This is a genomic window from Virgibacillus dakarensis (assembly GCF_900155625.1).
Classification (GTDB): Bacteria; Bacillota; Bacilli; order Bacillales; family Amphibacillaceae; genus Lentibacillus_C; species Lentibacillus_C populi.
Map to the genome: position 1 here is coordinate 114554 of NZ_LT732554.1, position 115343 is coordinate 229896.

The window sequence follows — 115343 nt, forward strand, 5'->3', positions numbered from 1 at the left end:
GTGGAGAAACGTCGGAAACCCCAACAAAAACAGAAGTAACAGAAAGAATAATGACTGCTATAACTAAATACCGTATCTTCATATAATGACCTCGACTCGAAAAACTCATGCCAACCACAAACATGGCTATTTAGAATAATTATTACCTTCTAATCAATCTAATTAAGAATGATATTCATTATCAATTAGATTCTACAAAAGATTATAGCAGATTAAATAACTTGGTTCAATGGTTTTTATGTAATAAATATCACATTTTTGTGTCGGTTTTGAGAACTGTTTTTCCTAAGAATAAAAAACTAACCCTGTTAGAGTTAGTTTTTAAGACATCCAGTTAATCCTCAATTTCACAGCAGCCATCATCTGTACAATACGTTGTCTTAGATTTTTTCGGAGTTAGTGACTGTAAGGCAGGCTTTTCACTTTCCTCTTCCCAGACCTTAGCCAATACCTCGGTAAAAACCTCTGTCGGCTGAGCACCGGACACAGCATATTTTTCATTAAAAACAAAAAACGGAACACCTTGAACGCCAATTTGCTTTGCTTCTTCCTCATCTGCACGTACCTTTGCTAAATAATTATCTGATTGAAGCAATGTATGGATAGCATCAGGATCCAACTCAACATCACCGGCAAGTTCTATTAATGTTTGCGGATCGCCGATATGCTTAGAGTCCGTAAAATATGCCTTTAGCAAACGTTCCGTCATCTCATTTCCTTTATCTTTTTCCTCAGCGTATTTAGCGACCCGATGAGCATCAAGCGTGTTCGTGTGCTGCATCGTATCAAAATTATATACAAGCCCAAGTTCAGCTGCTTGCTTTGCCATATTATCATTCATGCTTTTTGCTTTTTCTACCGTTGAGCCAAATTTTTTAGCCATTAATTCATGGATTGTTTTACCGGGGTTTTTTTCCGCATTTGGATCGAGTTCGTAGCTTTTATATTCAATCGTTACAGCATCTTTGTGCGAAAATTTTTCTAAAGCTTTTTCCAACCTGCGCTTCCCCATATAGCAAAAAGGGCACACAAAATCGGACCATATTTCGATTTTCATGTTGAAACACCTCATTTCACTAGTTATTGTAGCACAGGAAAACTTTTTTTGAATACTGTTGTGCTTACAAATAACCAGAGAAATACCATTTAATGCAAATTCCCATCCGTATAGCGGCCATAATCCGGAACGGCAATCTGTTCAAAATTTTCTACAAGGTTTTGCAAGCCTTTTGTTAGAGATTCACCTTCCATATAATGTCCATGACCTGTAACCGCCAATTCCGGTTTTAGATCAGCAAGTTTTTTTACCGATTCCCATGCGGCATACCAATCGGTTGTCAAATATCTTGGCGGTCCATTAACCTCCTCCGTCTGCATTAACACCTTATAAAATGAATCCTGTCTTACCGTAATGAAAGCATCTCCAGCTAGGAGTGTCCGATCGCTTTCTCTGAAAAAGGAGACATGGCCTGGTGCGTGTCCTGGTGTATGGATCCATTTCCAATCCGTTAATCCAGGTACAGAATGATCGTTCGGCAAGGCTTTTACAGCATCTCCCAGATTAATCGGTTCATTTGGATAAATCGGTGATATTTTAGCCAAAAACCCTCCTTCAACTGTCGCGTCTGGTTCCGGATAGCTTTTTTCACCGGTTAGATAAGGAAGCTCAAGCTTGTGCGCATAAACAGGGACTTCCCATTCCTGCATCAAATCAACCAATCCGCCAACATGATCAAAATGTCCATGAGTCAAGATTATTGCTGCTGGTTTACTGTCTTTGCCGAACCGCTCACGTACAACAGCACGAATTTCCGTTGCAGCTCTTGGTAAACCTGCGTCAACAAGAACCCACTCCTCTTCTTCCGGCAAGCCAATAAAACTGATATTGACAATTTGATCGGTATAATAGTAAACATCGTTACGGACTTCTTCGCCAACTCCGCTCGTTATTGATGTCATCGGGATAAATTTGTCATCCTCACTTTTACGTTTCTCGTTATCCATTTTACCACCTCCATTTTCTGCTAGTATTTGAACTAAAATTGGAAAATATACGCAGCACTGATTAAAGTTTGCACCTTATCGTCCAGGCTGGAGGCGGAAAAAAGACAGACAAAACCTGAATGTACAAATCCTATCTGCCTGCCTTCTAACTATTTAATAGGAATAGGTTGCTTGTACAGAGCCGTCCTGCTTGTGCACAATCAGTGCTGTTCCTTTATTTTGGGCGATTTCTCTCGCACGGTTTACTGCTTCATCTTTTGTTGCAAAAACAGCACTTGGTTTTTTGGCTTTACTGGATGTAACCGCCCAACCGTCTTCATGAGCAACAACATGCTCCCCTTCATTTAAACGTTCCGGATTATTTTCGTAACGTTTTCCTTCTTTAGATCTTTCCGTCGGCTTCCCCGTTTTTTCATAAGCTTTTATTTCTTCTTTATCCGCATTTTGATACCATTCTTTTGCCTGCTGTGTGGCAATGGGAATTGCCCGTCCCTCTTCATACCCTTCATCAACCATTGAATTCGCTATATCAATAGCTTTTTTACGGACAACCTTATCGAGATTTTTCATTGATGAAGGATAGTCATTTAATGTCCAGGGCATATTATCCCCTCCTTTGTTTTCTGGTACAATTCCCTTTCTGAAAGGTATAAAACTATATTCATTAAAAAAAGCTAAAACCGAAATAGGCTTTAGCTTTCCTCATCAAGCAATGACCGTCCCATAATACTTACCCGATTTGTATTTTTCAATTCGGTAATTGATTTCACACCAATCCCGAACATTACCATTTTCATTTCAAATTCAATTTGTTCCATCGCTTGCATGACTTTTTCTGCGGACTCTGTTGCCGCTTGTAGTAATTGTCTGGCAAACCCGATCATATCTGCGCCAATTGTCATTGCTTTGGCAGCATCAACACCTGTTTTCATTCCGCCGCTGGCAACGATCGGCACCTCCGGCAGTTTACTCTTTATCGAAACGATACAATCTTTAGTAGGGTTACCCCAGCTGTTAAACGCCTCCGCGGCGGCTTTTCGCAATGAATCCTTGGAACGAAGCTTTTCCACTTGACTCCATGATGTTCCGCCAGCACCAGCAACATCTATGTAAGAGACCCCTGCCTCATACAATTTCTCTGCTACTGTCCCATCAATACCAAAACCAACCTCCTTAACACCTACAGGAACGGGTAAGGCTTTACATACTTCTTTTATTTTCGGCAAAAGATCTTTAAAATTCAGATCTCCCTCATCTTGAACAACTTCCTGCAAGCTATTCAAATGTAAATAAAGCGAATCCGCTTCCGTCAAGTCAACCAATCGCTGGCATTCTTTTGCACCGTACCCATAATTCAGTTGCACCGCACCTATATTTGCAATTAGCGGAACGGATCGTGCATGCTGGCGAATTAAAAAGGATTCTTTATGTGCATCACTCTCAAGCAGTGCCCTTGTAGAACCGAGCCCGATCGCCCAGCCTCTTTCCTCGGCAGCAATGGCTAAATTCGTATTAATTTTTTCCGCAAGCTCCGAGCCACCAGTCATGGAGCTCACTAGAAACGGTGCTTTTACCGCTTTATTTAAAAAAGTGGAATCCAGCTTAATATCGGCAAAGTTAATTTCCGGCAATGCATTATGTATAAACGAAATTCCTTCTAATCCCGTCGTTTTATTAACACCTTCCACGTTTTCCGTTAAGCATAGGCGAATGTGTTCAGTTTTCCGTTTGTTAATTCCTGTATCCATGATAGCTTAGGCCTCCAATATTACTTCTACCCTAAGTTTACTTGTTTCCATGCTGTTTTGAAAGGGAAATGAACCTTGCGTGTTTATGCCTTTTCCGGGAATACCACAAAATCAATGACCAAAACAAACGTCCATAGCTTGATTGTTTACAATAATGGCCGGTTCGTGCATAATTCTCGATAAATAGAATAAAAGTTCTGGCAAACCCGCTCCACGTTAGGCAACGTGAATGATGGCTAAAGTCAAACCATTCAGAAAGTAATTCGTCATCTCGTGAAGCTAGTTATAGAAGGATAAAGAAACTCGCAGCTTGCCAAAGATCATTTCAATAAGGAACTTAAATTGAAAGGCTTTCGGGTTGTACTTTATACTCTCCTGCACCCCAGTATAAAAAATGCAGGATACAACAAAAATATCTTTGGAATCTTCGTGTAAAGGATAGTTAGTAAGAAACAAAAAAGATAAAGGAGGAACCCTTTTGAAGCAACGGGCAAAGGCGTTTGCTGAGAAGGCACATTATGGGCAAACAAGAAAGAGTTCTAATGTCCCTTACATTACTCACCCAATCCGTGTTGCCGAGCGTTTGGAGCTGGCAGGCTTTTCCGAAGCCTTGGTTTGTGCCGGCTATCTGCATGATGTGGTTGAAGACACACTATATGAGATTGAGGATATAGAAGAAACGTTTGGGGCTAAAGTTGCACAGCTTGTCGCGGCGCATACAGAGGACAAATCAAAACCGTGGCAGGAACGAAAACAGCATACTATTGATACGGTCCGAGATGCTTGTAAAGAGGTAAAATATCTAATTGTAGCCGACAAATTGGACAATTTGCTTGGACTGGAACAGGATCTCGCGCGACTAGGCGATGCGGTATGGCAGCATTTCAATGCAGGCTTTGACAAACAAAAGTGGTATAACCAGTCGATAGCAGCGAATATGTATGTTGGGCTAAAAGCTAATGAAATTCCGAATTACTTCAGTGAATTTGAGGAAGCCGTGGCACGCGTTTTCGGCTGATATTCCTGTTTTCTTTTCGGGTTAATGTTCTCGTTCTCGCGTTGATGTAAAACACCTTCCCCAGCAGGCGGGGAAGGTGTTTACTACCTAAATTTATACTTATTTTTCAATTCCTTAGATACTTGCTTCCATTTATTCTTTTCCTCTAACCGTGCTTTTTGATCCTGTTTTCTTTTTTCATAAGCAAGTTCCCTTTGCAGCTTCAAATAACTTTGAAATCGCTCCACAGTTAATTCACCTGATGCTAATGCTTCCTGGACACGGCACCCAGGCTCTGTATCGTGCTGACAATCGGTGAATCGGCATTCCAGCACCAATGCCTCAATATCCTGAAACGTTGTATCAATAGCCGAATCCCCATCCCACAATTGCAGCTCGCGCATTCCAGGGGTATCGATTAATAATGCACCGTTTGGCATGATAAACATTTCACGATGAGTTGTTGTATGACGTCCTTTACTGTCTGCCTCACGGATATCCTTGGTTTCCTGTACTTCCTCACCAAGTAATTTATTCACTAAGGTAGATTTACCAACACCTGATGATCCAAGTAATGCAACTGTTTTCTGTGCTGGCAAATATTTCAGAAGTTCCTCCATGCCCTCTCCCGTTATGCTGCTGATTGCGACAATTGGTACTCCGATCGCCACTTCTTCCACTTGAGCAATGATCCGCATAACATCTTCTGGCGTAGATTCATCCAGTTTCGTAAGCACGACAACTGGAGAAGCACCACTTTCATACGTTGCCAAAATATAACGTTCCATTCTGCGGACGTTTAAATCATGATTAAGCGAATTCACAATAAAAACCAGATCCATATTTGCAGCAACAATTTGTCCTTCCGTTTTTAATCCAGCAGCTTGCCTGATAAACTGACTTTTCCGAGGCAAAACACGATGAATTACCGCTTTTTGTTCGTCCGCTAATTTCTGTACCTCTGCCCAATCGCCCACAGCAGGGAAATCAAGTGCAGTGGTCGCCTGATTCAAAAATTTCCCACTTAAATGGGCAAAATATTCTACTTCTCCGTCAGAAATTCGATAGCTATTTTTTTGCACAGTAATAACCCGTGCCAATTTGTCATTTTCTGCATCCCGAATGGAATCGTCCCATCCGAGTTTTTCTAATGCTTTGTTCAACTACATTTTCCTCCTCGAATGTTGGAGGAAAAGCCTGTTAAAATACCGACCGTTCCTCCACTTTGTTACGTGTGTTTTGGTTTATAAAAAAATGATTATATACAGTCATAAAACACCACTCCTTTCAAAATGGATAAACAAGATAGTATAAGTTTACTATATCCTGTTACGGTTTGCCATCCCTATTATATGAATTTTTCCAAACTTTTGTATAACCGTATGCTCTATCTTACCAAGACTAAACGTAAATTTTACCTCCCTAAAACAACACCTATATGTTAGAATATTTAGCAATACACGAGGCGTAGAACTAATGAAGGTTAATCAAAAGACGTTATCTATAAAAAAAGATACGGAGGTAGAACATGATAAAATATCCGTTTTTAGAAAATGGGGCAACGATTGGAGTCACTGCACCTTCTTCTGGTGTACCTGCCGAGCTGCATGGATTGTTGAAAACTGCATGTGAACGCATGAAAATGAACGGCTTTCATGTCATATGTGGAGATACTGTTTGGAATCAAGACAAGGCGAGATCTGCATCCGCCGAAAAGCGTGCTGAAGAGTTTAATGCAATGATGCTTGACGATAATATTCATATCATCATTCCTCCTTGGGGTGGAGAACTGCTGATTGAAATGCTTGAGTATCTTGACTTTGATAACATACAAAACAAATGGATATTAGGCTACTCAGATACTAGCCTATTGCTGCTGGCTACAACATTAAAAACAGGAATCGCAACTGCTCATGGAACGAATTTAATAGATTTAAGAGGGGAGTATTCGGATGACACGACTAAGATGTGGCAATCCGTTTTATCAACAAAAAAGGGTGAATCGATCCTTCAACAATCGTCATTCAAATATCAAAAAGAATGGGAATTTGATAAACCTACTCCATGTATTTTCAATTTGACAGAAGAAACCGAGTGGAAATCAACATCAAATAGTAAAGTTGCGATAAAAGGGCGGTTACTTGGAGGATGTATTGATACGATAAGACATTTGATTGGTACCCCATTTGGTGAGATCCAGAACTTTAAAGAAAATTATATTAAAGGTGAATCCATAATATGGTTTTTCGAAAATTGCGGGTTATCTACAACTGATTTGCGCAGGTCTCTCGTGCAAATGAAATTAGCTGGTTGGTTTGAAAGATGTTCAGGTATTGTGTTTGGCAGAAGCCCAGCTAATTACCCTGTTAGCAATTATACAGCTGAAGATGTTTATAAAGAGCTTTCCGAAGAACTTCAAATGCCTATTATATATGACATTGATTGTGGTCACGTTCCACCGCAAATAACCTTAATTAACGGAGCGTATGCTGAGGTAGAATCAAATAGTGGTAAAGGAAAAATTTTACAAAAATTTATATAAGCTATTTTGTATATCCTATATTTTGACCAGTTTGCTTATTAAAAAACGCTTGGGTTTGAATTATAAAACCCAGGCGTTTTAATACGTTAAAAACATTTTATCTTATACAGGCTATCGGTTATGGAACTATTCAATTCCATGCACATCTTTCTACCGATTATTCATTTCACTCGGGACCGCATTATGGCGAAGATTTCGATCCAAACCAGCAATCTTCTCCATATCTGCTTCACTTAATTCAAAGTCAAATACGTTGAAATTCTCTTCCATACGAGAAGGTGTTACTGTTTTCGGAATAACAACGACATCTGACTGAAGATGCCAGCGGAGAATAACTTGGGCAGGTGTTTTGCCATATTGATCAGCAATTTCCTTGATCACACCGTCTTGTAAAACATCTGTCCCATTCATTAACGGGCTGTATGCTTCTACTCGGATACCGTGCTTCCTGCAGAACTCCTTTAATTCCTTTTGTTGTAAATACGGATGGCATTCTACCTGGTTAACGGCTGGGACTACATCACATTCGTCCATTATCCGCTGCAGGTGCCCGATATCAAAATTACAAACGCCGATTGCTTTTGTACGCCCATCTTTATACAACTTTTCTAATGCCTTATATGTTTCTACATATTCATCATACTTTGGTGTTGGCCAATGAATTAAATATAGGTCCACAAAATCGAGGCCAAGTTTCTCCAAACTTTCATCAAATGCTTTTAGCGTATTATCATAGCCTTGATCACTATTCCACACTTTTGTTGTAATAAATAAATCTTCCCGTGAAACGGTACTATTTGCCAGTGCTTGTCCGACACCACGTTCATTTCCATATATTTTCGCAGTGTCAATCAAACGGTAGCCTGCTTCTAACGCATTTTCAACTGCAGATGCTGCTTCTTCATTTGGAACCTTCCACACACCATAGCCTAGTTGTGGCATACGGAGATCGTTGTTTAGGGTAATGTATTGCATGGACTCACTTCCTTTTTTTTGGTATTGATTTTAGTTTATCATAAGATGTCAATATATTTTAATGAAGCGATTTTCTATTTTATATTTCATTCTAATTGTAAAATCGAAATCAACCCACTCCGCATTTAAAAAGGATTTATTTTAAAATAATCATACGGTAAAATCCCCAAACACTGCATTGGTCATTCTTTGTAGATCATTCGGTGCCAATTCCACTTGCATTCCCCTTTTTCCGGCAGAAACGATCATGGTATCCATTGATTCAGCCTGCGTTGCCACGTAGGTTGGAAAGTGCTTTTTCATCCCAATGGGCGAGCAGCCACCGCGAATGTAGCCAGTAATATTCTCCATATCCTTCATCGGCAGCATTTCCACTTTTTTATTGCCACTGACCTTGGCCAGTGCTTTCAAATCCAGTTCTTTTTTAGATGGAATACAAGCTACAGTGATACCTGTTTTATCCCCTGTTGTGACCAATGTTTTAAAAATTTTCTCGTGTGGCTCCCCCGTTTTGTCCGCGGCTGTTATCGCATCTAAATGCTCCTCATCCCAAACGTATTCATGTACATCATAAGTAACTTTTTCTTTATCCAATAGGCGCATTACGTTTGTTTTTTGGACTTTTTTCTTTTTCATTTTTAATTTGTTCCTTCCTTTATGCCTTTTATCCAGATCCTAAATTTGCCTATACATCTAATCATATAGTAAAATACGTATAATTAAACAAACTTTCCTCATTATTATATAAGGAGATGTATCCATGTCAAAAAGAAAGGCAATGCAGAGTTTGGTTAACTTGGAAAAGGCACTTGATAGACTTGAAGATGCACTACGTGTGGACGAAATGAATAGCCTTTATATTGATGGTACGATCCAACGTTTTGAATTTTCGTTAGAGTTATATTGGAAGACGCTGAAAAGACTGCTTGCTGAGGAAGGTATTGAAACAAAAACACCCAGAGAGGCATTAAAGCAAGCCTACAAAGTTTTAGTGGATTGACAATGAGCATATCTGGTTACAGATGCTGCGTGACAGAAATGAAACGTCTCATGTGTATGATGAAGAAAAGGCAAGGAACATTTATAAAAATATTGTTGATTATTTTCCGGAGATGAAGAAAACATGTTTGCGCTTAAAGACCAGATTCCATGAAAACAGGAGTGAACCCGCTGATGATTGACCAACGACTCATCGAACAATTACATACAATTGGCCAAAGCAGAAATGAAATTAACAAAATTATTTTGTTTGGTTCAAGAGCGATCGGAGATAACACGGAAAGATCTGATATTGATTTAGCCGTCGTTGCTCCCAACATGTCCAATAAGGATTGGATAGAATTTACTTTTGAACTGGAAGATACATTAGAAACGTTGCTTTCATTGGATTTAATCAGATTTGAAGACGCCTCTGATGAGTTGAAAAATGAAATTATTAAATACGGGCAAGAACTTTATTCATCTACTTCAAGCTTCAAAAGAAAAACTCCATAACTATTCTTAAAATCCTCCTATTTCGGTATACTTACTATTGTGCTTTAAGAGTTAAAACCAGGCTTGAAATTCGTACCGCCCCTGGTTTGTCCCTTCTTATCGTACATTCATCTCACTAGGCTTAGGCCTTTACCCTGATTACGGTCAAGCTCAGCCTCCTTCTTCACATCCTCATACCTAAATTCAAAATCGACACATCAAAGTTTTCCTCAATAAAAGACGTCAAACCAATTTTAGAATTACGATGTTGTTTATACACTATTTTAGCAAAAGCAATCCTTAATCACCTGTTTCTCTATACCTTGACATGAGCAGAAAAAGTTCACCTGTTTAAAACAAAAAAATAGATTGCTATATTTCAGAAAATGGTTGATAATATTCTTACAAATATAAGAATCTGGTCCAGATGTCAAAAAAGAGGATTTGGCTGTGGATCAGTTTAGGGATAGTAATACTTTTACTTGCCGGAGGTACTCGACTATTTTTGCTACATCTTGAAAAAGATATCAAAATAAATGCATCGCTAAATAAATGACAAACGTTACAGTAATACTACTTAGAAGCGTAGAATAGAGCACCACCTGGGCATGTAACTCGGGTTCTACCTGGTATTCAAGCGCAAGCGTTGCTGTATTTCTTGACGTCGGAAACGAGCTTGCAATAAATAGCGATTGAGCCATGACGCCATCAATACCCAGCAGAAAAATAAACAGAAGCGCAAACGTTGGCCCTACAATCAACCTTCCTATCATGCTCCAGCCAATCACCCGGTGAAATGAATTAAATCGGATATTGGCAAGCTGTGCACCAAGCAGCAAGAGAGCTAAGGAGGCAAACCCATTTGCTAGCTGTTCAAGTGGAATTAAAGCAAAATTTGGAAGTGGAATGTGTAAAATTTGAAAGACAATTCCTAAAAGTAACGCATGGACAACTGGTAAACGCAAGAGTGATTTCAGTATATCTATTGCTGATTTTGAAGCAGAAATTAAATTATAAAGTCCATAAGTGTATGTAAGCAGATTTTGAAAGACAAGAATGATAATTTGCATAGATACGCCTAATGGATTTGTACTGAAAATAAGCTGACTAACAGGCAAACCATAATTCCCTGAATTCATAAGGGAAATGCTGTTTTTTAGAACTGTAACCTCCTTTTTCTCAAGCTTTAAAACCTTGGATAGAATCGTGCTAAGCAAAACTAGACTTGAAGAAAACAAGAGTAAATAAAAAAACAGTTGACCCATTAATTGATAATCAAAATCAGCTTGATAAATATTTAAAAAAACAGCTGCTGGCATAAAACAGTAGGTAATAAGATTGGCGATGGGTCTTAACTGAAAACAGAATTTCCTCTGCATCAGTGCACCAACCGCCATTAATATTAAAATCGGCAGTACTACATCCAGAAAGACAATGCTGATAAAACTCATATGAAGACTCCGTTCCAAAAATGGTTTGCATGACAATTGAGTCCCCTGACAAAGCGGTCACCAGGAGGGAGGCGCATCCATAAAAAAAGTTTGATTAAAAACGCTTCCATAGCAAACCAATTCATTGTTTACTACAATTTTAAGATAAAAATTTATATTATTCAAATTAATAATTATTATCAAGATCAATAAGTAATACTTATAATAAATATATGGTTTTTTCCCTTTAAACCAGACGATTTTATTTAAATATAAAAAACAGACGCAGATTCATTCCACGTCCATTTCCTCCGTTTACCTTACATTCATCTCACTAGGCTCCGGTCCTTTACGCTGATTACGGTCAAGCTCGGCCATCTTCTTCATATCTTCATTACTTAATTCAAAGTCGAACACATCAAAGTTTTCCTCAATACGAGACGGTGTGACCGATTTTGGAATTACGATGTTGTTATATTGCAAATGCCAGCGGATAATAACCTGTGCCGGTGTTTTACCGTATTGATCAGCAATTACCTTTACCTCTTCACTAGTTAAAACATCGCCACCACTCATTAGGGGACTCCATGCTTCCAGGTAAATATTATGCTTTTCGCAGAATTCCTTAAGTTCTTTTTGTTGCAGGAATGGGTGACATTCAACCTGGTTTACAGCCGGTACCACTTCACATTCATCTAATAAACGTTGTAAGTGATCAATATTAAAATTGCATATACCGATTGCTTTAACGCGTCCATCTTTATATAATTTCTCCAATGCCTTATAGGTCTCCACGTATTCATCATACTCCGGTGTCGGCCAGTGAATTAAATAGAGGTCCACATAATCGAGACCTAATCTTTCCAAGCTTGCATCAAATGCTTTTAGTGTATTCTCATAGCCGTGATCTGTATTCCAAACCTTTGTTGTAATGAAAAGATCCTCGCGTGGCACATCACTCTTTGCTAATGCTCGTCCAACTCCGTGTTCGTTTTCATATACTTTTGCTGTATCAATGGACCGATATCCTGCTTCTAGCGCTTTCGTTACAGCGGGCGTTGCCTCTTCATCTGGCACTTGCCACACGCCAAAACCCAACTGTGGCATTTTCAAGCCATTGTTTAGTGTTACATATTGCATTTCATCGACTTCCTTTCTTGCCTTAGTGAAGTTAGTTTATCACAACCCATCTGGAGAACCAAGCATCCGGTTCCACCGGCAGAGCTAATTGCTAGCCATTGCAATGCCAAACTTTTCGTTTAAACCCTTTTCACCCAAGGAAGTAATTTTCAGTGCACGGGAATTTGGTGTTTTTTGTATCCAATTTAACTCTAACAGGCGATCAAGCATTGCCTTTCCTACCGCCCCGGCCATGTGATGACGTCTTTCACTCCAGTCCAAACATTTATGGCAAAATTTACGACGGTTTTTCTTCAATTGGCTTATTTCAATTTGCATTTCGCTAAAAAATGCCTCCCCTTCGGTTGTTACATGAAATTCCTTTTGCCCTTCACGTAAAAACTGATTTTCCAATAAAGCATTTGTAAGTTTAACGCCCAGGCTGCCGGCAATGTGGTCGTAGCACGTTCTGGCACGCCTTAATGCTTCTTCCTCAAATGATTGTCTCAGTGACCTGACCTCAACCGGTGGCGCTATTTGTAAAAACGATTCCATTACTTGGGCAATTTCCTGATTACGGATCCCGTAGTACCGATGTCTGCCATGTGTTTCAACATCAATTACATCGGCCTCCACCATTTTTGCAAGATGATAGCTTGCTGTCTGTGGTTTGATACCAACCATATAAGCCAAATCACTGACCGGGTGAAAACGCCCATCCAATAAAATGGTCAAGATGGCAGCACGGGAAGACTCTGATACAAGTGTCGCAACTTTTGCTACATTGGCATTAGCCTTCACTTATCACACCTCCAATTTTACATCAATATGTAATCCATATTTCGATGATAATCGATCTATTAATGATTTACAATGAATGCATCACGAAACAAGGAGTGGAAAAATGCAACTATTGGAAACAAAAGTAATCAAACCAAAAATATTATATTACGGAACACCAGTTATCCTTTTGACGACACTTAATGAAGATCATACCATCAATATAAGCCCACTATCCTCATCGTGGGGATTGGGAAAATATATCATATTGGGCGTGAGTGTAGAAGGAAAGGCTCTTGAAAACCTGCAAAGACATCCGGAATGTGTGATTAACGTTCCACACCAGTCATTATGGAAAAACGTTGAAAAACTTGCCTCATTTACCGGTAAATATCCTGTACCCGCACAGAAACATGCAGCAGGATTTACATTTTGTAAGGATAAATACAAAAAAGGTGATCTGACACCTGGGGCATCAAACGTAGTCAAGCCAACAAGAATAATCGAATGTCCCATTCAGATTGAAGCTGAGGTTAAAAACATCCATATCCCGGAATATGACACTGTATTTGCCATTGTTGAAACAGAAATGCTGCAATTTCATGCCCATGAAACAATCATCAAAGGTGAAAACCACATTGATCCAATCAAATGGAATCCGTTAATCTATAATTTTCGGCATTATTTTGGTATTGGCAACGAATTAGGTAAAACATTCCGATCCGAAACATGACAAAACGCACGTTAGCGGCATAATTCGCTAACGTGCGTTTATTTTAGCTGTCACGTTTGCTTCTTGCAAAAGTATAACTACCTTCGTATCTTGTCAGCTTCCCTTCAGCAAGCCAATAGGTTATTGGAAACAATCGATCCAAAAAATAACGGTCATGGGAAACAGCAATGATGGTTCCATCAAACTGCTCCAATGCCTCCTCCAGCACTTCTTTTGACTCAATATCCAAATGGTTGGTCGGTTCGTCCAAGATAAGCAGATTGTGATTCTGATGGACCAGCTGTGCAAGCCTTAGCCGCATCTGTTCCCCGCCGCTTAAGTTCTTTACTTTTTGAAAAACGGTCTTCCCATAAAAAAGGAACTTTGCTAATATGCCGCGGGCTTCCCCTTCTGTGACATGAACCTGATCCCGAAATTCATCCAATATTGTCCGTTCACCATTCAGTTCAAGCATATGCTGGGAAAGAAAGCCAATCGATAGATTACTCCCCGACTCTACTACTCCTCCATCAGCTTCCTCGGTTCCTAAAATTATTTTCAATATGGTGGATTTGCCACTTCCGTTCTCCCCCACAATCGCGATCCGTTCTTGAAAACGGATATGCATACTAACATCAGAGAACAGCTCCCGCTTATCGAACCCTTTGGTGACACTTTCCATAACGAACACATCTTTACCACTGCGTTTATTCATTTGAAAGTCAAGATCAATCTTTTTCTGTTCCAGGATAGGCCTTTTCATGACTTCCATACGGGCAAGTGCTTTTTCCATACTTTTCGCACGACGATGCAGTCCATCATTAGGTGGATTTGCCCGATTAGCCCATTCCTTCAATTTTTTAATCGTTTCTCTCATCTTTTTTATTTTCTTTTGCTGGTCCTGATATTGCTGAAATTCCCGTAATAATCGTGCCTCGCGTTCCTTAACATAATCCGTGTAGTTGGTCGAATAACGAATAAGCTCTCCTTGATCCATTTCGAATATGGACGTTACGGTTTCATCTAAAAAATAGCGATCATGTGATACGATCATAACGGTCCCTGCGTATTGCCTTATGAAATCGGTCAGCCATTCAATTGCAGATAAATCCAAATGATTGGTTGGCTCATCAAGCAGTAGCAAATCAGGCTCAGTCAACAATAACTTAGCCAGCCCTACCTTTGTGCGCTCACCACCACTCAATTGTCCCCAATCCTTCTCAGCTAAATCTGCTAATTTCAATCCGCTCATAATCCGTCGAATCCGTGAATCAATCTCATACCCGCCATCTTCCTGGAATTTCTCCTGCAGAGCTCCATATTTTTCAATGATGCGTGTTAGTTTAGCTTGATTTGTTTCGAATGCCATGGATTGTTCTAAATCCGTCATTTTCCTTTTTACTTCATTAACAGATGAAAATACATCATACAGGATTGTCTCCACTTTCTGCCCGTGATCTATCTCTGGCGATTGTTCTAAAAGTCCGACCGTTAACCCCTTTTTCCAAGTAACAGTCCCTGCTGCTGGTTCTGTCTTCCGTGCCAGTAAATCGAGTAATGTTGTTTTACCTTCCCCATTTCTTCCAATTAGACCGATCCGATCCCCATCGTTTATTTCACAAGTTAGGTCACTAAAAATAGTATTCGCACCAAAAGTTTGAGCTACGTGTTGTAAACTTGCAATAATCATCTTCTCTTCCTCCATATTGAAGAGACTCTGACCCTTTTAAACACAAAAAAGACGACAGAGAGTAAACACACTCCACCGTCTTTCTAACAATTCCGTTCGTGGATAGATGTCTCTTACTGGTATTTTTTCCATATATTCCTATTCAAAAAGTACATACGTACCCCTTGTACAGAAATATTGGAAAAAATCGCATAACGCATCCAAAGGTACTCTTTGAACTTGGTTATGCCACTACCAGTATGAATCATCCTATCCACCTCCTTTTTTGACTAGTATTTAGTTTATTGGAAAAATGGTTGGAAGTCAACTTTAGTATTACGACTTTTGTTCAATACCTGGTTGAAAAGGATTGGTGTAAAACGATTTCCGAAAAATATCATAGAGATTACGGAACTGAGCGAGGAAAAATTGATAAATTAGCGATTGAACTACCCACCGCTTAACAAAGATCGTTTAAAGCGGGGGATTCTGAAATAATCAGACGTACGTCTCTGTACGACCGCCTCCCATTCAACTAGGAAGCGGCTTTTCTGCTTTTTGATTTCGACAAACGTTTTTGTTCCAGAGCAAAGGATGTTCAGCTAAGAGCGCCACGTCCTGCGGCAACGCTGAACTAACCTGCGTCCTGCAGGCCAAGAGCACCTGGAACAAAGAACTCACCTGTATCGTGAAACCTGTCTACATCAAAAAGCTCTGAAAGATAGAATGCATGTGTACGCACTTCTTTCAGGTGGTTGGAAACGTACCTCCACTGCACCCAGTGATGCGCACCTATCATCTTCTCCGGTAATAGTGCACGCAACACTGGTGGAAGTTTTTCACGAAATCCCATTGCTCTTCTGGCGATTACATAACTTGCCGCCTGATGAATGGATATCCCGAATCGTTTCATGTATTTCATTTTGCCAATTTGGCTGGTGTAGGCTGGATTAGTCTCATACACAGCCACTCCCATTTTTTCTGCTCTGGATTTAATGGCGGTTATCATTTTCTTATAAGCAAACATGGCCATGTTCCGGTTTGCTTTTTTATTGCCATATGGATTCGATACTTTGGAAGTGGTTGTATTGATTCTTTCCAAAGCAATTGGCTTGTTCGCTTTCAGGGCAATATCTACAACTCCAATCGCTTCAGCTTCGATGATCTTGGTAATTTGCCCTGACGTTTTGCCTTCCAGCTTAAATGGTAATGTGCAGGATGAAAGTAACTGACCTTTTGCATTGATGTTGGCAATGGCGAAATGATCGACATTACAATCTACGCCAATGACCCCATCGGATTTCGAATAGTTTGTTTGCGAATTGGTTTCAACATCCATCATACATTTGACTATATAGTAATCACCATGATCTTCAAGGGACCAGGCAATCGGTTTCCCATACTTTTTCTTATTTTTACAGTTCTGTTGGGTTTGGATGGCAGATGCCACTTTTTCCTGGCCATATGGGAAATGAACTTGTTCCATGTTAATGAAAACCCCACTTGGTGTTTTGAAATGGAGCTGTTTATTTTCTGTATCGTAGTTAAATACAAAATTCCCGTTTGCGGCATCTTTCCGTCCGGATAGAATCATTTTTTGGTTGCGAGATTGTTGCCATTCCTCCAGCCAAGCGTCATGATTGTCTATGTAGAAATCCTTCGTATGTTGCGATTTGAATCGCTTTTTTGAACCGAAAACAACACTTGGAATATTGGTCCGTAACTGTTTTAATTCCTCTTCTTTCCGGTTCAGCCTTGACGTCAGAAAGCCAATTCTTGTTTTGTGTTGTTGTATCGCTGGATCAAGATATGTATGTTCAAATTGATACGCATGATAATAGATGTCCGTTTTCTTTTTATAGCTTATGACAAAGTAATTGCCTTGTTTTTGTTCTCTTGCATGCTTGGGAAATTTAGGTTTGTCTTTGATGATGGATGTTTTGATTTTTCTTAAGGTGGTTAATCTGGAGCGTTCCTGTTTTAATTTCCGTTTGATGGAACGGATTTGTGCTGATTTATTTTCGATATAGATTTTTTTCAGTTCGTCCAGACTTTTTAATTGGGCGTTGGCAGCTTGAACAGCACTGTTGGCATAATAATCGTCCAATTGATATTTTTCCTTGACGTGTAAATGGATCGATTTTTCCCGCCTATTCTGGCCCGAACGTTTTTCCTTGACCAAGGTATTCAATACCAACTGTTTTGCACGGTTGAAGCGGGATAAGCTATCGCGAATAGCTTCAACAACTGAATTGGAAAGTGTATTTTTATAGATTCGATTAGAGAAATATGCTTTTGTGCTCATCCCTTAAAAGCCCCTTTTTCTTTCCATCTATATGTATTATCACACGAATACACGTTCTTGTCAAATTCAAAAAGTCTCCCTTGGAGAGGCGATTCATCCCCTACCTACTCATTTGGTTTTACCCTATACATTCCTTGAGGAAGGGGTCTTCTCGCCAAAGGAAGATAAAACCCGCTAATTTTGTCATAAAACATTTTTGACCATATTGAATCAGGGCTCCCTATCCTATGCAAAACTGATGAAATATTAAAAAGGAGTGGCCTCGTTCACAGCCTGCCACTCCTTCACCCATCATTCCAAACAATCACACCACATTGTTCATCATGGTCAATTTTCACATCAAAATCATGCTTGCCGTAAAAATGTTTTAGCCGGTTAACATGATCAAAATCACGTTCCACAATGTCACCAGTTATATATTGAACATTTTCATCACGGGCAACTTCTTTCAGATGTTTCATAAGAACAGATCCGTATCCTTTATTTTTCTCCCCTTTTATATCCGCAATAAACAGGGTATCCTCCCCTTTAAATTCCGCTTGAATTGCAGAATGCCATTTACCACGATACGGTGACTCGCAATCATGCAGCATTAGTTGGAGAGTGTCTTCCTTTTTATCCGCATAAACTACTACCAATTGCTCATCTCCAGCCCGATCAATACTAATCACTGCTGATTTTTTAGCGATTTGTTTAATATTATTTTGCATTCTCGCCAATTGTATTTCCAAGGCGTCCAATTCTTCTTTTAGTTCCGCTTTACCTTTTTCTTGTTGCAAAAAGGCTGAATAAAGCATCGTTACACCCCCTTCTCTTTCCTCCGTTCAACATACACAATTTGCTATTTTACAAGAAAGACAACCTTGATTTCAAGTGTTAGAAAATTCTTTTTCCCAAAACAAGAATAGTACTTAATACTTAGACGAATGATGCCGATATAATAGAAAAACGCGTTTCAATTAAATGGGGGATATAAATGAAGAAAGGAAAATCGGCTAAGCCAAAAACAAAGAAGCAAACGATGAAAAATCGGCGGTGGCACAATATAAAGATTGGTCAAAAATACCTAACTGTATTTATGATCACAGTAGTTTTATTTATTGTTGCTGGCGCGGTTGTCTATTTTCAACTGTATAAGAGCCAACAGGATATTGATGCAATTGATCAAAGAAGCGATCGGGCCAATGATATAGCAAAAATGGCCGAATTAATCCAGACCAAGGATGTGCAAATTGCCGATTTTATCGTTACTGGCAATGAAATGTATATTGCTGAATTTGTTGAATACCAAAAACAATTTAATGCTTTGGAAGAAAAAATAGAGCCGAAAATGGATACTGCCAAGCAAAAGAAAATATTTGCTGAGGTTAAAAAAGCGGATGAAAAAGTAAACGATATGTTTTTAAACGATATTGCAGCGGCTGTACACACGGAACAGGCTTATATGTCCCAATCACTGAGAGACCAATCGAGCACACTACGGATGAAAAATACAGAACGCATGGGTGAGCTAATGGAAATTGTTGATCATACCCAAAAACAAGCTGTAGAAAATGCAAAGGCCGGCATAAACTACAGTATCATATCACTGGCGATTGCAATCATTGTTGCGATTGGGATTGGCGTTTTATTGATGTTTGTCATCAGTAGAAGAATCACCGCTAATTTGCAGAAGGTTGTTACCGTTACCACCGAGGTAGCAAATGGAAATTTACTGACTGAATCCGTCCATTATCAAGGGAAGGATGAGGTTGGGCAGCTATCCGCTGCTGTTAACCAAATGAAAGAAAACATTCGTACTATTTTATTTAAAGTTGCCGAGGCTTCTGAATCTGTATCCTCCAGAAGTAAAGAACTAACGCAATCGGCAAACGAAGTAAAAGAAGGAAATGAACAAATCGCAACAACGATGGAGGAAATTTCAGCAGGTGCGGAAACGCAGGCCAACAGTGCTTCTGATTTATCAGAGAACATGAATGATTTTGTCCAAAAAGTGCAGCACTCGGAACAAAATGGTAAGGAAATCGCTAAAAAATCTGATGATGTACTGGGGCTGACCTATGAAGGTACAAACCTGATGCAAAGGTCCGTGACACAGATGAAGCAGATCGATGCAATCGTCACAGAAGCAGTTGATAAAGTTCAAGGATTGGATAAACAGTCGGATCAGGTTTCCAAATTGGTTCTTGTGATTAAGGATATTGCAGATCAAACCAATTTATTGGCACTAAACGCTGCAATTGAGGCTGCACGTGCTGGTGAACATGGAAAGGGTTTTGCCGTTGTAGCAGATGAAGTTAAGAAACTCGCGGAACAGGTCACTGCATCTGTAAAGGAAATCACAAAGATTGTAACGAATATACAAAATGAAACGGATCAGGTAGTCGAGTCCCTGAATTCCGGATACAATGAGGTTAAAGAAGGTACGAAACAAATTCAGACTACAGGCAAAAACTTTCAATCGATAAATAATGCCGTCTTAGATATGGTTGAAAAAATCTCAGAGATATCCTCTAACTTAATGGATATAGCTGATAACAGTAATGATATGAATAACTTAATCGAGGAAATTGCTTCTGTTTCCGAAGAGTCAGCGGCTGGCGTCGAACAAGCGGCAGCATCCGCACAGCAAACCTCAAGCTCAATGGAAGAGGTTTCCAATAGTGCAGATGAACTGGCAAAACTTGCAGAGCAGCTTAATGAGGAATTGAAGGTGTTTAAACTATGACTTTTGGAAAACAGCTACTTCAAGTGAAGCAGCTGTTTTTATTATTTGTTATTCCCGTGATACAAAAAGCAATCCTGCGTATGATCATTCACCATGCCAGTTGCCTGCATAAACGCATAACAAATGGTTGGTCCAACAAATGTAAACCCGCGCTTTTTTAAATCCTTGCTCATTAGCTCTGATTGCTTAGTCGAAGCGGGAACCTCAGTATGTGTTGCCCAGTCATTTAATATAGGTTTCCCGTCAACAAACTGCCAGATATAGGAGTCAAATGAGCTGAACTCCCTTTGCACATTCAAAAAAGCTTGTGCATTCGTAATAGCCGAATGGATCTTTCGTTTATTCCGGATAATTCCTTCATCTTGCAGGAGCTCATTTATTTTATGTTCATCATAAGCACTTATCAGCTCCGGTGCAAAATTATCAAACGCGGCACGATAATTTTCCCGTCTTTTTAATATCGTAATCCAGCTTAAACCTGCCTGTGCCCCTTCCAAACAAAGCATTTCAAACAATTTCTGATCATCATGGGTTGGTTTTCCCCATTCGTAATCATGATAATCAATGTAAATTTGCTCTGAGGTTGCCCATTCACAGCGTGTCTTCATTTGCTAACTTCCCCATTCTTTATATTACTCAGCATCCGTCTCCACTTCATTCTCCTCATAGGAGATCCAGTCACTGAAACTTCCCGGATATAGCTTCACATTTTCATAGCCTGCCATTTTTAATGCCAGCACGTTTGGACAGGCTGACACACCCGATCCGCAAGAGACAATGATCTCATCGTCTTTGGATAGTGCCTTAAAATGAGAAGCTAGTTCCTTGTCATTTTTCCACAACCCATTTTCATCAAGAACATCTTTCCAAAAATAGTTTTTAGCTCCTGGAATGTGCCCAGCTTTCGCATATAATGGTTCCGTTTTACCCAAGTACCGATCTTTTGCACGCGAATCCAGCAATACAGCTGATCCGTTTTTCAACCTCTCTTTTACGCCATCAATGTGAACAACTTTATTGGCGCGTACCGATGGCTTAAATTGCTTCACCTCTGGAACCGGGATTTTATTAGTCGTTACATGGCCTTGTCGCATCCAACTTGCTAAACCTCCATCTAAAATGTAGACATGCCCATGGCCAGCATAGTGCAGCAACCACCATAACCTTGCAGAGAACATATCATTATCCTGATCGTAAATGACAACTGTCGTTTCGTTGTCAATACCGATCTCACCCATTTTTTCGGCAAAGTTATTGATATCTGGTAATGGATGGTTTCCACCATGCGTTTGAACAGGGCCTGATAAATCTTTGTTCAAATCCAAATAGACCGCACCGGGGATATGCGATTTTTCATATGCCGTTCTCCCTGCTTCCGGATCGGCTAAGGAAAACCGGACATCGATGATTGCTGTGTTTTCCGGCTGATCCTTCAAGCGTCTAGCTAACCATTCTGACGATACTAAAACAGACATCCAAATCCCTCCATTTCTTATTTCCATCATAACAATTTCGCCATGCAATATTCATCCACAAAGGCTCCGTCAATGAACAGAGAATGTTTTTTTACACCCTCCATCTCAAACCCTGCTTTTTTATATAAGCCAATTGCCGCTTCGTTTTTCGCAACAACTGTTAGCTCCAAACGGTGCACCCTCTGCTTCCGTGCCCATTGCTCTGCCGCTCGAAAGAATGCTTTTCCAATTCCTTTCCCACGAAAAGCCGGCAAAATACCGATAACTATATAGGCACTATGTCTTGTCCGATTCACTTTTCCCCCAACTGCTAAAAAATAGCCGACCAATGTTCCTGCTTCCTCCGCAACGAAAATGACCGAGTTCGGTTCAGCTGTAAATGCTGCTATCATTTTCTTTATCGATTCTAAAGTCGTTTTTCTTTCATTCGCATCATGGAGCATATAAGCACTTTCATTATCCACTTGTTTGAGCAACTGTAATAATGCCTCTGTGTCGTTTTCAGTAACTTGTCTGATCATGTTTTCACCTTCATTGAATATTCCTTCTACAATAATTCGACAAATACGCTACTGATACCTTTTCATTACGAAAAATAATTCGCCTTGTGATATGCTTATGTAAATATAAAGTGTTCAAAAAACACCAAATTAGCAGTAATTAAGTCGAGGCACCGTAGTGTGAGCACAATGGAGAACTTACCAAAGTATGTATCGGCACAGAAAAAAAGTAATATTTGCCAAAAAGCGAAGAAACTAGTAAGGGATTATCATTTGGTGGCTTTTTGAACATCCTTATCAGAAAAAAGGAGATGGATTCGTATGAAAGACGAACTTATCAAACGGTTCACTACATATGCCAAAGTGGATACACAGTCAAATGAAGACAGTGAAACAACACCATCAACCCAAGGACAATGGGATCTTTTGAACATGCTTGTCGATGAATTACGGCAAATCGGCATGACCGATGTCACAATCGACGACAACGGATATGTAATGGCAACACTACCCGCCAATTCGGAAAAGGAAATTCCAACGATTGGGTTTCTTGCCCATGTGGATACCGCAACAGACTTTACCGGGAAAAATGTTAATCCACAAATCGTTGAGAATTTTGATGGAAATGACATTGCGCTTAACAAAGATGTTGTTTTGTCAGCCAAGGATTTTCCGGAATTGCCAAGCTACAAAGGTCATACATTAATTACAACTGATGGAACAACATTGCTCGGAGCTGATGATAAAGCCGGTATCACTGAAATTATGACGGCAATGGCGTATCTAATTGAACATCCGGAAATAAAGCATGGAAAAATCCGTGTCGCATTTACACCTGACGAGGAAATTGGTCGAGGTCCACATAAATTTGATGTCGATCGATTCAATGCAACATTCGCCTATACAATGGATGGTGGCCCGCTTGGTGAACTGCAATACGAAAGCTTTAACGCGGCCGCTGCAAAAATTACCTTTAAAGGAAACAGTGTTCACCCAGGTACAGCAAAAAATAAAATGGTTAATGCAGGACAAATGGCAGCTGAATTTATTAATAAATTCCCAGCGGATGAAACACCGGAGCAAACAGAAAAATATCAAGGATTTTACCATTTAATTTCCGTAAAGGGAGATGTGGAAAGCACCCAGGTTTACTATATTATTCGTGATTTTGACAAAGAAAACTTTGCCAAACGAAAAGAAACGGTAGAAGCGAATGTCCAAGCAATGAAAGAAAAGTATGGTAAAAGCCGTGTCGAATTAACCATGAAGGATCAATACTATAATATGGGTGAGAAAATTAAACCGGTAAAAGAAATTGTTAATATCGCCTATCAAGCAATGGAAAATTTGAATATCAAGCCAATCGTTCAGCCGATTCGCGGTGGCACGGATGGATCCCAGCTCTCATACATGGGACTGCCAACCCCTAACATTTTCACTGGCGGCGAAAACTTCCACGGTAAATTTGAATATATCTCTGTTGATAATATGGAAAAAGCAACAAATGTGATTGTGGAGATTTGCAGGTTGTTTGAGGAACGGGGCAAGGGAAACAGCTGAGGATTTGCCTCTTATAACATATAAAACACACAGAATGTCAAAATGAACTTCTGTGTGTTTTGGTTTATTTCGCATTAACGGGCTGTAATACAGTTTACTGCAAAAACCTGGGACCCGCATGTTTATGAATATATCTATAATTTAATACTGCCTCCCCTATCCTCATACCTTACCCATAGATTGAACTTTATCCATATGAAAAAATTTCTCATAACGTTGTGCCCCATCCTCGTGCTATAATAGTAAATGGCAAATTCAACATGAAAAAGGGAGATTTAATTAAGATGGTTAAAAAGTCGCTGCCCGTCATCATCACGATGATCATGGGTATTTTCATTCTGACAGCATGTACGAATCAGCAATCAGATCAGAGCGGAAAGAAAAATAATGAAAGCGGAGAAACGGATAATACAAAACTAGTACTGCCAGATCCCGAACTTAAAGAAGGTTCCAAGAGTGATGATGTAAAGCAATTGAAAAACATACTTACTAAACTTGGCTACACGGTCTCGAATAACAGCACATTTGATTCTGATACAAAATTGGCGATCAAGGATTTTCAATCGCAACAGGTTAAGCTCGCAGCAACCGGTATTTACGATCAAGATACGAAAACGTGGCTAAAGAAAGCATTGGATGGGGACTTTAAAATAGACCCTGGTAAAGGTTTTTCACAGGAGGATGTGACAGCAAGTAAAACAGAATCGATTACAGTCACCAATCCGAAAGATATGCTAGTCTTAGTTAATAAACGCCATGCCTTACCAGCCGATTTTGAGCCGAACGACCTGGTAATTCCAAAAGTCCGTTTTCCGTTTACAGAGGATATACCAAAGAAATATATGCGAAAGGAAGCAGCTGATGCACTTGAAAAAATGTTTGCCGCCGGAGATAAGGAAGGACTGGATTTATTTGCACAATCCGGCTATCGCCCCTATGACAGGCAGCAAACCTTGTTTGATGCTTATGCAGAGAAGGACGGCAAGGAAGCCGCAAATAAATATAGTGCACGACCTGGGGAAAGCGAACATCAATCCGGGTTAGTAATGGATATTACAAGTCCTGATATAGACTATCAGCTGAACATTGAATTTGGCGAAACGGACGAAGGTAAATGGGTCAAAGAAAACGCGCATAAATTCGGGTTTATTATTCGTTATCCAAAAGGAAAAGAGGATATAACGGAGTACCAATATGAGCCGTGGCATTTACGATATGTAGGGAAAGACGCCGCAACGGTTATCTATGAAAAACAGCTCACGCTTGAGGAATATTTAGGTGCCGTGTAAATCAAGAAGCATATGTAAATCCTGTATCCCATTATGGTGCAGGATTTTTCTTGTTAATTTTAATTCAATTGCAAATGGATAGGACGAGGAGTTAACTTTGAAAATAAAGATTACCATTTGTATGCCATCCGTGTTATCTGGGTGTAATACGATCCTATTTGGTGTCGCTCGACCGACTTTATCCGTGGCTCGAACGAATTTCGGTGTCGCTCGATCGATTGCCGGTACCTGGATCGATTTTGCCCTTCTTTCGATCAACTTTATATGATTTGATTATTCTGCTCCCCACTTCTATTACCAATCCGCAAATCTAACATGCGAATCCGCTCCAAAGCTTCTGTATCATCAATTTCCCGGTAATGGTGCTTGCCTCCTAATTCCTCATCCGCCTCATCTGCCAGTGCTACAACGTACTGTAATGGTTTTAATTTCAAATTCCCTTCTGGCAAATAGGAATCGGTATGAAGCAGTATCGCTACCGCAATTTCCTTTGCAGCATGCCGATCCTCACCAATTCGAATTAACAATTTATGCGCACGGCTAGCCCCTTTGATCGCATGAATATCATTCTCACGGTATAATTCATAATCCCATTCACCGTCGCGATACCAGGTATAGTGCCCCACGTCATGAAGCAGTGCCGCTTTTGTCGCAAGATCCGGATCAACATGATATCTTTGGGCAAATCTATAGGCATGCTCCGCCACCGCGACAGCATGAGCAACACCCGAACGCCCCAAATATTTTTGGGTGATTGGATGGATGAAAATCTGTTCTAATGTAATTCTTGCCATTTCAAATCTGCTCCTTTCTAAAAATATATTGTTATATACAATAGCATGCTATACCTTCTATTGCAATACGTTTTAACCGAAACTCCATTCTATGAAACTTCTTCTTCCAAAAAAGACTGTTTATGAATTAATTTGATTGTTTTTGGTTGATTTGTGTAATCGCTTCCCTTATACTAAAGGTATTAAAGGAAAAGGGTGCTGTAGAAATGCTCACGACAGAACGACATGATATCATTTTACAATTACTGCGTGAAAAACAAACGATAACGCTTCAAGACATAATTAGTGCTACGTCTGCTTCCGAGTCAACTATCAGACGCGATCTGACAGAACTTGAAAAACGCCATGAATTGGAGCGTATTCATGGTGGGGCAACACTGACAGAACGTAAACTGCAGGAATTCAGCATTTCCGAAAAATCAGCCAAAAACCTTCAGGAGAAAATAGCGATTGCCAAATATGCCGCTTCGCTCGTTCAAGAAGGAGATTGTATTTTTCTTGATGCTGGAACAACAACATTACAAGTTATCCCTTTTCTGCAAAACAAAGACGCTGTTATCGTAACCAATGGGCTAACTCACTTGGATTCACTAGTTGAACATGGGATTACAACCTATTTAACCGGTGGATTAATCAAGGCAAAAACCAGCGCACTGATCGGCCAGCAGGCAGTACAATCACTGCAAAATTATCGGTTTGACAAATGCTTTCTCGGTGTAAATGGTTTCCATTCAACATATGGGTATACTACACCTGATCCCGAGGAAGCACATATAAAACAAAGTGCAGGTTCCCTAGCCAAGGAAATTTATGTGCTAGCTGACTACACAAAACTCAATAAAGTAAGTTTTGCCAAAATCTTTGATTTAAATGTTGCTCAGTTGATCACAAATAAACTTGACCAACAGATTTTGGCGGCAATATCACAAGAAACAGAGGTGGTCACAACATGATCTATACATGCACGATAACACCATCAATTGATTACACCGTTTATCTGCCAGAATTTCATGCTGGCGAATTAAATCGCAGCAAGGAAGTGTATTATTACCCGGGCGGCAAGGGGATTAACGTTTCACGGGTACTGAAAGGACTTGGCGAAAGCAGTATCGCCCTGGGGTTTGCCGGTGGTTTTACCGGCAAATATATTACCGACTTTTTAGAACAGGAAGGAATTCGAACTGATTTTATTCATACTCCAGAAATCACACGTATTAATGTCAAAATTAAAGCAAACGAGGAGTCAGAATTAAACGGTCCGGGGCCGGTGATTACTCCGGAACAACAAGAAGCTTTGCTAGTAAAAATGAAGACATTTGCTGAAGGAGACTGGTTTATTTTAGCGGGTAGTTTGCCAAGTTCTATCAATCGTTCTTTTTATTTGGAAATAGCGAACGTATGTAAACAAAATAATGTCCATTTTGTCCTTGATACATCTGGCCCTGCACTCAAAAATTTAATACCTGCAAAACCATTTTTAATCAAGCCTAATCAACAAGAACTTGGTGAATTATTTGATACAGAGGTCACAAGTATTGCCGATGCAGTCCAGCTTGCAAACCAACTTGTGGAAGAAGGTGTTAAACATGTGATTGTCTCGATGGGTGGTGAAGGGGCCATTCTAGCTACAAAGGATCATGCCTTCATTGCAAAAGCCCCGAAAGGTACTGTTGTTAACACGGTAGGTTCTGGTGACTCACTGGTTTCCGGTTTTATCGCTTCATATATAAACAATGGGGATCCAGTTCAAGCGTTCCGATATGGTGTTGCAAGTGGCAGTGCAACAGCATTTCAAGCAGATTTATGTAAAAAAGAAGACGTAATGAAACTTTTTACAAGCGTGCAAATTATTCCATTCCAAGAATAGGATGTGATCAACATGAAAATCACGGATTTGTTAAAAGAAGATACCATTAAATTGGATTTACAAGCAGCCTCCAAAACCGATGTCTTAAACGAATTGGCCGACCAGCTGTACAATGCTGGCAGATTAAACGATAAAGACGCGTTTATTAACAATATTTTTGAGCGTGAGGAGCAAAGCACGACTGGTGTTGGCGAAGGGATTGCCATTCCCCATGCCAAGTCGGCAGCGGTAAAAACCCCAGCAATCGCATTCGGCCGTTCGCAAGCTGGTATTGACTATGATTCGCTGGATGGCCAGCCAGCCCATCTATTCTTTATGATCGCTGCGAGTGAAGGTGCAAATAATGCCCATTTGGAAGCATTATCGCGATTGTCAACATTTTTAATGGATCCGAAGTTTCAAGAAAAAATGTACCAGGCAACTACTAAAGCGCAAATTTTGGAAGCGGTAAATGCCAAAGAAATGGAATTGGATGGCCCTGAGAAGGAAACCGACCAAATTACTAGTAAGATTCTGGCGGTAACGGCTTGTCCAACCGGCATTGCCCATACCTATATGGCCGCGGAAAAGTTGGCGGAAACCGCAAAGGAAATGGGAATTACCATTAAAGTGGAGACAAACGGATCGAGTGGTGTAAAAAATCGCTTAACAGATGAAGAAATTGCTGAGGCAGATGCGATCATTGTCGCGGCTGATACCAAGGTGGAAATGGATCGATTTAGTGGAAAGCCTGTCATTGAAACAGGTGTTGGTAAAGCAATCCATGAAGCGAAGGACTTGCTAAATCGAGCTGTAAATCAGGATGCTCCTATTTATAAAGGAGAAGGATCAAAAAAGAAATCCGATGATAAACAACAGCGAAGCGGCTTTTATAAGCATTTAATGAATGGTGTTTCCAACATGCTGCCATTTGTTGTTGGTGGCGGGATATTAATTGCCATATCTTTTTTCTGGGGAATTAACTCAAGCGACCCGGACAGTCCTGAGTATAATGCGTTTGCTTATATGCTTAACACTATCGGCAGCGGGAAGGCATTCTTCCTGATGGTGCCAGTGCTTGCCGGCTTTATCGCTTCCAGTATCGCTGATCGCCCAGGTTTTGCACCGGGTATGATTGGCGGATTAATTGCAGTCACGGTCACTGGTGTAGAGGGTGCTGCAGGTGGATCCGGTTTTCTAGGCGGACTGATTGCTGGTTTCCTTGCTGGTTATGTTACAGTGCTTATTAAAAAGGCGTTCGAGAAATTACCCGATTCATTGGAAGGCTTAAAACCGGTTTTGTTTTACCCTTTATTTAGTATTGCTATTACTGGATTAATCATGATGCTGATCAATCCACCGTTAACGACCATTTATACAGGTCTAACATCATTTTTGGAAAGTATGAGTGGAACAAACCAAGTACTGGTCGGAATTATTTTAGGTGCAATGATGGCACTTGATTTGGGGGGACCGGTCAATAAGGCTGCCTACACATTCGGGATTGCCATGCTGGATGCACAGAACTATACCTTTATTGCAACAGTAATGGCAGCAGGTATGGTACCGCCACTTGGTATGGCGCTGGCAACAACATTATTTAAACGCCGCTTTACCAAACAAGAACGTGAGGCAGGAAAAACAGCATATGCACTTGGTGCGTGTTTTATCACAGAGGGTGTTATTCCATTTGCCGCAGCCGATCCAGCCCGAGTAATTCCGTCTGCAATGGTGGGAGCTGCTGTTACGGGTGGACTATCGATGTTATTTGATATCGGGTTGCGTGCACCACACGGCGGGATCTTTGTCATTGGATTGGTAGAAGGTGGCATTGGTAAAATACTGCTTTATTTACTGGCAATTATTATTGGAGCGATTGTCACAGCTTTGCTAGCCGGTTTATTGAAAAAGAATATCGAAAAAACAGCATAACAAAACGGGCTTCGTCATATGATGAAGCCCGTTTAACTTATTAAAACGGTTTAGTGATCATTAACGCAATGACTATTAAAAAAATCACATTTTCAATCCGTTCATAAAAGAATAGCCTTTTTGCTAATGCGTAGTACTCATCCGGAATATCATCGCCTGCATGACTTTTTAATAATGCTTTGATCGGCTTTGATCTCGGCGACAAAACAATTGGTCCAAAACCGAGTGCTATCAGGAAAAGAATCAGACTTGTTACATACCACCCAGCATGGAATAAATACGGATTCAGTGCTCCCATCCATAACCCGGTTATTAGCAATAACGTTCCCCCTACCATCACAAAAATATGCAGTCGATTTCGTATCACATAAGCGTGACGTAATTCTGTCATCGTCGTTGCTTTCGTTACAACATAAATCATTATAAATCCAGGTCCCATTCCTACTATTGCGGAAAAAACATGAATAAAGACAAGAAACTTATAGAATGTCACAGGCTACTTACCTCCAACTAACAAAATCTCCCTTTGTTATTTTAGTATACCTAACCGAGATATATGACGCTGTGACATTCGCCACGTTCCATGGAACTTTTGTAGTTGAATTTGAGTCTGATCTGCAAATTTTGTGTCCGTTGTTGGCGGCTTTCGTTTCTATCGGCGGGTTTTATAGTTTAATCGGCGCTTTTTTCTCTTCTATCGGCGGGTTTTGTTGTTTTATCAGCGCTTTTTTTCATTTAATCGGCGAATTCCTATGTTTTATCGGCGGGTTTGCACCTTAACAACACCCGCCTCCTTTTACGGTAATTTCGGTCAAATCTACTGTTTCAATTCATCAAGCTTTCCTCTTATTCGCCTTATTTCTTCCATTGCCCGCCTATGCTCCTCTTCATCCACAGCGCCCATTGTCATTAACTGTGTTAGTTTTAATTCCAGTTCCCGAATTTTATTTTCCTTGTGAACATCTTCCTTCCTCATCGCTTTATGCGCTAAAAACGCATCATAATCACCATGGTAATCAACAATTTCGCGACCGCCCAGTTCAATAAAGCGGTTTGCCACCTTTTTGACTAAATATCTGTCATGCGAAACAAGCATGATCGCACCCGGATAGGCAACAAGAACGTCTTCAATAATTTCCTTCGTATCCACATCCAGAAAATTCGTCGGTTCATCCAGGACAAGCAGATTCGCGTTACTAAAATACAAATGAAGAAACGCGACACGGCATTTTTCCCCCATGCTAAGATGGTTGATTTTTTTAAAGACCGTTTCTCTTGAAAATAAAAAACAGCCAAGAATGGTTCGTGCCTCGGATTGGGTCATATTCGGCAATTCCAGCATACTATCAAGAATGGTTTTCTCTCCATCTAAATTATCAAGCTCTTGCGCAAAATAACCAATTTTCGTTTGTGGGTTGAACGTAACCATTCCCGATGAAGGCTGAAGTTTGCCAATAGCCAGCTTTAGCAGTGTTGATTTGCCGGAACCATTTGGGCCAACAACAGCAAGGCGATCCCCTCTGTTTATGGATGTCGTAAAATCTGAAAAGAGCGCATCTTTGTCCCGATAAGAAAAGGCGATATTTTCCATATGCAAAAGCCGTCTCCCGGAAAATTCGCTTCCATCCAAGTTTAATTGCAACTGTTTATCTGATTGCGGTTTCTCTACTCGATTTGCTTCTAGCCGCTCCAATTCTTTTTCCTTAGCCTTAAATCGGGACACATTCTTTTTCGCCTTTGACCGTGCAAAATCATTTTGCCCAGCCGCTTTATGAGCCTGTTGAAACCATTGCTGATACTGCTGGATGGTTTGCAGCAGTTCACCCCGCTTTTGCTCCTGTTTCCGATAAAGCGTGGCCTGGGTGCGCTGCTCCAGCTCTTTTTGTCTGCGATAATCTGTATATCCGCCAGCATATTTTTTACACGTATCCGGGTTCAGCTCATAAATGTGATGTGCTGTTTTGTCCAAAAAGTACCGATCATGCGAGACATATAGCACTGCGCCGGAAAAATTTTGCAGCCACTCTTCCAACCATTCAATGGTCTCCTTATCTAAATGATTTGTCGGTTCATCCATTAAAATACAGGATGGATTCTGCATCATTAGACGAGCTAACTGAACCCGTGTCTTTTGCCCACCGCTTAACTGCTGAAAGGAATTCTCCCAGGCTAACTCATCCAGTTTTACATCGTGCAAACATTTTTCCGCATCCGCCTCAAGCTGGTAGCCATCAACTGCTAGAAACCGGTTATAAATATCATTGTATTTATCCAATAACGCTGTATCGGCACTATCTAATTGCACTTGAATTTTTTCCAGTTGCTGTTTTAAAAGGTAACGTGTTTCAGCAGCTGATTGTACATAATCCATTACCGTAATGGACGGATCAACGCTTGGGTTCTGCTCAAGCAATCCCCATTGCTGCAAGGGAACAAACCTTGTTATTGTACCATCATCGAAGGCTATCCGGCCTAGCAGCCCATTTAATAATGTCGTTTTACCAGATCCATTCCGACCAAATAATGCAACATGTTCTCCTTTTTTCAGTTCCAGATCAATATGGTCAAATAGTGTTTTTCCGTTCCATTCTTTACGAAGTCCTTTTGCTTTAAAAATAAACATATCTATACCCCCACTCATTTTCTTCATTAAAAAACACAGGATTCTGTCCCGTGAATGAATGCAATGGAGATATGGATATGCCTAATAAAAGAAGCCAGATACCAAAGCCCAGAGCTCAAAACACACCTAGGCTGGCAACCTTCCGGAAAGTCGGCTATCCTGCAAAAGCACACACGTATCCCATTCGTTTCATTCAGACAGAAACGTTTGCCTTGACACTATTCTCAAGACGAATTGGAATAAACGTGGGTTTACTTCATTGCAGGATAGAACCTCCTTCATGTATTGTTATTTTTATCATACCGATGAGAATCTCTGTTGTCAACTGGTTCAGGATTTTCTCCCTATCGCTTGCACCCATGCCGGGCACAGCAACTAAAAAACGACCCTTTAATGGAGTCGTTATGATTAAGGTTCAAAGTCGTTTTCCAACTTGGACTCATTGGCTTTAAATGAATGAATTCTTTTCCTTTCTTTTTCTATTTTCTTTTCCGCATACTCCCTGAACCCTTCGACATCTTGTGTTGACAAGAAAAAGATATACCTTTCCTTCTCTTCCTTCTCAATAATTAAAGGAGCTAAATCATTCTTTAGCAATAAATAATTCATCATTAATCTTCCAGTTCGACCATTCCCATCTGCAAATGGATGGATGCGTTCAAACGAAATATGACTTTCACAGACCAGTTGGACGATTTCTTCCTTTGAGGTTGTTAAATTCACTCGGTAATTAATATTATCCAACCATTGTTTCATGGCTAAAGGGGTTTCATTTGGTTTCGTTGTTTCGAAATCCGTTCCTTTAATATAGTTCACTTCTGTTTTAAACTTTCCTCTTTCATGATGTAGACGGTTCATCAATAAAGAGTGTGTTTCCAATAAAACATCCATTGTAAAATCCTTTTGTAATGTATCGGGATCAAATAAATACTCCATTGCGTATCGGTGATTATCAATTTCATATAATTCCCGTAAAGAAACCTTATTCGGTACGGTATGATGGAGAATAATCGACACGGTTTCAGGTAAACTAATTGTGTTGTTTTCTATTGCACTGGAATGGTGAGTCATTCGAACAAGTAAATCATCCATATATTCTCTTGGCAGCTCCATATTGCAACCTCCCCACTTTTTCCATAATATCTTATGGAACAGTATACCACTCTACTTATGGCTTTATCACACAATTTGTTATTGAAAAATATAATTCTTCAGAGATAAATTATAAAAACATTGATTTAACGTATTCTGTAGTGAAAACTAAAACTTCTGGCTGCCTAAGACTGTTTTACGATTTGTCCTATACAATAAACAATAACTTAATTAGCAATCCATCATAAAAGGCCTGTCAAATCGACAGGCCTACCGTTCCACTATCTACAGTCAATGTACGTTCTGAATATTATCCAGTGCAGTCCCTGCTGTTTAAGATCGTTCCTTCCAAATCTTCATCGGATCTTCTTGTCCCTCATTTAGCTGCATTTGTTCCAATTTTATCGATCGTTCTTCTTTTGACCTTTGCAAATCCTCGTAAATTGCCTTTGATTTACCCAATCCCGCTTCAACTGCATCCTCAACCGAATTACAATAATACACTTGATCAATTCCGGCAAAACTCATGGCGGTTAAGCACATTGGGCATGGTTCACCGCTTGCATACATGGTATAACCTTCTAAAACGGTCGTATGCATCTTCTTTTGCGCACGTCTTATTGCTAGCATTTCCGCATGGGCACTCACATCAAAGCGCTTATGTAGTTCGTTTACCCCTTCTGCTACAAGATGACCGTTTTTGACTAACACCGCACCAAACGGCTGACCACCTTCGTGAACATTTTCTACAGCCAATTCGATAGCACGTTCCATGAATTTATCCATTACAGTACCTCCTCATAAACCTGCTTTTCCTGCATTATACCATTTCAATCAGCTTCACTGCCATAATTCGAAAATGGCCCAAATCAAGTTGGCCCGTTTCCCTTCCAGCTTAACATCAAACATTTTTTCACCTCCACCAATATCACTAACATTTCATTACAAGTATCGAAACATCACTTAACGCTTTCAACGCATGCCTTTCCCTTGGTTCCATATGCAAAATCGTCTCGGCATTAATAGGGTGCGGTTCATTATTTACTGTAAATTCCACACTACCGCTTTTTACAAAAATGAACACATGCTTTGGTGAGTCATGTTCTCTTATTTCCTCACCTTCCATAAGCCTGATATGCATAATTTCCCGTTCGTCATCGCGAAAAATCCTTTTTGCATCAATTGGTTTTGTTAATTCATGCGATACGTTGAAAAGTTCCATTTATGACACAGCCCTTCTTTTGTTACGTTTAACTCCTCACAGTATATCGAAACTATTCGTAAAATAACGTGATGACCATCACACTTCCTATTGATTTCCATTCCCTTTTCCGGTACACTTTAATTGATAATAATTATCAGTTATACATTGGGATTACAAAGGAGAGGATTTCAGTGGAAGAAACAAAAGAGCAAACTGCGATAACAAAGATTATCCGTGAACGTCGTGCCGTAAAAAAAGGCTATAATGATAAACCTGTAACAAAAGAAGTTGTATTTGGACTGTTAGAAGATGCAATTTGGGCCCCAACCCATGGAATGCGGCAGCCATGGCGCTTTATTTTTATCGGTCCTGAGCAAAAACAAAGCTTTGCCAAACAGGTTGCTGCGACCTACCCGGAAGAGAGACAGGAAAACCGTGAAGCATACCTTAACGAACCAAATGCCTTCCTCGCTGTCATCATGCAAGTCCCAGAAACCGAGAAGCAATACGATGAAAACTTCGGTGCAACCGCATGCATGATCCAAAACTTTTGGCTGCTGGCATGGGAAAAGAAACTCGGTGTTGTATGGAAAACAAACCCGCATATCTATCACCCGAAATTGAAGGAAATTTTAAACGTTGGTGAAGACGAAAAAATTGTCGGTCTCCTGCATCTTGGTTATTTTGATGAAGAGCCGGTAAGGAAAGACAGAATACCTGTAGTTGAGAAGTTTTCAGTGTTTGAAGGGTAATGATTAAAGAAAAGAAATGTTTAGGGTTGCCGCCTGAGCAACCCTAAACATTCTTTAATAGATTATCTTCTCATTCTTCAATTTTAGCTACCCATACTATGTTTTTATTCCTCATCTAGTCATTCTCATACCTAACCTCAACCTCTTTATATTTGTTACTCGAAATATCAAATACATAATGGATTTTTAGCAAATTCGGTTCAACCCACTTAAGTTGATACTTATTGTTCGAGAATACCCTAAATCCATCGTCAGAACGGATATTTACTAAATGCGTTTTAAACATACCTGAATTGGATATTTGGTAAATCTCACTATGCATAGTCTCTTCCACAACGAAGCTTTCTTTTTTATCGGGCGATGTAAAATAAATATACCGGGCATCACTATATAGGAATAGACATTTCACTATACTAACTATCAGAACAAAAGAAAAAACTGCGATTAGTACTTCTCTAATCACGTTATCTTTTACCTTAAACATAAATACCATAATACCAGAAAACGCTGCAACAACAGTTAGGAGCATATCTATCTGATGTTGTTTCTGTAAGTAAATATCATTTGAATTTAATATCCCTATTGTAACTTTTAAACAAACAATACAAATAAAAATAATGAGAGTTATACCAAAGGGGGTTTTTAGATTCTTAATTCGCCACATCTTCTACTCCTTTTTACTTGTTATATCTAATTAAAGGAAGCAAACCATAAGAGTCTGCTTCCTTTCTCCATTTCTTAGCTGCATGTATAAAATTTTATTCTAATTGTATCATCTACAATCCGTATCCTATTCCTCACCCCAAACAGCGCTTTTCAGCATGCTATCATTTTCATGACGCTCTATTGCCAATTCAATTAACCTATCAATCAATTCTGGATAAGAAATACCGCTCACTTCCCACAGCTTTGGATACATACTGATTCTGGTGAAGCCTGGTAATGTGTTCACTTCATTGACGTAAATGTCACCCGTCTCTGTTAAGAAAAAGTCAACACGGGCAAGTCCTTCACATTGAAGTGCTGTAAATGCATCTACCGCAACTTGTTGTACCTTTTTCACCATTTCCCCGGGCAACTCAGCCGGTATCGCCAATTCTGCTCCTTTTTCATCAATATATTTCGATTCATAGGAATAAAATTCCGTATTTGGCAAGATTTCACCTGGTAAAGATGCGATAGGCTCGTCATTGCCAAGAACCGAGCATTCAATTTCGCGGCCAACAACACTTTCTTCAATGATTACTTTATGATCATACTGAAATGCAGCTGCAATTCCCGCTTCAAACTCCTCTTTAGTCGAAACCTTGCTAACACCAACTGACGATCCTTGATTTGCTGGTTTAATAAACATTGGTGTTCCTAAATGCGCGACAATATCTTCATAAACAATTCGGTCTTTCTTGGCTCTTGTAAAAGCAAATCCTTTGGCAACCTTAATTCCCGATGCTTCCAAAAGACGTTTGGCAATTTCCTTATCCATGCAGATCGAGGAGCTCAGGACGCTTGGTCCGACAAACGGGAGATTTGCGATACGCAGCATTCCCTGCAAACTTCCATCTTCGCCAAGTGTCCCGTGAACAATCGGAAATACCACATCAAGCTGTTCGAGATTTTGAGCACTTGCCTTATTAATTAACTGGTGGTCGTTTTCGCCAGGAACAATTGCCACATTTTCATTTGATTTATTCAATTGAATTAGTTTCGGATTTTCCGCATTTAATAAATAGGAGGATTGATCATTTAAATGCCATTTCCCCTGTTTATCGATGCCAATTAACATAACATCATATTTATCTTTATCAATTGCTTCTACAATGTTTTTTGCCGACTGGAGGGATACTTCATGCTCCGCGGATTTTCCGCCAAAAATAATTCCCACTTTTTTCTTTGTCATTAAAAGAACTCCCTTTTTGTAAAAAATTCATATGTATTTAAAATAGCACAAAATAGCTTGTTTGCGACAGTAGAAACTTGAAATTATCGGGAACGTATAGATACGAGAAATTATTATTTTTTAAAAAATACCCCTTGACATTTAAAACAGATTCCCCTATCATTAATCTCAATAATTAAATTTTGCAAACAGTGATGACGAAGAATAGTACTCTATCCGGATACTTTTAGAGAGCTGGTGGTTGGTGGAAACCAGTGGTATTGGTTAGATGAATGGGCTTCTGAACTTCCAAACCGAACCATATTTGCAGTAGGCTTTGGCGAACGTCTCATCGTTACAAGAGACAAATATTAAGTCTTGATATGTGTTCAAAAGGAGGATTTACCGGACTTTTTGAACATCCCCTTACTTGATATTGCCAAAGCGAGCTGTTTTCAGCTAATAAAGGTGGTACCACGGGTTCCTCGTCCTTTTGGATGGAGGAGCCCTTTTTGCGTTTCTTAAAATTAAATATAAAAAATCGCTGAGTAAGAAGAGTAAGCTTTACCTGAAGCGTTACAGAGAGCCGGTGGTGGTGTAATTCCGGTACGTGGATAAAAGCTGAATGGCCTTACGAGAGGTTTCCTGAACATAAAATAGGGAAACACGGGATTCCGCCGTTATACGGATAGGATATCGGAGCATACCCTTATTGATCCCGTATCTGAACAAGATGAAAGCTGGCTGGCATTAAACAGTTTTCAACAGAGGTGGCACCGCGGTCGCAATCGTCCTCTATAAGCACATTAACATGTGTTTATAGAGGATTTTTTTATTTCAACTGAAACGAAAGGGGTTTTAACAAATGACAACACTCCCATATAAAGTAATCAAGCAAAATGCTGATACCCTAACACCGATAACGATCTTTAGCCGATTAACCGGAAAGAAAAAATTCCTGCTGGAAAGTTCATTTCAGCATGAACAGAAAGGAAAATTTTCCTTTATCGGGGCAAATCCATATCAAGAAATTATTGGTGAAAGGGGCGCTACAAAGGTGCTGCAACCTGATGGCAGCGAGCATAAAGATTTCTCAGAGGAGCCACTACAGTACGTCCAAAACCATTTACCAAAAATAGAAACGAATCTCCCCTTCCCCTTCTACGGCGGGGCAATTGGGTATATCGGCTATGATGCGATTCGCCAATTTGAGGATATTGGTGTGGTCTTACCGGATGAACGGAACATGCCTGACGTCCATCTGATGCTGTATCAAGATGTCATTGTATTTGAGCATAGAACCGAAACCGTCTATCTTATTGCTATGAATCTTGACAGACAACCGGAAAAAATACTTGATGAGCGTCTGGAACATTTACAGTATTTACTAAACAATAATCCGGAATCGCTCACTACCGAAGATATTGCGCCTGTTCATTTTGAACCGGAAATCACGGAAGAAGCGTTTAAAGAAAAGGTTAAAACTGCCAAGGAGCGGATTCAACAAGGCGACATTTTTCAGGTCGTATTATCCCAACGGATGAAAGCAAAATTTGCTGGCAATCCCTTTACCTTTTACCGGAAGCTCAGGAAGGCAAATGCATCCCCTTATATGTTTTATATCGATTTTGATGAATATCTCGTATTAGGTGCATCACCAGAAAGTTTAATTCAAACGTCCGGTAATAAAATTATTACCAATCCAATCGCAGGAACGCGAGCCCGCGGACAGACAGAGGCAGAAGAAGCCATGCTGGAAAAAGAACTTCTTGCAGATGAAAAAGAACTTGCAGAACATCGGATGCTGGTCGATTTAAGCAGAAATGATCTTGGCCGCGTTTGTGAGGTGGGCAGCATTTCGATTCCAACCTATATGAAAATTGAAAAATACCAACATGTGATGCACATTGTCTCGGAAGTTCATGGAAATTTGAAGGCTGGGATGTCAAGTATAGAAGCACTAAGCGCCTGCCTACCAGCAGGTACCGTGTCTGGGGCACCAAAAATTCGCGCGATGCAAATCATTAATGAATTAGAAGAAGCCAAACGCGGCGTGTATGCAGGTGGGGTCGGCTATATTAATTTCAATCACGATCTAAACATCGCACTTGCCATTCGTTCCCTTGTCATTAAAGAGAAAATCGCCTATCTGCAAGTTGGTGCCGGAATTGTGCATGACTCGGATCCGGAAAGGGAATTTCAAGAAACATTACACAAAGCAAAATCATTAATGGAGGTGGCCCAATATGATCTTACTCATTGATAATTATGATTCATTCACCTATAACCTTTATCAATATTTCTCCGAGGAAAACGAACAGGTAACAGTTGCTCGCAACGATGAAATCAGTTTGTCCGAAATCGATGCCCTGAATCCTGAAGCAATCGTTATTTCGCCTGGCCCTGGATTACCAGATCAAGCAGGCATTTGTATCGAAATTGTCAATTCCTTTTATAAAAAAACACCCATTTTAGGCGTTTGTTTAGGTCATCAAGTTATTGCCGCTGCTCTCGGGGCAACCATTAAACAGGCGGAAATAATCAAACATGGGAAGACGTCACGGATTACGCATAATGGTTCAGGTGTATTCAGTTACATGTCACAGCCACTCGAAGTGATGCGTTACCATTCACAAATCGTTGATCCAAGGTCGATCCCTGCGGAGCTTACAATCACAGCGACATCGTTGGATGACAATGAAATCATGGCAATCAAACACCGACGGTACCCGGTGTATGGGGTACAATTTCATCCCGAATCAATCGGAACAAATACTGGAAAGAAAATGATTAGAAATTTTTTAGCAGAGATGAGAGAGGAGACTAGGTATGAAAAGTTATCTTGAAAAGTTGGCGAATCAGCAAAATTTATCTTTTCACGAGGTAAAAGAAGCGGCTTCCCAATGCTTTACGGACCAGATTTCTGATAGCGAAATTGGCGCATTTCTCATTGCTTTACGGGCTAAAGGGGAAACAGCTGAAGAAATAGCAGGACTTGTACAGATTATCCGTGAGCATTCATTACAAACAACAAACAGCATCCCAAACGCCATGGATAACTGCGGAACTGGCGGTGATGGCTCCAATAGCTTCAATATCAGTACTACCGCTGCATTTGTCATCGCGGGCGCTGGTGTTACCGTTGCAAAGCATGGCAACCGCAGTATTTCCAGTAAAACCGGCAGTGCGGATGTTCTGGAGCAGTTAGGTATTTCGTTAGCTTTATCGAAGGAGCAGGTAGAAGAAATTTTAACCGAAAACCAAATCGCCTTTCTGTTTGCACCAAATGTCCATCCGAAAATTAAGCGATTTATGAAGGTTAGAATGGATTTGCGAATTCCGACGATCTTCAATTTGATAGGACCATTAACAAATCCTGTTGAACTGAATACGCAATTACTCGGAGTGAATCGGCGTGATGTCCTGCCAATGATGGCGGAAACATTAAATAAACTTGGGCGTAAGCGCGCGATCGTTATTAATGGCGCGGGATACATGGATGAAGCATCACTCGCAGGTGATAACTACATTACATTGCTTGACAAAGGAACCATTACATCCTTTACCCTTCACCCAACTGAGGTGGGTCTGCCTGTTTATGACAACGGTCAAATCCGGGGTGGGGACGCGAAGCAAAACGCTGAAATTTTATTGAGTGTTTTAAAAGGAAACCACGGTCCTCATCTGGACACAGTACTATTAAACGCTGGACTTGGTTTATATGCAAATGGTGCCGCAGCAACGATCCGTGAAGGTGTTACCATGGCTAAAGAAAGCATCATGTCGGGGGCCGCAATGGAGAAGCTGCAAAAACTAATCCAGTATAGTAAGAAGATACCTAGTGAGGCGATATAAATGACGATTTTAGATGAGATTTTGGAACAGAAGCAAAGGGAAATCGCACAATTAAAAGCATACGGAGGCGGGTTTCCCAGTACATCCGAACAAACAATACCTTCGATCAGACAGACGTTTGCGGAATCAAAGAACATGAATATAATTGCTGAGATTAAACGGGCATCGCCATCTAAAGGTGCGATACAAATGGAGGTAGATCCAGTCAAACAGGCGAAGCGGTATGCACAATTAGGCGCTGGTGCCATTTCCATTTTGACCGATGAGACATTTTTTAAAGGATCAATGGATGACCTGCGAGCGGTACGGGCAGCAGTTGACATCCCATTACTATGCAAGGATTTTATAATTGACCCTATCCAGATTGAACAGGCGAAAGCAGCTGGCGCGAATATTATTTTGCTTATCGTTGCCGCGTTGGATAAAGATCAACTAAGAAGCCTTTACAACTATGCGAAAAGCTTACAATTAGATGTACTTTGTGAAGTGCATAACGAGAAGGAAATGCAGATCGCCGTGGAGCTTGATGCCGACATCATTGGGATCAACAACCGAAATTTGAAAACCTTTGAAGTTGACCTGCATGTTACGAAAAAACTTGCACCAATGGTTGAAAATTCAGCTGCATTACTAATTGGCGAAAGCGGGGTCAAGTCTCGCACCGATGTGGAGCGATTGGAGGCCGCTGGTGTAAAAGGAATATTAGTTGGAGAAACGCTAATGTGTTCTAATAACCTGACGGAAACATTCCAGGATTTACGGATTTCACTCACGAAAGGGCGATTGCCAAATGCTCGTTAAAATATGCGGAATTACAACGCAGGAAGCAGCGAATACAGCAGTTCAGGCGGGGGCAGATTTTATTGGTTTTGTTTTTGCTCCAAGCAAACGGCGGATAACACCGGCTAAAGCTGCCACCATAGCGGCGACACTTCCTTCGACAGTTAAAAAGGTTGGCGTTTTTGTCAATGAATCGTTGGAAGAAGTAAAAAAAATTGTTGAACAGGTTGGCCTTGATTATATTCAGTTACATGGAGATGAAACACCGGAGTATGCGAAAATCCTCGATATCCCGATTATAAAAGCATTTTCCGTGAATCCGGAAAATTTGGCGGCAATAAAGACATACCCATGTGATTACTATTTACTGGACAGCCCAAAAGGTGCAAATCGCGGTGGAAACGGCACAACTTTTGACTGGGATTTGCTTGCAAAGGTAAATCTGGAACCAGAAAAAATTATCCTTGCTGGCGGGCTCCATCCAGATAATGTACAGGATGCAATTGCAGCTGCCCGCCCTGCCGGTGTTGACGTTTCAAGTGGAGTGGAAACAGATGGCCAGAAAGACTTAGCTAAAATCAAACAATTTATCACAAATGTAAAACGAAAGGATGAGCACATTGACCACATACGCAATGCCTGACAAACAAGGACGTTACGGAAAATTTGGCGGCAGGTTTGTTCCGGAACTATTAATGCCTGCTTTGTTAGAATTAGAGGAAGCCTATGAAAAGGCAATGAAGGATCCTGACTTTACGGAGGAACTAGACTATTATTTAAAGCAGTATGTTGGACGGGAAACGCCATTGTATTATGCAGAAAACATCAGCAAACAGCTTGGCGGACCAAAAATCTATTTGAAACGGGAAGACTTAAACCATACTGGCGCACACAAAATTAACAATACAGTTGGTCAGGCATTACTAACCAAACGAATGGGAAAACGAAAAGTTGTAGCAGAAACGGGTGCCGGTCAGCATGGCGTCGCTACTGCTACGGTTTGTGCATTGCTCGGCTTGGAATGTGTCGTATTTATGGGCGAGGAAGATATTCGCCGGCAAAAGCTGAATGTTTTCCGAATGGAATTGCTTGGCGCTAAGGTCGAAAGTGTTTCACAAGGCAGCGGCACATTAAAAGACGCTGTCAATGAAGCACTGCGCTACTGGGTCAGTCATGTAGAAGATACACATTATATTTTAGGATCCGTTGTTGGTCCGCACCCTTTTCCAAAAATCGTCCGTGATCTGCAATCCGTCATTGGCGCCGAAACGAGAAAACAAATGCTGGAACAGACTGAAAAACTGCCAGATGCGGTTGTCGCATGTGTCGGCGGCGGCAGTAACGCGATGGGCATGTTTTATCCGTTTATCCAGGATGAAACCGTAAAGCTGTATGGCGTTGAGGCAGGCGGTGCCGGAATTACAACCAATAAGCATGCAGCAACGTTAACTGCGGGAAATCTTGGTGTTTTACATGGGACGATGACACATTTATTGCAGGATATGCACGGACAAATCCAAGAAGCCTTCTCCATTTCGGCAGGCCTGGATTATCCGGGGGTTGGACCGGAACATAGTCATCTGCACGATACTTCACGCGTAACCTATACGTCCATTACCGATAAAGAAGCGTTAGAGGCATTCCAGTATTTATCTAAAATAGAAGGTATTATTCCGGCCTTGGAAAGTGCCCATGCTGTTGCGTATACAATGAAACTGGCAAAAGAAATGGAGCCGGACCAATCACTAGCCATTTGTCTATCAGGTCGTGGCGATAAAGATGTTGAACAAGTAAAAGCTGCATTGGAGGGAAACAAAAATGGGTAAGCAACGTATTGAAGAAGTTTTTCAGGATAAATTAGCCGCTGGACAAAAATTGTTTGTTCCCTATATTATGGCTGGTGACGGTGGACTGGATATTTTAGAGGAACGTTTGCTGTTTTTGGAGGAATGCGGTGCTTCTGCGGTAGAGCTTGGTATCCCCTTTTCTGATCCAGTAGCAGACGGTCCAACCATTCAAGATGCAGGAATCCGGGCGTTACGTAACGGGACAACGCTCACTTCTGTTTTCGAGACACTAGAAGGCTTTAGGAACAAGCTTAGCATGCCAATTATATTTATGGCCTATTTAAATCCAATCTATAAATATGGTATTGAAAAGTTTGCGGCAGATTGTGAAAAAGCAGGCGTCGATGGGTTGATTATTCCTGATTTGCCGCTTGAAGAAGAAGCACTTGTGGTTGACTATTTACAGGAAAAGTCGATCGCATTGATTCGTTTGGCCGCTTTAACCAGTCCGGAAGAACGCCTTCGGGAAATAGCCAAACGGACAGAAGGCTTTTTATACGCTGTTTCGGTTACAGGTACGACCGGAGCAAGAGCCGCTCATCAGGCGAATGTAATAAACTATTTACGGGATCTGAAAGAAATAACCGATGTTCCTGTTTTGGCGGGATTTGGCGTGTCAAACCCGGAACAGGGAAGGGAATTGGGATCAGCTTGTGATGGGGTTATTGTTGGAAGTAAAATCGTGGAATTGTTATATCAAGATAAGATCGATGAGGTTAAACGGTTAATCCGGGAAAGTATCTATAATACGAGTATAAGTAGTTCCGGTACACGCTAAAGAAAAAAGTGAAACATTTCCCCCGCCTATTATATTTTTAGAAGCAACGTTTAAATTACCTGGAAATAGGCAAAATAGTAATAACAATGATACATTGGAGGAGTTAGGATTGAAACGCTTCATTCAGATTATTTTTACACTATCAATTGCATTATTATTAGCTGCATGCGCCAGCCAGCAAAATGATAATGGCGGGGCCTCTGATAACGACAATGCCGCTTCCAACAATCAAGCCCAAAATAGTAATCCGAAACAACCAGATAATACGATGAATAACAACGATAGCAACACAGATATGTCCGAAAAAATGGGGCAACTGGATTATACTGATATCGAATTGGAAGTTGGCTATGGCAAGAATCAAGAATATGAGGCAGAAATTGAACGGGAGCACAACTCTGAGTTCATTGATGCAAAAATAGAGGATTCGGTGAATGATGTTTATGAAAAGGGTGAAGAGGCCTTTAATGACCTATATCCAAAAGTCAAAAAACTTTCCATTACTCAAGACACGAAAAAAGACGATGCAATTAGTCAGGTCTTAAAAGCGTTTGACCTGCCAGATGATTACACCAAATTCGAAGTCGAAATTACCTTTAAAGATAATACGAAACTTGAATTTGAGGACAGAAAGTAGTAAAAAGGTCTTCCTTGACGGAGACCTTTTTTGCTTTTGATTCCGCAATTAAAGCGTCATCCACGCCCGATCGTTACTCCAGTCAATTTGGACAGGCAAATCAAAAAAACGTGATAAATGTCCGCCGGTTAACATTTCTTCCCTTTTCCCTTTCGCATAAACTGTTCCCTGCTTTAATAATAGGGTGTGCGTGAAAACAGGTAATATTTCTTCTATATGATGGGTTACAAACAGGATCGTTGGTGCATTCTCCTGTACAGCTAATTGATTAACGGAAGACATTAGCTCCTCACGGGAAATAAAATCAAGACCGTTCGTCGGCTCATCTAATATCAATAACTCTGGTGATCCCATTAAACCACGTGCGATAAGAATCTTTTGCTTCTCCCCCTGCGAACAGGTTTGATAGGTTCTTCCTAGCAAATGACTGCATTGAAGCTGCTCCATAAGCTTGCAGGCTTTTACAACATCAGCTTCTGTTGGATTTTCGTACAACCCGATGGAAGCAAATTTCCCGCTAACGATTATATCTTCGACGGTCTCTAGCCCCTTCATTCTTTCTTGAAGGGAGGAACTGACCCAGCCAATTGATTTCCGTAATTCCCGAATATCAGTTTGTCCAAACGGTTTCCCCAATACACTAACCTTTCCCGTCGTCGGCCAAATGTAGCCGTTTATCATATTTAATAATGTCGTTTTTCCAGAACCATTCAGTCCAAGAATTGCCCAGTGTTCCCCTCTTGAGACCCCCCAACTGATATCCGATATAATCGTTTCCCCGTGCCTTTTCCATGAAATATTCTGTATATCTACTATTTTGTCCAATGCTGTCCTTCCCCTCTCTAGCCGCCCATTCTTCTAATCTAGCATATGATGAATTTCTTATATACTACATTTGGTTTGGGAGAAAAACAAATTATTCGAATTATTGCATGGATTTGAGAAGACAATTATCAGATTCATTATTGGCTGAGATAAAACTGCGATATATAGCAGACATTCAGACTTTCGTTTGAGTGTCTGCTATTAATAAACATCACTTCTTCACAATTGGAATCCAAATTTCACAACAATGATCCTCAGCCGTTACATCGCCATTTGGCGGGTAAGCTTCTATTTCCGGTGCATCAACATGCTCATACCCGGTTGAGGGAAACCATTCGGAAAAAATACGATCCCATATCTTTTCAATCGCATGCGGCACCGGACCGATCGCCTGGAAAACCGCCCACGTTGATGCCGGAATCTCCTTTTCCTCCCAATCGGAAGGAACCGCTTGATTACTCCGTTCAGCACAAATAAAATAAGTTAATTCTTCTTGCTGTTTATCAAATTCCATACATACACCAAGTAATCCCATTGAACCACAATCGTTTACGAGCTTCTCCGTAAATCCGTTCCTGTTCGATTCATCCCAAAAAGCTGGAATATCACGATGGTTTTGACCATCAATTGTTGCCGTACGTATTCCTTTTCCAACAACCCGAAACGCTTCCTTCTCAACAATTCTGTAATTCATTTCTTCATCACCCTTTAATTGAATTTGAAAAGAGAGACGAGGGAATGCCTTCAACGATTGATTGTAACGGCGTGCGGCTGATGGACTTAAACCATGCAGTTTACGAAACGCCTTGGAAAATGACTCCGGAGTCTCGTAGCCATACTTATACGCAATCTCAATTACTTTGCTTTTCGAATGCGTTAATTCCTGAGCAGCCAAGGTTAATCTTCGGCGTCTGATATAATCAGCAACGGTTACACCCGTCAACATATGAAACATTCGCTGAAAATGAAATCTAGACATACATGCAACCATTGCCACATGTTCAATAGGGAGGTCAGCGTCTAAATTTTTCTCAATGTAATCAATGCTGGCAATCATTCGCTGCAACCCTTCCATAATCGTTCTCTCCTTTCTTAATGCAACTTTATCAGGTGACAATTCTTCTTTCCTGTTCATCTGTGCTTTTTAAAGACATGTCTTTGATCAAAGGTTGTTAATCCTGGAATCGTTAACTTTTATTATACCGTAAGAAGGTAATCCAAACAGCTAAAATTTCCAATTTGCTTTACAATCTGTATGAATCCCTTTACCATATAAATAGTTTAAAAAATATCAACAAATTCACTAGGGGAGCTTTCAAGAGCTGAGAAGAACATTTTCGTTCTGACCCTTTGCACCCGATCTAGGTAATACCAGCGTGGGGAAGTGTAGCTGTATGTAACATGGAACTAATTGTACATACAACCAAAGCTGCATTCCACTGGGGAGCGGTTTTTGTTTTTTTATCACCCTTCCACGTATTTCAGGACATAACATAACAAAACGAGGAGGCGATACATGTGCGTGATGAATGGGGATTTATCGATACTGGGATACACGATGCCATAGTGAATATGGCGTTGGATGAGTTGTTGCTTCATTGGCATAGTGAGGGGAAAACACCTCCAATTTTACGTTTCTATCAATGGTCTGCACCAAGCCTGTCCGTTGGCTATTTTCAGAATGTTGATAAAGCAATTGATTTACCAGCATTAGATCGTTATCAGGTTCCACTCGTTCGACGGTTGACTGGAGGAAGCGCTGTTTTGCATGATGATGAGCTAACTTACAGCATCATTATTGCGGAAGATAAGCCCTATATCCCGGCTTCAGTTGGAGAAGCTTATTACATACTATCGAAGGGGATTTTTGCAGGGTATGAAAAGCTCGGGATTACAGTAAATTATGCGGAAACAACGAAATCAAACAAGAGCCGTTCTGCCGTATGCTTTGAAAAACCTGCATTATATGAATTAATGGTGAATGGAAAGAAAATATCTGGAAATGCACAAACTCGTCAAAAAGGAGTACTGCTGCAGCACGGGTCGATACCACGATCGATTGATAAAATCATGCTTTTCGATCTGTTCCGTTTTCCGAGCGAAGAACTACGGGAAAGAAACAGAAGGGCATTTGATAAGAAAGCAACAACGATCAGTCAAGAGTCTAATGTACCTATTTCAATTGACACCATGAAAGACGCGTTTAAAACAGGATTTGAAACAGGAGTAGACATAGAACTATTTCCATTTGCATTAACCAATGAGCAATGGGATGAAGTATACCAGCTTGCTGAGAAGAAATACAACACAAACGAATGGAACTTCAAACATCAATTAAGGAGCGTGTAAAATGGCTAAACAAGAAGAATACATACGAAAACCGGAATGGCTGAAAACAAAAATCAATACAAACCAATCCTATCGAGGCCTTAAAAAGTTAATGCGCGATAAAAAGTTAAACACCGTTTGCGAAGAAGCCCGCTGCCCGAATATCCACGAATGCTGGAGTGAGCGTAAAACGGCAACATTTATGATTTTAGGGGATACGTGTACACGCGGCTGCCGCTTTTGTGCAGTAAAAACCGGGTTACCTAATGAGCTTGATTGGGGGGAACCTGCACGGGTCGCTGAATCCGTGGCTATTATGGGATTAAAGCATGTGGTAGTTACAGCAGTAGCGCGGGATGATTTGAATGATGGTGGGGCAGCCGTATTTGCTGAAACGGTTCGAGCCATTCGCCGGGAGAACCCTGGCTGTACCATTGAAATCCTTCCATCCGATATGAAGGGTGATTATGATAGCCTTCATACATTAATGGATAGTAAGCCGGATATTTTTAACCATAACATTGAAACCGTACGCCGATTAACGAAGCGTGTCCGCGCACGGGCGATGTATGATCGTTCCCTGCAATTGCTGCAGCGTGTTAAAGAGATTGCCCCAAACACACCAACGAAATCAAGTATTATGGTGGGGCTTGGAGAAGAAAAAGAAGAAATTATTCAGGCTATGGATGATCTCTTGGCACACGATGTGGACATTATGACAATCGGGCAATACTTACAGCCAACGAAAAAACACTTGAAGGTAGAGCGCTATTACCACCCGGATGAGTTTGCCGAGCTAAAGGAAATTGCTTTGGAGAAAGGCTTCCGTCACTGTGAGTCAGGCCCACTTGTCCGCTCGTCCTATCATGCAGATGAACAAGTATCGCAAGCATCCGCCCAACGCAGAATTGATTATATGAAAGGCTATGAGAAGCAAGAAAATAAAAAAGTGGATTTTCAAGTAGAGATGTTTCAAAAATAAGTATTGTACTCGATTGATTTGAGCTTCACTTGATGGAATTTGGCTTGTGCTCGATCGTTTTTTAACGGCACTCGATCGACTCTGGCTTGCGCCCGGTCAATTCTGAACGGCACTCAATCGATGTTGGATTGTACCCATCGATTTTGAACGGCACTCGATCGATTCTACGTTGCGCTGCCTTAATAGATTGTGCGCTCATATATAGTGGAGGCTGTCATGCAAAAGGTACTTCGATAACATGACAGCCACTACATTTATGCCTTAGCTAATTTTCCGTTAATAGGCCAGATCCGTTTCTTATTCCTTTTCCCAAATCGTACAAGTCGTATAGCGTTCAGGATGACAATTAATACGCTCAATTCATGAATTAGCATGCCGGATGCTAGGAATACTTTGCCAAAGAGCACCCCCGCCAATAGTAACCCGACCGTACCGACTGCAAAGAACATGTTTTGCTTCAAGTTCCGGACAGTTGCTTTTGCCAAACGATAGGTGTATGGAATTTTGGCAAGGTTGTCGCCCATTAAAACAACATCTGCCGTTTCCATTGCTGCGTCAGTTCCGACCGCCCCCATTGCAATCCCCACATCGGCTAGTGCAATTGCTGGTGCATCATTGATTCCGTCCCCAACCATCGCTACCCGTTTTCCTTCCGCTTTTAATTGTTTAATCTGGGCAACTTTATCTTCCGGCAGCATTTCAGCAAACACGCGATCAATTCCCAGTTGATCCGCCACTTTTTTTGCGGAATGTTTGTTGTCACCTGTTAACATAATTGTTTGTTTTATTCCCAATGCCCGCAAGTGTTCGATCGTTTCACGGGCCTCGCGGCGGATCTGGTCTGCTATCGAAATAATCCCTGCCAGCTGGTTATTAACACCCACAAAAATGACCGTATTCCCATATTTTTCTTCCTGTATTGCAAATGAGTAGGCATCATTATTAACCCTGGTACCATTATTTTCCAATAATTTTCTATTTCCAATGACTACATGCTTCTTATCAAGCGTTGCGGTTATACCTTGACCTTTTTTTACTGCAAAATTGAATGGCTGATTCGTGAGTGCCATATCTCTATTTTTGGCTTCTTTTACAATCGTTCGTCCTAAATGGTGTTCCGAACGTGCCTCTACCTCAGCTGCCAGCTTTATTAGCTGATCTTCCTTCATTCCGAAGCCCTTCACACCTGTAACTTCGGGCTTTCCTTTTGTTAATGTTCCCGTTTTATCAAATACAACAACATCCATTTTCGCCAGGTTCTCCATCACTTCCCCGCCTTTGACCAAGGTTCCCGCCTTTGCGCCATTTCCAATACCCGCCACAAGGGATACTGGAGCCGAAATGACAAGGGCACCAGGACAAGCAATTACCAGAAATGTTAAAGTTAGTTCTATATTTTGCGTGAACAGAAATACGATTACCGATAAAACTAGAATTCCTGGTGTATAAACATTGGCAAATCGTTCAAGAAACCTTTGCGTTTTTGCTTTTGCTTCCTGGGCCTCCTCCACCAATTCGATAATTTTGGCAAATGCTGTATCATCACCCACCTTTTCCGCTTCAACCTCTAGATAGCCATTATCAAGGATTGTTCCACCAAATACAGTATCTCCCCTTTTTTTATTAGCTGGTACCGATTCACCGGTTATCGTTGCTTGATTTATAAATCCCTGCCCCTCTACTACCTTTCCATCAACCGCAATTTTTTCACCTGATTGAATCAGAATTCGATCTCCCTTTACGATATTTTCAATAGGCAATATTACCTTCCGTCCCCCCTGCAATACGGTTGCTTCAAGTGGTACCATATCCATCAATGTTTTTAACGAGTTCCGTGTCTTTTCTAACGTACGAGTTTCCAAATACGCCCCGAACAAAAATAGGAAAGTTACTGCCGCGGACTCTACATATTCTCCAATAATCAAAGCACCCACTACCGCTATTATTACAAGCAGTTCAATGCTAAATGCACGCATTCGTACCGCTTGAACGGCCTTTTTTACAATTGGATACCCTGCCACAACCGTTGCCAAAATTAATGCAGCATCTCTCCAGAGCAATAGTTTTAGCAAATAAAATAAAAATGCAATACCTAGAAGCATTCCCGAAACCATTACAATGTGGGATTTCTTTATCTTTTCCATTCGTATCATCCCTTTCTATGATCGGACTGCTGAATAGAGCCTTCCGAACTGCTATGCGATCTTTTCTGATAAAACCGGGTATCCCAGTTTTTCAATAATTGTTCGTAATGTTTCCACTTCAACATGTGTTTCATCAAACGTCACTTTAACCTTACTGGAATGAAACAGTACCTTCGCTTCTTGAACACCTGTCTGTTTACCAAGCGCCCCTTCTATTTTCTTAATACATGTCGGGCATGTTAACGGTTCTAATTGAAATTTAACTGTTTTCATGTAGTATCTCTCCTTTGTTTTACTGTATCTTTAGCATAATCGAGAACTACAATGGATTCCTTGACACAGGTCAAAATTTCGCAAAAAGCCCGCGAACCATTAAATGTGATAGCACGGGCTAAAAAATTACAGCAAATTTTAAGTTTACCTAAAAATAATGATTGACTTCCAACAAAAAATAGGCATCGAAAAGTTCTAGTGATAAATGAACTTTTTGATGCCTATTTTAACGTTTTTTGCTTAAAATGTACGTCATTTATTGAAAAAGAAAAATAAAAAGCCTCCCTAAATGTGTTAAAATTTTATTGGGTTAAAACAAAATATATGAACACAAAAAGGAGACTCTTTATGTCTAATCATAACACATTTAACCAATCAATTTATACCACAAAACGTTCCATTTTTCATTTTGCGTCCAAATTAACCCAAGGGCTGCAAAAACCCAACAAAAACTTTATCCTGGACATGTTATTTGGACTAGCAAAAGGCAGATCTGTTTTGCTTACTAAAATTGCACGCGCTCTGGAAGAACCCATTGAAGCGATACAAACCGTCAAGCGACTGTCCAATCGCATGGACGAATTTCACGAAACATCCGAGCTGTTGGAGAACTATGAGGAAATGGTAAAACCTTTTCTACAAGAGGAAGATAATCTGGTTTTAGTCGATAATTCCGAGATTGTGAAATCTACTGCCAGTAAAATGGAAGCACTTGGACAAGTGAGAGATGGTTCAACAGGAAAGATAGGCAATGGATATTGGACAACCAACATGATTGCCGTGGCTCCGAAAACAAAGCACCCGATTTCAATTTATTCCCATCTGTACTCCGCCGCCGAAAAGGGATTTGTCAGCGAAAATGAAGAAACATACAAGGGCTTGGATTACGTGAATCAACTTGTAGAGGCAAAGAAGGCAACCTTTGTGATGGATCGTGGGTATGACAATATAGAAGTCATGAAAAAGATCCTCAAGCAGAAAAATAACTTTATCATTCGTTTGAAGAAAAATCGGAATTTATTGTACCAGAATAAAAAATTCCCTGTACACAACTTAGCGATCAGAAGGAAAGGGAAAATCAATTTTCGTTCTGAAATAAAGGGAACCGTATATGATTTGAAAGTCTCTCATCTTACTGTGGAAATTCCTTCGCTAAAGGGTCAAAAATTCACTATGGTTGTGGTGTATGGATACGGAAAAGAGCCGATGGTGCTGCTTACAAATAAACGGGTTCAAAAAAAGGAAGAGGTCCTGTCTATTTTGAAAGCTTATATTACTAGATGGCGTATCGAAGAAATGTTTCGCGTTCAAAAGCAGGAATTTGACTTAGAAAATGTTCGGGTTCGTACATTGCCAAGACTGAAAAGAATGTTTTTACTCGTTTCCATTATGATAACGTTTATGACGCTGAAAGTAGAAAAGCAGAATGGATTTTTCCATGACGTGATTGAACGGGCAAAAGGGATTAAAGCAAAGGATAAAATTAAGATGTTTCTATATCGTTTTTCAGCGGGGATGGAAGCCATATTGATAAAAGACAAACATGGCATTCGGCATTTTAAATACATAGAGAAACCAGTAAGTTCACGGCAGCTAACATTACAACTCTGAATTTATTAATTGAATAGTAAGAAAAAACATACTGATAAGTATGTCTATTTGTGCTGGTTAAAAATTTGCTTCCTTCAATAAAAACGAAAAAAAACCTTCTAAAGGACTCTTAAGGTGAAATAATTCCGTTTTATGCGGCGAAAAAAGGTAAACTTAAAAGCAAATCTATTGAAGAAATACGAAAAATGTATTATTATACTCTATGTGACTTTAAGGAATGTTCAAAAACCCATCAAATGATAAGCGGAAGATTTTTAAACACGCCTTTAAGATACATTTAAACGCTGGTGTAGCACAGCTGGCAGTGCACTTCACTCGTAATGAAGGGGTCGGAGGTTCGAATCCTCTCACCAGCATCATTTCTTTTCCGGAGAAGTACCCAAGCCCGGCTGAAGGGGACGCACTCGAAATGCGTTAGGGCGCTCTGCGTCGCGTGGGTTCGAATCCCACCTTCTCCGCCATTACATTACTTACAACGGAAAAAGTATTTCCTCCCTAAAACATTTAAACAAACGTTTGATCTAACTTCTACTTATAAAACCCGATTGAATGAAGAAAAAGACACCAACTATCGAGAAGATAAATCCGGTAATTAAGATTAAAATAGGCGTTTTAAAATTCTTTGTATCTTCAAACCATGCAATAATGGCCACCCCAAGAATTAATAACATACTCAAAAGCACTGCCACAAACGGATTAGTCGGTGTTATCCAATCATACCAATGAACTACATTCACGAACAACACTCCCTTTCGATTGCTTATTTATTATTCTATCTGATCCTTATAATGATAATAACCCTCAGATTGCACGCACGTCATATTTATCTTTCGGCGATTCCATTATGAACGGGCTTTTATTTCCATCTGTCATTAGAACCAGTTCATGCATTGCTCTTGTGCAAGCAGTATAAAAAAGCGTCCGATCTGACTCCAAGTGGTATGAAACGAAGGATGCATCCGGAATAATCACCGCATCAAATTCAATTCCTTTGGCAAGGTAAACTGGCAGAACCAGGATTCCTTTTTGGAAAGAACGGGATTCTTCATTAATTTGCACTATTGACAGATCTTCTTTTAACATATCATAGATCGTATCACTTTTCTCCTGTGTTTTCGTGATAATCGCTATTGTTTCATGTCCGGCAGCCTTTAATTCATTTATTTTTCTATTCAGTTGTCCCTTTATACCAGCCTGATCACCCAGTTCGATAAGCTCTGGCTTATTTCCTTCCCGATTAAACGGTTCAATCATCTCTCCACCTGGAGCAAAATGTTTTGTAAACTCCACAATCTGTTTGGTCGAGCGGTAACTTTTCGTAAGGGTAATTTTTTCTACCCCTTCTTCCAAATTCGATGGAATCAGCGGGCTTCCTTGCATCGTATGCGTAAATATTGCCTGATTCACATCTCCCAGTAAAGTCATGCTCGCATATGGAAAGATATGCCGGATATACGCAAACTGAAACGGAGTGTAATCCTGAGCCTCGTCGATGAATAAATGACGAACCGATCTGTCTGAATGCTCACCTATCAATCTTTCCTTCACATACAGGTATGGCGCGGCATCTTCCCATGTGATATACTTTCGTGACAGATCCGCTGCCGTTTGTGCGCATATCTTCTCCCACTGATCGGGTGCGTTCTTCGGGTCCCACATTTTAAAAAAAGCTCTATATGTGGCTAATACGTTAACAAAATCCAATCGCTTAACCCGTTTTTTAATACCTGCAAATGCCCTTGCTGTCACTTTCCTTCTCAGATATTCTTCTTCCCTCCCGGAATCATCGATATGCTCCTGTTTTTGCAGTTCCTTGTATACGTGTAAGAAATCCTCTTTACTTAATAATTCGATTTCATCCATAACCCAATCTTTTTCCCTCTCTTTTCGCTCGGTTTTGCGGATCTTGGCTAGCAGCCACTTTGCCACAAGCTCCATTTTATTTGGGATGGAGATGGAATTATCCAATGAGTAAAAGTAATCACGTATTTCCTCTTTTGCAATAATCACTTGTTTTCGGAAAATCACATACCACCTGTTCAACAGGTGGTTTGACTTAGCCCTATAAGGGCATGTTACTTGCAACGCCTTAAGGGCGTGGTTTCGCAAGCCGACTACATTTATTTATTTAGCTTATCTTCTATCATATCTGCATCGGTTTGGTTTTTTATATACTTCTTGATAACCTCTTCATTTCGACCGACGGTATCTACATAATACCCTCTTGCCCAAAAGTGTCTATTTCCTTTACTTTTGTATTCAGGATGTCGGTCGAATATCATCAATGCACTTTTTCCTTTTAAATATCCCATGAATGTTGATACGCTAAGCTTCGGTGGTATCTTCACACATAGGTGAACATGGTCAACAGAAACACTTCCCTTTACTATCTCAATTCCCTTATACTCGCAAAGTTTTCTGATGATCTCACGTATATCTTCCCTAAGTTTTCCATACATTGTTCTTCGTCTATATTTGGGAATAAACACAATATGGTACATGCAATTCCACTTCGTATGTGATAAACTTGATTTATCCAATTTTGGATTTCCTCCTCTAACTGACATCGGCTTCCGAAACCTTTGTCATTATACCAGAGGGGGATTTTTTTATCATACGTAAAGGTACTTCCACTTTTGTTCTCCCACGCATAGCGTGGGGCTTAATCTGGAGTTATATTTCGGAATAACAATCCTTCATTCTGCAGCTGGGAAATGAATTCATCCAAGTCCGACTTAAATGTTAAACTCGATTTATAATCAATACTTTTTCTTCTTACTGTGCAAGCTTCATCATTTTCCTCTGTTAAGCTATATTCCATTTGTTGAAATGGTGATTCTACAACAAGTTTATCCGTCATTTTTGCTTCCAGATATTCTTGGAAGGTAATTTGCCTAATATTTGCTTCGCCTAATTCTGGAAGTACATTGGAAACATAACTGCTAAATAATGGGTTTGGAGAAAGCAAGACAATATTTTCTGCATGTAGCGTCTCGCGATATCGATACATCAAATAAGCTACGCGCTGTAAGGCGGCAGACGTTTTTCCGCTTCCAGCTACTCCCTGAACAATGAGGCACTTACTTTTTTCATCCCGAATAATCTTATTTTGTTCCCTTTGAATGGTTGCAACAATGCTTTTCATGGAGGTACTGGCATTATTCCCGAGCGCTTGCTGCAATAATTGATCCCCGATCGTAATACCTGTATCAAACATACCTTTTAGCAAACCATTACGAATAATAAATTGTCTTTTTAACGTCATTTCGCCGGCGATCGTTCCCTCTATTGTTTCGTACTTCGCCTTACCTGGAGAAAAATCATAGTAAAGACTCGAGATCGGTGCCCGCCAATCATAAACTAAAAAGTTCTCATCATGTTTATCCATTAATGAGGCAACACCAATATAGATCGGTTCGCTTTCTGTTTGACCAGCTTCCAGAAAATCGATCCGTCCAAAATACGGGGAGTTTTCCAATCTTTTTAATGTCTTTAATTCCCCACCAATTTTCCCGTGGAATCTTTCCCTTTCCGATAATAACTCCGCCTGCTGTTTAATACTTGCCTGGGTTTCAATGACATCGTCAGGCTCATCTAAATTAACGGTTACGTCTTCCCAAAAGTTTTTTCGGAGATTGATCACACTTTCCTTTAGCCCCGATGCCTTGGTATGAAGCTCCTCTTCCTTCGCCTTAATTTCAAGGATCACCGTATCCACACGTTGCTGCTCTGCTTCACGACTCTGATTTTTTACACCCATTTGATCGCCTCCGTTATTTTCACAAAACTTATCTGTTGACTTACCATAATAAACATGGTAAAATTGATATAGGATATTTATTGACTATTTTATAAAAATAGCAATAATACGTTTATTATACTACTTTAACGTTTGGCATGCAATGTAAATTTTATTATTAGTTGGAGGTTTTGCTATGCGGGAATTTAAACAATTGACCTCAATAGCGATGGTAAAAAATTTCGTGCAAAGCCACTCCCTCACCTTCTTATTCATTTCCCGCCCCGACTGCAGTGTTTGTCATGGATTATTCCCACAAGTACAAGCATTAATGAGTCACTATCCAGAAATTAAACTAGGTCATATTAGTGCGGATCAGGTGACGGAAATTGCTGGTGAATTTTCGATTTTTACCGTTCCTGTTCTATTGCTTTTTGTCGAAGGAAAAGAATATTTACGCGAGGCACGAATTGTGCATCTCCAATTGCTGGATGAGAAGGTTGACAAAATTTATAAACATGTGGCTGGTTAATGACCCAGCCACATTTTTTCTTGTTTTCTGATATAAGTGAGATCAAGCCCTAATGTAAGTTGTTCTTTATCATAAAATCGTGAACGATGCGAATACACTATGTTAGACTGTGAAATACAGGACATGTGATATGATATAACGGAAAGGAAAAGAGGTTTAAAAACATGAAAATATTACTTATTGGTGCAAGCGGTACAATTGGCAAAGAAGTTAAAACAGCATTGGAGGCTGATCACGAGATTATTTGCGCTGGGAGGAATGGATTTGACGTAAAGGTTGATATTACCTCCACAGAAAGTATTCAAGAAATGTACGAGAGAGTTGGCAGCATCGATGCGGTCGTAAATGCCTCGGGCGGTGCCAATTTTGCCCCTATTACAGAATTAACACCGGAAATAAATGAAAAAGGCATTGAAAGTAAATTAAAAGGGCAAATTAACTTGGTGTTACTAGGATTAAACCATATTACAGATCATGGCAGCTTCACATTAACAACTGGTATCATGATGGATGACCCAATCCGGCAAGGCGCCTCCGCTGCCATGGCAAATGGCGGTGTAAAAGCATTTGTAAAATCAGCTGCAGTCGAAATGCCTAGAGGGATTCGCATCAATAGTGTTAGTCCAAATGCCGTTCAGGAATCATGGGAAAGGCTAGAAAGTTTCTTTCAAGGTTTTGAGCCTGTTCCCGCACATCGTGTGGCATTGGCTTATAAAAAAAGTGTTCTGGGAGCACAAACCGGACAAAATTATGAGGTGTATTAGAGACTTAGTCTACTAAAAGTGCTTGGAAAAAACCTTGCTGAGAGAATCCTCTTAAACAAGGTTTTTTCAATAGGTAAGCAAGTATAAGAATCCGGGTTATATTCCACTTATGTCAGGATAGGCCATGTCCGGATCCAGCTGCTAGCATGCTTCCTTTCTTTACATAGCGTTTCTAATTTTCTTCTTAACAATTTCAGAATCAGTATCCTCTTTCAAACTATCCCTACGTCCAAATGATTTTCCACCTTTACTAATCAGCTTTGTAATCTGAAGCATGATGGAAGCCAATGAATAATTTTTCCGATAGGCTAAATATTTCCCCGACCATTCTGGATGATATTTATTTTTAAAGTTTCTTAGCCCGCTAAACTTATACATATAACGGATATTGTTAAACACCGCTTCCGCAATTCGTTCACGTAAAAAGGAATGTTTTGTACATCCTACGTTCGATAATGGCGCCATCCCAATATTGAATTTGGTGTAGCCCTTTTCTTTAGCCCATTGAAATAGATGGATAAACATTACATCTGTTGCTCCGCCCGGCGCGTCCGGAAGATAGCGCATTAAGTCAACAGAAACTACACCCTCCTGATAAGTAGGCATAATATTCATAAAAGCTATCATCGTACCTTCCTTATCGCGTAACACAGCAATCGGTGTCCGAGCTAAATAATCCTTATCAAAATACCCTAACGAGAACTGTTTTTCCCGTTTTTTGCCAAGCCATTCATCCGAGACATATTTCATTTCCTGTAAAAAGCCATCCGATAATGGCAGGTCGTTAACAGAAAATGTATACCCATTTTTCTCAAAACGATTAAAGGTTGATCGCAGTCCTGCTTTCTTCTTTCCGGATATGGTAAATGAATCAAGGTCTACTACCGCTTCTTCGCCAAGCTTGAAAAAGAGAAATCCAAGATCATGGTACAATGGCAATAGTTCTTCACTTATCTGATAAAAGATGCAGCGGTAACCAAAATAATCGGTTGCCTCATTTAGTTTGATTAACACATTTTCAAAGGACTTTTTATCGCCTTGCGGATCTCCCAAAACGATAATATTTTTCCCTGTAACTGCAAATTGGAGCATCGCTTTCCGGTCATCACTAAAAAACATCCGCTTGTCCCCCAAAAAACCTAAGTGGCTTAAGGAATGACCGCCATATTTTTGTAAAAACCCGGTTAACTTTTCATCACTATATGCTTCGCCAATCACTATTTGATGACTTTTTTCATAAATGATAATACTTAGCAATACATATAGGAAGGCAAGCAGACATCCGGAAAATCCGATGCTAAATACACCATATAAAGGTTTATTATAATCAACGAACAGTAAGCTTTCCCGAACTAAAACAACGAACAGAATGAAGCAGATGCCACACAAATAAACTAACCACCGAATACTTGCTGAGGTGAATGGCAAACTTTGCCGGTTAAACTGTTTCCGTAATAAAACAAGAACAATCAAATGAGCCGCCGCCATTAGACCGATAATAATATTTTCCGATTGAAAAAGTAATAGAATAGTAGATATGATCAATGTTACGGTCAGAATATGCAAAGATCGCTTTGTCCGATAATATTGTTCCTTCATAAAATACCAGAGTGTAATACCACAGACAAACAAAGCCAAATTGTAAGAATCAAGTGTTAACAACGAAAGCTTTGATTTTCCCAGTCCGTGGATGGTAATAATATCAGCGACTGGAACAACAATAAGAAAATAGCCAGTGATAAAAGCTAAAAGTGATAACGACCAATTTCCCAATTTATTAAACACGCGACGCTGTAATGCCCACAGTACGCCTGATATTTCCACAATCGAAGTAATCATATAGTTGTCTTCGGACTTTTTCATGACAGATGAAGTTACTTCTACCGCTGATAAAATCAAGCCTATTACGAATGGTACCAAATAATAAGCAAAGCGATACAGTAAAAGTGCTGTTAGCAGCATTTCCGAATTTATGCCGTATACTTCTCCACTCAATAAAACAACCAAATCAAACGATCCGAACCCGCCAGGAACCATACTGATAAATCCTGTTACAGCGGCAACGACGAAAATGCCAAATACTTGTAAAAACGTTAACTTTATATCAACAAAAACAAAGCTTAAATAAAGGACAACGCCCGCACCGAGCCATTCAATAATCGAAACGATAGAATACTGGATCGTGATTAAAGGAGAAAAATAGGTTGACTTTCGATATCTTGATAAACCAATATAAATAGGTGTAAGTAACGATGTCCCTAATAGTACAAGAACTAACCAGCTTTTTTCAGCAAGCATTTCCTTGATAGGGAATATCCCGACCAAAGCCAAAAACGAGAAAAAAGAGAGTCCCATGGCAGCGGCCGGAGCCATCCAGGCAATGCCTTTTGCCAGGTCACCGCTGTTTTTTGTATACTCTCGATATAACATACCACGAATACCGGCACCAACCAGTCCACCAAACCCAAATATACCGTTAAAAGAATTCGCTATCCAGGATACACCGAATATCTTCGTCTTTTTTACCTTTAGGTGCTGTGATCGAATAAAGAAATAATCATAAAAAAACATGGTTCCAACTGAAATCAATGCAACAATTATTATGATAACTACGTGTATAATAGAAATTTGATTTACGATTTTCAGTGCTTCTTTTAAAGAAATATTTTGCAGTTCTTTCTTCCCCTGAAAAAATATAATGGCCATAACACCAATCAGGAATGCAATTTTGCCGAATCTAGTCCATTGTTCTTTATTTTTAATCATAAACATCCCTCCCCCAGCAAAAACATCCCCCGTAATTACAAAAATAGAATCTATAATACTAACTTATTTCGATGTTTGTAATACGCCTTATTCGTAAAAAGGTTCCAGTTTTCTCAATTCCAATTACTAATTTTTCCATTTAACGATAAAACCTAGCATGCAATTTTTATTTTACAAACAAAAACAGAATCCATCCTATTGAATCTCCTTACAAAACCTTACGTAATTGTAAGAAAAAGAATGGAAGCGCCCTGATGGCGTTCCCAAGTATATCAAATTATACCTCTCGTCGCATTGCTTTTAATACATCAATTTTGGTTGCACGCTTAGCTGGGCGCATTCCTGATAGAATGGTAACGAGTAAACAGATCCCGACCGCTATTAAAACAAGTGTTGCTGGGATTGACGAGAACTTCAAACCTTCTGGAAGTTCTTCATCAAAAGCCATTTCCAATATTAGTGGCAGCCCGCTATTAACCAATAGACTCACACCATAAGCAACGATTGTCCCAATAATGGCTCCAATAATCCCAATATAACTGCTCTCCAGTAGAAATATTTGTTTGATTGTTTTTGGATTGGCACCAATTGCTTTCATAATCCCGATATCGGGTGCACGCTCCGTTACCGCCATTGTCATCGTATTATAGATGCCAATCGACGCGATTACAATGGCGATTGTTCCAACCAGGATCAAGCCGGCTTTTGCAATTGTAAAGAGTACGTTAATCTGCTTCATTTCACTAACAACAGAGTACGTTGCATAGTTTGCATCATCCAGTTGGTTTGAGATGGCCTCTACACCTTCGAGATTTTTAGCATAGACCTTTACATCATCAAATGTATTTGAATCCCCCTCTGCCTCATAATCTGAATCTGGGATAACCCCTTTTGCAGTACCTGTGAAGGCCTCCACCTCCGCCAGAACTTGTTGAGAAATGTATACTTTCGCATCCTCCATCCATTCCCTTGTCGGCTTTTCTGTAATACCCACAATTTTTAATGGAATCGTTTGTGTTTGCTCCTTGCCAGCTTCCTCCCCTTTGCTGACTGTCATTTTTATTGTCTTACCAATCAGCTTCCCGTTGTATTGATATTCTTTTTTTAACTTTCCTTCCTCATCATATATGGCCTCGCCGTCGGATTCGGAATGAAGATAATTGGCAAAATCATAGCCGACAACAATTTCATTATCCTTCTTTGGAAGCCGCCCTTCATGCAGTTCCAAACCGGATTTTAATTCAGATGGAAAATCAGCTACCACTGCTTCTGCCTCTATCTGGTAATCTTCTATCTGGTAAACCGGCATTTGCTGCAGGTTTTTCTTTCTGGTAACAGCTTTTACTCCTTCAATCGATTCCATATATTCAATGTCACTCACCGTTAATGGCTGATAGTTACCATCTTTACCCTCATGACCATGAACGTCGATTTGGGTAACAATCTGCTGCTCCATCGTGTCATCAACAATTGTTTGCTGCAATCCATAGCCAATGGAAGCCAGCACAATGAGAAATGCGCAGCCCATTGCCGTAGCTAAAATGGTCATAAAGGTTCTGACCTTGTTCTTTTTAATATTTTGTCTGACAAATGAAAACCGATCTTTTAATCTCATAAGCTATCACCATCTTCCAAAAGTCTGCCATCCGCTATGGTAAGACTGCGGTTGCCGATTCCTGCAACTGCATCATCATGTGTAATAATTAGAAAGGTGGTCCCCAATTCACGATTCAACTGCTGGATAAACTGTAATAAATCCGCTTCTGTTTCACTGTCCAAGCTGCCGGTCGGTTCATCAGCAAGAATTAATGGCGGATTTAATACTAACGCCCTTGCAATACTAACTCGCTGCTGCTGTCCCCCGGATAATTCACTTGGATAATGATCCTGAAAATCAATTAACCCAACCTTGTCCAGCATTTCCTTCGTTAATTCTTTTCTTTTTGCAGCATCCATCCCTTGAAACGTTAATGGCAGTTCAATGTTTTGAAAGGCTGTCATACTTGGAATCAGCTGGAAGCTTTGAAAAATAAACCCCAGATGCTCTAACCGAAAATCAGCAAATTGTGCCTCTGTGAATCCAGTTACCCGCTGATCGTTAATCCAGATTTCTCCTTCACTTGGCTGGATAAAACCACTAATCAAATTGAGCAATGTCGATTTCCCGGATCCACTTTTACCGACAATGGCAACTATCTCTCCCTTTTCCACATGAAAGGATATATCCTTCAGTACTGGCAAAATAGTCTTTTGCCCTTTTTTTCCTACTTTAAAGTGATGACTAAGCTGTTTTACGGTTATCAATGTTTATCCTCCGATTCTTAAATTCAATAAAAGATTTATCTATGAGTCGCTTTTACTTTTCAGTTCAGCTTAAAAAGCAGGATTTGCTTTTTATAACTCAAAGCAAACCCCCTATACTACGTTCCATTATTCGATTTCCATATCAGTTAAATCCAATGAATAGTAATCAAATTCAGCAGGTGGTTTAGCTTTGACTATTTCCCCTTGATAAAGTGATTTTCCCGTTTCCAAGCTCACGATAGTTAAAGTTGCTGTGTTGTCCTCATCTGTGCCATGAGCAAGCACGTATAATTTCCCGTCTTTAATTGCTTTAAAAGATTCTGCATCTTTATCAATTTGCGGCTGCTTAATCGTAAATTTAGCTTGAACCGCTTTATCTTCTATATTATAGGGGGTAACAACAATCCCGTTTTCGTCCGTTTTCATACTATAGATCATTGAACCATTAAACACTTTCTCTTGCCCTTGAAGATCCTTTGGCAATTTCACAGCCTCTTTTTCTCTCGTCCCCAAATTATAAACATATAGCTCATTATCTATTTCTTTAGAATTAGATGAACCATCATTCAGTTGCACCTCTTCCCTGATAACCTTGTTAAGAAAAATATACTTAGACACCTCATTACTGGCTGTGCCATTTAACATGGAGATATCTGCATAACGATTTTCCTTCTGTTCCTGTGCTGCTGACATAATCGGTGATTCTCCGATAAAGCTGTTTGTTTTCATGTTAAAGCTGTATAGTTTGATTTCCATCTTGTTTTCACCATAACTTTGTGTAATTAACTGAAGTTCATCCCCAACAATTTGTACATCTATTACGTCTATATAACCTAGATATTTACCATTTGGTGCATCCATATCAAAATCGGTGGTTTTATCATTTTTCTTATTTAATATCGATACTGTAAACTCGAAACCCCCAGGGTTCATAGTAATGGGTTTATATTCGATAGCTCCATATACAAGATAGTCTTTATTTTCAACAAAGGATGCTGGATCGGGATATTTTCCTCGCATAAAGTTCCTATATTCCGTTTGATATTGTTTCATTTGTTTCCCTGGATTGCCTTTTAACCTGTCAAAAAACGAACGCTCGCTTGCATAATGTGAACCATCCTTTGTTATCTCTATTGGTTCATTTATCGACCTATTGTAATAAGTACCGTTCAGTACAATGTTATTTATTTCATTTTCGTTGCCTTGAATTGTTTTAATGACAAACTCCGGATACGGGCTCGCTGCAATAACGGAGTTTATATAGAACATTCCAATAGCGAGCACAGAAACCAGCGCAATCGCAATTAGCTTCCAATATTTTTTCATCATCATTACCTCCTTACACTCTGATCCGTTTATTTAATAAAAATTGGCTCGTCAAAATTGATCCAGCAATTACAAATAGACCCATTATTGTTTCTAAAGCGATTATTTCCAGCGGATAGAAATAGTCTATTAGTAACAGTTCTTCTACAAGAATAGGGCTTAAAAAGATGATGATAGCAACAGCACCATAAATAGCCCCGAATAGAATTCCTTTAAGACGATAACTGCGTTCAAATAGGATTGCCGTAAACAAAATGGCAACACCCATGAATCCAGTACCATAATATAGAATAAATTCGGTAAAACTTTGCGGCATAATGATGGCCAGTTCAGGCATATTACCAATTATTTCCTCAGGACTTAAATCCAGGCGAAACTCTTTTGGCACCATCCACTTTAAAATGGTACTTTCAACTGGCAACAGGATTAATTGTAGTGCAACAAATCCAAATGTCGACAATAAAACAGTTGTGATCTTGGCAAGGAATACATTTAGCCTGGCGGTTGGAAGCATTAATAGCCGGTAAATAAATGTATTTTTGCCAAACCAATCCCGGTACCAAATAAAAAAGATGTAAAACGCAACAGCAGCTATACATAATGCAATTGGTCCGAGAAACCAGACACTACTTATAATATCAATCATGCTCATTGGCCCTGTTTCCATTAGAAATTGCGCTTTCGGTATCATGTCTTCATTGATTGCTTTGGTTGCCGTATTTAAATAGTTTTTTGACACCACAATCACACCAGCAATCTGAACAATTATCGTGATAGCTAATAAAACCGCATACAGCTTCGCAAAACGATTGAATTCAAAATTAACCAGCTTCAAATACCGTTTCATGGCTGATACACCTCTCTCATCACATCAATAACAGACTTTCCTTCAGTTTCTCGAACCTCTTCCGTATTGAATTCCTTTAATACAATTCCATTATCCAGCAACACAACTTTATCGATTAAATGCTCAATATCGTTTATTTCATGAGTTGTTATGATCACACCACGGTCCTCAATCAAATGACTGGTAAATACATCCGCAATCTGTTCTCGGCTAAACATATCAATGCCGGAAAATGGTTCATCCATTAAAATAAATTCAACATCCATTGCCAAACCAAGTAAAAGATTAACTTTTGCTGTATTTCCTTTTGATAGCTCTGCTATTCGGTCCGTTTCTTTCAGCTTAAAGAAGCCGAGTAATTCCGTTGCACGTTCCGGATTCCAGCAATCATAAAAATCGTTCATAAACTCCATTGCATCAGCTATACGCATTTGCGGCAGCATCGTTATGGCATCCGGGATGAAGGTGATTTTTTCAAAGCTGGTTTTCGTGATTCTTTCCCCATTCATTAAAATCTGTCCACCGTTTATCGGCGTAAGTGCCATAATCGCGTTGAGAATCGTTGTTTTTCCTACGCCATTTATCCCAATCAAACAAGTAATCTCACCTTTATTCGCAGTAAATGACACCCCGTTAAGCACTTGTTTACGGCCAAACTTTTTCTTGATATCCTTTACTTCAATCATGGTTGTCTCCCTCCCGTTCCTTGCCTTCCTCTGCATACTTTTCTTTAACCAGATTCAGCACCTCATCAACCGGAACATTAATGGAACGGACGGCGTGGACAAAGGAACTTACCGCCTGCATAATAAGCTCCTCACGAACGGTTTTTAAAATTTGTTCATCTTTCGTAATCCTGCTAGGTAAATTGCGCTCTGTATAAATCAATCCTTCCTCCTCCATTTCCTTATATGCTCGTTGTGCCGTGTTTGGATTTATTTTTAATTTGTTCGCTAATTCCCGTCGTGACGGAATTTCCTGTCCAGGTTCGAGTAATCCAGTTGCAATCTCTTCTTTAAAATGACGAATGACTTGGACATATACAGGATCCCGATTATTAAACTTTGCGTTTTTCATAGACACAGCTCCCATATTTCTCAGATGTGTAGCTTTATTGAATGGTGTATTAAGGGGGCAATACACCATTCGCATAAAAAACCATGTATTAAGATATTAATACACCCTTGTGATGTATTATACGGTTAATACACTTTGACGTCAATAAGGTTTTTTAAATAATTGTGATAAAAAATTCTTTTATTAGCCAAAAAATATATTGTTGTTTTCATCATCCTGACAATCTTTATGTCGGTCATAGGTCGTATCATAATCCCCTTCAAGAACGATTGTATTTGCAATTAAGTCATGAATGGAACAATGATCGTTTCGAATGCAGATTATGAAAATGGATAAGATAGGCAACCCATAGATAATTACCATAAATAAGACAAAAGCGAAAACCGGGATATTCCAGTCATTATGAAATCCTGTAAAAATGAATGTATGGGCCATTTGCCACGGCAGTAGTTTAATGATATTTTTCAGTATTACCTGCGTTAATGTTAGTGGTAAATTACCAATCGAATCGATATGGATATGCATCATTCGTTTTCCAAAGGTAGCTCTGGCTTTTCCATACTCAGTTATCACAAAATATAAGAAAACAGGAGAAAGTAATGTTGAAAAAGCGATCAGTTCTTCTCCCAAACGCCCCATTGCAGGTGGCCCATCAAGAAATATATGGTACAATAACTGTGTGACCCCAAGTAAACCGATTACATATACGATAATCAAAAGAATATCTACTAGTAAGGCTAGCAGTCTCTTTTTTAAGCTGGCAGCACTTTTTGACATACGTTCACCCCTGAATTTTATTCCGATTCTAAAGTTAGCAATCATTGTTTGGCATGGTGAGGGTAATAACTCCCCTAAAATCTGTTCTTAATGGAAATAACGAGAAAGTAATTTGAAGGCTGTTCCTCCCCAAAAGAGATGGAACAGCCTGATTATCTACTGCCCTTCCATTTCATGCTCAGCAAGTGTTGTTGCAATAGCATCTTCTATTACCGTAATCTTTCCGCTTGAAACAAGGTAATTATTAATCAAAATGGAAAAGACCAGATCCTCTCCATCCTTTGACGTAACATAGCCGGAAAGGGTGGAGACACCAGTTAAAGAGCCCGTTTTTGCAGTAACATTCCCTTTAGCTGGGCCTGAAGTCATTCGATTACGCAATGTACCGCCGACTAATCGATCCGGTTCGCCTGCAATTGGCAGTGATTTTTTGAAAGCCGGGAACCAGCTTTTATTCTGTGCTTCCACTAATAACTGGGTGAGATCGTTGGCTGGAATCATTGTTTTATGAGACATCCCTGAACCGTCACGCAATTGGATTGTGTCCGGATTAACTCCAAGGTCCTTAGCCACGTCCTTGATCACCTTGAGGCCCTCATCCCAGCTTCCTTCCTTACCTACAACCTTTCCCATTTCTTTCGTTAACATTTCCCCGTGCCCATTGTTACTCAATTTCATAAAGGGAATCAGTAATTCCTTCAGGGGCATTGATTCCTTAAAGGTAAGTATCCGTGCTCCGTCAGGGGTTGCATTATATTTTTCTTTGGATTTCCCAATAAAATCAATCCCTTGTTCCTTTAAAGAGGCTTTAAAAACACTTAACACATAGCCAGCAGGTTCCCATACAGATGACCAGGCGCGTGAGGTCGAACCATCTTCGGGCATTGTCCCTTCAACTATTATTTTATTTGATCCATGCTCCCGCTCAATAGAAATGTCCTTCTCTCCATCCGCCGCTACCATTTTTGTCTTGTTCACGATTGTAACGTAGTTTGTTTCTGGTGTAACCGTGACTTCGGCTCGTCTAGCGGGATTTTGGGAAGGGTTCACTTCCACGATAACTGTCCCTGCATCATAATCCTCATTAGGAGATAATGTTAATGCGGACACTTGAGCACCGGTGTAAAAAGGTTCATCTGACCAATTTAGATCCTGTGAGAGGCGAACATCATCATACCATGTATCGTCACCGACCAGATCGCCTTTAATTTTGTTGATGCCAAATTCTTTTAATTTCTTCGCAAACTGGTCAAGATCTTCTTTCAGTAAGGTAGGGTCTCCTTTTCCTTTGAGATAAAGGTTCCCATGCAATACCTTTCCTTTCTTATTGCCATCGGTTAAAACCTCTGTACGAAAGCGGTAATCCTTTCCGAGTGTTTCCAATGCGGCAGCTGCAGTAAGTAATTTCATGTTGGATGCCGGGTGCAAGCGAATATCCCCAAGCTGTTCGAAAAGCAATTCACCGGTTTCTGCTTTCTTGATACTGACACCGGTTGTCGTCCCATCCAGGTGCTCATTATCCAGAATAGCCTCCAGCTTTTCGTCCAGTGTGGCATTTTCGTCAAACACTGCTTCTGTATTTTCATCGGATGCCTTTACCAATAAACCTTCTTCCCGATCCATAAAAGGGACAATAGCAAGAAATGCAAGCAAAACAAGTAATAAACTGTTTCTTGTACAGGTTCTCCAATCCATGGGCATGTCCACATCCTTTTATAATTTGAATATTTTAATTATATAGTAAAGGAATAGAGAGGAATAGAGTGCTTGTTAAAAACACAACTAATGAACTATAGAAAATGTTTACAATTTAATCAAAGGGTCACTACCCGTGGGGTTACGATATTCAATTGTCCCTTATCATTATGGTTGCCATTGCGATCATTCACCGGTTTTTATTGCTATTGCTAACCACCCAGGATTTCGATCGGGATTTTCTCTCACTTGATCGGCATCTTTCCCGTTTCGATCGGTTTTCTCATGCTCAATCGGCCTGTTTCCCGTTCCGATCGGGATTTTCTCTCACTCGATCGGCATCTTTCCCGTTCCGATCGGGTTTTCTCATGCTCAATCGGCCTGTTTCCCGTTCCGATCGGGATTTTCACACTCGATCGGCATCTTTCCCAATGGTTTCCGATTAGCACCCTATTGTAAGCTATAAAGGACAATAATGATTTACTATCTTCATAAGACGTTCCGATTCTTCCGCTGAAACACCTTCAGATAATCTTGCCCCGGCTATAACTGGAGCCCATTGAAAAACTTCATCTTTGGACAAACCGCTTTTTTGACAATAAAGACGCAAATAAACATCGGCTAATGCTATTGAAAACCGTGAATACAAAAGATACGTGCGATATATGTCGGCACGTATATCTCCTGCACTGGAATCAACCCAATCTATAATTGTCACTTTGTCCTCTGACATAATCAAATTAAACAAATGATAATCTCCATGACAAAGCCTTTCCTCAAATGTCACCGCTTTCAATTTTTGCATTAGAGCAAACTTATGTCTTTTATCCAAATTAGGGGCTGATTTAATTTGACGGCTTAATTTTTCAGACATTGGCTCAAGAGAGTTAGCGATAATCATATGAATTTTTTGTTGTATATCAAGGGTTCTTATATTCAATCAACCAGCAATCTCGATATTTTCCTTCATGAAATTCATGTTCAGGGAGAATTCTAACCTTATTAAATCCACATTTTTCATAACACTTTAATGCTCTTTCATTTTGTACTTGAGGGTCCATAACTACTCTATCTGCTTGTTTCTGTTCAATCAAATACTCTACCATTGATTTCACAAGCAACGTTCCAATTCCTCTATTCCAGTAATCGGGTTCACCAATAAATTGGTCAATACCGTAAATTATTTCCTTTTCACTATAATCATCTATCTTGCTTGTCATTTCATCAAATCGATAATATTGTATGTAACCTAGGTCTTTCCCTTCAAACTCAATAATACATCTGCTGACATCATCATTACAATTGTAAAACTTATCATCCACCTTCTCTAAATCAAAGGAATTATCCCTTCCCTCATAATATTCAAGTACAACCGGGTTAGAAAGCCAATTTACTAATAATAATTTATCCCGTTGTAGTAACTCCCTTACTCTTAAACCTTCTTTTTCAAACAGCAAAAATATCAACTACCTTTAATTATTGAATTTTTTAATGGCGCGAATCGCAATATTATCTCGAACATATAATTTTTGGGACGACATCAAAATTTACCATTACCAAAACCAAAAATAAAAAAATTAGTATATACTCATAATAAGATTTGAGCTTGATCTTTTCGAAGGCTTACGTGCCACGTAGGCTATTAATGTAGAAAAAGTGGGGCTCACTTTTTGTTTTTACTAGTGTATTGTTTGTTAATTTGTTTAACAGTTAATTCTAGCATACCTTATCCAAGACAAGGTTTCATCCTTTTTCTTTCTTTACTTATAAGCTAGTACAGTGGAATCCAATTCTTTCTATTTTACAAGTACTTCTGTAGAACAGACCATCCCATTAGTACTTCTATGACTTGTTCCAGACCTTGATTATGTTAAAATTAATTTATTCATTATATATCGCCATGTTTAATGGAAGGATGATAATAAAATGGAAAAAACAAATACAATAAGACTTACAACCCTTTCATCAAAAGGAGGGTGTGGCTGTAAAATTGGACCTGCTGATTTATCACAGGTATTGCGCGCTTTGCCCCCGACTGTAAAAAATCCTAATTTACTTGTTGGGCTGGATACGAGCGATGATGCTGGTGTGTATAAATTAAACGATGATACAGCTTTAGTTCAGACGGTTGACTTTTTTACGCCTATCGTTGATGACCCATATGCTTTTGGCCAGGTTGCTGCAGCAAATGCGATCAGTGATGTATATGCAATGGGCGGAAAGCCGATAACTGCACTTAATATCGTTGCATTTCCCATTTCATCATTAGACAAAGGTATTCTTGCTGAAATATTACGAGGTGCCGGTGATAAACTGGCGGAAGCAGGCGTCTCTCTGGTCGGGGGTCACTCAATCGATGACAAGGAACCAAAATTTGGTCTTGCTGTTACCGGTATTGTCCATCCTGATAAAGTAAGGACCAATACGGGGGCAAGATTTGGTGACAAATTGATTTTAACGAAGCCTATCGGTGTCGGCATTTACTCAACATCCATTAAAAAGGATTTGCTTTCTAAGGAGGAAATCAGCCAGGTTACTGAAGTTATGACAACTCTGAACAAAACAGCCGCAGAAACAATGGAAAGCTACGATGTGCATGCATGTACAGATGTTACGGGGTTTGGACTGCTTGGTCATGCTTCGGAAATGGCTAAAGGCAGCAATGTTGAAATTCGCATTATAAAAGACCAAGTACCTGTTTTACCACGCATAAAAGAACTCGCCGATTCTGGCGCAGTACCAGGTGGAACGAAAAATAATTTTGATCATGTAAAAGATATTGTATCCTTCCCTGAATCATTGGATCAAACGGATAAATGGATTCTATGTGATGCGGTAACATCCGGCGGACTATTAATTTCTGCAGCCGATGATGATGCGAATGCACTTCTTGCTGCACTACAAGATAAGGGTGTAGAAGCGCAAATAATCGGGGAAGTCACCGAAGGCAAAAATGGACAAATAACTGTTTTGTAGTTTTTGAATTGAGGAAGTGACGTAATTTATGTTTCACGATATAGCACTAGATGACCTATTTGCCTTACAAAAAAATGAAGCACATACATTAATTGATGTACGTTCACCAAAAGAATTTAACGAGGCCACTATCCCTGGCAGTGTTAACATCCCAGTCTTCACAACCGAAGAACGAGCTGAGGTTGGTACCATTTACAAACAGGTCGGCCCTGAAGCAGCAAAAGAACGGGGGCTTGCGATTTTTTCCGCAAAGCTCCCGGACTTTATCGATGAATTCCGAAAAGTAGATACGCCTAAAACAGTTTTCTGCTGGCGCGGCGGTATGCGCAGTAAAACAGCAGCAACCGTCCTTGATCTGATGGGAATCAAGGCCAATCGTTTAAGTGGTGGCTTTCGAACCTACCGCCAATGGGTTGTTAGTGAATTGTCCAAACATGAGTTTAAACCTGATCTGTATGTGTTAAACGGCTTTACAGGAACTGGAAAAACCGCAATCTTGCAACAGCTTGAGCAAAAAGGATATCCGGTAATTGATCTAGAAGGAATGGCCAATCACCGCGGTTCGATTTTCGGACAAATCGGGCTTCAACCAAGCAATCAAAAAAAGTTTGAGGCACTGCTTGTGGAAAAATTATTACAATACAAGGATGCCCCGTTTGTATTTGTAGAAGGGGAAAGCAAACGGATCGGCAAAGTGACACTCCCGGACTTCCTTTATGAAAAAAAGGAAAAAGGTATGCAATTAATTATTGATTTACCAATAGAGGAGCGAATCCGCAATATTTTAGATGATTACCAGCCTTGGAATTCCCCACAAGACTTTGTAGAGGCATTTCAAATTATTAAAAAGCGAATCCACACCCCGGTTGCAAAGGAAATAGATGAAGGATTGCGGAATGATAATTATACCGAAGCGATTCAGTTGTTGCTTGAATATTACTATGATCCAAGATATAAGTATGCGGCAAAACAATATCCGGATGATAAAAAAATCCATATCCGTGCCAAAAACATGGAGGAAGCATTACACGGTATCGAAAAAGTATTAAACCAAAAAGCTATGAATTAATAGTACTGTTTGTTTACAACTTGTTTCGCTATCTTGATTGCACAAATTCAGGTAACCACATGTTGCTGGTTACCCTTTTGTATTTACATAACTGGCAGGAACTCTATAATGCCGTTTCCATAATCTTGTTCAACTGCCTTATGTTAATGGATTCCGTTTGCCTATTGCTAATATCATACTTCCTTTTAAGGTGTATGATCCGACTGACACTTTCATTAATTCTTTCCTCTGTTAGCTCACCATTATGGACAGCATCCTCTAAAGCCTTGATAACAGTTATGACGTTATGATAGCCATGAGCTACCAAAATCATATCATTCCCTGCCTTAACACTCTCAACTGCTGCCTGTCCGATATCAAAATTATCCGTGATTGCCTTCATTGTCATATCATCCGTCATTACGACACCAGAAAACGCAAACTGATTTCGGAGAATCCCATCTATTATTTTGGGTGACATGGATGATGGGAACTCCGGATCAATCTTTGGCAGCAAAATATGGGCCACCATGACGACATCTGCTCCATTTTGAATCGCACGCTCAAATGGAATGAGTTCAAGTCTATGCAGTTCCTTAAGACTTTTGTTCACTCTAGGGAGTTCCAAATGTGAATCAACAGACGTATCTCCATGTCCGGGAAAATGTTTAATAACGGATATAATTCCTTCTGACTGAATGCCCTTCATCGTTTGGATACCTAGATCACTGACGATTTCGGGATTGTTGCCAAATGACCGATCACCAATAACCGGATTGTCCGGGTTACTGTTCACATCCAAAACCGGGGCAAAATCCAGATTGAACCCAAAAGCAGTTAATTGTTTCCCCAACATTGATCCTATTGTATAGGAGTATCCGCCATTCCCCTGCTCACCAATATGTTTATTTGAAGGAAGGTTGATTAAATCCCCTGGCAATCTGGAGACCTCTCCACCCTCTTGATCAACCCCCAATAATAGCGGCAGACGGTTCCTGACATTTTTTGTTTTTATTTCATTTAATAAGTCAATCGTCTGGTTCGGACTTTCCAGATTGTTCGCGTACAATATGATACCTCCAACCTTATATTTGCTTATCAAATTTAGGTTATCCCCATTTAAAGAAGTTCCACTAACCCCAGCAATCATCATTTGACCGATTTTTTCATCTAAACTCATATTTGCTATAATTGCTGCATTATCGGATTTATCGTTTAACTCTGGAGCCTGTTTCTGTTCTAATGATTTTTTTGCCATTTCAGAAGACTTGGCAATAACGAATCCGTCATTTTGCTGATTACCTTTTCCAATTATGGTAATTCCGATGATTATAAGCATGATCGTGGCTATCATATACGCTGCTATCTTCCCCATTTTCTATTCCTCCGGCTACAATTTCTTTCTTTTCTATTTCTATGAATAGTATTGGTAGGTTATACTAAATAAAAATAATGGAGGTATCCGAAATGAAAAAACTTATTCCACATATCAGAATCGAAAATTGCAAAGTAGCTGTTGAATATTATCAAAGGGCATTTGGCGGTGAAATTAAAAACACGCAGTTGGCGGATGGAATAGAAATGTTCAAGGGACACGAAGGGAAATATATTCACGCAGAATTACATATTAATGAAAATTGTATTATTTATTTTGCCGATGTGTTTGGTGAAAAACCTGCAAATGGAAGTAACATCCTGCTCGGACCTGATCTTGATAGTGAGGAAGAGATTAATCAGGTCTACAGTTTTTTAGCAACAGATGGAGAGGTTAAAATGGAGCTGCAGGATACATTTTGGGGAGCCAAGCATGCAATTGTAAAAGACAAGTATGGCATTTCATGGGAACTTAATTATGAAACAAAGGCGTAACGCCCGGTTAGCGGCTAGAGGACTCTCGCCCTGCCATTTAGTGTGGTTCGGTGTTGCTGTCGGGAGCAGCGGTCTTAACCGAACAAACAACCGCAGGAGATAAAGGAAACACGGTGAGCTGGGGGGCTGCAGGATGCAGGTCAGTTCGGTGTGGCGATTGTCGTCGCGGTTTTAACCGAACTTCCCCTCTCACCGATGTTGACTAATCGTATGGAGGTGAGGGAAATCCACTGGGCGCTGGAGCCGGACGTGGCCTTACTCTGATGCAAGCTGAATAGAGCTTGAATTTTATATCTCCTTGGCCTGCAAAATGATAATAGCTAATTAGTGACAGGCACTTTTCTTTAAGCTGGGAAACGCATTTTTTCGGCTAATTGCTGCATGGACGGAAGCATGTTAATATCCATGTTCCCGCCACTGACAATCACACCACAATGTCTGGATCTAATTTGCTCATGATATTTGAACAATGCGGCTAATGATGCCGCACCGGCACCTTCAATTAATGTTTTGTTCCGCTCTAGCATATATAAAATAGCTGCAGCAATTTCTTCATCTGTTACGGTTACAATATCATCCACATATTCCCGTATTAGTGGTAATGTACGTTTACCAGGCTGTTTGACTGCTATACCCTCTGCAATGGTCGAAACAGATTTCAAATTTTTTACCCGTTTCGTATGGTAGCTTTCATACATGGCTGAAGCTCCACAGGCTTGAACCCCAATAACCTTGATATTACGATTTACATGTTTGGCCGCAACCGAGATACCACTAATCAAGCCACCGCCACCAATGGGCACCATAATCGTATCCATCCGGTCTTCCTGCCTGAGCATTTCCATGGCAATGGTGCCTTGACCAGCCATCACGTCATAATCATCAAATGGATGAATATAAACAGCACCGGTTTGCATTTGCCTTTTTAGTGATGCTTCATATGCTTCCTGAAATGTTTCACCAGTAAGCACTACTTCAGCTCCATAGTTCCGGGTCGCATTCACCTTGGCATGTGGCGTCTTCTCTGCCATGAATATCGTTGCCCGTGCCCCTAATTTTGCCGCAGCATGCGCAACACCTTGGGCATGGTTACCTGCTGATGCAGTGATAACACCTTTATTTAATTGCTCTTTTGATAGCTGCATTAGTTTAAAGCTTGCACCTCTAAACTTGAATGCACCTGTTTTTTGCTGGTTTTCCATTTTAAAATAAACATGTTTTCCAATTAAATTATCTGTAGTCGCTGATGTAAGTAATGGTGTACGGTGAACGATGGGGGTTAAACGTTCCATCGCAGTATGCACTTTTTCACCTGTTAAGCAATTCCCAATTGTTTCACACTCCTAGGTTGAAAGTTTTAACTATTCTTTTGATTAAGCTCAGGAGAGGAAGCACCTCCCCCGGAAACGTTACCGACAAAATTTGGGAAGTGACAAATACCTTATGACACTTATTCGGAACCCATCGCCACTTTCTTTTGCCCGGCACTCTCAAATGCGGTAATTTTGTCCTCATGTTGTAATGTTAGTGCAATTTCGTCCCAGCCGTTTAGCAGCTTTTCCTTATGATAAGCCGGGATGTCGAAATGCACTTCACGCTGCCCATCCGTTATTTGCTGATTTTCCAGGTCAACAGCTAATACTAAATCAGCCTTGTTCGCTTGATCCAGCCATTGATTTACTTGAGTCTTATCCAATTTAATTGGAATAATCCCGTTTTTTAACGCATTATTATAGAAAATATCGGCAAAGCTTGGTGCGATAATGACGCGGAATCCATAATCAAGCAAGGCCCATGGTGCATGTTCCCTGGACGATCCGCAGCCGAAATTCTCTCCTGCTACTAATATCGATGCCTCTTGGTATTCCGGATTATTCAGGCTAAAGTCGACTCGGCTTTTGCCATCGTCGTCAAACCGCCAATGATAAAAGAGAAATTCACCAAATCCGGTTCGTTCAATTCGTTTAAGAAATTGCTTCGGGATAATTTGATCAGTATCAACATTCGTCCGATTTAACGGATAAACTAATCCCTGATGCTGTTGAATAGCCTCCACGACGTAATCACCTCCTAACTTGGCACTCCAGTAAACGTACGAACATCGACAAAATGGCCTTCAATCGCGGCCGCTGCCGCCATTTCCGGACTTACCAAATGCGTTCTGGAACCATTTCCTTGTCTTCCTTCAAAGTTTCGGTTGGATGTTGATGCACACCTTGACCCTGGTGGTACAACATCATCATTCATCGCCAAACACATACTGCATCCAGCTTCACGCCACTCAAAGCCTGCCTGTTTGAAAATTGTATCGATCCCTTCTTTTTCTGCTTGCGTTTTAATAGTGAAGGAACCTGGCACAACTATTGCCCTGACTCCTGGTTTAACCTGTTTGCCTTTTACAATTTCTGCAGCCTTTTGCAAATCGGCGAGCCGCGAGTTGGTACAAGATCCAATAAATACATGATCAATTTCAATCGACGTAATTGGCTGATTTTCCTCAAGTCCCATATATGCTAGTGCCCGTTCTACATCTTCCCGGTACTCAACATCGTTTAAATCAGGAGTCGATCCACTAACAGGGACACACATACCAGGATTTGTTCCCCAAGATACTTGTGGCTCAATTTCCTCAGCATTAATGGTTACGGTTTTGTCGTAAACAGCACCTTGATCCGTTGCCAGGTCAAGCCAGCTGGCCGCTAATTCGGTAAATTCCTCGCCATCAGGGACGTATTCCTTTCCTTGCAAAAATTCAACCGTTTTTTCATCTGGGCTAATCAGACCGGCTCTTGCTCCCGCTTCAATCGACATGTTGCATACGGTCATACGTCCTTCCATCGATAAATTGCGAATCGCATTACCTGTATATTCGATTACATAGCCTGTTCCAAACCGGACACCGAATTTGGCGATAATCGCAAGAATCAGATCCTTTGCCGTCACCCCGGCACCCAGTTCGCCCTCAACCTGCACATTTAATGTCTTCGGTCGTTCCTGCCAAATGGTCTGTGTTGCCAAAACATGTTCGACTTCACTTGTGCCGATCCCAAAAGCGAGTGCACCAAATGCGCCATGTGTAGATGTATGGCTGTCACCGCATACGATAGTCTTCCCTGGCTGTGTTAAACCAAGCTGCGGACCAATCACATGGACAATTCCCTGATCCGGATGATACATATCAGCTAGCTTAATTCCATTTGCCTCACAATTCTTTTTCAATGTCTCCATTTGTTTCTTAGCTATTTGGTCTTTGACAACATCCCGATTTTGTGTCGGGACATTGTGGTCCATTGTTGCATACGTTAAATCCGGCCGCCGTACTTTACGATTGTTCAGACGCAGCCCCTCAAACGCTTGTGGAGAGGTTACTTCATGAACTAGATGCAGATCAATATACAGTAAATCAGGTTTTCCCTCTTCCTGATGTACGACGTGTTTATTCCAGATTTTCTCGATGATTGTCTTGGGCTTCCCCACTTTATCATTCCCTCCCTCGGTTAGACGTACATACTGCAAATACTATTTGAAACACCTTTTGTCGTTAGATTTTCCACTACGATTTCCGTTATTTCCTTCGTACTCACTTGCTTACCGCCGGCAATTTTTAAATCAGCGGTATGATATCCTTGTTCAAGGCATTGCTGTACAGCTTCCTCAATTTCTGCAGCCTCCACTTCCATCTGGAAAGAATGTTTAAGCATTAATGCTGCTGAGAGAATCATCCCTAAAGGATTGGCGATTCCTTTTCCGGCGATATCCGGTGCTGAACCATGGACAGGTTCATAAAGCCCAACCCCATCCGTTCTAATGCTGGCAGAAGGCAGCATTCCCAGCGACCCTGTTAAAACCGATGCCTCATCACTTAAAATATCCCCGAATAAATTCTCTGTAACGATAACATCAAATTGGGTTGGCTGTGTGATCAGTTTCATTGCTGCCGCATCGACAAGCAGATGCTCAACTGTTACATCCGGATAATCCTGTTGCTTTTCATTGACAATTTCCCGCCAAAGCCGGCTGGATTCCAGCACATTGGCCTTATCAACCGATGTTAGATGGTTGCTCCTTAGTCTGGCAGTTTGAAAAGCTTTGTCAATAATCCGTTCCATTTCGCTTCGTTGATAGGAAAGTGTATCAACAACCGCATTGCCGTTATCTCGCCGTTCACTCGGCTTGCCAAAATAAAGGCCGCCTGTCAGTTCACGGATAATCATAATGTCGCTGCCTTTTACCACCTCTTCCTTCAATGGCGATGCATGGAGCAGCGGGGCAAACCCCTTGATCGGACGCAGATTTGCAAAAAGGCCGAGTGATTTCCGGATCCCAAGCAGTCCTTTTTCCGGCCTCAGATGTGCAGGAAGGGAGTCCCATTTACTTCCTCCAACAGCGCCTAATAAAACGGCATCTGCATTATGGCATGCCTTTATGGTATCTTCCGGCAAAGGTGTTCCATATTGATCAATTGCGTCACCACCGATCGCATGCTGATGAAAAGTAAACCGGTGACCAAACTCGCTGGCAACCGTGTTTAGAACAACTTTCGCCGCTTCCATAATTTCTTTCCCAACACCATCACCCGGAAGCAGAATTATTTGTTTATTCATAAGCTCCCCTCCTTAATAAGTTTATTTTACAGCTTGCTTCTTATTACTCGTCTGCTGATATACAATATATCGGTTTACCGCATTAAGAAACGCATTTGCCGATGCTTCTATTACATCTTGGGCTGAACCTCTGCCATTCATTGGGTCGCCATTTATCACGAGTTGAACATGTGATTCAGCAAGTGCATCTTTGCCGCGTCCAACTGAATTAAGCTGATAATCAACGAGATGCAAGTCTTCTTTGATTAACGAATCTAACGTTTTATATAGTGCCTCGACACTGCCCTGTCCCGTACAAGCCGCTTGCAAGGTCTCTCCAGCAGGGGATTTTAACTTGACGGTAGCAGTTGGAATATTTGTCGTACCATACTGCACCTGGAACATTTCCAGTTGATATTTATCGACCTTTGAAGTATCCGTCTGAATTTCTGTCAAAATGGTAAAAAGATCATCATCCGTTACTTCTTTTTTGCGATCCGTTAAAAGTTTAAACAAGTTAAATGCTTCTTGCAGTTTTTCATCAGATAATTCATATCCTAGCTCTTGAACCTTATCTTTAAACGCATGGCGTCCGGAATGTTTACCTAAAAATAGTGTATTTGAGCTAACACCGACCATTTCAGGTGTGATAATCTCATAGGTTGACGCGTGCTTCAGAACACCATCCTGATGAATGCCTGACTCATGAGCAAACGCATTCCGGCCGATGACTGCTTTATTCGCTTGCACATACATGCCAGTTAATTTTGCAACAAGATCACTGGTCCGTTTCGTCTCATTCAGTTTCAAGTTGGTTGTATACGGATAATGATCGGAGCGAATCTTCAACGCAACAGCAACTTCCTCAAGTGCCACATTACCTGCGCGCTCCCCAATTCCATTAACGGTTCCTTCTACTTGGGTAGCCCCGTTTTCCACTGCAGCAATTGAATTCGCTACGGCCAAGCCCAAATCATTATGGCAATGACAAGAAAGCCTGACTCGGTCAATATTTGGCACCGTTTCTGTAATATAGCGAAACATGTTGCCATATTCAGCCGGTGTCGCATAACCGACCGTATCTGGCAAATTGATCACCGTTGCACCCGCGTCAATCACTTGTTCAATGATTTGGGCAAGAAATTCCAAATCAGAACGGGAGGCATCTTCTGCCGACCACTCCACCTGTGGGAACTTTTGTCTCGCGTATGAAACCATATCTACCGCTGTGTTAATCACTTGCTCTGGTGATTTTTTCAATTTATAGGTCATATGAATCGGCGATGTCGCCAGAAATACGTGTAAACATGGCTCCGGTGCACCTTTTAATGCCTCCCAGCAGGCGTCAATATCTGATTTAACAGCTCTTGCCAGCCCTGTCACCGAAGTGTCCCTAATCGTTTCAGCAATTGTTTTCACCGCATTAAAGTCACCTTTGGAGGAAGCAGGGAACCCTGCCTCCATCCGGTCAATACCAAACCGTTCCAGTTGTTTGGCAATTTCCAGCTTCTCCAGCTGATTCAGATTGACTCCTGGAGATTGCTCGCCGTCGCGTAATGTTGTATCAAAAATTTTAATTTCTGACATGTTCTTTCACATCCTTTTGCTTATTTTGTAATGGCTGCTTCACAAAAGGCATTAAATCCCGTAACTCCCTTCCTACTTTTTCGATTAAGAGTTGATTTTCTTTTTTATTGGTTGCATTGAATTTAGGGCGGTTTGCCTGATTTTCAAGAATCCAGCCTTTGGCAAATTCACCTGATTGCACATCTGCAAGTATTTCTTTCATCCGTGCCTTCGTTTCATCATTTACCACTCTTGGACCTGAGGTAAAATCACCCCATTGTGCCGTATCAGAGATGGAGTAGCGCATATTTTCCAGCCCGCCTTCATAGATCAAATCAACAATTAGCTTCATCTCATGCAAACATTCAAAATAGGCAACTTCAGGCTGATACCCCGCTTCAACCAATGTTTCAAATCCTGCTTTAATTAAATGGGTCAGACCGCCACACAACACCGCCTGTTCTCCAAACAAGTCTGTTTCGGTTTCTTCTTGGAAAGATGTTTCCAGAATGCCTGCTCTTGCAGCACCGATTCCGTCTGCATATGCAAGGGAAAGCTGTTTTGCATTTCCAGTCACATCTTGAAACACGCCGTATAATGCCGGGACACCAGCACCTTCTTCGTATGTCCGGCGTACCAAATGACCAGGCCCTTTTGGAGCTACCAGGAATACATCCACATTTGCCGGAGGTACGACTTGCGTAAAATGAATATTAAATCCGTGGGCGAACGCGATTGCACTTCCCGGTTTCAGGTTATCTTTAATACTTTCATGATAGACTGCAGGCTGCAATTCGTCCGGAAGAAGTACCATTACAACATCAGCCTGGTTAACTGCCTCCCCTACGGAATAAACAGTAAAGCCATCTTCTTCTGCTTTTGCTTGGGATTTTCCTGGTCTAAGACCAATAACTACATCATAACCGCTGTCACGCAGATTTAATGCATGTGCATGCCCCTGTGATCCATAACCTACTACAGCTATTTTCTTTCCTTGTAATACCTCTTTTTGAATATCCTTTTCGTAAAGTACTTTTGCCATTTTAATTCCTCCCCATAGTGTTTAATTCATCTATTTTTAATAAGATAAGTTATATAAATTTAGGATCTATTCTGCTCTTAGCAAAGTAAGCCACGTCCGGCTCCAGCGCCCAGCGGCTAGTATGCTTCCTTCACCTTCGTACGATAAGTCAACATCGACTCCCTTTGGTCGTCGTATTTCCTTTATCTCCTACGTAGGAATGTTCGGTTAAAACCGCCGCTTTGCGCGGCAACACCGAACCACCCTGCTTGGCAGGGCGCAGCATATACGCCGCTAAACGGGGGGCTTGCGCCTTTGTTCGTTAAATGGATAAATAATTTATTTCTGTAACCGACTTCTGCTGTCCTCTCAGAAATGCTGTCATCCCTGTTTTGGTTAATTCTTTTATTCCATAAGGTTTAAGCAATGTGATCAGGGCATCTACCTTATCCGGTTTACCAGTGACCTGGATCGTCAGACTATCTTTGCTAACATCAATTACAGATGCACGAAAGGGAGCGATAACTCCTTGAATTTCTGCTCTCGTTTGCCCGCTTCCAACTACTTTTATCAAGGCTAGTTCCCTGGCAACCATTGCCTTGTCTGTAATATCCGACACTTTAATGACATCAATTTGCTTGTTTAACTGTTTTGTCAACTGCTCTGACTTTTGATCATCACTTACATCAACAACGAGTGTCATCTTGGATATGCCCTCCGTTTCCGAACTGCCAACGGAAATACTCTCGATATTAAATTGGCGTTTGGAAAGCATCCCTGTAATCCGATTAAGCACCCCGCTGCGATTCTGAACGGTTGCTGTTATAATCCGTTTCATTTCGTCACCCCAATCATTTCGTGGTTTCCCTTTCCTGTAGGAACCATTGGGAAGACACATTCCATTTTGACTACGCGGCAATCGACAACAACAGGTTCGTCACTTGCAAAAATAGCATCAAGCATTTCTGGGACCTCTTCCTCTTTTTCAACTTTCAGTCCACGAACACCGTAACTCTCTGCTAATTTTACGAAGTCCGGACTTGAAATGATGGACTCTGCGTAACGTTCTTCGTAAAATTTCTCCTGCCACTGTCTAACCATTCCTAGTGAGCCATTATTAACAATGAGAACCTTTACTGGCAGCTGATAATCCTTCAGCATGGAAAGTTCCTGAAGTGTCATTTGGAAGCCACCATCACCAACAATTGCAACAACAACTTCATCCGGTGCACCTAATTGTGCTCCGATTGCTGCCGGAAAGCCAAACCCCATCGTTCCAAGGCCACCCGACGTTACCCATTTGTCCGGTTTATCAAAATGATAAAATTGAGCCGCCCACATTTGGTGCTGACCAACATCTGTTGTGACAATCGCTTCTCCATTTGACTTGCGATACACTTGTTCTATGAGCCATTGCGGTGATACTGACTCTTCTGACCTTTCGTACCATAACGGGAAGTTCGCTTTATTAGCTTGCAATTTTTCTTTCCAGGCTTGATTATCGGGTACTTCGATTGAACTATTTAACAATGCTAGTAATCCTTCTCTGGAATCGGCAACAACTGGAATTTCAGTCGGAATGTTCTTGCCAATTTCCGCTGGATCAATATCAATATGGGCAATTTTAGCGTTTGGCGCGAAGTGTTCCAAACTTCCAGTTAAGCGGTCATCGAATCGCGCTCCAATATTAATCAACAAATCACATTCATAAATTGCCATATTCGCTGCATACGTTCCATGCATACCGGCCATCCCTAAAAACAGCGGGTTAGTTCCTGGAAAACTCCCTAAACCAAGTAAGGTAGTTGTGATTGGAAGTTGATATTTCTCGACAAACATCTTTAGTTCGTGAGAGGCTTTACCAAATAATACACCCGCTCCGGCAAGTACCATAGGTTTTTTGGATTTGGATATCGCATCAGCAAGCTTTACAATTTGTAACGGATTCGGCTTTATTGTCGGTTGATATCCCGGCAAATGAACATCACTGTTAAATTTTTCAGCCGAAGCTTGAGTCGAGATGTTCTTCGGTATATCAATAACAACTGGCCCCGGTCTTCCTGTAGTTGCAATATGAAAAGCTTCTTTTACAACCCTTGGCAATTCGGACAATTGTTTTATTTGGTAATTGTATTTTGTAATAGGCGTTGTAACCCCCATAACATCTGTTTCCTGAAATGCATCTGTCCCGATCACATTGCTTCCTACCTGACCGGTAAAGATCACAAGTGGAAGCGAGTCCATCATGGCATCCGCTATTCCAGTTACCAAATTTGTTGCGCCCGGTCCTGATGTTGCTAATACTACACCAGGTTTCCCAGTAACACGGGCATATCCTTCCGCAGCATGAATGGATCCCTGTTCATGTCTTCCAAGAATGTGCTTAAAAGACGTCTTACTGCGATACAATGCATCGTAAATCGGTAAGACAGCACCACCCGGATAACCAAACAGTGTGTCTACTCCTGCTTCTTCTAATGTTTCAATGAGCAGTTCAGCACCCGTTATTGATTTTTTTGCACTATCCAATTCACCTTCAACCTCCACTTTCACTTTGTTCATACCTCCTTGTATATAAAAATTAATAAAGACCCTTCTCACCCCAAAATCTGCGTATCATCAGAATTTATTGGGATGAAAAGGGTCTTTCTTTTCACGGTACCACCCAGGTTTACAGCATTCTCGCGAATACTGCCTCATGGACTAAAATCCAGCCCACTTTGATAACAGGTGCATCGAAGCACCTGGCTAAGCCTAATTAGTTCTTCATCTGTTCAGCCCAGCACTCAGGGAAGATGTCGGAGTAAGATGTATTTCTAGGCTTCCAGCAACCCTAGATCTCTGTAAATACATTTCGCTTATCCTTTATTCCCGTCATCGAGTTAATCGCCATATGGAAACTTTATTAATGATATTGCGAATTATCATACAACGTTTTTCCAAAAGGGTCAACAGGCATTTTTCATTTTTTTGATACTTTCGATAAATCAGAACTAAATGTTTGCGCTTACATTACCCGCGAATTAAGGGTTTTCTCAGAATAAAAAAAATTAATTTTTTATATATGAAAAAGCGATTTATTCCGTTCATGGAATGTATCGCTTTTTTCATACTCCACGTTTAAGCACTTAACCTTCGCAAGCACTTTTTTACCTATTTCGTTTCTGATAATAATCAATTAAACCAAGTGCGCTAACCTGCATGTCAACGTTAATTAATATATATACCCCATGATCATCTTCAACCAGTAATGTCCGCAAATATTCTTTTACATGCTGCAGCATTCGTCCCGCAAGTTCATTATATCCCTTTCCTTCCTTGAAAACTTGCTCGCCTTCCTGCTCGAAAACAGTAAGCCATTCAGATACTTGCTTCAGCGCTTCATCCACCTTTTCCGTCATCCCAAAGTGGCCAAAAAAGATCCGATCCACATTCATGCTGCGTATTCGTTCAATCGCAGAACGCATTGCTTCCGGATCAAATTGATTAGGGGATGTAGAAGGTAAAAATAAATCAACGCCATCACGTACTAACTGCTCATAACGAATTCCAACCGTATCTCCAGTAAAAATACCGTTACTAACCGGATCGAAAATACAAAAATGGTGTTTGGCATGACCCGGTGTATCAAAAAATGCAAGCGTACATGCCGAACTAATTTGTAATGTATCTCCTTCCCCTTTAATAAGTAACCTTTCCTCGGATACCGGAATAATCGGGTCGAATAATTCCGCAAAACTGTCGCCATAAACTGCTCGTGCCCCAGCCACTAGCCGCTTCGGATTTGCAAGATGCCGCGCCCCTTTGGGATGAACAATAATTTGCGCGTTTGGACACGATTGGATAAATAAGCCGGCACCCCCTGCATGATCTAAATGAATATGTGTGACGATAATATACTTTACCTGTTCCAATGAAAAACCAAGCGATTCTAATCCCTGCTTAATATACTTAACCGACGGGCTGGGGCCTGTTTCAATCAATGTCAAGTCCTCTTCATCAATCACGTATGTACCTGTTCGTCCCGGAACACCAAGATCATAACCGTCAATCAGGTAAATCCGTTCATCAATTTGTATCGGTTTCTTTGCTTTCATTTTGATCCTTCCTTCTGTACTTTTATTCATAATTTTCACTAAAATGGGCGTCTTTTATCATTATACAGGATTTCAAAACGTTGTTACAAAAAAATTATCAAAGAACCTTTTAAATATCCAAAACCCCTGCATAAAAGTTTCAAAAAGTTAGATACTAAAACAAAATATCCCAACCAAGGACAAAGTTGGTGAAACAAGGAGGAATTATTTTGAAAAAACTTCTTTATGGTTTAGTTGTAATTTTAGCATTGGTCGTGATTGCATATGGAGCAAATCGTAATATGCCTTCAGCCGAAATTGGTACTGGAGATTCTATCCAGCTCAATCATAGTATGGCAGAAGAGATTTCAAGCGGAATCGAAACTGTTTTAATCGCTTTAAAAGAATTTAAAGCAGTAACGGAGCAATCCCCCGATGATACGACAGCAATCCAAACAAGCGGCAAAGATGTGGAAGCCAATTGGGATAAAATCGAAAAGCGGGTAGAAAAGATGGATCCCGTCGCATACGAAGACATTGAACGAAGCTTATATCCGCTGATTGCCGAAGCAGGAAAAGATCAGCCAAACGTCGTAATGGTTCAGCAGCTTATTGATGAAACGATGGAAAAATTAACTGAATTCAAGGAAGAGATGGGAGCATAGTAGTTACAATTAACTTCTGTCATCCGGTTAACAAGTGTGTATGAATACTTTTTTTGAAACAGGATAAAATAACGCTGACAAATTTGAAGGAGGTAATGTAGGTGCAAAATCAAAATCAGCAGCAAAATTTGCAAGGATCACCACAAATGCCATCACAGCAAGACTTTGGTGGACATGACATGTTTGATGCTCATGAAGCCTTATCAACATTAACAGGTGGACTGGAGCAATATTTATTATATGAACAGCACATTCAAGACCAGGAATTAATGGGAATTGCCCAGCGTCATCGCGCATTTTGTACACAGCTTTACAACACAATATGTGAAACTTTTAAATCGGGACAGGATCCGACGGTAAAAACACAATCCTACGAGATGGAGCAAAACAATAATGTTATTTACGGCATGAAGCCATCTTCTCCAAAAACTCCTAGTCAATCGGTAAATGAATTAAACGATCAGTGTATATCCGGCTTTATGCTTGGTCAGTTAAAATCTACTGCTTCCGCATTTACCATGACCGCATTGGAGATGACCAACCCTGTCTTAAGACGCATTTTTGCAGACAGTATTCCGAATGTGATCGAAATGGCCTATGAGGTATTTTTGTATCAAAACAAACATCAATATTATCAAGTTCCACAATTAAATCAGCAGGACATGCAAGCATTTCAAAATAGTTATGCACCCGTTCAGGGTACAATGCCTCACTAAGCTCCACTAGCCGCTGGGCGACCTGTGCTGAAAGCGGTTAAACTGCCTGTCACCAAATGGTGACAGGCAGTTATTTAGACCTATTCACCCCGAATATTCACCTTATTGGTAACTTTTGTATAGCCCTTGCATTTATTTATATTTTGGTTTAGAATACGATGATTGAGGTTACTATTATAAAAACCAAAATAGTTGAGGTGAAAAACAATGAAGAATATACCTTCATCCAAAATGGGGTTCTTTTTTGTTGCAGTTGTTTTACTCTGGATAAAAACGTATATGATATATGTATTTGAATTTAATTTGGATATCGATAATGGTCTACAACAATTTCTATTATTTATTAACCCGTTAAGCGCAATATTGGTTTTTCTGGGTATTGCCTTATTTGCTAAAGGAAGAAAAGCAGGATCATGGATTATCATTATTGATTTTCTGATGAGCTTTCTTGTGTACGCCAATGTTGTATACTATCGTTTCAACAATGATTATATAACATTGCCAACACTGACACAAACTAGTAATTTTGGCAGCCTTGGCGGAAGTATTGCTAGTTTAGCAGAGTGGTATGATGTCTTTTATTTTGCAGATATTGTTATCCTGATTGTTTTATTTATGTGGAGTAAAGCCAACTGGTCTGTTAGCCGTTTACAGGTCAGAAAGCCATTAATCATCATGGCTGTAGGTGTTATTGCCTTTACGGTAAACCTGGGATTGGCTGAGATTGATCGTCCGCAATTGCTGAAAAGGACATTTGATCGTAACTACATTGTGAAATATTTGGGATCGTATAATTTTGCGCTGTACGATGCGTTACAGAGCATCCATTCATCATCCCAACGTGTATTGGCAGATAGCAGTGACGTTACAGAGGTAGAAAATTATACGAAAAATAAATATGCGGAACCAAATTCCAAATTATTCGGTGTTGCCAAAGAAAAAAATATTATTAAGATCCATTTGGAATCTTTCCAGTCATTTTTAATCGACTATAAATTACACGGGGAAGAAGTAACACCGTTCTTAAACTCGCTGGTTCACGACCAAAGTAAAAATTTTACGTATTTCGATAATTTCTTTCACCAAACAGAACAAGGAAAAACGGCAGATGCTGAATTAATCCTTGATAACTCGATATACGGGTTGCCACAGGGTGCAGCGTTTGTAACAAAAGGCAAGAACACGTATCAGGCATTGCCGGCAATTCTGGATCAGCAGCAAGGTTACACGTCAGCAGTTTTACACGGTGATAAAAGATCATTCTGGAATCGTGATGAAATTTATAAGCAATTTGGTATTGACAAATTTTTCGATTCTAGTTACTACGACATGAGTGAAGACCAAGTAATTAATTACGGTTTGAAGGACAAACCTTTCTTTAAAGAGTCCATTCCACTGCTTGAGTCAATGGAACAACCTTTTTATTCGCATTTAATTACACTGACGAATCATCATCCGTATTTAATTGATGAAGAAGATGCAACCATTGAGCCTGCTGAAACGGGTGATCCTTCTGTCGATCGCTATTTCCAGACAGCTCGATATTTGGACGAATCATTAGAGCAATTCTTTAATGACTTAAAAGAGGCCGGATTATATGATGACTCCGTTATTATGATTTACGGTGACCATTATGGTATTTCGGAAAATCATAATAATGCAATGGAACAGCTTTTGGGTGAGGAGATTACTCCATTCAAAAATGCTCAACTTCAGCGTGTACCATTTATGATTAAAATACCTGGAGTTGAAGGACAGGGTATTAACCATGAATATTCCGGAGAAATTGATGTAATGCCGACATTACTTCACCTGATGGGAATTGACGCGCAGAATTATATCCAATTTGGAACAGACATGTTCTCTAAAGACCACAAAGACTTTGTAATATTCCGTAATGGAGACTTTGTTACACCAAAATATACAAGTTTAGGTGGAACCTATTATGACAATAGTACTGGTGAAGAAATAGAAGAAACGGAACAAATGAAGGAACTGAAAGAAACGGTGCGCCACGAGCTGGAACTTTCCGATAAACTCCTTTTTGGTGATTTATTACGTTTCTATACGCCAACCGATGATTGGAAACCGGTGGATGCTTCGGACTATATGTATGGAAAAGATGCAACCGAAACAGAAGATCCTCAAAATGTAAATGAAGAATAAACTTAAAAAGAAGTAATCGATAGTATCTCTGTTGATTACTTCTTTTATTGTGCTTAAAAACGCAGGAAATAGCTATACCCACTTATCCGTGCCTATTAATCCAGAAGCCGGTTATTCTCGTCTACTGACATGACCCTTGCCTCTCTGGATTCACCCTCCTGAGGAAGTACTCCGCTACCATTACAAACACTGCAGTTGTATTGCCATCCTTCATCATCTGCAAGCATACCTGTACCTTCACAAGCTCTGCATGTCTTTTCTCGATCAATCATTTTTGAGTTCCCTCCCTTCTATGCTAATTGCTGGCGGTCTTTTACCCAATTAATGATCCCGCCTTTCAGCATGATTTCAACTTGACGTTCCGATAAAGCATGTTTTACACCTATTTGCTGGTTTTTTCCTTTTACATTAATGGTAAACTCATTACCCTGTTTTATTTTATTTTTTAGTCCGGAAATTTCCAGAACATCTCCCTGATTTAGGGTGTCATAATCTTCCTCATTTGCGAAAGTCAGCGGCAGTACACCAAAGTTAACAAGGTTTTGCCAATGAATGCGGGCAAAGTCTTTGACTAAAGCGACACGTAGGCCAAGATACCTTGGTGCTAATGCGGCATGTTCCCTGCTTGATCCCTGCCCATAATTGAAACCGCCCACGATGGCATGACCACCTTTTTCAACAGTTTCCTTGCCACGTTTGTAATATGTGTCATCAATAATCTCAAACGTAAATTTACTGATTTCCGGAAGATTACTCCGATACGGTAAAACACGTGCACCACCGGCAAGTATTTCATCAGTTGATATATTATTGCCCATTTTTAAAAGAATAGGTAATTCCAGATGATCAGGAAGGGCATCCATTTGCGGTATAGATGCAATATTCGGCCCTTTTTGTAATTCGACCTTTTTTGCTTCCTCAAATGGCAATGGCTCATCCAATAGATTTACATCTATAGTTGGTTTATTTGGATCTTTGACTTTTGGATAAGCAAAATCAAGTGTCCTTGGATCCGTAATTTTCCCTGTTAATGCAGATGCTGCGGCCGTTTCTGGACTACAAAGAAATACACTGTCCTCAGTGGTTCCCGATCGACCTGGAAAATTACGTGGCGTTGTACGTAAGCTATTTCGCCCTGTAGCTGGTGCCTGACCCATTCCGATACATCCATTACAACCAGCTTGATGCAAGCGAGCACCGGATTGCAGCAGACTGGCAATATGACTTTCTTTCACTAAATCGGTCAGCATTTGTCTTGATGTCGGATTAATGTCAAAGGAAATTCCATCCGCGATATGCCTGCCATTTACCATTTCTGCCGCAACTGCAAAGTCACGGAACCCCGGATTTGCCGATGATCCTATATAGGATTGATATATCGGGGTTCCTGCAATTTCGGAAACAGGGACAACATTTCCGGGACTTGATGGTTTGGCAATCAGCGGTTCAATTTCCGATAAGTCAATCTCCTCATGAATATCATACGTTGCTCCCTTATCTGCCACTAATTCCATCCAGTCATTTTCCCGATCCTGGTCTTTTAAAAATCGTTTAATTTCTCTATCAGACGGAAAAACAGTTCCTGTGGCTCCAAGTTCAGCTCCCATGTTGGCAATAACATGGCGGTCCATAGCATTTAATGTTTCCACCCCGGGTCCGTAATACTCAATTACCCGTCCGACGCCTCCCTTCACATCATGGCGACGAAGCATTTCCAAAATCACATCTTTTGCGCTTACCCAATCAGGCAATTTTCCTGTAAGCTTTACACCCCACACTTTTGGCATTTTCACATAAAATGGCTCCCCGGCAATTGCTAATGCAACATCAATCCCACCTGCACCCATTGCAAGCATTCCCATACACCCATTCGCACATGTGTGACTATCTGAACCAAGCAGCGTCTTCCCTGGCTTGGCCAATCGCTGCATGTGAACCGGATGACTCACACCATTTCCCGGACGGCTGAAATGGATGCCAAAACGTCTCGTCGCACTTTGTAAAAATAGATGATCGTCCGGGTTCTTGCTGTCTACCTGAATAAGATTATGATCGACATATTGGGCTGACGCTTCCGTTTTAGCCCGATCAAGTTCCATCGCCTCCAGTTCAAGCATTACAAGCGTCCCAGTGGCATCCTGTGTTAATGTTTGATCAATTTTAAGACCTATCTCTGCTCCGGGTATCATTTCCCCTGAAACGAGGTGATCCTTTATTAATTTTTGCGTAATATTTAATGGCATTACGTGACCTCCTATAAAGAATAATCATCCGTTCTATTAGTTTATAATTTATAAAAAAATATATACATAATGGTGGTGATTTTGAATATGTTATTGAGATAGATGAAAGTACTGTTGAATGATGTATGTGCTATCAGGATGTTGTTTGCGAGCTTGGGTTGATACCGAACCCCCGAGTCGATGTTCCCGCCCTCCGGTTGAAACTGATGTGTCAATGTTCGGTTTAAAAAAATAAGGTAGCAACGGCTGCAACCGTTGTTACCTCACAATCAAAGTTTTTGACCATAGTATTTGTCCAGGGAAAAGCCGCGGCCGAGAATTTCTGAAGCATTGATAAAAACGACGAAAGCGGTAGGCTCTTCCTGCTGTAGAATACGTTTTAAATGAACGGCCTCTGTTTGTTCGGCTACACAGAGAATCATCGTTTTACTGTTATTTGAATACCCGCCAACTGACCGAATTTTTGTTAATCCCCGATCAATCTCGTTGCGGATAATCGATTGGATCTTTTCTTCATTCTCCGTAATAATTAAAATTAGTTTGTTTGACGATGTTTGCAATTGCACCATGTCAATTACCTTACTTGTTACATAAATACACATTAGCGCGAATAATGTCAGCTCTAAATTAAAAACAATAATGGACGATATAACAACGAATCCATCAACGATAAGCTGCGAATATCCGCTTGATAATCCGGTAAACTTCTTCACAATTTGAGCGATTGCAGCAGTCCCACCTGTTGAACCGTTGCCTTTATAAACAATCCCAAGCCCAATACCAAGTACAATTCCGCCATAGATCGTGGCAAGCAATGGATTTGTAATGGTATACGGAAAGTCGGAACTTAGATAAATGATAAAAGGAACCCAAAATGTTCCAACAAGTGTTTTTCCGCTAAAATCTTTCCCGAGTGCAAGCCAGCCAATAATAAAAATTGGAATATTGATTAAAAACTGGGTATATGCGGGACTCAGATCATACAATTCGTATAAAATGGTGCTTACCCCGGAAATACCGCCTGCAGCAAGCTTTGCCGGTAATAAAAATATGTTATAAGCTAGTGCGACAAGTGTTGCACCAAGAATAACTTTTATATAATCATATAGCTGTTGTTTCGTACCTTGCTGTTTATTCATTATGCCCTAATCCTCTCCAGTATCAGTAAAACTTGGCATTAACCTCAGCCTATTAGCGAATGACAAAGTTTTTTCTTATACTTTAATCCTGTAAAACCGTCTCCAAAACCCCGAAAAGTCCATCCTAATTGTAAAATTGTTGGGGATGCCTGTCAATTTTAGTAAACCCGAAGTATGTGTCAAGTTTTTCTCGACGTTGCTTTCATACCAATATTTCAGGCGCTCCCATTTTGTACACCTTGTTCGGCTACCGCGCTGTCGCTTGCTGGCCTCATTTTTGACAGAACGGTCTTAAAAACCAAAGACCGTTCCATCAAAAACGAGGTTTATTGTAATATTTTAAATAAGTTACCTATGGCTGTTGAATGAGCCGCATATAAAGCGACAGAACCTTGTTTTACACCAATAGATGGTTGTGTTGGCTGACGTAATAATTGGGCCACTCTGACAGCTTTTTTTACATCCCGTTGTTTCCTGGTACTCCGTTCATTGCATTTCAGATAAGCGTTACGCAATGTATTATTCAACATGCCTTGTTTGATTTTCACCATTGCCTCCGCACCATCATTACTCCAATGCATTCCACGCTTTTTCATACGAAAAGACACATGCCGCTGGTTGGATTCCATAGCACCGAGTTTCCTGGCATCTCTAGGGCTGTCTGTTACAATATCCCGCCAGTCGTAAATGCGTTCCCAATTGTTGAGAATGTAACTGCGAAAGACGTTGATTTTCTCCATCTGCTTATCGTCTTCCAATGTGCTTTCGTATGTATCTAATTGAAGCTTGAATGCTTCTAAATCATGTTCCTTCAGTGCCTTTCTTCCTGCATCTTTATAGGCATTTCCTGCACTGCCAAATGCACGGTTAAATCCTTGTGAGATATGATAGTCATCCAGTTGGTTTAAAATCGGTTTATTCGATTGGGAAAAAGCAGCTTGAAACCTTTCAACTGTATAACCCGGGCCACCGTCACTGTTAGTAACAACCTGTGCGTCTTCCAGTGTATATCGGCTGGATGCCATCGCCTGCGTTTCATCCCAAAATGCATCTGTAGATTGCGTTGTCATAATTACTGTCGGTTCCTTAAGGGATACACGTTTCCCGTTTTTCTCCCATCCTTCATACATGATCGCATGGTGCACTTCCATACTCTGTTTTTTTTGGAGTCCGCGGACAAAAACACCATCTGCCTCGGCATAAAAGAAATCAACCTTTTTTCCTTCTGGCAGGGACGCTGCTTCATCCAACTCTTTCACCATCTCTTGATCCATCTCTGCCTGGGCTTTACCCACAGTCTTTACCATATTTCCTACTGTTTGGTGACTTAAACTTACAGGTGTCCATTCCTTGAGAGTACGGGCCACTTGCCGGTATGTACTTTCACTCGCCATTTCAGCTACTTTCAGTTCCACCAATGGACTGTATCGCTGCCTATCCCGCAGACCAATCCACTCATCCAATGGATAGACTGCTTTTCCCTTTTTATCCCACATCAACGTATGATCAAAGGTAACCGTCCCAAACATAAATTGTACACTTCTTGAATCTGTGGTTTCCACTTTCCAGTCATCTGCACGTCTTTGTGCCACAATGACTTGATTTAATTCACTGAACATACGCCCCACCAAAGAGGAAAAGAAGTTATACATTAAAATTTGAGCTCTCTCTTCAAACTCCACTAGATTCGTGGTATTCTTTATTAATTCATACAGCTTTGATATAATATGATCCATGAGAAGGCTTCTTTCTAAAATGTATTATGCCGTGCAAAGCATACATTTTAATGATAGAGCGCCTTCTCTTTTTTGGCTATCAAAAAGTACCGCAATTACTACCGAGTATAATTTTACACATACAAACCCGAAATATCCACATGAATTGAAATAAACGTGCACATACTATACCTGTAAGTTCTATTGATTATAAGGTGGTGGATAATGTGGGACGAGATGAGCACAACAAATCAAGAGGTAGAAACTACCTTGCACAAACACCAAAGAACCTCAAATCAGATGGAATTGATGTAGAATTTGCTGAAGAATTAGCCGACCAAGATGATAAAGAAGCCCAAACAAGAAGTAAAGCAGCAGACAAACGGGTTAAAAGAAGCTAAGGAACCGGGGGGTGCCTGTCACTCCCCGAATTTTGTCAACAATTATGTGGAGGTGTTTTTGATGGGACATGCTTATCGGTGCCCGAACTGCAAGACAAATCGTTCGCGGTTTAATTTAATTGAGCAGGTTGCTACACCGGTAAAATTAGATGCGCAAACCGGTGATGTGATAAATGATTATGCAACTGAGGAACCAGAAGTTTTTCATATTACATACAGTGGTCCGGCGTTCAGGATTCAATGCGGTGTTTGCGGGTTAATCGAAGACGAAAACACGTTTATCAAATTTGCTCAGTATGCTAAATAAAGTAAAACTTCATTCAGCAGGAAATTATAACCCGTTAATGCGTAACAAATTAACACAGATTTATTTATAAGCAACGGCAATTTTTTATATTACGAAAGATTATTTGCCTGGACATTCGCTAATTGTGTACAATATAGTAAAGGACAATAGGACTAGGATGATAAAAAATGAAAAAGGTAGAGGATTACCTTAACGAAGGGATATATGGTGTCCGCAAACCGAAACAGGCTGAACGATTAAAGTACTTAGGGACACTGCGGGAGCGTATTGTGGTGGCACTCTCAAAGGGTCAGGTGATGGCAGATAAAGGATTGAATGGCCTGGAGGATGCCATGCAAAAGCACCCTGATAGCAAACTTTTACTAAACGGTCATATCCCGTCCCGTTTTTTTGAAGAGGAAAGGAAATTAGCTAAAATTTACAATATACCTTATACAAGTATAACGAACGAAGATTATGATTCCGAAATCGGGGCGGTCTTAACCTACGATTTTGCCATAGATAAGGAAACTATTTTTGTCGATGACGATGACGATAGTGTGACGGAAAGAAAGCAGGATGAACCAAAATCCCTTTTAGATAAAATCAGGCACTGGTTTTTTCCACCAGTTTGAGTAGTAATAGCTGGAAGCCATTCAAAACCATCATCACTGTCTACCGTCCAGCATAAAGAAATTTGCTCTTAATTAAAATTGCTACCGGCTTTCCCCTATAGAAAAAGAGATATGTGCATGAGGATCGACAATGCAACCTCTTTACACATGGAAAGCGGTTTCTTATAATAGTAGTAGTCATTATTCAGGAGCATAGGGGGAGTTGGATGGCTACAATTAAAGAGGGAACATTACTTTGGCAGCCCGATGAGAACCGAAAACTAGAAGCAAATATTTATCAATACATGACATGGTTAGAACAGCATAAACACGTGAATTTCACAGCTTACCATTCGTTATGGAAGTGGTCTGTAGAGGAGCTGGAATTATTCTGGGAATCGATCTGGGAGTATTTTGATATCCAAGCGGATCAACCATACAAAGCCGTCTTATCGTCACATGATATGCCTGGTGCAAAATGGTTTCCAGGAGCGACAGTTAATTACACCGAACATATTTTCAGAAATCGTGACGAGCAAAAACCAGCTATTATCCATTCCTCAGAGATAAGGAAAACCTCTGAAATCACGTGGAAACTGCTCTATAAAGAAACGGCAGCACTACAGCAAACATTGAAAAACCTTGGTGTCCATAAAGGGGATCGCGTCGTTGCATATGTTTCCAATATCTATGAATCTGTTGTTGCATTTCTGGCAACCGCAAGCCTTGGCGCCATCTGGTCGAGTGCTTCACCTGAATTTGGTACGCAAAGTGTAATTGATCGTTTCAAGCAGATCGAACCGAAAGTAATGGTGACTGTCGATGGCTATCGTTTTGGTGGAAAAAGCTTTGATCGTTTGGCAACTGTTGAAAATATTCAAGCCGAGCTTCCAACGCTGGAGGCAACGATTGTCATACCTTATTTGCAGAAAAATCCGGATTGCACTCGATTGAAAAATACGACGATGTGGGACGAGGCAGCGCGTACGAATGTGCAAGCGGAACTTGCCTATGAGCATGTCGGATTCAATGACCCGCTTTGGGTATTATTTTCTTCTGGTACTACCGGTAAACCAAAACCAATTGTACAAAGTCAAGGTGGTATTTTACTCGAACACTTAAAGGCATTAACCTTCCATGCTGATCTTGATGAGAATAGTCGTTTCTTTTGGTTTACAACAACAGGCTGGATGATGTGGAATTTTCTTGTCGGCGGCCTTTTAACAGGCAGCACAATCATTTTATACGACGGTAGTCCCGGTTATCCGGATAAGAATATGCTTTGGAAATATGCTGAACGAACCAAAATGACTGTCTTCGGTACAAGTGCAAGCTTTATCACCGGATGTATGAAAGATGAAATCACCCCAGGTAAAGACTTTGATTTAAGCCATTTGCAAAACATTAGTTCAACCGGATCACCACTACCGCCAGAGGGATTCCAGTGGTGTTATGACAATGTTAAAGAGGATTTGTGGATTGCTTCAGCAAGCGGTGGAACCGATGTATGTACAGCATTTATTCTTGGTGTACCGATTTTGCCGGTTTATGCCGGGGAACTGCAATGCCGCGGACTTGGTGCAAAAATTGAAAGCTTTAATGATATGGCCGAAGCGCAAATAGATGAAGTTGGTGAGCTCGTATTAACCGAACCATTTCCGTCTATGCCAATATATTTTTGGAATGATCACGATGGCAGCCGTTTACGCGATAGCTATTTTGACGAATTCCCTGGAACATGGCGACATGGAGACTATCTGAAGGTTACAAACCGGCATACATGTGTTATCTATGGACGCTCTGATGCAACGATCAACCGTGGAGGGGTACGGATTGGTACAAGTGAAATCTATCGAGCTGTCGATCAGGTGAAGGAAGTCGCTGATAGTTTAATAGTTGATATTCCGGATAAGAACGGTGATTCATTTGTTCCATTATTTGTTGTAATGAAGGATGACTACGAACTGACAGATGACATGAAACAATCAATCAGGAAACAAATTAAAGAACAATGTTCACCTAGACATGTCCCGACAGCTATGTACAAGGTTTCAGATATTCCTAAAACATTGAATGGGAAAAAGCTCGAAATTCCGATTAAGAAGATACTGATGGGGAAAACGGTTGACAAGGTAGTAAACAAAGGCTCGTTGGCTAATCCAAAGTCACTGGATTATTTTGTGAAATTTGCTGATGAGCGACTTGAAACGAAAATAAAATAGCGCTAAACAAAAGCGGCACTTAACGCTGAAACTGGACGTGGCTCATCTTATAACGAACTAAATAGCCTAACCGACACTTTTCTTACCTGTTAAAAATAATGTGCTCAATTATGTCATTGTCATAAGCAAAGGGATGTCCTTTGCTTATGAACAATGCTTATTTTTTATCTTTTACCATTATGAAACGTGGTCAGCATCTTATTATTGCGCAATAAACCAAGAAAGACCTCTAAAGCTTTCGTTTGAAACGGGGATTTCGTTACAATTGAAAACTTTCTTGAAAACGGCAGTCCTTTGATGTTGATTATGTTTAGATCCCCATTCCGCAATTCTTTTTGGATTGCCCACCGTGATAATAAGCTAATCCCCAGTCCAGCCTCAACCGCCTCTTTAATCGGCTGCGTGCTGCCAAAATTCATTAATTTAGCGGGAGAAAGTTTAAAGCGATGAAACACTTTTTCTGTTGCTTCCCTTGTACCAGATCCTTTTTCCCGGACGATCCACGTCACCTTTTCTAAATCCAGGATTTCAACACCTCTCTTTTTTGCCAAGATATGATTAGGAGAAGCAACAACAACCATGTAGTCCTCAGCAAATTCCTCTACCCTTAACTGCTGATCTTTAAAATGACCCTCGACGATTCCGACATCCAATTGATGGGTGGCCACTAAATCGGCGATCTCTGTTGTATTGCCAATCGTAACAGTAGGATGAATATCCGGATATGTTTCCAGCAAATTAGCAATAATACGTGGCAACAGATATTCCCCAAACGTGTAGCTGGCGCCAATCGACAATGGCCCTTTTGCTTTATTCACCAAATCATCAACAAGATGCTGCATGTTGGTATACAAGCCAAGAATTTCCTTTGCATGGTGATAAACAATTTCGCCCGCTTTGTTTAGACGAACATATTTATTCGTTCGTTCAAGCAAACGTGTCCCAATATTCTCCTCAAATGTACGGATATATTGACTTACGGATGGCTGTGTCATATGAAGTTCTTCCGCTGCCCGGGAAAAGTTTTTCTTTTCTGCTACTGTTACAAATACTTGTAAATGTTGATCCATTTTTCATCACCACCAAATTTATATTTATAAATTCCATTATACGATTTTACTTATCATAACTATTATAATGATTTATTTTCCTTATGGAAATAAATATCCTATGCTAGTAACTAGGAGGTGCTCAAATGGCGTTACAAAATTCAATTCAAGCCCCAAAACAGGAAAGTCCGTCTGTACTCGTCAAATGGTTTGGCGGTGTTGCATTTACTTTTTTCATTGCATTATTAGGTTATCTTTTAGCATTGGTCCCTGGATTTGACCATGTCGGACAATTGGCATGTGCAATTATTATTGCCGTCGTTTTCCGGCAAATTTTTGGATATCCGGAAGTAATTCGTTCAGGTATTGCTTTTTCATCCAAGCGATTACTTCGGGCAGCCATCATTTTATATGGACTTAAGCTAAATATTGATACAGTACTACATGATGGATTGGGACTACTTGTTCGTGATGCAGGGGTTATTATTTTTGCCATCTTTGCAACGATCTGGATAGCAAAAGTATTGAAAGCTGATAAAATGATTTCCCTATTATTGGGTATTGGAACCGGAGTTTGTGGGGCAGCCGCGATCGCAGCTGTAGCACCGATTGTTAAATCAAGGGATGAGGATACCGCAATCGGTGTCGGCATTATTGCCCTCATGGGAACGATCTTTGCGATTGGCTACACCATTCTACGGCCATTTTTACCATTGGATGCAATCGATTATGGTATCTGGTCGGGTTCCAGTTTACATGAAGTTGCCCATGTAGCACTTGCAGCTGAACCTGCTGGTGAACAGGCAACAGCAATTGCTTTACTTGCAAAATTGGGCCGTGTATTTTTACTCGTACCACTCTGCTTTATCTTTATTTATATCATGAAGCGGAAAAACAAAGACTCTGAACAACCCGATGCCAAAATTGAATTTCCATGGTTTTTGGTGGGCTTCATTATTTTAAGTGTTCTAGGAAGCTATGTGTTTGGCCATTCGATTCCAGTATCAGATGGCGTCATGAATGCTGTTTTCAATATCACCACATGGTTACTAACTGCCACCATGGTCGGACTTGGTCTAAATGTTAGCCTTCGTGATTTACGGACAAAGGCATTGAAGCCACTGATCGCAATGACAATTACATCGGTTTGTCTTACGGTTATCGTTTATTTTATTGTATAGGATGAAATTTTCAGAAAAGGGGATTGCCAAATGAAAACATTTCTATTTGCTACAGATGGCTCAGCATATTCCGAGCATGCCGCACAGCTGACTGCTGAATATTTAGAAGCTTGGCCGGAAGCAAAACTCATTGTGTTATACGTAACAGCAAAAGAAAATTACGCTTATGACCTTGTTCCCGAATCTGTAGACAATTATGAGGAACAACTAACAAAGCAAATTAAGGAGGATGTAAAAAATCGTTTATTCAGTAATTGGAAGGATCGTGTTCAATTCATTCATCAGACAGGGCACCCAAGTATAACGATTTGTAACGTTGCAAAAGAAAAGCATGCTAATTTAATTATCGTTGGCAGTCACGGACGCGGCTTAGTCGACAGAGCATTATTGGGGAGTGTTGCACACGGTGTACTTCATCGGACACATATTCCAGTCCTTGTCGTTCGAAAATAAAGCCGTTATGATTTTTCGCACGACTTGGGATTGCGCGGCCGTCTCACTTTACCGCATGCCTAACGCTCAGATTGTGCATAAAGCTGCCTTGCCACGGTGCAGGCGTCTCTAGATTTCACGGCCGCGTCCCTTTTATATGAATCCCTTTCCCCCTATTCTCTCCCAGGCATCGTTTTTGCGTTACCAAGCTAACACCTACATACGCAACAAATGACAGGATAACTGGCAGTACTACCGAATGAAGTCCGAACGGTTTTGGATAAAATTGATCAGACAGGACATATAATACTATGCCAACAACCATCGAAGCGAGCACACCATATTTGTTTCCCTTTTTCCAATATAATCCCATAATAACCGGCCAAATAAATGCTGCTTCCAGTCCGCCAAAAGCAAACAGGTTTAACCAAATAATCAAATCAGGCGGGTCTAAAGCCATGATAAACACGAGGACGCCCAATAGTCCCGTAACCCCCATACTCAGGCGTTTAACTTTTGTATGGGATGCTTTTGGCTGTATATAATTCAAATACAAATCTTTTACAACTGCTGAGCTGACCAAGAGCAGCAAAGAATCTACTGTTGACATGATTGCCGCCATCGGAGCCGCTAAGACGATACCGGCAAGCCAATTTGGCAGTACTTCAAGCGCGATAAGCGGCATTACTTTATCGCCAACTTCGATACCGGGTAAAATTGGCCGTGCAAACACACCAATCAGATGCATGTTCAGCATGATAAATCCAACCACAATAGTGCCAATAATTAATGCCCGGTGCATCGACCTCGCGTTTTTGTATGACATTGCTCGAACAGCAATCTGCGGAAGGGCAACTACACCAACACCAACGAGAATCCAAAACGACGACACATATGCTGGTGTTAATGTACCATCCGCTCCGAATGGTGTAATTAAATTTGGATTCTCCGTACTTAAATCCGTTATTATATTGGAAATACCGCCTCCAGCAATAATCGTGGCAATCAGCAAAATAAGCGTCCCAACAAACATAATAATGCCTTGTACCGCATCCGTTAATGCGACAGCCCGAAAGCCACCAATCGTCACGTAAATTAATACAGATAATGCAAAAATAAACAATGCACCCGTATACGGTATACCTAACAATGATTCAATTAATCTCGCCCCGCCGATCCACTGGGCCGCCATTGCGGAGAATAAAAAGATAATAATGCTAAATGCTGATAATAATACAACCCACTTCGACCGGTACCGTTCCTTTAAAAAGTCAACCATTGTCACTGCATGATATTTCCGGGTCACAATCGCAAATTTTTTACCGAGTACCATTAGCACAAAATAGCCAGTTGCAACCTGGGTCATTGCTAATAATACCCAGCCAAGTCCCTCGGTATAGGCAGTACCTGGCCCACCGATAAAACTGCTGGCACTGCCATATGTAGCTGTCATCGTCATTGCTAAAACAAAACCGCCAAGATTGCGATTGCCCAAAAAATATTCCTGAATAAATGAATTCGATGTTCTCACCGCTTTACTGGCCCACAAGCCAACAACAAAAATAACTATTAATAACCCGATTAATGGAACTACTGCTTGCCAATTCATTCGCTTTCCTTCTCCTCATCAAACGGTATGTCCACAAACCATTTTTTAACGGCAATCGTTACCAATATGACCATGACAATAAATCCAAGGACACAGCTATAAAAAAACCATGCCGGCAAGCCCATAACATAGGAATAGTCGGATGGATCCTTTCCTCCTAGTCCATAGGCAAACACGAACCACCAAATAAAGTTGAAAATAACTAGACCAACACCAATAAGTGCTTCTCGATTGGCAATTTTATAGCGGTAATCTTTATCCTGCTTCTCAATATCTTTCATTTCTGCTGTTCTCCTTTAAAAACTATCAAGTCCTACTACCAATTACTATAACGGAAAAAATATCGCGTTTCAAATATTCAAAATATAATTAACACGGTCCCATTTGCTGGTACTTTTGTGAATCAATTGTACCATCACTGTTGAAGGACACCCCTTCACTTTCTAATGAAAGCTTTTGGATAGCCCCTAGTTCTTCATTTTTAATACTTATTTCTCCTTGTGCATTAATGACACGGTGCCAAGGAAGATGGTATTTCCTGCTCATGGAATGAAGAATACGTGATACCTGTCTCGCTCCTCTGGGGCTTCCGGCAAGTTTAGCAATTTGACCATACGTCATGACTTTACCCTCCGGAATACGTTGAATGATTTCGATTACGTTAGCCGTAAAGCGCTCCATATGTAATCCTCCATACCAATTGGAATATGTTATATTTTATCACAGTAAATACTGCTATGGATAAATTACATACTAATATACTGCCAGCTAAGTTTCACCAACTTTTTTGGTTGAAAATAAAAGGGAAGTTCAAGATCGTCACATCTGAAGTTTCCTCTCATTTAACCTAGTTTAAAACAATGTAATCTTCCCCCATTATTTCATTAAAACCGACCTTTAACACATTATCCGGAAAATCCCGCATTATAAATTCCACCGTTTCTTCACGATTCGCTTCACGCCCATCGGAATAAAAATAAGTCAAACCTATTCTTTTCTTAAATCAAGCCTTTATACCAAAGGGGAACCGGCTCCTTCACCGATTCCCCTTTTCAAACCTGCTTATTGTAAATTCACCCACACCATTTTTATTTCCGTGTAATTATCCAAAGCATAATTACCCATTTCGCGTCCGATACCTGATTGCTTATAGCCACCAAACGCAGCAGCAGGATTTTCCTGGTTGTAGTCGTTGATCCAGACGGTTCCTGCTTTCAAGCGATGGGCAACTTGGTGACCAGTCTTGATATTTTCCGTCCAGACCCCGGCAGCCAAGCCATAAATGCTGTCATTTGCTCGTCGCACAACCTCTTCCGTTGTATCGAATGGATGGACCGTTACAACCGGGCCAAAAATTTCTTCTCTGGCAATGGTCATATCATCGTTGACATCAGCAAAAACGGTTGGTTTAACAAAATATCCTTTATCAAACACTTTTTCGCCACCAGCGACAAGCCGCGCTCCTTCTTCCTTCCCAATTTTAATGTAGTTAAGAACACGGTCAAACTGTTCCTTAGATACGAGTGGTCCCATGTCTGTTTCCGAATCTAATCCATTACCAAGCTTCACTGCTTCTGCCCGCTTTGCTAATTCTTCTACAACGTAGTCATAATGTTTCCGGTGAACGTATACCCGTGATCCAGCACTACAGTTTTGCCCGTGGTTATACATAATCCCCTCAAACGCACCCTCAATCGCTTTTTCCACATCAGCATCCTCCAAAATAATATTCGGAGACTTTCCACCGAGCTCAAGGGTAACGTGTTTAACCGAGTCAGCGGCCTTACGCATAATTGATTTACCAACAGCGGTGGATCCAGTGAATGCCAGTTTGTCGATGTCTTCGTGGTCAACAATTGCTGCACCAGCGGTTTCCCCAAAACCAGGTACGAGATTAACAACGCCATCCGGGAAGCCTGCTTCTTTAAACAGCTTTGCCGCATAAAGCAGGGAAAGTGGTGTTTGCTCGGCTGGCTTTAAGACGACCGTACAGCCGGTAGCAAGTGCCGCACCCAATTTCCAGGAGGCCATCGATAATGGAAAGTTCCAAGGTATGATCTGGCCGACTACACCTACTGGCTCATGCCGGGTATAATTTAAATAGTCCGGAGAAATTGGTACGGTCTGTCCAAGAACCTTTGTTGCCCAGCCTGCATAATAGCGAAAATGCTCAGCTGTTCCATCAATATCATCTTCCAGAGCTACCGCAAACGGTTTTCCGTTATCCAATGCCTCTAATTGAGCAAGCTCTTCTCTGTTTTGTTCAATTAAATCAGCGAACTTGTAGATAAGATGTGCACGCTCGGCTGCAGTAAGCTTCGGCCATTCGCCTTCTTCAAATGCCGTTCGTGCTGCTTTTACCGCTTTATCAACGTCCGCTTTATCTGCCTCGCTTACTTGAGCAAGGACTTCTTCGGTTGCCGGATTAAACACTTCAAATTTCTTCCCACTAATTGCCGGAACAAATTCACCGTTGATATAAAGCTCCTTATCTCCTTCTAAAAATTCTTTTACCTTTGGCTTTAACTCAGCTTGTGACGTAATCATTATAATTCCTCCCTTAACAAAGTTAAAAAGTGTTTATTTTTCAGTAACAAGCAAACTGTCCAAAATTTCCTTCAGTTGAGCGTCTTCTTCATCGGTCAATGGAAGTCTTGGCTTACGTGACGGACCACCTGCTAACCCTTGCAAATCCATGGCCCGTTTAACGATTTGTACATATTTTCCTGATCCCTCAATATAGTTGCAAAGTGGAAGCAGTTTGTCATACAATTCCCATGCCCGGCCAATGTTTCCTTCTTGAACACAATTAAATAGATCAGTAGCTAGTCGTGGTGCGATATTTCCCGCGACAGAAATCCACCCAGTTGCCCCTACTAAAAACGACTCAAGTGCCAGATCATCCGATCCACAGAATGTTTTGATAAAACCATTTCCTTGTCTTGTGATGTCACGAACTTTGCGAATTTCCCCGCTCGATTCTTTAATATGCGTGATATTATCAACATCGCGACCAACCTTTAAGATCGTTTCCGTGTCAATATCGACGCCCGATGTGAACGGATTGTTGTAAATCATGATTGGTAGACTGACAGATTCTGCAACTGTTTTAAAATGCTCATAAATTTCATGATTTTTTGGATGGGCATAATAGGAATTAATCAGCAATGCTGCATCAGCACCAGCGGCCTCGGCGTGCTTCGTGTATTCTACCGCATCTTTTGTTGTTTCAGCAGCAGTACCGACGATCAGTGGAATGCGTTCGTTAACTTGTTCAACTGCCGCCTCAGCTGCCTTAAATTTTTCTTCCTTCGTTAAACTAACAAATTCTCCAGTACTTCCGTTAACAACAATGCCTGCGACACCTTCGTTAATGAAGTGTTCAATATTTTGCTTTAATCCACCATAATTCACTTCTCCATCCTGATGCATTGGTGTGATAAGAACTGGAAATGCTCCTTCTAGTTTTTTCATTTTGAAATTCCTCCCTGATTGATTTTATGCGTTTACCGCTTTTTCATCCTTATTGTTTTCTTCTTGATTTGTATACCAAATAAATTTATTGGTAAATCCATAAATAAGCGATATGACAATAACTAAAAAGTTAAACCATAAAAATGGCAAATACGTTATCGTTGATACACCGAGCGTTGCCGCCATAAAGACACCTCCATCTGACCATGGAACCATTGGTGTGGTTACAGTGCCACCTGCCTCGGTATTTCGTGAAAGCACTCGTCGATCAATGTTTAAACGATCATAGTTTTCTTCGGTAATTTTACTTGCTGTTATGATAGACACATAGGCTGCTCCACCGAAGAAGTTACCAAAGAATCCGGAAAGCAGGGTTGTTAATGTCGTTTTTCCCGCGTTGTCTGCCCATGCTAGCATAGTATTGCATATCACCCGCAGGATCCCGATTTTCTCCATCAATCCGCCTACCCCAAGGGCAAATAGAATGAGTACGATTACACCAAGCATGAATTCAATTCCGCCGCGATTTAATAGATTGTCAATAAAATCAACGCCAGATTCGATGTTGTTGCCAGAGTATAAGCTATTAATAGCATCTAACAATGCAACATCCTGAAAAAGATACGCCCATACAGAACCTAACAGCGCACCTAACAGGATGACCGGTATGGATGGTTTTTTAAGTGCCAGCATCAAGATGACAACAGCAGCAGGAATTAACATGTACCATGCAATGTTAAAATACTCGCTTAACGATGTCATCGTTGATTGTGCCTGACTTAGATCCCCATTACTGCCGTGGAAAAAAAATCCGGTGCCAAGGAATAATAAAGCTGTAATGATAAATGCTGGTGTACTGACAAACAACATCGATTTAATGTGCTCAATCAAGTTGACTTTTGACAATGATGCCGTCATGACCGTTGTATCGGACAATGGCGAAAGTTTATCCCCCACATAACACCCGGAAATAACTGCACCGGCGACAAGTGCGATTGGAAAACCAAAGCTTACACCAATCCCCATCATAGCAATACCGGCAGTACCAGCTGATCCAAACGATGTGCCAGTCGCTAATGAGGTTATCGCACAAATAATAAAAGCCGCCATCAAAAATATACTTGGATCAATGATCGATAGCCCGTAATAAATGATACTAGGTACGACACCACCTGCTATCCAAGTACCAATTAGTGCACCTACTGAAATCAGTACCAATACAGCCTCAAGTCCGTCGTAAATTCCTTTCAAAATTCCGTCCTGCATCTCTGAATAGGTGTACCCGATTCGGAGCCCTACTAGCATGATCATAAACCAGGTCGTTAAAAGTGCCAGTTGAATCGGTATTCCCAGCTGTACGACAAACAAAAACATAATGACTATGAAGGCTATCAGTACAAATAGCACCTCTCCAAACGTCGGCAATCGCTTTTCTGCGCTCATTATCCACTCTCCCTATTTAATCGTTTTCATAGTAAGCGCTTCTCTTGATGTTAACAAACCCCCCTTTTGGATTATTTCAACAAAAATCCATGTTCTAATGGATCTTCCTGGTCGTAAATAAATTGATGCACTCCCGTGATAAACGCCTGTGTCTCAATGGAAAATTGACAACTTGCTCCTTCAATTAATCTAGCCGTCAACGTACTGTCAAAAATACTTTGATTGGTCAGCTGTGTTAATGTATCAGACTGATCCAGCAAAGCTGCGAATATACTAAATGTGCTGTCCATCCCTGGAGATCGCAATATGCTTCCATCTCTTTCGAAAGTAACGGATCGAACGTTACTTCCATGAGAATCAGCGGAATCAATCATGATGATGCCGGCAAATGAAACACCATTTTTACCCAGTGATTCTGTGGTTTGTTTTCCCCACTTTTGAATCGGGGCTAAATATTCCATTTCGATCCCCAGTATCGATTCTGGTTTTTCGTAAATCAAGTAGTTACGGGCATGATCTACTTCTACCAAACTATATTCCTCCGTTGTTTCGATAATCCGGCAGGCATCACTCTCCACCAGGACCGTTTGTACCTCTTGATTCTCGAAACTAGCATAAACAGACTGGACACCACCTGCTGTTTCGATCTGATAAACGTTATTGTCATGTTTTGCCAGATTACCTGTTTCCAATAATGCAGTAACGGTAGCCACTAATCCGCCATACATAAATTGCACGTCACGCTCGTGATGAACAAAAACACACGCAAAATCTGCCTTGTTAGATGGTAAGACGATACATCCATTCATACCACGATGCCCACGCGGTTCATTTAGCAGCAATGCTTTTTCACGCGCATATTTTTCCTCAATTAATGCCTGATTCAATTCTATACTTTGTTCGTTTAGCATAATCGGCGAATGAACAATAATACGGATGGCCTCACCCGCAACATGGGTATCAATTGTGGTAAACATTTTATTAACGTTCACGTGAACACCTCCCTCTTTAATGGCCTTCCATCGGCGGGATTAACAAAAAGCCTTCTTTTAATGGATCGTTTTCATTATAAAAGAACCGATGCATTCCCATCACCCAGGCTGAACCGGTAACTTCCGGAATAACGGCTTTATGATCTTTGATCGCTGTCACGTCCAAAATCTGTGCTTTAAACAGCGTACCAACGATGCTTTCGTAAACAAACCGCTCATTCTTGCCGATCTCATGTTTTTCGTACATTGTCGCAAGTTTGGCCGATGTTCCCGTGCCACATGGGGACCGATCAATTCCACCGGGAGGGACCACAACTGTGTTTTTTAAATCTGCTTCTGGATGAACGGCGTTCGTATAAAACTCAATATGTGTTAGACCGTTGATAAACGGATGTTCGGGATGAACTACTTGTTCTCCCCAATTAATGGCATTGCGGATAGTAATCGCCTTGTCAATGATGGTTGACGCATTGTCCGTCGTTAAATCAAGTCCCAGCTTGCGTGCGTCAATAATCCCGTAAAAGTTGCCACCATAGGCAATATCACATTCAATATGCCCAACATCCACTACATCAATTTCAATCGATTTCAATAAAAATGATGGCACATTGGCGAACGTTACTTCTTTTGCTTTTCCGTACTCCACCAAAATTTTTACTTTGACCAAACCAGCCGGTGTATCCAGATTAAGATGTGTATATGGTTCGGTTATCTCAATCAATCCCGCTTCCACTAGTGCCGTGCAAAATCCAATCGTATCATGACCGCACATGGGCAAGTAGCCACCTGTCTCAATATAAATGACACCAACATCCGCTTCAGGATGACACGGGTCGACCATGAGTGCTCCTGACATGACGTCATGGCCTCTTGGTTCGTTCATCAAAAACTTACGGATCCAGTCATAATGCTCCTTCATATATAGCATTTTTTCTGACATGGTCTCGCCTTGTAACTTAGGCAATCCGCTTAGCACTGTCCTTGTCGGATTTCCACCTGTATGAGTATCGATTGTAGTAAACAAACGTTGAAACTTCATTTAATTCATCACCTTCTCTTCAAAGCGGTCATAGCGCAGTGGCTCGATGGGAATTGACGTTTCGCTTCCAGAGATCATTTCTTGCATTACTTTTCCAGTTATCGCTGCCAAACTAATGCCATCACCTTCATGACCAGCAGCAATATAAAATCCAGGAACTTCATCTACATGCGAGATGATTGGCAGATGATCTTCGGTCCATGGCCGGAGACCAGCATACGTCCGGATCACCGTCATATCAGCCATCTTTGGATAGAATCGAACTGCCCGTTTCGCAATATATTTGGTAACATCGTGGTTCACTTTTATATCGAACCCGTTGAACTCCCTACTGCTGCCGATTAAAAAATTTTGACTTTCCGTTGGTTCGAACACCAAGGCAACCCCGTATTTTTCGGTTATCGGATCCACCACCCGTTCCCCACCAAACTTGGAAATGAGGTAGCCAAACTCCATTACTTTGCGAAGTCCGACAGGTTGCTGTCTTGAAGCAACAATTAATTGTCCTTTTCGCGGTTTAATGGGAACGTCAACGTCCAGCATTTGTCCGATGAATGGTGCCCATACACCACATGCATTGATCACTTTGTTAGCGGTAAACGTTACTTTATCGGTTTCAATTACGAACTGTCCTGATGCATCCTTGGTTACATTTTTAACTTCCGTATGCGTATGTATTTTTGCTCCACTTTTTTCAGCGCTGTAAAACATGGAGTACGTAAGCATGTATGGATTAACTGTCGAATCTGTTTTACACTCCAACCCACCGTAAAGATCATCAGCGAAAAATTTCGATTCATTTCGTAAATCTTCCCGATCCAGCATCTTAAAGTCGAGTCCTGCCTCCTGCTGTTGGGTTACCCACTTTTGAGCTGCTTCTAGTTCATTGTCATTTTCACAGACAAGAATACTGCCGGGGTTGCGGTATTCAAAGGAGATTTCAAGTTCTTTATCCAGTTCATGGACTAATTGCTGGCTTTTTAGAGACATTTGACTATCAAAGCCTGGATCCTTGTCAATCGCCAGAATATTACCATCACATCGGGAAGACGTTCCACTAGCCAATTCCTTTTTTTCGAGTACCGTAATATCCAGCCCTGCTTTTGAACAGTAATAGGCAATTGCTGCTCCCATAATGCCGCCACCGATGATGATGACATTCCTATGTATCGTGTTGTTCATAAAATCCCCCCTCTCTAAAAACAATCCATCATTAGTTATGCAAGTTATATGCCAACCTCCAAAATAAGAATATATTCAAAATAGTGTTGATTTCGATGATTATCTGTGTAAAAATGTTTATAAAGTGTAAATAATTCTATACACGGGGGTATACATATTATGGTTGCAAAATTTCTAGATTTCGAAAGTTTTATCAATCCCAACTACCTTCTATTAGATAAAGAAAATATGACTGAAGAAGAACTGGCATCCATTGTAAAAACGGAATATCCCAAAAAAGTGTTTCATATAAAAGATGGCGAAATTCGCTTTATCAAGCTGACAGAGCAGCAAGAACCGTTACGCTATCTGCTTTGTGACGTTATTGCAACTGACGAGGAAATTGAAGATGTTATTGAAAAACTAAAGCAGCATGAATACCTGATCGCTACGGATCATGATGGAGTGATTGTTGGCTATGTCACTTCCTATGAGCTAAACAAAAAGCTGCTCGCGGCATACCAGCATGTACAGGCATATATATCGACTATTCTCGACACAATCGACGAATCGTGTACTGTTATCGACAATGATAAACGGGTACTTGCATGGACCAAGGGCGCGGAACAAATTTTCTCTGTCAAACAGGATGAAATCATCGGCAAGCCAATCACCGACTTTTTTAAACCTGACCGATTGGAAATCTTAAATGCTCTAAACGACGGAACATCAGTACATCATAGCCAACATCATGCACGTGAAAATCAGGTCGTCTTGATTAACTCAAACCCAGTTTATTTTGACGAAAAAATTATTGGTGCCGTTGTATCGGAAACCGACATCACCAGCCAAATCAAGTTAAATAAAGAGCTATACGATGCCTCCGAACGACTGTTTCATTTAGAAAAAGAAGTAAACAAATTAACCTCCACCGACGATCCGTTCATCCATATCAGAGGAAACAGTCCTGCACTAAAACAAGCCATCAACAAAATAAAAAAGGCCGCAACAACGGATACCAATATATTGATCTATGGCGAGAGTGGTGTCGGAAAGGAATTGTTCGCAAAAGCAGTTCATACGATCCGCGAAGGAAAAAATGCTCCGTTTATCGCGATCAATTGCGGTGCCATTCCCTCTTCCCTATTCGAGAGTGAAATTTTCGGATATGAAAAAGGAGCTTTTTCCGGGGCAGATCAGAAAGGGAAAAAGGGGAAAGTCGAGCTTGCCAAGGGTGGCACATTGTTTTTAGATGAAATCGGCGAAATGCCATTGGAAATGCAAGTAAAAATTCTCCGTTTGCTTCAGGAAAAGGTGTTTTATCCAGTCGGTGGAACAAGGGAAATAGAGGTAGATTTCCGCGTGGTAGCAGCAACAAATCGCAATCTAAACGAACTTGTCAAAGAGGGGAAGTTCAGAGAGGACCTTTACTATCGGTTAAACGTTGTAGGTATAGAAATCCCGCCACTCCGAAAGCGACCGGAAGATATTATTGAATTAACCCATTATTTCCTGCACGATATTTCTATAAAATATAACCGTCCGATTCATGGAATATCACAGTCCGTTATGCAGGCACTCCTGCAACACAAATGGCCAGGCAATATTAGGGAGCTGAAAAATGTTGTGGAACGTCTCGTCGTTTTTTCCGAAGATGGCGAAATGAAACTGGAAGATCTACCTTTTGAAAAAGACCTACCAAACGCTCACAATGGAAATCTTCCATTATTTATTGAACATGATAATCGATCATTGCAAGAACGGCTGCAAGAGTTAGAAAAAGATATTATCCTGAAAGAATTAAAAAAAGTGGATGGCAACAAATTATTATGCGCCAAAAATCTTCGGGTTACCCGGGCAACACTTTACAATCGATTGAATAAATTGGGCTTAAAAGTTTGATGTTGGCATTATTCTTGCATGGAACTAACGTACAGACGCAAAAGTAGGGGTGATCCAATTGACAGAAAAAGACATGATTGTTTGCCGATGCGAAGAAATCACATACCAAGACCTAGTTGAAACCGCTGCTAACTATAATTGCTCCGCACGGGAATTGAAGCTTCGTACGAGAGCGGGCATGGGATATTGCGGTGGCAGAACATGCCGCTGTATGGTAGACAAGATTGCAGCAACACTTGAAAGCCAAAAACAAACACAAATAACGTTAAAATATCAACCACCAGTACGTCCGATCAGCTTCGGTAATCTAGGGGGACAAGAAAAATGAGTCAACGAATCCTTGAACATCCTGTACTTGGCAAAATAGAAGAGAAAAATTCCGTAACGTTTACCTTTAATAATGAAACATATCAAGGCTTAGAAAATGAATCAATCGCCGCTGCCCTCTTAGCGAACGGGATCCGTACACTACGACATCATGAAGAAAGTGGTGCTCCCCGCGGAATATATTGTAATATTGGACATTGTTTTGAATGCAGAGTAACCGTAAATGGGCAGCAAGGTGTTCGGGCATGCTTGACACCGCTAAAAGAAGGGATGGTTGTAGAAAGTGGCGGACAACTGCCGACGACTGTACGAGATTGGAGGAACAACCATGCATGACGTAATCATAATCGGAGCGGGACCCGCGGGTTTATCAGCGGCTATTACATGTGCTAAAAATGGATTATCTGTATTTGTAATGGATGAGTACTTGAAGCCCGGTGGAAGACTTTTAGGGCAGCTTTACGAACAACCCGATGGATCATGGTGGAACGGTGTAAACGAGTCTAGTAGATTATACGATCAAGCGCTAGACTTAGGCGTTCACGTTCAATTGCACACTCCTGTAAATAATATTGAAAAAACGGATACAGAATGGGTCATTTATACTGAAGGGGAAACGTATTATACAAAACACCTGTTGCTGGCAACGGGGGCCGCTGAATCCCCTGTCCCTGTACCAGGCTGGACATTGCCAGGCGTTATGTCTGTAGGTGCAGCTCAAGTCATGACTAACGTTCACCGGGTCAAGCCAGGTGAACGCGGTGTTATTATCGGTGTTAACGCCCTCTCGTCCGCGATCGCTATGGAATTAAAACTTGCAGGTATTGACGTCGCTTGCATGACATTACCGAAGCTAAGCCAAGTAACGGACCATGCTGCACAACCCAAAACAGTGCTCGATTCCTTGCTCCATGTATCCCATATGGCGCCATCACAGTTCGTCCGGCTTGGAAGTAAACTAATGAAGAATGATTTCATGAAAAAATTAGGTGTTACATTTTACCCGAAAAATGGTGTAAAAATGTGGGATATTCCAATCCAGCTCAGAAAAGCTGTCGTTGAAATATACGGCGACGGGCAAGTTGAAGGCATAACATTGGCAAACGTAGACACAAACGGTGAGGTAGTTCCTGGAAGTGAAAAAAAAGTACCGTGTGATTTTGTATGCATCGCTGGGGGACTTTACCCATTAACCGAATTGGCTGCGGTCGCAGGATGTCCATTTTACCTTATCGATGAATTGGGTGGTTATGTCCCGTTGCATAACGAACGGATGGAAACATCACTTGACGGCTTATACGTTGCCGGCAATATTACCGGCATTGAGGGTGCAAAAGTCGCTATCGCCCAAGGGGAAACGGCAGGACTTACGATAGCACAGAATTCTGGTGTTGATGGTTTAGATAGAGAAATTGAGGAATCCATTCAGGCAATTGAACAAACGCGAAATAATGCCTATATTCAGTTTCATCCTCATGTGAAGAAAGGGAAACGATTGCTTCAGGAGCAGTGGGAGGAATATGTGGCTTTATCTGATAAGAATGTACCGAATCAATACGTTTAAAGATGATGTTCAAAAAGTCCGGTGAAAATGACACTTCGGCATAGGGGATCTTCGACTAAGTGCCGACACGTCCTGTGTCGAACGTCGAAGTCACCACATCCTGTGGAAGCTCGTTGGCTTGTTTCTCCGCTGCTCATGTATCTAATTGCATACATTCCGCTGCTCGAAACTACGCCGCCTCGAACTTCTCGGTCCTTTTCATCCTCCTTTTTGAACACACTATTAAAGCCAGTCAAATATAAAAAGATTTTTCTTAATAGGATGATTAATATGTCGATCATAAAAAATAAGAATTTGTTTTACCTTGTTGTTTCAATTCTTATAAGTTTTATTTTGTTTCTTTTATTTACAACAAACTATAGTTTTGTTAACTACCTAAATATCTTATTTTATCAGTTTTTAATCTATTTATCGTTCTGTTTGTCCCTATTCATTATCAAAAATCGTTTCTTTGACGGAATAACATATGGTTTAAGAAGATTTCGACGGTTAATAACTAGAAGTGATGATTCCTTTATTCCCACTAATGAATCAACGGTACCTTCTGAAAAG

General features: G+C 40.6%; 113 protein-coding genes, 2 tRNA genes, 1 pseudogene, 1 riboswitch and 2 other annotated features (2 of these 119 running past the window's edge). Of the genes and pseudogenes, 46 read left to right on the top strand and 70 right to left on the bottom strand.

What is annotated here, in order from left to right:
- The 5 genes from CZ382_RS10120 to fni all read right to left on the bottom strand — a co-directional run.
- Positions 1–82: the 5' end (the start) of an ABC transporter permease gene (locus tag CZ382_RS10120; protein WP_088051137.1), read on the bottom strand. It extends 872 nt beyond the left edge of the window; only the first 82 of its 954 coding nucleotides appear in the window; the start codon lies at positions 80–82; its stop codon lies off the left edge, out of view.
- Between the two features lie 252 nt (positions 83–334).
- Positions 335–1057: a DsbA family oxidoreductase gene (locus tag CZ382_RS10125; RefSeq protein ID WP_088051138.1), complete on the bottom strand. Its 723-nt coding sequence runs from the start codon at positions 1055–1057 to the stop codon at positions 335–337.
- Between the two features lie 89 nt (positions 1058–1146).
- Complete coding sequence (locus CZ382_RS10130; protein WP_088051139.1) at positions 1147–2004, bottom strand: MBL fold metallo-hydrolase; 858 nt, start codon at positions 2002–2004, stop codon at positions 1147–1149.
- A 153-nt stretch (positions 2005–2157) separates the two neighbouring features.
- A complete protein-coding gene (locus CZ382_RS10135) occupies positions 2158–2607 on the bottom strand; it encodes a DUF2188 domain-containing protein (protein ID WP_088051140.1) in 450 nt (149 codons plus the stop codon).
- Positions 2608–2696: 89 nt separating this feature from the next.
- Positions 2697–3752 carry a type 2 isopentenyl-diphosphate Delta-isomerase gene (fni, locus tag CZ382_RS10140; protein ID WP_088051141.1) on the bottom strand — a complete coding sequence of 352 codons (1056 nt, stop codon included), beginning with the start codon at positions 3750–3752 and terminating at the stop codon, positions 2697–2699.
- Between the two features lie 478 nt (positions 3753–4230).
- On the opposite strand from fni, the gene CZ382_RS10145 reads away from it, so the two are divergent.
- Positions 4231–4770, top strand: coding sequence for an HD domain-containing protein (locus CZ382_RS10145; protein ID WP_088051142.1), 540 nt, complete (start codon positions 4231–4233; stop codon positions 4768–4770).
- 83 nt (positions 4771–4853) lie between these two features.
- Here the strand turns inward: CZ382_RS10145 and rsgA are convergent, their stop codons facing one another.
- Entirely contained in the window at positions 4854–5912 is a 1059-nt protein-coding gene (gene rsgA, locus CZ382_RS10150) for a ribosome small subunit-dependent GTPase A (protein WP_088051143.1), read from the bottom strand.
- 365 nt (positions 5913–6277) lie between these two features.
- Between rsgA and CZ382_RS10155 the strand changes: the two genes are divergently transcribed.
- The gene (locus CZ382_RS10155) at positions 6278–7291 is read left to right on the top strand and encodes a S66 family peptidase (protein WP_088051144.1); all 1014 of its coding nucleotides are present in this window, start codon (positions 6278–6280) and stop codon (positions 7289–7291) included.
- Positions 7292–7441: 150 nt separating this feature from the next.
- Here CZ382_RS10155 and CZ382_RS10160 read toward each other — a convergent pair whose 3' ends face one another.
- Positions 7442–8266: an aldo/keto reductase gene (locus CZ382_RS10160; RefSeq protein ID WP_088051145.1), complete on the bottom strand. Its 825-nt coding sequence runs from the start codon at positions 8264–8266 to the stop codon at positions 7442–7444.
- A 150-nt stretch (positions 8267–8416) separates the two neighbouring features.
- Positions 8417–8902, bottom strand: a complete 486-nt coding sequence (gene ybaK, locus CZ382_RS10165) for a Cys-tRNA(Pro) deacylase (RefSeq protein WP_088051146.1) — start codon at positions 8900–8902, stop codon at positions 8417–8419.
- Between the two features lie 124 nt (positions 8903–9026).
- On the opposite strand from ybaK, the gene CZ382_RS24530 reads away from it, so the two are divergent.
- The 3 genes from CZ382_RS24530 to mntA are packed head-to-tail and all read left to right on the top strand — an operon-like array spanning position 9027 to position 9760.
- A complete protein-coding gene (locus CZ382_RS24530; protein WP_268811322.1) occupies positions 9027–9266 on the top strand; it encodes an HI0074 family nucleotidyltransferase substrate-binding subunit in 240 nt (79 codons plus the stop codon).
- A gap of 22 nt (positions 9267–9288) precedes the next feature.
- Positions 9289–9447, top strand: coding sequence for a nucleotidyltransferase substrate binding protein (locus CZ382_RS24535; RefSeq protein ID WP_250889611.1), 159 nt, complete (start codon positions 9289–9291; stop codon positions 9445–9447).
- Complete coding sequence (gene mntA, locus CZ382_RS10175) at positions 9440–9760, top strand: type VII toxin-antitoxin system MntA family adenylyltransferase antitoxin (RefSeq protein WP_088051147.1); 321 nt, start codon at positions 9440–9442, stop codon at positions 9758–9760. The genes CZ382_RS24535 and mntA overlap by 8 nt, the downstream gene beginning before the upstream one ends.
- Positions 9761–10266: 506 nt before the next feature.
- On the opposite strand, the gene CZ382_RS10180 is transcribed toward mntA, so the two are convergent.
- From CZ382_RS10180 to CZ382_RS10190, 3 genes are all read right to left on the bottom strand, one after another.
- Positions 10267–11190, bottom strand: coding sequence for an AEC family transporter (locus tag CZ382_RS10180; protein ID WP_088051148.1), 924 nt, complete (start codon positions 11188–11190; stop codon positions 10267–10269).
- A 294-nt stretch (positions 11191–11484) separates the two neighbouring features.
- Positions 11485–12309 (bottom strand): aldo/keto reductase, encoded by an 825-nt coding sequence (locus CZ382_RS10185; RefSeq protein WP_088051149.1) that lies wholly within the window; start codon positions 12307–12309, stop codon positions 11485–11487.
- Between the two features lie 84 nt (positions 12310–12393).
- Positions 12394–13089 (bottom strand): ArsR/SmtB family transcription factor, encoded by a 696-nt coding sequence (locus CZ382_RS10190; protein ID WP_088051150.1) that lies wholly within the window; start codon positions 13087–13089, stop codon positions 12394–12396.
- Between the two features lie 103 nt (positions 13090–13192).
- On the opposite strand from CZ382_RS10190, the gene CZ382_RS10195 reads away from it, so the two are divergent.
- Positions 13193–13801 (top strand): flavin reductase family protein, encoded by a 609-nt coding sequence (locus CZ382_RS10195; RefSeq protein ID WP_230856003.1) that lies wholly within the window; start codon positions 13193–13195, stop codon positions 13799–13801.
- A 43-nt stretch (positions 13802–13844) separates the two neighbouring features.
- Here CZ382_RS10195 and abc-f (CZ382_RS10200) read toward each other — a convergent pair whose 3' ends face one another.
- The 4 genes from abc-f (CZ382_RS10200) to CZ382_RS10210 form a co-directional block, all read right to left on the bottom strand.
- Positions 13845–15470 (bottom strand): ribosomal protection-like ABC-F family protein, encoded by a 1626-nt coding sequence (gene abc-f, locus CZ382_RS10200; protein ID WP_088051152.1) that lies wholly within the window; start codon positions 15468–15470, stop codon positions 13845–13847.
- 113 nt (positions 15471–15583) lie between these two features.
- Positions 15584–15718, bottom strand: a complete 135-nt coding sequence (locus CZ382_RS24785) for an RAxF-45 family protein (protein WP_371871425.1) — start codon at positions 15716–15718, stop codon at positions 15584–15586.
- A 365-nt stretch (positions 15719–16083) separates the two neighbouring features.
- Positions 16084–17754, bottom strand: coding sequence for an IS200/IS605 family accessory protein TnpB-related protein (locus CZ382_RS10205; RefSeq protein WP_235000416.1), 1671 nt, complete (start codon positions 17752–17754; stop codon positions 16084–16086).
- Positions 17755–18038: 284 nt separating this feature from the next.
- Positions 18039–18551, bottom strand: coding sequence for a hypothetical protein (locus CZ382_RS10210; RefSeq protein WP_088051153.1), 513 nt, complete (start codon positions 18549–18551; stop codon positions 18039–18041).
- A gap of 179 nt (positions 18552–18730) precedes the next feature.
- On the opposite strand from CZ382_RS10210, the gene CZ382_RS10215 reads away from it, so the two are divergent.
- Positions 18731–20482, top strand: coding sequence for a methyl-accepting chemotaxis protein (locus tag CZ382_RS10215; protein ID WP_088051154.1), 1752 nt, complete (start codon positions 18731–18733; stop codon positions 20480–20482).
- A 41-nt stretch (positions 20483–20523) separates the two neighbouring features.
- Here CZ382_RS10215 and CZ382_RS10220 read toward each other — a convergent pair whose 3' ends face one another.
- From CZ382_RS10220 to CZ382_RS10230, 3 genes are read right to left on the bottom strand one after another with little or no spacing between them, the layout of a single operon-like run.
- On the bottom strand, positions 20524–21090 hold the full coding sequence (locus tag CZ382_RS10220; protein WP_088051155.1) for a DNA-3-methyladenine glycosylase I: 567 nt from the start codon (positions 21088–21090) through the stop codon (positions 20524–20526).
- A 24-nt stretch (positions 21091–21114) separates the two neighbouring features.
- Complete coding sequence (locus CZ382_RS10225) at positions 21115–21957, bottom strand: sulfurtransferase (protein WP_088051156.1); 843 nt, start codon at positions 21955–21957, stop codon at positions 21115–21117.
- Positions 21958–21983: 26 nt separating this feature from the next.
- Positions 21984–22478, bottom strand: coding sequence for a GNAT family N-acetyltransferase (locus tag CZ382_RS10230; RefSeq protein ID WP_088051157.1), 495 nt, complete (start codon positions 22476–22478; stop codon positions 21984–21986).
- A gap of 300 nt (positions 22479–22778) precedes the next feature.
- Here CZ382_RS10230 and pepT point away from each other — a divergent pair, with 300 nt between their 5' ends.
- From pepT to CZ382_RS23710, 3 genes are all read left to right on the top strand, one after another.
- A complete protein-coding gene (gene pepT, locus CZ382_RS10235; RefSeq protein WP_088051158.1) occupies positions 22779–24017 on the top strand; it encodes a peptidase T in 1239 nt (412 codons plus the stop codon).
- Between the two features lie 284 nt (positions 24018–24301).
- The gene (locus tag CZ382_RS24655) at positions 24302–25306 is read left to right on the top strand and encodes a D-alanyl-D-alanine carboxypeptidase family protein (protein ID WP_088051159.1); all 1005 of its coding nucleotides are present in this window, start codon (positions 24302–24304) and stop codon (positions 25304–25306) included.
- Between the two features lie 97 nt (positions 25307–25403).
- Positions 25404–25574 carry a hypothetical protein gene (locus CZ382_RS23710; protein ID WP_155554286.1) on the top strand — a complete coding sequence of 57 codons (171 nt, stop codon included), beginning with the start codon at positions 25404–25406 and terminating at the stop codon, positions 25572–25574.
- Here the strand turns inward: CZ382_RS23710 and CZ382_RS10250 are convergent.
- Positions 25567–26100, bottom strand: coding sequence for an HD domain-containing protein (locus CZ382_RS10250; RefSeq protein WP_088051161.1), 534 nt, complete (start codon positions 26098–26100; stop codon positions 25567–25569). The two genes, CZ382_RS23710 and CZ382_RS10250, sit on opposite strands and share 8 nt — an antisense overlap.
- A gap of 206 nt (positions 26101–26306) precedes the next feature.
- Here CZ382_RS10250 and CZ382_RS10255 point away from each other — a divergent pair, with 206 nt between their 5' ends.
- The 3 genes from CZ382_RS10255 to CZ382_RS10265 are packed head-to-tail and all read left to right on the top strand — an operon-like array spanning position 26307 to position 29878.
- Complete coding sequence (locus tag CZ382_RS10255; RefSeq protein WP_088051162.1) at positions 26307–27053, top strand: DeoR/GlpR family DNA-binding transcription regulator; 747 nt, start codon at positions 26307–26309, stop codon at positions 27051–27053.
- The gene (gene pfkB / locus CZ382_RS10260; protein WP_088051163.1) at positions 27050–27967 is read left to right on the top strand and encodes a 1-phosphofructokinase; all 918 of its coding nucleotides are present in this window, start codon (positions 27050–27052) and stop codon (positions 27965–27967) included. The genes CZ382_RS10255 and pfkB overlap by 4 nt, the downstream gene beginning before the upstream one ends.
- A 12-nt stretch (positions 27968–27979) precedes the next feature.
- Positions 27980–29878, top strand: coding sequence for a PTS fructose transporter subunit IIABC (locus CZ382_RS10265; protein ID WP_088051164.1), 1899 nt, complete (start codon positions 27980–27982; stop codon positions 29876–29878).
- A gap of 40 nt (positions 29879–29918) precedes the next feature.
- Here the strand turns inward: CZ382_RS10265 and CZ382_RS10270 are convergent, their stop codons facing one another.
- The 5 genes from CZ382_RS10270 to CZ382_RS10295 form a co-directional block, all read right to left on the bottom strand.
- Positions 29919–30371 carry a DUF2269 family protein gene (locus tag CZ382_RS10270; RefSeq protein WP_088051165.1) on the bottom strand — a complete coding sequence of 151 codons (453 nt, stop codon included), beginning with the start codon at positions 30369–30371 and terminating at the stop codon, positions 29919–29921.
- A 324-nt stretch (positions 30372–30695) separates the two neighbouring features.
- A complete protein-coding gene (gene abc-f, locus CZ382_RS10280) occupies positions 30696–32501 on the bottom strand; it encodes a ribosomal protection-like ABC-F family protein (RefSeq protein ID WP_088051167.1) in 1806 nt (601 codons plus the stop codon).
- Between the two features lie 408 nt (positions 32502–32909).
- Positions 32910–33614: a Fic family protein gene (locus tag CZ382_RS10285; protein ID WP_088051168.1), complete on the bottom strand. Its 705-nt coding sequence runs from the start codon at positions 33612–33614 to the stop codon at positions 32910–32912.
- Between the two features lie 312 nt (positions 33615–33926).
- Positions 33927–34379 carry a nucleoside deaminase gene (locus CZ382_RS10290; RefSeq protein WP_088051169.1) on the bottom strand — a complete coding sequence of 151 codons (453 nt, stop codon included), beginning with the start codon at positions 34377–34379 and terminating at the stop codon, positions 33927–33929.
- A 145-nt stretch (positions 34380–34524) separates the two neighbouring features.
- Positions 34525–34815 (bottom strand): cupin domain-containing protein, encoded by a 291-nt coding sequence (locus CZ382_RS10295; RefSeq protein ID WP_088051170.1) that lies wholly within the window; start codon positions 34813–34815, stop codon positions 34525–34527.
- A 173-nt stretch (positions 34816–34988) separates the two neighbouring features.
- On the opposite strand from CZ382_RS10295, the gene CZ382_RS10300 reads away from it, so the two are divergent.
- Complete coding sequence (locus tag CZ382_RS10300; RefSeq protein WP_088051171.1) at positions 34989–35549, top strand: nitroreductase family protein; 561 nt, start codon at positions 34989–34991, stop codon at positions 35547–35549.
- A 115-nt stretch (positions 35550–35664) separates the two neighbouring features.
- On the opposite strand, the gene CZ382_RS10305 is transcribed toward CZ382_RS10300, so the two are convergent.
- A complete protein-coding gene (locus CZ382_RS10305; RefSeq protein ID WP_088051172.1) occupies positions 35665–36213 on the bottom strand; it encodes a hypothetical protein in 549 nt (182 codons plus the stop codon).
- Between the two features lie 126 nt (positions 36214–36339).
- The gene (ddlA, locus tag CZ382_RS10310) at positions 36340–37446 is read right to left on the bottom strand and encodes a D-alanine--D-alanine ligase (protein ID WP_088051173.1); all 1107 of its coding nucleotides are present in this window, start codon (positions 37444–37446) and stop codon (positions 36340–36342) included.
- Positions 37447–37631: 185 nt separating this feature from the next.
- Positions 37632–37921, top strand: a binding site (T-box leader).
- 39 nt (positions 37922–37960) lie between these two features.
- Positions 37961–38224: a binding site (T-box leader), on the top strand.
- Positions 38225–38290: 66 nt separating this feature from the next.
- Here ddlA and trpE point away from each other — a divergent pair.
- The 8 genes from trpE to CZ382_RS10350 all read left to right on the top strand — a co-directional run bounded on the left by trpE (position 38291) and on the right by CZ382_RS10350 (position 45322).
- A complete protein-coding gene (trpE, locus tag CZ382_RS10315) occupies positions 38291–39688 on the top strand; it encodes an anthranilate synthase component I (protein ID WP_088051174.1) in 1398 nt (465 codons plus the stop codon).
- On the top strand, positions 39672–40271 hold the full coding sequence (locus CZ382_RS10320; protein ID WP_088051175.1) for an anthranilate synthase component II: 600 nt from the start codon (positions 39672–39674) through the stop codon (positions 40269–40271). The genes trpE and CZ382_RS10320 overlap by 17 nt, the downstream gene beginning before the upstream one ends.
- Entirely contained in the window at positions 40255–41280 is a 1026-nt protein-coding gene (trpD, locus tag CZ382_RS10325; RefSeq protein ID WP_088051176.1) for an anthranilate phosphoribosyltransferase, read from the top strand. The genes CZ382_RS10320 and trpD overlap by 17 nt, the downstream gene beginning before the upstream one ends.
- The gene (trpC, locus tag CZ382_RS10330; RefSeq protein ID WP_088051177.1) at positions 41281–42081 is read left to right on the top strand and encodes an indole-3-glycerol phosphate synthase TrpC; all 801 of its coding nucleotides are present in this window, start codon (positions 41281–41283) and stop codon (positions 42079–42081) included.
- Positions 42071–42703 (top strand): phosphoribosylanthranilate isomerase, encoded by a 633-nt coding sequence (locus tag CZ382_RS10335; RefSeq protein ID WP_088051178.1) that lies wholly within the window; start codon positions 42071–42073, stop codon positions 42701–42703. The genes trpC and CZ382_RS10335 overlap by 11 nt, the downstream gene beginning before the upstream one ends.
- Positions 42681–43886 (top strand): tryptophan synthase subunit beta, encoded by a 1206-nt coding sequence (gene trpB, locus CZ382_RS10340; protein WP_088051179.1) that lies wholly within the window; start codon positions 42681–42683, stop codon positions 43884–43886. The genes CZ382_RS10335 and trpB overlap by 23 nt, the downstream gene beginning before the upstream one ends.
- Positions 43879–44685, top strand: coding sequence for a tryptophan synthase subunit alpha (trpA, locus tag CZ382_RS10345; RefSeq protein ID WP_088051180.1), 807 nt, complete (start codon positions 43879–43881; stop codon positions 44683–44685). The genes trpB and trpA overlap by 8 nt, the downstream gene beginning before the upstream one ends.
- A 109-nt stretch (positions 44686–44794) precedes the next feature.
- A complete protein-coding gene (locus CZ382_RS10350) occupies positions 44795–45322 on the top strand; it encodes a YusW family protein (RefSeq protein ID WP_088051181.1) in 528 nt (175 codons plus the stop codon).
- Between the two features lie 48 nt (positions 45323–45370).
- Here the strand turns inward: CZ382_RS10350 and CZ382_RS10355 are convergent, their stop codons facing one another.
- Positions 45371–46147 (bottom strand): ABC transporter ATP-binding protein, encoded by a 777-nt coding sequence (locus tag CZ382_RS10355; RefSeq protein ID WP_088051182.1) that lies wholly within the window; start codon positions 46145–46147, stop codon positions 45371–45373.
- Positions 46148–46358: 211 nt separating this feature from the next.
- Positions 46359–47282: an AraC family transcriptional regulator gene (locus CZ382_RS10360; protein WP_327365295.1), complete on the bottom strand. Its 924-nt coding sequence runs from the start codon at positions 47280–47282 to the stop codon at positions 46359–46361.
- 160 nt (positions 47283–47442) lie between these two features.
- A riboswitch (TPP riboswitch) is annotated at positions 47443–47547 on the top strand.
- Between the two features lie 118 nt (positions 47548–47665).
- Here CZ382_RS10360 and CZ382_RS10365 point away from each other — a divergent pair.
- Together CZ382_RS10365 and lipA are read left to right on the top strand one after the other, a co-directional pair.
- Complete coding sequence (locus CZ382_RS10365; RefSeq protein ID WP_088051184.1) at positions 47666–48496, top strand: lipoate--protein ligase family protein; 831 nt, start codon at positions 47666–47668, stop codon at positions 48494–48496.
- 1 nt (position 48497) lies between these two features.
- Positions 48498–49457: a lipoyl synthase gene (gene lipA / locus CZ382_RS10370; RefSeq protein WP_088051185.1), complete on the top strand. Its 960-nt coding sequence runs from the start codon at positions 48498–48500 to the stop codon at positions 49455–49457.
- A gap of 254 nt (positions 49458–49711) precedes the next feature.
- On the opposite strand, the gene CZ382_RS10375 is transcribed toward lipA, so the two are convergent.
- The gene (locus CZ382_RS10375; protein WP_196406292.1) at positions 49712–51601 is read right to left on the bottom strand and encodes a heavy metal translocating P-type ATPase; all 1890 of its coding nucleotides are present in this window, start codon (positions 51599–51601) and stop codon (positions 49712–49714) included.
- Between the two features lie 51 nt (positions 51602–51652).
- The gene (locus CZ382_RS10380; RefSeq protein WP_088051187.1) at positions 51653–51874 is read right to left on the bottom strand and encodes a heavy-metal-associated domain-containing protein; all 222 of its coding nucleotides are present in this window, start codon (positions 51872–51874) and stop codon (positions 51653–51655) included.
- Positions 51875–52222: 348 nt separating this feature from the next.
- Between CZ382_RS10380 and CZ382_RS10385 the strand changes: the two genes are divergently transcribed.
- The 3 genes from CZ382_RS10385 (at position 52223) to CZ382_RS10395 (ending at position 53946) form a co-directional block, all read left to right on the top strand.
- The gene (locus tag CZ382_RS10385; RefSeq protein WP_159457745.1) at positions 52223–53485 is read left to right on the top strand and encodes a transposase; all 1263 of its coding nucleotides are present in this window, start codon (positions 52223–52225) and stop codon (positions 53483–53485) included.
- Positions 53486–53768: 283 nt separating this feature from the next.
- Positions 53769–53841 (top strand) — tRNA-Thr (locus CZ382_RS10390).
- Positions 53842–53854: 13 nt separating this feature from the next.
- A tRNA-Ser gene (locus tag CZ382_RS10395) sits at positions 53855–53946 on the top strand.
- A 60-nt stretch (positions 53947–54006) separates the two neighbouring features.
- Here the strand turns inward: CZ382_RS10395 and CZ382_RS10400 are convergent.
- From CZ382_RS10400 to helD (CZ382_RS10415), 4 genes are all read right to left on the bottom strand, one after another.
- Positions 54007–54222 (bottom strand): hypothetical protein, encoded by a 216-nt coding sequence (locus tag CZ382_RS10400; protein ID WP_088051188.1) that lies wholly within the window; start codon positions 54220–54222, stop codon positions 54007–54009.
- 64 nt (positions 54223–54286) lie between these two features.
- Positions 54287–55513 (bottom strand): RNA polymerase recycling motor HelD, encoded by a 1227-nt coding sequence (gene helD, locus CZ382_RS10405; protein WP_088051189.1) that lies wholly within the window; start codon positions 55511–55513, stop codon positions 54287–54289.
- Positions 55514–55605: 92 nt separating this feature from the next.
- On the bottom strand, positions 55606–56052 hold the full coding sequence (tnpA, locus tag CZ382_RS10410) for an IS200/IS605 family transposase (protein WP_088051190.1): 447 nt from the start codon (positions 56050–56052) through the stop codon (positions 55606–55608).
- A gap of 95 nt (positions 56053–56147) precedes the next feature.
- Positions 56148–57245, bottom strand: a complete 1098-nt coding sequence (helD, locus tag CZ382_RS10415) for an RNA polymerase recycling motor HelD (RefSeq protein ID WP_088051191.1) — start codon at positions 57243–57245, stop codon at positions 56148–56150.
- A gap of 175 nt (positions 57246–57420) precedes the next feature.
- On the opposite strand from helD (CZ382_RS10415), the gene CZ382_RS10420 reads away from it, so the two are divergent.
- Complete coding sequence (locus CZ382_RS10420) at positions 57421–57756, top strand: thioredoxin family protein (protein WP_088051192.1); 336 nt, start codon at positions 57421–57423, stop codon at positions 57754–57756.
- Between the two features lie 164 nt (positions 57757–57920).
- Complete coding sequence (locus CZ382_RS10425) at positions 57921–58520, top strand: short chain dehydrogenase (protein WP_088051193.1); 600 nt, start codon at positions 57921–57923, stop codon at positions 58518–58520.
- A gap of 159 nt (positions 58521–58679) precedes the next feature.
- On the opposite strand, the gene mprF is transcribed toward CZ382_RS10425, so the two are convergent.
- From mprF to CZ382_RS10480, 11 genes and pseudogenes are all read right to left on the bottom strand, one after another.
- Positions 58680–61286, bottom strand: a complete 2607-nt coding sequence (gene mprF / locus CZ382_RS10430; RefSeq protein ID WP_159457786.1) for a bifunctional lysylphosphatidylglycerol flippase/synthetase MprF — start codon at positions 61284–61286, stop codon at positions 58680–58682.
- Between the two features lie 277 nt (positions 61287–61563).
- Positions 61564–62901 carry an ABC transporter permease gene (locus CZ382_RS10435; RefSeq protein WP_088051195.1) on the bottom strand — a complete coding sequence of 446 codons (1338 nt, stop codon included), beginning with the start codon at positions 62899–62901 and terminating at the stop codon, positions 61564–61566.
- Positions 62898–63590, bottom strand: coding sequence for an ABC transporter ATP-binding protein (locus tag CZ382_RS10440; protein WP_088051196.1), 693 nt, complete (start codon positions 63588–63590; stop codon positions 62898–62900). The genes CZ382_RS10435 and CZ382_RS10440 overlap by 4 nt, the downstream gene beginning before the upstream one ends.
- A 126-nt stretch (positions 63591–63716) precedes the next feature.
- A complete protein-coding gene (locus CZ382_RS10445) occupies positions 63717–64916 on the bottom strand; it encodes a hypothetical protein (RefSeq protein ID WP_088051197.1) in 1200 nt (399 codons plus the stop codon).
- Between the two features lie 13 nt (positions 64917–64929).
- A complete protein-coding gene (locus CZ382_RS10450) occupies positions 64930–65763 on the bottom strand; it encodes a hypothetical protein (RefSeq protein ID WP_088051198.1) in 834 nt (277 codons plus the stop codon).
- Complete coding sequence (locus CZ382_RS10455) at positions 65760–66449, bottom strand: ATP-binding cassette domain-containing protein (protein ID WP_088051199.1); 690 nt, start codon at positions 66447–66449, stop codon at positions 65760–65762. The genes CZ382_RS10450 and CZ382_RS10455 overlap by 4 nt, the downstream gene beginning before the upstream one ends.
- Positions 66442–66840: a GntR family transcriptional regulator gene (locus CZ382_RS10460; RefSeq protein ID WP_088051200.1), complete on the bottom strand. Its 399-nt coding sequence runs from the start codon at positions 66838–66840 to the stop codon at positions 66442–66444. Before CZ382_RS10460 ends, CZ382_RS10455 begins: the two co-directional genes overlap by 8 nt.
- A 183-nt stretch (positions 66841–67023) precedes the next feature.
- Positions 67024–67617, bottom strand: coding sequence for an RDD family protein (locus CZ382_RS10465; RefSeq protein WP_159457787.1), 594 nt, complete (start codon positions 67615–67617; stop codon positions 67024–67026).
- Between the two features lie 156 nt (positions 67618–67773).
- Complete coding sequence (gene dacB / locus CZ382_RS10470) at positions 67774–69312, bottom strand: D-alanyl-D-alanine carboxypeptidase/D-alanyl-D-alanine endopeptidase (protein WP_088051202.1); 1539 nt, start codon at positions 69310–69312, stop codon at positions 67774–67776.
- Between the two features lie 460 nt (positions 69313–69772).
- Positions 69773–70237, bottom strand: a pseudogene (locus tag CZ382_RS10475) (phosphotransferase); the annotation flags it as partial.
- Positions 70233–70769, bottom strand: coding sequence for a GNAT family N-acetyltransferase (locus tag CZ382_RS10480; protein ID WP_088051203.1), 537 nt, complete (start codon positions 70767–70769; stop codon positions 70233–70235). The pseudogene CZ382_RS10475 and the gene CZ382_RS10480, both read right to left, overlap by 5 nt.
- Before the next feature lie 469 nt (positions 70770–71238).
- Between CZ382_RS10480 and selD the strand changes: the two genes are divergently transcribed.
- Together selD and mnmH are read left to right on the top strand one after the other, a co-directional pair.
- Positions 71239–72288 carry a selenide, water dikinase SelD gene (gene selD, locus CZ382_RS10485; protein WP_088051204.1) on the top strand — a complete coding sequence of 350 codons (1050 nt, stop codon included), beginning with the start codon at positions 71239–71241 and terminating at the stop codon, positions 72286–72288.
- Between the two features lie 28 nt (positions 72289–72316).
- Positions 72317–73357, top strand: coding sequence for a tRNA 2-selenouridine(34) synthase MnmH (gene mnmH / locus CZ382_RS10490; protein ID WP_088051205.1), 1041 nt, complete (start codon positions 72317–72319; stop codon positions 73355–73357).
- A 103-nt stretch (positions 73358–73460) separates the two neighbouring features.
- On the opposite strand, the gene nagZ is transcribed toward mnmH, so the two are convergent.
- On the bottom strand, positions 73461–74711 hold the full coding sequence (gene nagZ, locus CZ382_RS10495) for a beta-N-acetylhexosaminidase (protein WP_088051206.1): 1251 nt from the start codon (positions 74709–74711) through the stop codon (positions 73461–73463).
- A 92-nt stretch (positions 74712–74803) separates the two neighbouring features.
- Between nagZ and CZ382_RS10500 the strand changes: the two genes are divergently transcribed.
- Positions 74804–75205 (top strand): VOC family protein, encoded by a 402-nt coding sequence (locus CZ382_RS10500; protein ID WP_088051207.1) that lies wholly within the window; start codon positions 74804–74806, stop codon positions 75203–75205.
- 344 nt (positions 75206–75549) lie between these two features.
- Here CZ382_RS10500 and ilvA read toward each other — a convergent pair whose 3' ends face one another.
- The 9 genes from ilvA to CZ382_RS10545 all read right to left on the bottom strand — a co-directional run bounded on the left by ilvA (position 75550) and on the right by CZ382_RS10545 (position 86472).
- Positions 75550–76497, bottom strand: a complete 948-nt coding sequence (ilvA, locus tag CZ382_RS10505) for a threonine ammonia-lyase (RefSeq protein WP_088053439.1) — start codon at positions 76495–76497, stop codon at positions 75550–75552.
- A gap of 158 nt (positions 76498–76655) precedes the next feature.
- Positions 76656–77261, bottom strand: coding sequence for a 3-isopropylmalate dehydratase small subunit (leuD, locus tag CZ382_RS10510; protein ID WP_088051208.1), 606 nt, complete (start codon positions 77259–77261; stop codon positions 76656–76658).
- 14 nt (positions 77262–77275) lie between these two features.
- Entirely contained in the window at positions 77276–78682 is a 1407-nt protein-coding gene (leuC, locus tag CZ382_RS10515) for a 3-isopropylmalate dehydratase large subunit (protein ID WP_088051209.1), read from the bottom strand.
- Positions 78683–78702: 20 nt separating this feature from the next.
- Entirely contained in the window at positions 78703–79809 is a 1107-nt protein-coding gene (gene leuB / locus CZ382_RS10520; RefSeq protein WP_088051210.1) for a 3-isopropylmalate dehydrogenase, read from the bottom strand.
- 21 nt (positions 79810–79830) lie between these two features.
- Positions 79831–81375 (bottom strand): 2-isopropylmalate synthase, encoded by a 1545-nt coding sequence (locus tag CZ382_RS10525; protein ID WP_088051211.1) that lies wholly within the window; start codon positions 81373–81375, stop codon positions 79831–79833.
- On the bottom strand, positions 81362–82396 hold the full coding sequence (ilvC, locus tag CZ382_RS10530; protein ID WP_088051212.1) for a ketol-acid reductoisomerase: 1035 nt from the start codon (positions 82394–82396) through the stop codon (positions 81362–81364). Before ilvC ends, CZ382_RS10525 begins: the two co-directional genes overlap by 14 nt.
- A gap of 301 nt (positions 82397–82697) precedes the next feature.
- On the bottom strand, positions 82698–83213 hold the full coding sequence (gene ilvN, locus CZ382_RS10535) for an acetolactate synthase small subunit (RefSeq protein WP_088051213.1): 516 nt from the start codon (positions 83211–83213) through the stop codon (positions 82698–82700).
- A complete protein-coding gene (gene ilvB, locus CZ382_RS10540) occupies positions 83210–84937 on the bottom strand; it encodes a biosynthetic-type acetolactate synthase large subunit (protein WP_088051214.1) in 1728 nt (575 codons plus the stop codon). The genes ilvN and ilvB overlap by 4 nt, the downstream gene beginning before the upstream one ends.
- A gap of 587 nt (positions 84938–85524) precedes the next feature.
- A complete protein-coding gene (locus tag CZ382_RS10545; protein ID WP_088051215.1) occupies positions 85525–86472 on the bottom strand; it encodes an MBL fold metallo-hydrolase in 948 nt (315 codons plus the stop codon).
- 209 nt (positions 86473–86681) lie between these two features.
- On the opposite strand from CZ382_RS10545, the gene CZ382_RS10550 reads away from it, so the two are divergent.
- The 3 genes from CZ382_RS10550 (at position 86682) to CZ382_RS10560 (ending at position 89998) form a co-directional block, all read left to right on the top strand.
- A complete protein-coding gene (locus CZ382_RS10550) occupies positions 86682–87116 on the top strand; it encodes a hypothetical protein (RefSeq protein ID WP_088051216.1) in 435 nt (144 codons plus the stop codon).
- 101 nt (positions 87117–87217) lie between these two features.
- Positions 87218–87832, top strand: a complete 615-nt coding sequence (locus tag CZ382_RS10555; protein WP_088051217.1) for a spore coat protein — start codon at positions 87218–87220, stop codon at positions 87830–87832.
- Positions 87833–88039: 207 nt separating this feature from the next.
- Positions 88040–89998, top strand: coding sequence for an LTA synthase family protein (locus CZ382_RS10560; protein ID WP_088051218.1), 1959 nt, complete (start codon positions 88040–88042; stop codon positions 89996–89998).
- A 95-nt stretch (positions 89999–90093) separates the two neighbouring features.
- Here the strand turns inward: CZ382_RS10560 and CZ382_RS23715 are convergent, their stop codons facing one another.
- From CZ382_RS23715 to CZ382_RS10575, 4 genes are all read right to left on the bottom strand, one after another.
- Positions 90094–90270: a hypothetical protein gene (locus tag CZ382_RS23715; protein ID WP_155554271.1), complete on the bottom strand. Its 177-nt coding sequence runs from the start codon at positions 90268–90270 to the stop codon at positions 90094–90096.
- Between the two features lie 18 nt (positions 90271–90288).
- Positions 90289–92241, bottom strand: a complete 1953-nt coding sequence (locus CZ382_RS10565) for an aconitate hydratase (RefSeq protein WP_088051219.1) — start codon at positions 92239–92241, stop codon at positions 90289–90291.
- Positions 92242–92510: 269 nt separating this feature from the next.
- Complete coding sequence (locus tag CZ382_RS10570; RefSeq protein WP_088051220.1) at positions 92511–93380, bottom strand: YitT family protein; 870 nt, start codon at positions 93378–93380, stop codon at positions 92511–92513.
- 326 nt (positions 93381–93706) lie between these two features.
- The gene (locus CZ382_RS10575) at positions 93707–95116 is read right to left on the bottom strand and encodes an ISLre2 family transposase (protein ID WP_088049839.1); all 1410 of its coding nucleotides are present in this window, start codon (positions 95114–95116) and stop codon (positions 93707–93709) included.
- Positions 95117–95322: 206 nt separating this feature from the next.
- Between CZ382_RS10575 and CZ382_RS10580 the strand changes: the two genes are divergently transcribed.
- From CZ382_RS10580 to CZ382_RS10595, 4 genes are all read left to right on the top strand, one after another.
- The gene (locus CZ382_RS10580) at positions 95323–95496 is read left to right on the top strand and encodes a YfhD family protein (protein WP_088051221.1); all 174 of its coding nucleotides are present in this window, start codon (positions 95323–95325) and stop codon (positions 95494–95496) included.
- A gap of 61 nt (positions 95497–95557) precedes the next feature.
- Positions 95558–95803 carry a DNA alkylation repair protein gene (locus tag CZ382_RS10585; RefSeq protein ID WP_088051222.1) on the top strand — a complete coding sequence of 82 codons (246 nt, stop codon included), beginning with the start codon at positions 95558–95560 and terminating at the stop codon, positions 95801–95803.
- A gap of 167 nt (positions 95804–95970) precedes the next feature.
- On the top strand, positions 95971–96417 hold the full coding sequence (locus CZ382_RS10590; protein WP_088051223.1) for a YueI family protein: 447 nt from the start codon (positions 95971–95973) through the stop codon (positions 96415–96417).
- Between the two features lie 206 nt (positions 96418–96623).
- Positions 96624–98618, top strand: coding sequence for an acetoacetate--CoA ligase (locus CZ382_RS10595; protein WP_088051224.1), 1995 nt, complete (start codon positions 96624–96626; stop codon positions 98616–98618).
- 164 nt (positions 98619–98782) lie between these two features.
- Here CZ382_RS10595 and CZ382_RS10600 read toward each other — a convergent pair whose 3' ends face one another.
- Positions 98783–99688 carry a LysR family transcriptional regulator gene (locus CZ382_RS10600; RefSeq protein WP_088051225.1) on the bottom strand — a complete coding sequence of 302 codons (906 nt, stop codon included), beginning with the start codon at positions 99686–99688 and terminating at the stop codon, positions 98783–98785.
- A gap of 125 nt (positions 99689–99813) precedes the next feature.
- Here CZ382_RS10600 and CZ382_RS10605 point away from each other — a divergent pair, with 125 nt between their 5' ends.
- Positions 99814–100848 (top strand): YeiH family protein, encoded by a 1035-nt coding sequence (locus CZ382_RS10605; RefSeq protein ID WP_088051226.1) that lies wholly within the window; start codon positions 99814–99816, stop codon positions 100846–100848.
- A gap of 30 nt (positions 100849–100878) precedes the next feature.
- Entirely contained in the window at positions 100879–101301 is a 423-nt protein-coding gene (locus tag CZ382_RS10610) for a universal stress protein (protein WP_088051227.1), read from the top strand.
- Positions 101302–101416: 115 nt separating this feature from the next.
- Here CZ382_RS10610 and panF read toward each other — a convergent pair whose 3' ends face one another.
- The 10 genes from panF to CZ382_RS10655 form a co-directional block, all read right to left on the bottom strand.
- Entirely contained in the window at positions 101417–102889 is a 1473-nt protein-coding gene (panF, locus tag CZ382_RS10615; protein ID WP_088051228.1) for a sodium/pantothenate symporter, read from the bottom strand.
- Positions 102886–103170, bottom strand: coding sequence for a YhdT family protein (locus CZ382_RS10620; protein WP_088051229.1), 285 nt, complete (start codon positions 103168–103170; stop codon positions 102886–102888). The genes panF and CZ382_RS10620 overlap by 4 nt, the downstream gene beginning before the upstream one ends.
- Positions 103171–103258: 88 nt before the next feature.
- Positions 103259–103570, bottom strand: coding sequence for an MGMT family protein (locus tag CZ382_RS10625; RefSeq protein WP_088051230.1), 312 nt, complete (start codon positions 103568–103570; stop codon positions 103259–103261).
- Between the two features lie 166 nt (positions 103571–103736).
- Positions 103737–103874: a hypothetical protein gene (locus tag CZ382_RS23720; RefSeq protein WP_159457788.1), complete on the bottom strand. Its 138-nt coding sequence runs from the start codon at positions 103872–103874 to the stop codon at positions 103737–103739.
- A gap of 77 nt (positions 103875–103951) precedes the next feature.
- Entirely contained in the window at positions 103952–105436 is a 1485-nt protein-coding gene (locus CZ382_RS10630) for an aldehyde dehydrogenase family protein (protein ID WP_088051231.1), read from the bottom strand.
- A 33-nt stretch (positions 105437–105469) separates the two neighbouring features.
- Entirely contained in the window at positions 105470–106363 is an 894-nt protein-coding gene (gene dapA, locus CZ382_RS10635) for a 4-hydroxy-tetrahydrodipicolinate synthase (protein WP_088051232.1), read from the bottom strand.
- A gap of 24 nt (positions 106364–106387) precedes the next feature.
- Positions 106388–107806, bottom strand: coding sequence for a Na+/H+ antiporter NhaC (gene nhaC / locus CZ382_RS10640; protein ID WP_088051233.1), 1419 nt, complete (start codon positions 107804–107806; stop codon positions 106388–106390).
- Between the two features lie 71 nt (positions 107807–107877).
- Positions 107878–108798: a proline racemase family protein gene (locus tag CZ382_RS10645; protein ID WP_088051234.1), complete on the bottom strand. Its 921-nt coding sequence runs from the start codon at positions 108796–108798 to the stop codon at positions 107878–107880.
- A 16-nt stretch (positions 108799–108814) separates the two neighbouring features.
- Positions 108815–109837: a proline racemase family protein gene (locus tag CZ382_RS10650; protein ID WP_088051235.1), complete on the bottom strand. Its 1023-nt coding sequence runs from the start codon at positions 109835–109837 to the stop codon at positions 108815–108817.
- On the bottom strand, positions 109838–111019 hold the full coding sequence (locus CZ382_RS10655; RefSeq protein WP_088051236.1) for an NAD(P)/FAD-dependent oxidoreductase: 1182 nt from the start codon (positions 111017–111019) through the stop codon (positions 109838–109840).
- A gap of 228 nt (positions 111020–111247) precedes the next feature.
- Between CZ382_RS10655 and CZ382_RS10660 the strand changes: the two genes are divergently transcribed.
- From CZ382_RS10660 to CZ382_RS23725, 5 genes are all read left to right on the top strand, one after another.
- Positions 111248–112900: a sigma-54 interaction domain-containing protein gene (locus CZ382_RS10660; RefSeq protein ID WP_088053440.1), complete on the top strand. Its 1653-nt coding sequence runs from the start codon at positions 111248–111250 to the stop codon at positions 112898–112900.
- Between the two features lie 58 nt (positions 112901–112958).
- The gene (locus CZ382_RS10665) at positions 112959–113228 is read left to right on the top strand and encodes a (2Fe-2S)-binding protein (protein ID WP_088051237.1); all 270 of its coding nucleotides are present in this window, start codon (positions 112959–112961) and stop codon (positions 113226–113228) included.
- Positions 113225–113563 (top strand): (2Fe-2S)-binding protein, encoded by a 339-nt coding sequence (locus tag CZ382_RS10670; RefSeq protein ID WP_088051238.1) that lies wholly within the window; start codon positions 113225–113227, stop codon positions 113561–113563. Before CZ382_RS10665 ends, CZ382_RS10670 begins: the two co-directional genes overlap by 4 nt.
- Complete coding sequence (locus CZ382_RS10675) at positions 113556–114791, top strand: NAD(P)/FAD-dependent oxidoreductase (RefSeq protein WP_088051239.1); 1236 nt, start codon at positions 113556–113558, stop codon at positions 114789–114791. The genes CZ382_RS10670 and CZ382_RS10675 overlap by 8 nt, the downstream gene beginning before the upstream one ends.
- Positions 114792–115061: 270 nt before the next feature.
- Positions 115062–115343: the 5' portion of a DUF3899 domain-containing protein gene (locus tag CZ382_RS23725; protein WP_159457789.1), read on the top strand. 90 nt of this gene lie beyond the right edge of the window; 282 of the gene's 372 nt are visible here — the first part of the coding sequence; it begins with the start codon at positions 115062–115064; the stop codon falls past the right edge of the window.

Excerpts from the sequence above, each read along its gene's own strand:
- CZ382_RS10125 (WP_088051138.1), bottom strand. The coding sequence starts at position 1,057 with ATGAAAATCGAAATATGGTCCGATTTTGTGTGCCCTTTTTGCTATATG.
- CZ382_RS10130 (WP_088051139.1), bottom strand. The coding sequence starts at position 2,004 with ATGGATAACGAGAAACGTAAAAGTGAGGATGACAAATTTATCCCGATG.
- CZ382_RS10135 (WP_088051140.1), bottom strand. The coding sequence starts at position 2,607 with ATGCCCTGGACATTAAATGACTATCCTTCATCAATGAAAAATCTCGAT.
- fni (WP_088051141.1), bottom strand. The coding sequence starts at position 3,752 with ATGGATACAGGAATTAACAAACGGAAAACTGAACACATTCGCCTATGC.
- CZ382_RS10155 (WP_088051144.1), top strand. The coding sequence starts at position 6,278 with ATGATAAAATATCCGTTTTTAGAAAATGGGGCAACGATTGGAGTCACT.
- CZ382_RS10160 (WP_088051145.1), bottom strand. The coding sequence starts at position 8,266 with ATGCAATACATTACCCTAAACAACGATCTCCGTATGCCACAACTAGGC.
- ybaK (WP_088051146.1), bottom strand. The coding sequence starts at position 8,902 with ATGAAAAAGAAAAAAGTCCAAAAAACAAACGTAATGCGCCTATTGGAT.
- CZ382_RS24530 (WP_268811322.1), top strand. The coding sequence starts at position 9,027 with ATGTCAAAAAGAAAGGCAATGCAGAGTTTGGTTAACTTGGAAAAGGCA.
- CZ382_RS24535 (WP_250889611.1), top strand. The coding sequence starts at position 9,289 with ATGCTGCGTGACAGAAATGAAACGTCTCATGTGTATGATGAAGAAAAG.
- mntA (WP_088051147.1), top strand. The coding sequence starts at position 9,440 with ATGATTGACCAACGACTCATCGAACAATTACATACAATTGGCCAAAGC.
- CZ382_RS10180 (WP_088051148.1), bottom strand. The coding sequence starts at position 11,190 with ATGAGTTTTATCAGCATTGTCTTTCTGGATGTAGTACTGCCGATTTTA.
- CZ382_RS10185 (WP_088051149.1), bottom strand. The coding sequence starts at position 12,309 with ATGCAATATGTAACACTAAACAATGGCTTGAAAATGCCACAGTTGGGT.
- CZ382_RS10195 (WP_230856003.1), top strand. The coding sequence starts at position 13,193 with ATGCAACTATTGGAAACAAAAGTAATCAAACCAAAAATATTATATTAC.
- abc-f (WP_088051152.1), bottom strand. The coding sequence starts at position 15,470 with ATGATTATTGCAAGTTTACAACACGTAGCTCAAACTTTTGGTGCGAAT.
- CZ382_RS24785 (WP_371871425.1), bottom strand. The coding sequence starts at position 15,718 with ATGATTCATACTGGTAGTGGCATAACCAAGTTCAAAGAGTACCTTTGG.
- CZ382_RS10205 (WP_235000416.1), bottom strand. The coding sequence starts at position 17,754 with ATGAGCACAAAAGCATATTTCTCTAATCGAATCTATAAAAATACACTT.
- CZ382_RS10210 (WP_088051153.1), bottom strand. The coding sequence starts at position 18,551 with ATGCTTTATTCAGCCTTTTTGCAACAAGAAAAAGGTAAAGCGGAACTA.
- CZ382_RS10215 (WP_088051154.1), top strand. The coding sequence starts at position 18,731 with ATGAAGAAAGGAAAATCGGCTAAGCCAAAAACAAAGAAGCAAACGATG.
- CZ382_RS10220 (WP_088051155.1), bottom strand. The coding sequence starts at position 21,090 with ATGAAGACACGCTGTGAATGGGCAACCTCAGAGCAAATTTACATTGAT.
- CZ382_RS10225 (WP_088051156.1), bottom strand. The coding sequence starts at position 21,957 with ATGTCTGTTTTAGTATCGTCAGAATGGTTAGCTAGACGCTTGAAGGAT.
- CZ382_RS10230 (WP_088051157.1), bottom strand. The coding sequence starts at position 22,478 with ATGATCAGACAAGTTACTGAAAACGACACAGAGGCATTATTACAGTTG.
- pepT (WP_088051158.1), top strand. The coding sequence starts at position 22,779 with ATGAAAGACGAACTTATCAAACGGTTCACTACATATGCCAAAGTGGAT.
- CZ382_RS24655 (WP_088051159.1), top strand. The coding sequence starts at position 24,302 with ATGGTTAAAAAGTCGCTGCCCGTCATCATCACGATGATCATGGGTATT.
- CZ382_RS10250 (WP_088051161.1), bottom strand. The coding sequence starts at position 26,100 with ATGGCAAGAATTACATTAGAACAGATTTTCATCCATCCAATCACCCAA.
- CZ382_RS10255 (WP_088051162.1), top strand. The coding sequence starts at position 26,307 with ATGCTCACGACAGAACGACATGATATCATTTTACAATTACTGCGTGAA.
- pfkB (WP_088051163.1), top strand. The coding sequence starts at position 27,050 with ATGATCTATACATGCACGATAACACCATCAATTGATTACACCGTTTAT.
- CZ382_RS10265 (WP_088051164.1), top strand. The coding sequence starts at position 27,980 with ATGAAAATCACGGATTTGTTAAAAGAAGATACCATTAAATTGGATTTA.
- abc-f (WP_088051167.1), bottom strand. The coding sequence starts at position 32,501 with ATGTTTATTTTTAAAGCAAAAGGACTTCGTAAAGAATGGAACGGAAAA.
- CZ382_RS10285 (WP_088051168.1), bottom strand. The coding sequence starts at position 33,614 with ATGGAGCTGCCAAGAGAATATATGGATGATTTACTTGTTCGAATGACT.
- CZ382_RS10290 (WP_088051169.1), bottom strand. The coding sequence starts at position 34,379 with ATGGATAAATTCATGGAACGTGCTATCGAATTGGCTGTAGAAAATGTT.
- CZ382_RS10295 (WP_088051170.1), bottom strand. The coding sequence starts at position 34,815 with ATGGAACTTTTCAACGTATCGCATGAATTAACAAAACCAATTGATGCA.
- CZ382_RS10305 (WP_088051172.1), bottom strand. The coding sequence starts at position 36,213 with ATGTGGCGAATTAAGAATCTAAAAACCCCCTTTGGTATAACTCTCATT.
- ddlA (WP_088051173.1), bottom strand. The coding sequence starts at position 37,446 with ATGACAAAGAAAAAAGTGGGAATTATTTTTGGCGGAAAATCCGCGGAG.
- trpE (WP_088051174.1), top strand. The coding sequence starts at position 38,291 with ATGACAACACTCCCATATAAAGTAATCAAGCAAAATGCTGATACCCTA.
- CZ382_RS10320 (WP_088051175.1), top strand. The coding sequence starts at position 39,672 with ATGATCTTACTCATTGATAATTATGATTCATTCACCTATAACCTTTAT.
- trpD (WP_088051176.1), top strand. The coding sequence starts at position 40,255 with ATGAAAAGTTATCTTGAAAAGTTGGCGAATCAGCAAAATTTATCTTTT.
- trpC (WP_088051177.1), top strand. The coding sequence starts at position 41,281 with ATGACGATTTTAGATGAGATTTTGGAACAGAAGCAAAGGGAAATCGCA.
- CZ382_RS10335 (WP_088051178.1), top strand. The coding sequence starts at position 42,071 with ATGCTCGTTAAAATATGCGGAATTACAACGCAGGAAGCAGCGAATACA.
- trpA (WP_088051180.1), top strand. The coding sequence starts at position 43,879 with ATGGGTAAGCAACGTATTGAAGAAGTTTTTCAGGATAAATTAGCCGCT.
- CZ382_RS10360 (WP_327365295.1), bottom strand. The coding sequence starts at position 47,282 with ATGAACAGGAAAGAAGAATTGTCACCTGATAAAGTTGCATTAAGAAAG.
- lipA (WP_088051185.1), top strand. The coding sequence starts at position 48,498 with ATGGCTAAACAAGAAGAATACATACGAAAACCGGAATGGCTGAAAACA.
- CZ382_RS10375 (WP_196406292.1), bottom strand. The coding sequence starts at position 51,601 with ATGGAAAAGATAAAGAAATCCCACATTGTAATGGTTTCGGGAATGCTT.
- CZ382_RS10380 (WP_088051187.1), bottom strand. The coding sequence starts at position 51,874 with ATGAAAACAGTTAAATTTCAATTAGAACCGTTAACATGCCCGACATGT.
- CZ382_RS10385 (WP_159457745.1), top strand. The coding sequence starts at position 52,223 with ATGTCTAATCATAACACATTTAACCAATCAATTTATACCACAAAACGT.
- tnpA (WP_088051190.1), bottom strand. The coding sequence starts at position 56,052 with ATGTCAGTTAGAGGAGGAAATCCAAAATTGGATAAATCAAGTTTATCA.
- helD (WP_088051191.1), bottom strand. The coding sequence starts at position 57,245 with ATGGGTGTAAAAAATCAGAGTCGTGAAGCAGAGCAGCAACGTGTGGAT.
- CZ382_RS10420 (WP_088051192.1), top strand. The coding sequence starts at position 57,421 with ATGCGGGAATTTAAACAATTGACCTCAATAGCGATGGTAAAAAATTTC.
- CZ382_RS10425 (WP_088051193.1), top strand. The coding sequence starts at position 57,921 with ATGAAAATATTACTTATTGGTGCAAGCGGTACAATTGGCAAAGAAGTT.
- mprF (WP_159457786.1), bottom strand. The coding sequence starts at position 61,286 with ATGATTAAAAATAAAGAACAATGGACTAGATTCGGCAAAATTGCATTC.
- CZ382_RS10435 (WP_088051195.1), bottom strand. The coding sequence starts at position 62,901 with ATGAGATTAAAAGATCGGTTTTCATTTGTCAGACAAAATATTAAAAAG.
- CZ382_RS10445 (WP_088051197.1), bottom strand. The coding sequence starts at position 64,916 with ATGAAAAAATATTGGAAGCTAATTGCGATTGCGCTGGTTTCTGTGCTC.
- CZ382_RS10450 (WP_088051198.1), bottom strand. The coding sequence starts at position 65,763 with ATGAAACGGTATTTGAAGCTGGTTAATTTTGAATTCAATCGTTTTGCG.
- CZ382_RS10455 (WP_088051199.1), bottom strand. The coding sequence starts at position 66,449 with ATGATTGAAGTAAAGGATATCAAGAAAAAGTTTGGCCGTAAACAAGTG.
- CZ382_RS10460 (WP_088051200.1), bottom strand. The coding sequence starts at position 66,840 with ATGAAAAACGCAAAGTTTAATAATCGGGATCCTGTATATGTCCAAGTC.
- CZ382_RS10465 (WP_159457787.1), bottom strand. The coding sequence starts at position 67,617 with ATGTCAAAAAGTGCTGCCAGCTTAAAAAAGAGACTGCTAGCCTTACTA.
- dacB (WP_088051202.1), bottom strand. The coding sequence starts at position 69,312 with ATGGATTGGAGAACCTGTACAAGAAACAGTTTATTACTTGTTTTGCTT.
- selD (WP_088051204.1), top strand. The coding sequence starts at position 71,239 with ATGGAAAAAACAAATACAATAAGACTTACAACCCTTTCATCAAAAGGA.
- mnmH (WP_088051205.1), top strand. The coding sequence starts at position 72,317 with ATGTTTCACGATATAGCACTAGATGACCTATTTGCCTTACAAAAAAAT.
- nagZ (WP_088051206.1), bottom strand. The coding sequence starts at position 74,711 with ATGGGGAAGATAGCAGCGTATATGATAGCCACGATCATGCTTATAATC.
- CZ382_RS10500 (WP_088051207.1), top strand. The coding sequence starts at position 74,804 with ATGAAAAAACTTATTCCACATATCAGAATCGAAAATTGCAAAGTAGCT.
- ilvA (WP_088053439.1), bottom strand. The coding sequence starts at position 76,497 with ATGGAACGTTTAACCCCCATCGTTCACCGTACACCATTACTTACATCA.
- leuB (WP_088051210.1), bottom strand. The coding sequence starts at position 79,809 with ATGAATAAACAAATAATTCTGCTTCCGGGTGATGGTGTTGGGAAAGAA.
- CZ382_RS10525 (WP_088051211.1), bottom strand. The coding sequence starts at position 81,375 with ATGTCAGAAATTAAAATTTTTGATACAACATTACGCGACGGCGAGCAA.
- ilvC (WP_088051212.1), bottom strand. The coding sequence starts at position 82,396 with ATGGCAAAAGTACTTTACGAAAAGGATATTCAAAAAGAGGTATTACAA.
- ilvN (WP_088051213.1), bottom strand. The coding sequence starts at position 83,213 with ATGAAACGGATTATAACAGCAACCGTTCAGAATCGCAGCGGGGTGCTT.
- ilvB (WP_088051214.1), bottom strand. The coding sequence starts at position 84,937 with ATGAACAAAGTGAAAGTGGAGGTTGAAGGTGAATTGGATAGTGCAAAA.
- CZ382_RS10545 (WP_088051215.1), bottom strand. The coding sequence starts at position 86,472 with ATGAAAGCAAAGAAACCGATACAAATTGATGAACGGATTTACCTGATT.
- CZ382_RS10560 (WP_088051218.1), top strand. The coding sequence starts at position 88,040 with ATGAAGAATATACCTTCATCCAAAATGGGGTTCTTTTTTGTTGCAGTT.
- CZ382_RS23715 (WP_155554271.1), bottom strand. The coding sequence starts at position 90,270 with ATGATTGATCGAGAAAAGACATGCAGAGCTTGTGAAGGTACAGGTATG.
- CZ382_RS10565 (WP_088051219.1), bottom strand. The coding sequence starts at position 92,241 with ATGCCATTAAATATTACGCAAAAATTAATAAAGGATCACCTCGTTTCA.
- CZ382_RS10570 (WP_088051220.1), bottom strand. The coding sequence starts at position 93,380 with ATGAATAAACAGCAAGGTACGAAACAACAGCTATATGATTATATAAAA.
- CZ382_RS10575 (WP_088049839.1), bottom strand. The coding sequence starts at position 95,116 with ATGGATCATATTATATCAAAGCTGTATGAATTAATAAAGAATACCACG.
- CZ382_RS10585 (WP_088051222.1), top strand. The coding sequence starts at position 95,558 with ATGGGACATGCTTATCGGTGCCCGAACTGCAAGACAAATCGTTCGCGG.
- CZ382_RS10590 (WP_088051223.1), top strand. The coding sequence starts at position 95,971 with ATGAAAAAGGTAGAGGATTACCTTAACGAAGGGATATATGGTGTCCGC.
- CZ382_RS10595 (WP_088051224.1), top strand. The coding sequence starts at position 96,624 with ATGGCTACAATTAAAGAGGGAACATTACTTTGGCAGCCCGATGAGAAC.
- CZ382_RS10600 (WP_088051225.1), bottom strand. The coding sequence starts at position 99,688 with ATGGATCAACATTTACAAGTATTTGTAACAGTAGCAGAAAAGAAAAAC.
- CZ382_RS10605 (WP_088051226.1), top strand. The coding sequence starts at position 99,814 with ATGGCGTTACAAAATTCAATTCAAGCCCCAAAACAGGAAAGTCCGTCT.
- CZ382_RS10610 (WP_088051227.1), top strand. The coding sequence starts at position 100,879 with ATGAAAACATTTCTATTTGCTACAGATGGCTCAGCATATTCCGAGCAT.
- panF (WP_088051228.1), bottom strand. The coding sequence starts at position 102,889 with ATGAATTGGCAAGCAGTAGTTCCATTAATCGGGTTATTAATAGTTATT.
- CZ382_RS10620 (WP_088051229.1), bottom strand. The coding sequence starts at position 103,170 with ATGAAAGATATTGAGAAGCAGGATAAAGATTACCGCTATAAAATTGCC.
- CZ382_RS10625 (WP_088051230.1), bottom strand. The coding sequence starts at position 103,570 with ATGGAGCGCTTTACGGCTAACGTAATCGAAATCATTCAACGTATTCCG.
- CZ382_RS10630 (WP_088051231.1), bottom strand. The coding sequence starts at position 105,436 with ATGATTACGTCACAAGCTGAGTTAAAGCCAAAGGTAAAAGAATTTTTA.
- dapA (WP_088051232.1), bottom strand. The coding sequence starts at position 106,363 with ATGAAAAAACTAGAAGGAGCATTTCCAGTTCTTATCACACCAATGCAT.
- nhaC (WP_088051233.1), bottom strand. The coding sequence starts at position 107,806 with ATGAGCGCAGAAAAGCGATTGCCGACGTTTGGAGAGGTGCTATTTGTA.
- CZ382_RS10650 (WP_088051235.1), bottom strand. The coding sequence starts at position 109,837 with ATGAAGTTTCAACGTTTGTTTACTACAATCGATACTCATACAGGTGGA.
- CZ382_RS10655 (WP_088051236.1), bottom strand. The coding sequence starts at position 111,019 with ATGAACAACACGATACATAGGAATGTCATCATCATCGGTGGCGGCATT.
- CZ382_RS10660 (WP_088053440.1), top strand. The coding sequence starts at position 111,248 with ATGACTGAAGAAGAACTGGCATCCATTGTAAAAACGGAATATCCCAAA.
- CZ382_RS10670 (WP_088051238.1), top strand. The coding sequence starts at position 113,225 with ATGAGTCAACGAATCCTTGAACATCCTGTACTTGGCAAAATAGAAGAG.
- CZ382_RS10675 (WP_088051239.1), top strand. The coding sequence starts at position 113,556 with ATGCATGACGTAATCATAATCGGAGCGGGACCCGCGGGTTTATCAGCG.